This is a genomic window from Streptomyces sp. NPDC093591, from assembly GCF_044764885.1.
GTDB lineage: Bacteria > Actinomycetota > Actinomycetes > Streptomycetales > Streptomycetaceae > Streptomyces.
This window is the reverse complement of record NZ_JBIWIY010000006.1, coordinates 56025-171367: the sequence shown is the minus strand read 5'-3', so window position 1 is coordinate 171367 and position 115343 is coordinate 56025. Positions and strand designations below refer to the sequence as shown.

Genomic DNA, 115343 nt, shown 5'->3' with positions numbered 1-115343 from the left:
CCCGGAACTGGATGACTCCGTCGCCCGACTCGATCTCGAACTCGCGGGGCGCCCAGCCGCTGGCCACCTTGGCGAGCGCCTCGTCCACGGGGCCGTGGGTCGGGGCGAGTTCGGCGGTGGTCTTGCCCAGGTGATGGCCGACGAGGTCGGCGGCGAGGCCGAGGCGGTGGTAGGCGGACAGCGCGTTCGGGGAGGCGTACTGGACGAGGCCGTCGGCGTCGAGGCGGATCAGGCCGTCGCCGACGCGCGGCGAGGCGTCCATGTCGACCTGCTGGTTGGCGAAAGGGAACGCGCCGGCCGCGATCATCTGCGCGAGATCCGAGGCGCTCTGGAGGTACGTCAGCTCCAGGCGGCTCGGGGTGCGGACGGTCAGCAGGTTGGTGTTGCGCGCGATGACACCCAGGACGCGCCCGTCCCGTCGTACGGGAATCGACTCGACGCGGACCGGCACCTCCTCGCGCCACTCGGGGTCGCCCTCCCGCACGATCCGGCCCTCGTCGAGCGCGGCGTCCAGCATCGGGCGGCGGCCGCGTGGGACGAGGTGGCCGACCATGTCGTCCTGGTACGAGGTCGGGCCGGTGTTGGGCCGCATCTGTGCGACGGACACATAGCGGGTGCCGTCACTCGTGGGGACCCACAGGACCAGGTCGGCGAAGGAGAGGTCGGAGAGCAGCTGCCACTCCGAGACCAGCAGGTGGAGCCACTCGAGGTCTGAGTCGTCGAGGGCCGTGTGCTGGCGTACGAGTTCGTTCATGGAGGGCACGTGGCCGAGCGTACCTGGCGGTACGGACATGGCTCGAAACCAGCCACTTCAAGGAGCTGCGGGGGCCGGAAACACCCGCGGGCCGCGGCGCCTGGGAGGGACCCTCAACCCTCCCGGCACCGCAGCCCGGAGCAACATCGGCCGTGGGGTGTGCGGTCCCGGTCGGCCGAAGGATGAGGAGCCGGGGCAGTCAGGGCAGAGAGCTCCGGTTCCTCGGTCCGCCTTCCTGTGCGGGGAAGGCGGAAGTCGGTGCGTTCTTCTCCTACGCACTCCTTCGCATTGTGGACTAGACCACTCGGGTGTGTCCATGCGTTGGAGCCTGTTTGTTGTTGACGGTTCTTCGCGGGCTCCGAGCCAGTCGGAGAACCAGTGGGACACCCTGACGTCCACCACGCAGCCTAACCCGTGTGGGTTCATGTGCGGGGCCAGTTGGCCATGGCAATTTCCGCGAGCGCCTCCAGTTCCTCCCGGCTCGCCCCGTCGCGCGCCTGTTGTGACATGCCCTGGATCATCGCGCCCGCGTGCCGGGCGAGGGCGGCGGCGTCGGTGCCGGACGGGAGGGCGCCCGTGGCGATGTCCGCTTCCATACGACTCCGGACGGCCGCGATGGTGGCATTGCGCCGATGCCGTAGCGACTCCTCCACCTCGGGCGTGGAGCAGTTGGTGGCCGCGTGGGCGACGAGGCAGCCGTGCGGATGGGCCGGATCGGTGTACTCGGCGGCGGCCTCGCGCAGCATCCGCGCGACGGCCGCGCGGGCGGTGGGCTCCTCGGCGAGGGCGCGATCGACGAAGGAGCCGTACCGCACGTCGTACGCGCGGACGGCCTCTTCGAACAGGGACTGCTTGTCCCCGAAGGCCGCGTACAGGCTGGGAGCGCCGATGTTCATGACGCGCGTGAGGTCGGAGACGGAGGTCGCCTCGTAGCCGCGCTCCCAGAACGCGAGGATCGCCTTCTCCAGAGCCGTCTCACGATCGAAGGAGCGGGGGCGGCCGCGGGGTCTGGCCGCCGGGCGGGCCTGCAGGCCGGTCTCCTCGCCCTCCTTGTTGCTCACCATGGAGCGCATTTTATAGCGGACGCTAGACAAATGTCGGCGAGGCGGCCTACGGTTATTTTTGTAGCGACCGCTAGGGAACTTTTGTTCACTCGGGCCCGGGCATCCGGATGCCCTGCTCTGTTAGATTGGTCTAAACCACATGCCCTCTTGAGATCGGCAGGCCCAGCGTGGAAGTTGTCATCGTTCCGGACGCCAAGGCGGGTGGCGAGCTGATAGCCGAGGCCATGGCGCAGTTGCTCCGACGCAAGCCCGACGCCGTGCTCGGTGTGGCCACCGGGTCGACGCCGCTGCCCATCTACGCGGCGCTCGCGGCCAAGGTGCGCTCCGGTGCCGTGGATGTCTCACGGGCGCGGATCGCGCAGCTGGACGAGTATGTGGGGCTGCCCGCCGAGAATCCGGAGTCGTACCGGTCCGTGCTGCGGCGCGAGGTGCTGGAGCCGCTCGGGATCGGAATGGATGCGTTCATGGGGCCCGACGGTACGGCCGCGGACGTACAGGGGGCGTGTGAGGCGTATGACGCGGCGCTGGCCGCTGCCGGGGGCGTCGATCTGCAGTTGCTCGGGATCGGGACGGACGGGCACATCGGGTTCAATGAGCCGTGTTCGTCGCTGGCGTCGCGGACGCGGATCAAGACGTTGACGGAGCAGACGCGCGTCGACAACGCCCGGTTCTTCGACGGGGACATCGAGCAGGTGCCGCATCACGTGATCACTCAGGGCATCGGCACGATTCTTGAGGCGCGGCACCTGGTGTTGCTGGCGACGGGTGAGGGCAAGGCGGATGCGGTCGCCGCGACTGTGGAGGGGCCGGTGGCTGCCGTTTGTCCGGCCTCGGCGTTGCAGTTGCATCCGCATGCGACGGTTGTTGTGGACGAGGGGGCGGCGTCGAAGTTGAAGCTTGCCGACTACTTCCGGCACACGTATGCCAACAAGCCTGACTGGCAGGGGATTTGAGAAGCGGATTGCCTCTGCCGGGTTCGGCTTTCTGCGGGCTGCGGGCCGTACGTGGCTGGTCGCGCCCACGCGGCGGAGCCGCATATCGATACAGCCCCGCGCCCCTGAGGGCATACAGGCGCCGGTCCCCTTTCAAGGGACCGGCGCCTTAGTCGTCGTAACGACTACTCCCCCGCGATGACCTCCGCCGCCGCCCGGCCGCACACGCGAGCCGCGCCATGCGTGGCGATGTGCAGGGCACCTCGGGGTGGGGCCTGGGGGACGCCCATTTCGACCACGATCGTGTCGGGGCGGGCCTCCAGCAGGGTGTCCAGGGCGCGCCGCATCCAAGGGTGCCGGTGTTCGTCGCGGACCACCGCCACGATCCGCCGGGGCCCCGCCGCGTCCAGTGCTTTCCGACCCGCTTCCTCTCCCGTGAAGGTGCCCGTCTGTGTGCCCGTGAGCAGGCGGGTCAGTTCCGCCGCCACGCCCCAGGGCGTCTCGTCGCCCACGGCGATGTTCGCCACCGGGGTGAGGGCGGCGACGTAGGGCGCTTCGGTGAGCGGGGTGAAGTCCGCGGCGCCGGTCGCCCGCAGGGCGCGGCGGGCGGCGACGAGGCCCACGTCCGTTCGGCCCTCGTCCTCGGTCCCCGCTGTGGCGGTCGCCGTCCAACGGGCCAGTTCGCGGACCCGTTCCGCGGCGTCCGCCAGGCGTTCCTCGGGGAGTTCGCCGACGCGGACCGCGGCGATCAGGGCGTCCCGCAGACGGCGTACCGTCTCGTCGTCCGCCAGGCCGCCGCCCACGCAGATCGCGTCGGCGCCGGCCGTGATGGCGAGGACGCTGCCGCGTTCGATGCCGTAGGTGGCGGCGATGGCCTGCATCTCCATGCCGTCGGTGACGATCAGGCCGGTGTAGCCGAGGTCGCCGCGCAGGAGGTCGGTCAGGACGGGGCGGGAGAGGGTCGCCGGGTGGTCGGGGTCCAGGGCGGGGATGAGGATGTGCGCGCTCATCACCGCCCTCGTGCCGGCGGCGATCGCCGCGCGGAACGGGGAGAGTTCGCGGTCCGACAGCACGTCCAGGGCGGCGTCGATGCGCGGGAGCGCGTGGTGGGAGTCGACCGCCGTGTCGCCGTGGCCCGGGAAGTGCTTCGTGCAGGCCGCCACGCCCGCCGACTGGAGGCCGGTGACGTAGGCCGCGGTGTGGCGGGCGACCAGGGCGGTGTCGGCGCCGAAGGAGCGTACGCCGATCACCGGGTTCGCGGGGTTGGAGTTCACGTCCGCCGACGGGGCCCAGTTGAGGTTCACCCCGCAGGCGGCCAGGCGGCGGCCCAGTTCGGACGCCACCTGCCTCGTCAGCTCCACGTCGTCCACCGCGCCCAGGGCGTGGTTGCCGGGGAAGCTGGAGCCGCACCTCACCTCCAGCCTCGTCACATCACCCCCCTCCTCGTCGATCGCGACCAGCACGTCGTCCCGTTCGGCGCGCAACTGGGCGGTGAGGGCCGCGAGTTGTTCCGGCGAGGCGATGTTGCGGCCGAACAGGCCGACGGAGGCGAGGCCCTCGCCGAGGCGGCGGAGCAGCCAGTCGGGGGCGGTGGTGCCGGTGAAGCCGGGCTGGAGGACCGTCAGCGCGTCGCGCGTCAAGCCATCTTTTCCCGAATTGGATGCAGTGGTGCCGCTGGCGAATGTCGTCATCGGGTGGCGTTATCCCTTCACTGCGCCGGCCGTCAGGCCGCTGACAGCCCTGCGCTGCAGGAAGACGAAGAGGATCAGGATCGGGATGGCGAAGAGGGAGGACGCCGCCATCGTCGCGCCCCAGTCGTTGCCGAAGGCGGTCTGGAAGCTGGACAGCCACAGTGGCAGGGTCTGGGCCTCGGTCTCCTTGTTGAGCACCAGGACCAGGGGGAATTCATTCCATGCGGTGATGAAGCCGAACAGGGACGTGGACATCAGGCCCGGGGCCAGCAGCGGCAGGATGACCTTGCGGAAGGCCTGGGCGCGGGTGCAGCCGTCGACCATCGCGGCCTCCTCCAGATCCCGGGGCACCGCGGCGACGAAGCCGCGCAGGGTCAGGATGGTGAAGGGCAGGATCATCATCATGTAGAAGGCCGTCAGCGGCACGAGGCTGTTCAGCATCGACGCGTCCCGCACGATCATGTACATCGCGATGATCATGACCTCCCAGGGTGCCATCTGGGCCAGCATGAAGCCGATGACGAAGCCGCGCCGCCCCTTGAAGCGCATCCGGGCCAGGGCGAAGGAGCCGGCCAGCGCGAGGACCAGGGCGAGGACGACCGCGCACAGGGTGACGACCAGCGAGTTGGTGACGTACGTCCAGAAGTGGTCGACGCCGGTCGCCCGCTCGAAGTGCTCGAAGGTGACGTCGGTCGGGAACCAGACGGGGTCCTCGGAGATGATGTCGCCGGTCGGTTTGAACGCCGTGGCGAACATCCAGTACACGGGGAAGACGAAGCCGATGAACAGGGCGACGGCCGTGACGTTGGGCCACAGGCGGCCGAAGAGCGAGCGCTTCACAGCCCGGCCTCCTCTTCCTCTCGCTTGAGCACGATCCTGAGGTAGTAGGCGGTGATGCCGAGCAGGATCAGGATGGTCAGGACGGCGATGGCGGCGCCCATGCCGTAGTGCTGGTTGCCGACGCCCTCGATGTAGGCGTAGACGGGCAGGATCTCGGTGAGCCGGTCGGGGCCGCCGCCGTTGATGGTGAAGACCTGCACGAACGCCTTGAAGACCCAGATGATCTCCAGGAACGTCGTGGCGTAGAGGAAGGGGCGCAGGAAGGGCAGCGTCACCGTGGTGAAGCTCTTCCAGCCGCCCGCGCCGTCGAGCGCCGCGGCCTCGTAGAGCTCGTCCGGGATGGTGGTCGTGGCCGCGTACAGGTTGATCGCGACGAACGGGATCGACTGCCAGACGATCAGCACCGTGACCACGAAGAAGGTCGACATCTGGCTGCTGGTCCAGCTGTAGTCGGCCATGGAGTGCCAACCGAGCTTGTCCAGGACCCAGTTGACGACGCCGAAGCGCTGGGCGAACAGCCACTGGTAGACGGTGGTCGCGGCGACCACGGGCATCGCCCAGGCCAGCACCAGCCCGATCATCAGGGTGACCCGCATCCGCTGCCCGAGGCGGGCCAGCAGCAGGCCGACCAGGGCGCCGAGAACCATGATCAGGGCGACGTTGACCGCCGTGAACAGGATCGAGCGCAGGGTGACGCGCCAGAAGTCCCCGCCGGTGAGGACCTCCTTGTAGTTGTCGATGCCGTTCCACTCGGTGACGTGCTGGATCAGCTGCGCCATGTTGAGGTTCTGGAACGACAGCAGCACGTCCTTCAGCAGCGGCCAGCCGAGCAGCAGCACGGTGGCCACGCAGGCCGGCAGCAACAGGAGGTACGGGGTGAGCGCGCCGAGGCGCGAGGCGGCCCGCGGTCCCTGCCCTGCGGGGCCGCTCTCGTCCCTTTTGACTACGTCCACCGGGCCGGAGGGCGGCCGTTCGGTCTGCACGGTCATGCTCGCGATCTCTCTTCTCGACCTACGTACGTAGACCCGCGTGCGGTTGCCGGGGCGGAGGGCGGCACGCGCGTCCCCCGCCCCGGCGCGAACACCGGCGCCTTGTCCTGCCGCTGCTCCTACTGCTGCTGCGACAGACGCTTGTTGAACTCGTCCTCGACCTGCTTCGCCGCCTCGGCCGGGGACTTACCGTTCAGCACGGCCGTCATGTACGTCTTGATCGGGTTGGGCGCGTTCTCCACGGCGGCCCACTCCGGGATCAGCGGCGTGGTGCCACCGCCCGCGGCGGCCGGCGCGGCGGCCTCGGCGACGGCGTTGCCCTTGAGGTTGGTCTGCAGCGACTCCTTGTTCGGGATGACGCCGTTGAGCTTGGCCAGCTCGCCCTCGTACTTGTCGGACAGGGCGATCTTCAGGAACTCCTTGGCCAGCTCCTGCTTCTGGCTGCCCGCGGCGACCGCGAGGTTGGAGCCGCCGAGGAAGACACCCTCGGGCTTGTCGGCCGTGGCACCCGGGATGGTGAAGTAGCCGATCTCCTTCTCGATCTTCTTGTTGGCCTCGATGGCGATGCCGGCCTCCCAGCCCATGCCGATGAAGGCGCCGACATTGCCCTTGCCGAAGACCTCGCCCTGCTGCGGGGTGGCCTCGTCCTTGTCCTTGGGGGCCTTGGACAGGGCCTGGAACTTCTTGTACGTCTCCATGGCGGCGGCGATCTTCGGGTCGGCGAGGTTGGAGACGTACTTGTCGCCGTCCTTCTTCACCAGCTCGGCGCCCTCACCGATGGTCAGGCCGACGAAGTGGTACCAGTTCTGGCCGGGCAGGTAGATCGGCTCGGCGTCGGTCTTCTCGCCGATCTGCTTGAGGTCGGCGTAGAACTCGTCGCGGGTCTTGGGGGTGTCCTTGATGCCCGCCTCGGCCCAGATCTTCTTGTTGTAGAGGACGACTCGGTTGGCGAAGTACCAGGGCGCGGCGTACTGCTTGCCGTCGTAGATGGAGGACGCGTTGAGGGACTCGGTCCAGTCGGCGCCGATCTCGGTCTTGACGTCGGCGAGGTCGGCGAGACCGCCGGTCTTGGCGTAGGCCGGGGTCTGGGTGTTGCCGATCTCGAAGACGTCCGGCGGGTTCTCCTCGGACAGGGCGGTGGTCAGCTTCTGCTGGATGCCGTTCCACTGCTGGACCTCGAACTTGACCTTGGCCTTGGTCTTCTTCTCGAACGCCGCCTGGACGTCCTTCTGCCACTGGTCCGGCGAGGAGCCGTCCATCACCCACACCGTGAGCGTCTGGCCCGCGTACCCGTCCGCCCCGGCCTTGCCCCCGCCGTCACCGTCGTCGCCCCCGCACGCGGCCAGGGAGATCATCATGCCCGCGACACCGATCGCGGATATCAGCTTGCGCTTCACGCCACCCTCCTCAGGGATGCCCACACCTCCCGCCCATGGGCCGGGACCTGGACCAATGGTGTAGACCAGTAGGGGGGAGCTTGGACCAGACCAGGAAGCGTGTCAAGGGTGGCCGAATGGCCCCTGACCAGCCGTTATGCGACCTACATATGCAGGAACCTTTAAGTAAGAAGGCAGCGAAAAACAGCGGGGCCGGAGTACTCTCGTCCGCTAGACCACTTCGACGTTGTGGACTAGACCAAATGAGGCGGCGACGGTATACAGAAGGGATCACGAGGTGATCCGCATCCGGAGCCGGGAAGGCAGGCCATGAGTACCGACGTCAGCAGTGCGGAGAACGAGGGTGGGGCAGGCGTTCGTACCGCGCGCGTGCCCAAGTACTACCGCCTGAAGAAGCACCTGCTCGACATGACGGAGACGCAGTCTCCCGGCACCCCGGTCCCGCCCGAGCGCACGCTGGCCGCCGAGTTCGACACCTCCCGCACGACCGTGCGCCAGGCCCTCCAGGAGCTGGTCGTCGAGGGGCGCCTGGAGCGCATCCAGGGCAAGGGCACGTTCGTCGCCAAGCCGAAGGTCTCGCAGGCCCTGCAACTCACCTCGTACACCGAGGACATGCGCGCCCAGGGCCTGGAGCCGACCTCGCAGCTGCTGGACATCGGCTACATCACCGCCGACGACCGGCTCGCCGAGCTCCTCGACATCACGGCCGGCGGACGGGTGCTGCGCATCGAGCGGCTGCGCATGGCCAACGGCGAGCCGATGGCCATCGAGACCACGCATCTGTCGGCCAAGCGCTTCCCGGCCCTGCGCCGCTCCCTGGCCAAGTACACGTCCCTCTACACCGCGCTCGCCGAGGTCTACGACGTCCATCTCGCCGAGGCCGAGGAGACCATCGAGACCTCCCTGGCCACCCCGCGCGAGGCCGGCCTGCTCGGCACCGACGTGGGCCTGCCGATGCTGATGCTGTCCCGGCACTCACAGGACCGGGACGGGCAGCCGGTGGAGTGGGTGCGGTCGGTGTACCGGGGGGATCGCTACAAGTTCGTCGCTCGGCTGAAGCGGCCTGCCGACTGAGCGGGCGAGGCGGACAGCGCCCCGAAGGGGCGCGGGGCTGTGTCCGATATGCAGCTCCGCCGCGTGGGCGCGACAAGCCACGACGGCGCCGCGGACACACGACGGCATCACGGCTCTCCCAGCGGAGCGCTACCGCGGTGTAGCGCAACTGCCGCTCCTGCTCTACGTTCCTCCCGTCGCCGCATGGACGGGAGGACTCCCCGGTGCGTACCGCGAACGTCCGATCCATCGTCATCTGGACCCTCGTCGCGCTCGTCGGTGCGTCGGGCTGGTCCGTGCTCGCGCTCTCCCGGGGCGAGGACGTCTCGGCCGCCTGGATGGTCGCGGCCGCCCTCGGCTCGTACGCCATCGCCTACCGCTTCTACGCCAAGTTCATCGCGTACAAGGTCCTGAAGGTCGACAGGACCAGGGCGACCCCGGCCGAACGCCTCGACAACGGCATCGACTTCCACCCCACCGACCGCCGCGTCCTGCTCGGCCACCACTTCGCGGCGATCGCCGGCGCCGGACCGCTGGTCGGCCCGGTGCTGGCCGCGCAGATGGGGTATCTCCCGGGCACGATCTGGATCATCGCGGGCGTCATCTTCGCGGGCGCGGTCCAGGACATGGTGGTGCTGTTCTTCTCCACCCGCCGGGACGGACGCTCGCTGGGGCAGATGGCGCGCGAGGAGATCGGCCCGTTCGGCGGCGCGGCCGCGCTGCTCGCCGCCTTCGCCATCATGATCATCCTGCTCGGTGTGCTGGCGCTGGTGATCGTCAACGCCCTCGCCCAGTCCCCCTGGGGCACCTTCTCCATCGCGATGACGATCCCGATCGCCCTGCTGATGGGCTTCTACCTGCGGGTCCTGCGCCCCGGCCGGGTCACCGAGGTCTCCGTCATCGGCGTGGCCCTCCTGCTGCTCGCCCTGGTCGCGGGCCGCTGGGTCGCCGAGTCGTCGTGGGCCGACACCTTCACCCTCGCGCCCTCGACGCTGGTCGTCTGGCTGGTGGCGTACGGCTTCATCGCCTCGATCCTGCCGGTGTGGATGCTGCTGGCGCCGCGCGACTACCTCTCCACCTTCATGAAGATCGGCACGATCGTGCTGCTCGCCCTCGGTGTGGTCATCGCCCTGCCGACGCTGAAGATGGACGCGGTGACCGACTTCGCCTCGCGTGGCGACGGCCCGGTCTTCGCGGGGTCCCTGTTCCCCTTCGTCTTCATCACCATCGCCTGCGGCGCCCTGTCCGGCTTCCACTCGCTCATCTCGTCCGGTACGACGCCGAAGATGATCCAGAAGGAGACGCAGGTCCGGATGATCGGCTACGGCTCCATGCTGATGGAGTCGTCGGTCGCCGTGATGGCACTGGTCGCCGCGAGCATCATCGACCCGGGGCTGTACTTCGCGATGAACGCGCCCGCCGGGGTCATCGGGGACACCGTGCAGAACGCCTCGCAGGTCGTGGGCAGTTGGGGCTACCAGATCTCCCCCGAGGCGCTGGCGCGGGCGGCGGAGAACGTCGAGGAGGCGTCCCTGCTCTCCCGCACCGGCGGCGCGCCCACCCTCGCCATCGGCGTCTCGGAGATCTTCTCCCAGGTCACCGGGGACGGCCTGCGCGCCTTCTGGTACCACTTCGCGATCATGTTCGAGGCGCTGTTCATCCTGACCGCGCTGGACGCCGGCACCCGCGTGGGCCGGTTCATGCTCCAGGACACGCTGGGCAACGTCTACCGGCCGTTCAAGAACGTCAGCTGGAAGCCCGGCCTGGTCATCACCAGCGCGATCGTGTGCGGATCGTGGGCCCCTCGGCGGCATCAACCAGCTGTTCCCGATCTTCGGCATCTCGAACCAGCTGCTGGCCGCGGTCGCCCTCGCCGTCTGTACGACCCTGCTGGTGAAGTCCGGACGCCTCAAGTGGGCCTGGATCACCGGGGTCCCGCTCGCCTGGGACGCCACGGTCACGCTCACCGCCAGCTGGCAGAAGGTCTTCTCCAGCGACCCCAAGGTCGGCTTCTTCAAGCAGCGTCAGGTGTTCCAGGACGCCATCGACCGCGGTGAGGTGCTGCCGCCCGCCAAGACCATGGACGACATGCACACCGTGGTCACCAACTCCACCGTGGACGGCGTCCTCTCGGCGGTCCTCGCCCTGCTGATCGTCGTCGTCATCGTCGACGCGGCCCGCGTCTGCGTCCGGCACGTCCGCCGCCCGGCGCTGTCCACGCTGAGCGAGGCGCCGTACGTCGAGTCGAAGATCGTCGCCCCGGCGGGACTGTTCCCGACCCGGGAGGAGAAGGAGGAGGCACGCCATGACGTCGGCGCTGCGGCGGGCACTTAGGGGTGTGCGCTGGTATGTACGGGAGCTGACCGACGAGTCGGCGTACGACCGCTATGTCGCACACATCCGCCGGGACCACCCGCAGGCGGCCGTGCCCTCACGCCGGACGTTCGAGCGCATGCGCACCGACCGTCAGGAGCAGGACCCCCGGCAGGGCTTCCGCTGCTGCTGAGCCGCAGGCCGCGCGGCAAGCGCTGTCAGTCGAGTGCTATCCGTTATACGGACGGGGGTTCCATAAAGCGAAACCGTCGCCTAGATTTCCTGCGCATTGCACAGGTGATCAGTGAGGGGACGGAGCCGCCGTATGTCTGATGCGCCAGAAGTGAGACCACCGGTGGTGACACCCGTGCGTGTGGTCATCGCCCTCTGCCTGATCGCGCCGTTCGTGGCGATGCTGTGGGTCGGCTCGTACGCGAAGATGGACCCGGCCTTCGCCGGTATCCCGTTCTTCTACTGGTACCAGATGCTGTGGGTGCTGATCTCCACCGCACTGACGATGATCGCGTACAAGCTGTGGCAGCGTGACCAGCGTGCACGCCGTGGGGGTGCCGAGTGAACGACGGCGTGAACGGCGTCGCACTCGCCGTCTTCATCATCTTCTTCCTGGCCGTCACGGTCATGGGCTTCCTGGCCTCGCGCTGGCGCAAGGCCGAGAACGAGCACAGCCTCGACGAATGGGGCCTGGGCGGCCGGTCGTTCGGCACCTGGGTCACCTGGTTCCTGCTCGGCGGCGACCTCTACACGGCTTACACGTTCGTGGCGGTCCCGGCGGCGATCTACGCGGCCGGCGCGGCGGGCTTCTTCGCGGTGCCGTACACGATCCTGGTGTACCCGCTGATCTTCACCTTCCTGCCCCGCCTCTGGTCGGTCTCGCACAAGCACGGATACGTCACGACCTCGGACTTCGTGCGCGGCCGCTTCGGTTCGAAGGGCCTGTCGCTGGCCGTGGCCGTCACCGGCCTGCTGGCGACCATGCCGTACATCGCGCTCCAACTGGTCGGCATCCAGGCGGTGCTGGACGTGATGGGCGTGGGCGGCGGTGAGAACACCAACTGGTTCATCAAGGACCTCCCGCTCCTCATCGCCTTCGGCGTGCTGGCGGCGTACACCTACTCCTCGGGTCTGCGCGCCCCGGCGCTGATCGCGTTCGTGAAGGACACGCTGATCTACGTCGTCATCGCGGTGGCGATCATCTACATCCCGATCAAGTTGGGCGGGTTCGACGAGATCTTCGGCGCGGCGAGCGAGAAGTACACGAAGGCCGGTGCGGGCGGCCTGATCCCGCCGGAGGCGGGCCAGTGGACGTACGCCACGCTGGCGTTGGGCTCCGCGCTCGCGCTGTTCATGTACCCGCACTCGATCACCGCGACGCTCTCCTCCAAGAGCCGTGAGGTGATCCGCCGCAACACCACGATCCTGCCGCTGTACTCCCTCATGCTCGGCCTGCTGGCCCTGCTGGGCTTCATGGCGATCGCGGCCGGAGTCTCCGTCACCAACCCGCAGTTGGCGATCCCGCAGCTCTTCGAGGACATGTTCCCGTCCTGGTTCGCGGGCGTGGCCTTCGCGGCGATCGGCATCGGTGCCCTCGTGCCCGCGGCCATCATGTCCATCGCGGCCGCGAACCTCTTCACCCGCAACATCTACAAGGACTTCATCAAGCCGGACGCGACGCCCGCGCAGGAGACCAAGGTCTCCAAGCTGGTCTCGCTGCTGGTGAAGGTGGGCGCCCTGGTCTTCGTCCTCACCATGGACAAGACGGTCGCGATCAACTTCCAGCTCCTCGGCGGCATCTGGATCCTGCAGACCTTCCCGGCCCTGGTCGGCGGCCTGTTCACCCGCTGGTTCCACCGCTGGGCCCTGCTGGCCGGCTGGGCGGTCGGCATGATCTACGGCACGGTCGCCGCGTACGGCGTCGCCTCGCCGACGCAGAAGCACTTCGGCGGCTCGGCCAAGGCGATCCCCGGCATCGGGGAGATCGGCTACATCGGCCTCACGGCGTTCGTGCTGAACGTGGTCGTGACGGTCGTCCTCACCTTCGTCCTGAAGGCGGCCAAGGCCCCCGAGGGCATCGACGAGACCAGGCCCGAGGACTACACGGCGGACGCGGGCGACCCGGGCGTCAAGGTGGAACTGCCGCCGGCGACCGCGGGTTCGTCCCACTGAGCACCTGACATCGACGGGCCGCCGGAGAAATCCGGCGGCCCGTCGGCGTGTCCGGGGCCGTCGGCGTGTCCGCCGGCCGCTAGTCCCTCGTACGCCTGGCCATCGCGTCCCAGAAATCGTCCAGTTCGCGGACTCGCATACTCACCCACTGCGGTGTCTTCCTGCGCACCCCCCTGGGCAGCCACCGCCGCACGCGTCCCGGCAGCAGCGCCTGCTGCTGCCGGCAGAACGGCTCCCGGATCTCCCCCCGCGGCACACAGCCCCGGGGCGGGTACGGGCAGAGCTGGAACTTGCAGTCGGGCAGACAGCTGGTTCCCGGCGCGGGCGGGTCCGAGATGCCGGCCCGCAGCTCGGGCCGCAGCGGCGCACGGTCGCTGCGGATGCACGGCGGCAGCGGCATCCCGGGCTGCTCCGCGCGGGCCATCCGCTCCTCGACCTCGTCCGGGTGCCCGTCCCGGTCGATGAGGTTCAGCATCACCATCATGTCGGCGACGAGACGCTGGGCGCGTGCGTCGAGGGTGCTCCACCCGACCGAGGGCGGGATCCACAGGTTGTGCTTGCGGTATCCCTCGGGGTTGCCGGTGCGCGCGCCGATGTTGTCGGCGACCCCCTTCTCGTCGATCCAGAGGAAGCGCTCGGGCTGCCCGGTCTCCAGCGCGAGGGCCACCAGGTCGCCCGCCTCGGCGACGAACGGATGCAGCGACCGGCGGGGCGAGTCGCCGTGCGCACCGGGGTGGCCGGGCGCTCTGTTCACTGTGCCGGCCATCGAAAGCCAGCGCTCAACAGTCTGTACGGCGGTTGCGCCACTCATCGTCCGGGCCGGCTCTCTCCCACCGTCGCGGTCGCCGTCCTTGCCCGCCGTCGCCTGCTCGCGCCGCTCATGAGTGCTCACGCTGTCCGGAAGTTCCCAAAGACACAGCGCCTGCAGCAGGATGAGCTGTGAATACCAGCAACGGGACTGCTGCAGCACGGTCTCCGCCTGGCGGATCAGGTCGGCGCGCCCGTCCGGGTAGGCGTGCGGGTGGCGTTTGCGCCGGTTGGCCGCGTACTTGAAGCCCTGGGCCAGCGCTGCTTCGAGGGCGAGCGGCAGGTCGGGGACGCCGCCGGTGGCTTTCGGGTCGAGGTGGCGCAGCCACTTGGTGAGGCGCTCGCGGGCCTCGTCACGGTGGGCCTCGTCGACCGAGCCCAGCAGCATGGGGATCAGCCAGGCACGCATCACGAACTCCCGGAACAGATCGACCCGTTTCTGCCGGTAGTCCTGGTTGAGTTCCCGCCGGTCCCGCTGCAACCGGGCGATGCGCTCGGACCTGGCCCGTGAGGGCGCGGCGGCCCTCGCCCGGCCCATGTGCGCGGCCCACTGCTCGTACTCCTGCCGCTTCCAGGTCTTCAACTCGCCGAGCCTGTCGTTGTACTCCTTCACGGGGTCGGTGTTCAGCCCGACCCGCGCACGGATCAGGGCGAACGCCGGGTTGCCGCCCGTGCCGAACTCCTGGGCGGCGGCCAGCCGTATGGAGTACGAGGGCTCCTGCACGCCGATCTCGAAGAGCTGCTCGTAGAGCGGGGTGGTGTCGATCCGGTCGGAGACGCTCCGCAGTGCGGCTCCGAGCTGCTTGAGCAGTCTCAGTTTCGCGTCGTCGAGGGTGCGCTGGTCGCCCTTGAAACCGGTCCAGCTCTCGCGCGCTTTGGCCACGATGCCGCTGAGCAGTCTCGGATCGTCCTCCACGCTCTCGATCTCCATGGCGGCGGCGTAGAGATCCAGAGCCTTCGGGTCGTCCGTGCGGCGGTCCGCGGCCCTGCAGAGCAGGTCGGCCAAGGTGTGGCCCCGCACGGGTGACTGGCGGACCAGCTCCTCGATCTCCCTCTTCACCTCGGCGCGGACGCCGCCCCTTCGGGCCCTGAGTCCCGCCGCCCGCCTGCGGGACAACAGCACCAGGGCGATGAGCAGTTCGCGACTGGGGCCGGGCGGCTGCAGCGACTGCTCGACGAGGTCGCCGGCGCCCCGCTCGCCCAGCTGGTTCAGTACGCGGTAGCCGAAGTAGGCCTGGATGATGCTGTGCGGGAAACGGACCCTGCGCTCGAAGCCCTCCACCAGGGCGAGCTTGTCCGCGTTGCCTGCGAAGCGGGCGAGGGCGGCACGGCACTGGTCCATGTTCCCCTCGCGCAGCCGCCTTCGCTCCTCCTCGCCGAGCCGCTCGCACATCACGTCCCAGATCTGTTGCCGGTGCCACTCGGAGAAGACGTTCCCGCGCCGGCCGTACCGGTCGAAGCCGCGCCGGCCGGCCCACAGATGCCCGGCCCGGGCCAGTGCGCGCCGCGCCGGACCGGGGTGGACGTCCGAGTCCAGCAGCTCCGCGAAGTCGACCTCCAGCTTGTCCTGGAGCAGTCCGACGCACGCCAGGGCGGAGACCACTTCGAGGGTGTCACGGCGCTCCTGCGGGGTCAGTGCGACGTCCTGGCGCAGCCGCCCCTGGCACAGCGCCTCGTCCCACGTCTGAAGCAGCCACAGCCGCAGCGTGCCGCGGTCCCGGCTGCGGGTGTTCATGTGCTGCGGATCGTTGTCCGGCCGGTCGTGCTCCAGGGCGCCGTGGCGGTGCAGTTCCCGGGCGATCTGCAGGTAGACGGGGGACTCGGTCACCTCGGCCGTCTCCACGATCCAGTCCACGCGGCGCTCGTCCGTCTCCGGGACGTGCGCCTGGACGAAGCGCAGGGCCTCCTCCTCGCTGAGCGGTTCCAGCTCCACGATCGCGGCGGACGTGCTCTCCAGCGGGCTGTGCGGCCGGGAGGCGATGACGAGGGGCAGCTTCTCCTCGTGGGCCCGCTCGATGGCCCGCCGGATGATGTTGTCCCGGTTCTGCTGGAGGCCGTCGCCCAGGAGGGCCTCCTCCAGTCCGTCGGCGATGACGACCGGCTTGTCGTCGGCGAGCAGTTGCTGCCAGACCCGCTCGGTCTTGCCGCGCGCGAGGATGCCGCGGGGCGCCTCGTCGGCGAACCGCCGCCTGGCCATGCGTTCGAAGTCCAGGTCGGTCCCGTCGGTCGCGTCCCGCAGCCGGATCGGTACGGGCACGGCGTTCTGCCGGGCCAGCAGCTCGGTGAGCCGTACCAGGAGGGCGGTCTTGCCCACGCCGACGCCGCCGACGAGCAGATAGGGCCGACGAGTGTCTCGCTCCCGCAGCCGTTCGGCGATGACCTGCGCGATCTCCTCCCGGCCCACGATCTCGCCCGTGTCGGGGCCGGCGGTGGGCACCAGTCGGCGGGGATCGCTCCGGGCCTTGGCGAGGTAGCGCCGCTTGGTCCAGCTGTACCACCAGAACAGGAAGAGCGCGGCGGCGACCGAAGCCGTGAGCACCGGGCCGATGAACCGGACGAGGGCGTCGACTCCCGCTTCGCTCTGCAGTTCTTCGACAGGGGAGGGCTTGCCCTTGTCGACCAGCATGTGCACGCCCGCCCCGACCCAACCGAGGACCACGAGCGCGCCAAGCGCCCAAACAATTCTGGCCACGTTGGTGTACGAGATCCACCTGCGCCACTTCTTCGGACGCGTGGTGCCGCGCCGGGCCTCCAGACGGATCGCCAGGGTGTGCCAGTGGCCGATCAGGACGCGGCTGATCCGATTCGCCATCCGTCTCGGAGCCAGCGTCGCCATCGGCGCGTTGCGCGGCCTCTCCTTGCCGGGCGGGCGGCGGACGACCCTCGTCATCATGCGTCTCCTTCCGAGAAAGGCTCTCGAAACGGAGGGACCGCGGGCACCGACACCTACCTCCATGGAAGCACTCGCGGCACGCCCCGCAACCCGGTGGAAGAACCGAGGCCACCAGCCGTTCCCGTCCGGCAGACTCGGCGTCATGGACGTCACGATCCGGCAGGTGGAACCCGGCGAGTACCAGGCCCTCGGTGAGATCACCGCGCAGGCCTACCTCCAGGACGGTCTGCTCGACTTCGGGGAGAGCGACGAGTACCTGGGCGAGCTGAGGAATGTGGCGAAGCGGGCCGCGGCAGCCGAGGTTCTGGTGGCGGCCGACGGCGACAGACTCCTCGGCGGCGTCACCTTCGTCCCGTCCGGCGGCCCCATGGCCGACATAGCGGGCCCCGGCGAAGCGGAGATCCGCATGCTGGCGGTCTCACAGGAGGCGCGCGGCCGTGGCGCCGGCGAGGCCCTCGTACGCGCCTGCGTCGACCGCGCACGGGCCACGGAGGGCTGCGTACGCATCGTCCTGTCGACCCAGCGCACCATGCACGGCGCCCACCGCATCTACGAGCGTCTGGGCTTCGTCCGCACGCCCGAGCGGGACTGGAACCCGATCCCGGCCCTCGACGACATCACTCTCCTCACCTATGAGTTGACACTCTGAAACCACCCCGACACAACATCTGGGGGTGACACGACAGCCCGGCACAAGATGTATGCTCATGCTCGCTGTCGCCGCAGGGGAATCCGGTGCGAATCCGGAACTGTCCCGCAACGGTGTACTCGTACAGGTATGCCCGCATGCCGTCGTACGAGAGTCAGTCCGAGGACCTGCCGACAGCGCGCCCCGGCCACCCGGTCGGTGCGCTCCGACGTCCGGGCCTCGTGGAATGGGCCGGTGGACGCGACGCCGCGTGCGCTCGTGTGCTGCCCCCTGCCCTCCCGCAAGGCCCCCGTGCCGAGCGAGGGAGAGCCCCCACGTGACCATCGCGCCAGCAGACCCGGCCTCAGCCGTTCCGACCGCCCCGGCCGTCCCGGCCGACGAGGACGCTCCGGGAACCGCCTTGCTGCGGACCCTGGCCGAGCTGACCGCCGACCTCCCCGACGCCGACCCCGGCCGGGTCGCCGCCGCCGCGTTGCGCGGCCGGTCCGCCGTCGCGGACGAGCAGGAGCTGCGCGAGCTGGCCACCGAGGCGGCGGCCGGTCTCATCTCCGAGGACCCCGCCTACAGCAGGCTGGCCGCCCGGCTGCTGACCCTCTCCATCGCCGCCGAGGCCGCCTCGCAGGGCGTCACGTCCTTCACCGAGTCGGTCGCCGTCGGCCACCGCGAGGGCCTCATCGCCGACCGGACGGCCGAGTTCGCGCGGATCCACGCGGCCCGCCTCGACGCCCTGATCGACACCGCCGCCGACGACCGCTTCGGCTACTTCGGCCTGCGCACCCTGCACAGCCGGTACCTGCTCCGGCACCCCCTCACCCGCAAGGTCATCGAGACGCCCCAGCACTTCATGCTGCGCGTCGCCGCCGGTCTCGCCGAGGACGACACCGTTCGCGCACTGGACGAAGTCGCCGCGCTCTACGGGCTCATGAGCCGCCTCGACTACCTCCCCTCCTCCCCCACGCTCTTCAACTCCGGCACCCGGCACCCCCAGATGTCGTCCTGCTACCTCCTGGACTCCCCCAAGGACGAGCTGGACTCCATCTACGACCGCTACCACCAGGTCGCCCGCCTCTCGAAGCACGCCGGCGGCATCGGCCTTTCGTACTCCCGCATCCGGTCCCGGGGTTCGCTGATCCGCGGCACCAACGGGCACTCCAACGGCATCGTCCCGTTCCTGAAGACCCTCGACGCCTCCGTCGCCGCCGTGAACCAGGGCGGCCGGCGCAAGGGTGCCGCCGCGGTCTACCTGGAGACCTGGCACTCCGACATCGAGGAGTTCCTGGAGCTGCGCGACAACACCGGCGAGGACGCCCGCCGTACGCACAACCTGAACCTCGCGCACTGGGTCCCGGACGAGTTCATGCGCCGCGTGAACGCCGACGCCCTGTGGTCCCTGTTCTCCCCCGCCGACGTGCCCGAGCTGGTCGACCTGTGGGGCGAGGAGTTCGACGCCGCCTACCGCAAGGCCGAGGAGGCGGGCCTCGCGAAGAAGACCATCCCGGCCCGCGACCTGTACGGCCGCATGATGCGCACCCTCGCGCAGACCGGCAACGGCTGGATGACCTTCAAGGACGCCGCCAACCGCACCGCCAACCAGACGGCCCTGCCGGGCCATGTCGTCCACTCCTCCAACCTCTGCACGGAGATCCTGGAGGTCACGGACGACGGGGAGACCGCGGTCTGCAACCTGGGCTCGGTCAACCTCGGCGCGTTCGTCGACACGGCGACCGGCGACATCGACTGGGAGCGGCTCGACGCCACCGTCCGGACCGCCGTCACCTTCCTCGACCGGGTCGTCGACATCAACTTCTACCCGACCGAGCAGGCCGGCCGGTCCAACGCCAAGTGGCGCCCGGTCGGGCTGGGCGCGATGGGCCTGCAGGACGTCTTCTTCAAGCTGCGGCTGCCGTTCGACTCGGCCGAGGCGAAGCAGCTCTCCACGCGGATCGCCGAGCGCATCATGCTCGCCGCGTACGAGGCCTCCGCCGACCTCGCCGAGCGCAGCGGCCCGCTGCCGGCCTGGGAGAAGACCCGTACGGCCCAGGGTGTCCTGCACCCCGACCACTACGGCGTCGAGCTGACCTGGCCCGAGCGCTGGGCCGCCCTGCGGGACCGTATGGCCACCACCGGCCTGCGCAACTCCCTCCTCCTGGCCATCGCGCCCACCGCCACCATCGCGTCCATCGCCGGCGTCTACGAGTGCATCGAGCCGCAGGTCTCCAACCTGTTCAAGCGCGAGACGCTGTCCGGTGAGTTCCTCCAGGTCAACTCCTACCTGGTCGACGAGCTGAAGGCGCTGGGCGTCTGGGACGCCCGCACCCGTGAGGCGCTGCGCGAGGCCAACGGCTCGGTGCAGGACTTCGCCTGGATCCCGGCGGACGTACGGGCCCTGTACCGCACGGCGTGGGAGATCCCGCAGCGCGGCCTGATCGACATGGCGGCGGCCCGGACCCCGTTCCTCGACCAGTCCCAGTCCCTGAACCTCTTCCTGGAGACGCCGACCATCGGCAAGCTCTCCTCGATGTACGCGTACGCCTGGAAGTCGGGCCTGAAGACGACGTACTACCTGCGCTCACGCCCGGCGACCCGCATCGCCCGCGCCGCCCAGGCGCAGAACCGAGCCACCATCCCCGTTCAGCAGCCGGCGCCCGAAGACGCCGTCGCCTGCTCCCTGGAAAACCCCGAGTCCTGCGAGGCCTGCCAGTAATGACCACCCATCAGAACCTGCTCGACCCGGGCTTCGAGCTGACCCTGCGCCCCATGCGCTACCCGGACTTCTACGAGCGTTACCGGGACGCCATCAAGAACACCTGGACCGTGGAGGAGGTCGACCTCCACTCGGACGTCGCCGATCTCGCCAAGCTCAGCCCCGCCGAGCAGCACCTCATCGGCCGCCTGGTGGCGTTCTTCGCGACGGGTGACTCGATCGTCGCGAACAACCTGGTGCTGACCCTCTACAAGCACATCAACTCCCCCGAGGCACGGCTGTACTTGAGCCGTCAGCTCTTCGAGGAGGCCGTCCACGTCCAGTTCTATCTGACGCTGCTGGACACCTACCTCCCCGACCCGGAGGACCGCGCCGCCGCCTTCGCGGCCGTGGAGAACATCCCCTCCATCCGCGAGAAGGCCGAGTTCTGCTTCAAGTGGATGGACTCGGTGGAGAAGCTGGACCGGCTGGAGTCCAAGGCCGACCGGCGACGCTTCCTGCTCAACCTGATCTGCTTCGCCGCGTGCATCGAGGGCCTGTTCTTCTACGGCGCCTTCGCCTACGTCTACTGGTTCCGCAGCCGCGGCCTGCTGCACGGCCTGGCCACCGGCACCAACTGGGTGTTCCGCGACGAGACGATGCACATGTCCTTCGCCTTCGACGTGGTCGACACCGTCCGCAAGGAGGAGCCGGAGCTCTTCGACGACCAGCTCCAGCAGCAGGTCACCGACATGCTGAGGGAGGCCGTCGAGGCCGAGCTGCAGTTCGGGCGCGACCTGTGCGGTGACGGCCTCCCGGGCATGAACAGCGAGTCGATGCGGCAGTACCTGGAGTGCGTCGCCGACCAGCGCCTGACGCGCCTCGGCTTCGCCCCGGTGTACGGCTCCGAGAACCCGTTCTCCTTCATGGAGCTGCAGGGCGTCCAGGAGCTCACCAACTTCTTCGAGCGGCGTCCGTCGGCGTACCAGGTCGCCGTGGAGGGCACGGTCGACCTGGACGAGGACTTCTAGTCCGCGGCTACTTCAACGCCACCGCGTCCCCGGCCGACACGACCCGCGCGGTCGTCGTCGTGCCGGGGAAGTACCAGCGCCAACTGCCCGCCGACGTCACGGTGACCTTGGTGCTGAGCTTGCCGTGGGTGCCCGTCGTCACGGTCTTCACCGTGCTGTAGTGGGCGCCCCCGGCGGGCCGGAACTGCAGCTTGACCGGCTGCCCGGTGTACCCGTGGTACTCCAGGTTCTCCCAATTGGCCCGCGTCAGCTTGCCGTTGACGGTGAGCGTGGCACCCTTGGCGACGGGCTCGGGGGTCGCGTCGGTGGTGAGCCTCGAGGCACGCTTGACCTTGTAGAGGGCGATACGGTCGGAGATCCAGTAGTCACCGTCGTTCGCCTTGACGGTGGCGTTGACCTGCCATTCACCGGCGGCCTTGTTGCTGTCGGCGTCGCTGTAGTGGGGGATCCAGGACGGTGTGATCCTCATCGTGGCCGTGCAGACCGAGGTGGTCGACGACTTCTTCACACACGCCGTGTCCACCCACTCGGCGAAGCCGCCCCCTACGGCACTGGACGTGTTGAAGGTGCTGACGCGGGTGAGCCCCTTCACCCCCGAGTCGTCCGTGATGGTGATGGCGATCGGGTACTCGACCACCTTCGTCGTCCCGACGATGACGTTCTTGCCGCCGTTGACGACCGTCTTGGTGACCCGGATGTCGCCCTCGCCCTCGGCATGGGCGCCGGTGGCCGTGAGCAGGGTCAGGGCTGCCGCCCCGCCTGCCACGGCCCACAGTCTGTGTCTCATGGTCCTCCCCTGTTGGTGCAGGAGAGGTTACGCCGCGGGCGCGAAGCCCTGCTGCCGGGCCCGGCGCTCCTCCGCCTCCCTGATCTGGCGGTCGATGCGCCGGTCGCGCACGATCCCGATCACCGACGGGAGGACCAGCAGGACGAACATGCCGAGAACGGTGATCATTGCGAGCAGTCCTTCTGTCTGTTCCGTAGTCATGACACCACTGTCGCGCCGGACACTCCTTACGAACAGTGGCAGGACTGCCGTAGACCCTCGATTTACTGCCACCGGCGAGGCACACTGGCCGCATGCTGAAGAACGTCGCCTGCGTCCTCGTCGACGGCGCGCACCCCTTCGAACTCGGCGTCGTCTGCGAGGTGTTCGGCCTCGACCGGAGCGACGAGGGCCTGCCGGTGTACGACTTCGCCGTGGTCTCGGCCGAGGGGTCGGCGCTGAGCACCCACGTCCCGGGCTTCACGGTCTCGACCCCGTACGGCCTGGAACGCCTGGAGGAGGCCGACCTGATCGCCGTCCCGGCCTCGGACGGGAACGTCACCCGTGAGTACCCGCCCGAGCTGCTCGACGCCCTGCGCCGGGCCGTCGACCGGGGCGCCCGGGTGCTCAGCGTCTGCTCCGGCGTCTTCGTGCTGGGCGCGGCCGGGCTGCTCAACGGGCGGCGCTGCGCCGCTCACTGGCGGCACGCCGAGACACTCGCCCGGCGCTTTCCGCGGGCGGTCGTCGAGCCGGACGTGCTGTACGTCGACGCGGACCCGGTGATCACCTCCGCCGGCACCGCGGCCGGCATCGACGCCTGCCTGCACATCGTGCGCAAGGAGCAGGGCCCCGAGGTCGCCAACAGAATCGCCCGCCGCATGGTGGTGCCGCCGCACCGGGACGGCGGGCAGGCCCAGTACATCGAGCGCCCGCTGCCCCGCTCCGAGTGCGACACGGTCGGCGAGGTGCTGGCGTGGATGGAGCGGCACCTCGACGAGGAGGTCACCGTCGAGCAGCTCGCCGAGCGTGCGCACATGTCGCCGCGCACCTTCGCCCGCCGCTTCCAGCAGGAGACCGGTACGACTCCCTACCGCTGGATCCTGCGCCAACGGGTGCTGCTGGCGCAGCGGTTGCTGGAGGTGACGGACGAGACGGTGGACGCGATCGCCGGCCGGGCCGGCTTCGGTACGGCGGCCGCACTGCGCCATCAGTTCGTACGGGCGCTGGGGACGACCCCGAACGCCTACCGGAGGACGTTCCAGGGACCGGACGCGGCCTGAGCCGCCGCCGTCGGGGCCGTCGGCGCCTTCGCGCGGACCTCAGTCGTTCGCGACCACGGGGTAGCGCGGCTCGTTCTCGGCCATCTGCCGCAGCGCGTCCTTGCGCTCCCGCTTGGAGAGACGGTCGATGTAGAGGTAGCCGTACAGGTGGTCGGTCTCGTGCTGCAGGCAGCGGGCGAAGTACCCGGTGCCGCGCACCTTGATCGGGTTGCCCTTCTCGTCCTGCCCGGTCACCTCGGCGTAGTCGGGGCGGGCCAGCGGCGCGTACGCCGTCGGCACGGACAGGCAGCCCTCGTTGCTGTCGTCCAGGCGACGCTTGTCGGCGGGCAGGTCGACGAGCTTGGGGTTGCACACCACGCCGACGTGCTGCTTGCCCTGGTCGTCCATGCAGTCGTAGACGAAGACCTTCAGGTCGACGCCGATCTGGTTGGCGGCCAGGCCCACGCCCTCGGCGGTGCGCTGCGAGGCGAACATGTCGTCGACCAGCTTCAGCAGCTCGTCGTCGAACTCGGTGACGTCCTTGCACTCCTTGTGGAGCACCGGGTTCCCGACGACGGTGATGGGCCGCGAGGTGCCACGCTCGCGGTACGCCTGCTCGCGCTCCTCGCAGTCCTCCGTGTCGATGACGAAGCCCTCGTCGTCGACGGGGAGCACGCCCGCGTGCTGCTGATCGGTGTCCTGCTGGGCCATGACAGACGTACGCCTTCCTGCACAAACAAAAGAAAAGGGGGTTGTGATGCTGATACAGGGTACGGCGAATGCTCAGCAGACCTCTTCGAGATCCCGCCAGTCCCTGGAATCCGGGCTGTCGGCGACCCATCCGTCCAGCAGTCCCCGCACCAGTGACGCGGGCGCTGCGACGCCACACTCCCGCTCCGGCACCCACAGCTGCCCGTCGGTGCGGTGTCCCAGCGGCCCGGGGTGACCCGGCTCGCTGTGGTCGTGCGGGTCCAGGTGCTCCCCGTCGCCCTCGTCGGACGGCATCCGCGACTCGGAGCACATCCGGCACAGCAGCCGCACCGACGACGACCAGTCCTCCGCGGCGAACCCGGCGTCGGCGGCGAGCTGCTCCAGCGCGTCCCGGTCGGCCTCGGTGGCGGCCTCGAGGAGGACCACCCAGGTCGGCACCGGCGAGGGCGCCCACAGCTCGATCTCGTCGAAGACGGGGTAGGCGTGCCCGGCGGACGTGGTCCGCTCGCCGTGCGGCACTCCGTCGTGCAGGGCGACCTCGCCCCAGCGGCGCCCGGAGGACGGCAGCGGGATCGACAGCACCTCGATACGGGCGGGGTCGAGGCGCCGCCCCCACACGACCTCGGCCTCCCCCTCGGGGGACAGCCGTACGGCCGCGCTGCCCAGGTCCATCCCGACCGGCTCACCGGACTCGGTCGCCCCGCCGGGCACCCGCAGCCCGTAGGCCTGCCAGGCCCGCCGGGCCAGCGGCCAGTCCTGCAGGGCGGTGGCGGCGATGCCGACGTTCCACCAGTCGGGCGCCCCGGTCTCCCGGTCGAGCAGCGCCACGGCACGCAGTCCGGCCGCGCGGGCCTGCTCCCAGTCGTGCCGGAACTTGTGCAGCAGGGCGAGGTTGAACCAGGACTCCGAAAGCCAGGGCTCCAGATCGGCGGCACGTGTCAGCAACGCGCCCGCGTCCTCGTACCGGCCGTCGCCGATGAGTGTGAACGCCCGGTCGGTGGCCTGCCGCCAGGAGGCGGAGGGCCGGTGCCGTCCCTTGCCGAAGATCCTCACGATTCCCGCCTGCCAGTTCCGTGGAGTGGGCTGGCTAGTGCTCGCCCCCGGACACCCTCTCATTCGCATCCAACCACGTACGGCTGGAAGGGCGCTCATTACCCATGGGTTACCCAGCCACAGGCCATGTCAGACAGTCTCTGGCCAGCACCCGCGCGAGCGAGCCCACCACCTCCGGCGCATAGTCCCCGGCGGTGCCCAGCCGCAGCTCCTCCAGCGCCTTCAGCGGCCCATCGGGGCCGGCGTCCCGCGCCTTCTCCTCGTAGGCGTTCACGGCCCGCACGATCCGCGCGGCGACCGGCTGCTCCGGGCAGGGGTCGGCGAGCCTTTCCACGACCGTCGCCACCTGCGCGGGCACCCCGGTCTGCCGTACGACGGCCCCGCCGAGCAGCGCGATCCGCCGCTGTTCCTCGACGGGCAGCCCGGCGGTGGCCCCGGCCGGCACCGGGTCGACCAGGCTCAGCTGGCCGATGTCATGCATCAGCGCCGCGTACTCCAGCACGGTGAGCTCCGCCTCGGACAGGCCCAGGTCCCGCCCGACCTCCCGGCTGAGCGCGGCCACCCGCCGGGCGTGTCCGGCCGGCGTGTACCCGGCGATCTCGGTGGCCCGGGCGAGGGAGGCGATGGTCTGCCGGTAGGTGGTCCGCACGGCGGCGTAGCGGCGCAGTGACATCTGGGTGAGCAGGAGGGGCAGCGAGAAGACGGGCAGCGCCCACAGCCCGACCACGGCGACCGCGAGCGCCATCACCGCGCCCGTCGCGCAGACGGCCGACCCGATCCCGAGCGTCGCCCGCAGCTCGTCACGCAGCAGCGGCCCGAACGGCCACCGGGTGCGGGAATGCGCCAGCGCGGCGGCCAGCACGGCGTCGCACAGGGCGGTCAGGACCAGGATCGCCAGCAGGAGCAGGGCGTAGCCGGGGCCCCAGCCCTGGAACGTGCCCTGGTTGTACAGGGGTTGGAAGCACACGGCGGCGAAGCCGACGGTGAGCACGCGCCGGGCGAGGTGGTCGAGCACGGGGCGCCCGCGCGCGATGTGCGGCACGCTGCCGAGGAGCGAGGCGGCGAGGACCACGGCACCGACCTGGAGGACCCCGTGATGGGTGGGGTGACCGCCGGCCTCCCCCAGCAGGGCGTACGACAGCGCCCCGGCGGCGCCGAGCGGGGCGGCCTCCCGGCCCTCCGCGCCGGTCCACCGGGTGAGCTCGCCGACGGTGACGAGGACGCCGAAGGCGAGGGCGATACCTCGTTCCTCCAGCCCGTCGCCGAGGGTGCCGAGGAGGGAGGCTCCGGCGAGGAGGGCCGCGGAGGTGTGGACGAGGGTGAGGAGGTGGGGCGGTTTCCCGGGGGTACAGGGGGCGCTCACCGGTGCGCTCCCGGAACACCGGCGACCGGGGGGCGCGCAGGGGGCGTACAGGCTTCGTCGGCGGTCACTGCAGGATGCCATCCGTACTGGTCCACGGCTTTGGCGAGGGCCGTGACCATCCGGGGGTCGAACTGCGAGCCGGCGCACTTCGCCAGCTCCCCCAGGGCGACGGACACGGGCCGGGCCCGCGAATACGACCGGGTCGACGTCATCGCGTCGAACGCGTCCGCGACCGCCACCACCCGCGCCGACTCCGGGATCTGGCTCCCCCTCAGCCCGTAGGGGTACCCGCTCCCGTCCAGCCGCTCATGGTGATGGAGTACGGCGGCCCGGGCCTCGCCGAGGAAGGAGATACCCCGGACCATCTCGTGCCCGTACTCGGGGTGCAGCTCGATCACCCGCCGCTCATCAGGCGTGAGCGGCCCGTTCTTGCGCAGCAGCCGCGTGGGCACGCCGAGCTTCCCCACGTCGTGCAGGATCCCGGCGAACCGCAGCACCTCGACGCGCTCGTCGGCCAGGCCCAGCTCACGCGCGATCATCATCGAGGCCTGTCCGACCCGCTCGCTGTGGCCGCGGGTGTAGCCGTCCTTGATGTCGACGGCCTGGACCAGCGCCCGGATGGTCGCCTGATGAGCCGCGCGTTCCCGGTGGTACTGGGCGAACACCCACCCCGACACACACATCGGCAGCAGCACGAGCAGCGCGGCGACGGAGCCGTACGGACTGCGCCACAGCACGGCCATCATCAGCCCGGCCAGACCGTGTACGGCGATGGGCGCGAGCGAGCGCAGGAACAGCCCCCGCCAGGCGCGCGGCACCCGCACGGGCTCGGCCACCGTGAGAATCCCGGCGTCCAGCGCGGTCAGCACCAGACAGAACGTCAGTACCGCGCCCCCGGCCGACAGCAGCACACAGGGGAATTGGCCCGTCGCGACGGCATCCTGCCCGTCCAGTGCCCCGTGCACCCGGGCCGCCGCCCAGACGGCGACGGCGAGCTGGGCGGCCCGCCAGATCCGGCGGGTCCACAGCGGCCGTTGCCCGGCCGGCGACAGCAGGGCCCCCGGCACCGCGACCAGCGCGGCGGCGGGTGGCGGCAGCAGAAAGGCCCCTGCGAGCAGCACGGGATAGAAGGTGCCCGCGAACCGCCATCGGGCGGCGATCCGCTCGCCGGCGGCATACAGCGCGGCGAGCAGGGCGACCGCCCACCAGGGCGTGTGTGCCACGAGCAACGGCACGAGGCAGGCGAGGGCGCACAGCGCCACACAGGCGACGTAGACCCGCGCCCGTGCCGGTATCGCCTCCATCTTGGACGCCTCCCCAACCATGACCTGCTCAGCTCAACGCGGAGCCTAGGTCGGTGAGAGGGGCGGCTGCGGGCTTGTCACGCGCCGATTAGCACGTTCGAGTGACGACAGCCCGTTCCCGGGACGGGAGTTCAGGACTCCTGCGGTGTCGCGGTCACGTCGTGGTCGGGCACCGCCTGCCCGGAGCGGATCAGGTCGAGCCGCCCCAGGACCTTGGCGCGCAGGTCGGTCGGCACGTCGTCATGGCCGCAGCAGCGCTTGACCAGCTTCTTCACGGCCTCTTCCAGGCCGTACTTCTCCAGGCACGGCGAGCACTCCTTGAAGTGCTGCTTGAACTTGTCGCGGTCGACGTCCGGCATCTCACTGTCGAGGAACTCGTAGAGATGATCGAGTACCTCACTGCAGTCCGTCTCGTGCGGCTCTCCGCAGCTCATGAGCCCGAACCTTTCACTTCGTTCGACTCTCCGGCGCCCGCCGGGACCAGCCCGCGCTCACGCGCGTAGTCCTCGAGCATGCCGCGCAGTTGACGGCGGCCCCGGTGCAGCCGGGACATCACCGTACCGATGGGTGTCCCCATGATGTCCGCGATCTCCTTGTACGCAAAGCCCTCGACGTCGGCGAGGTACACGGCGATGCGGAATTCCTCGGGGATCGCCTGAAGCGCTTCCTTCACGTCCGAGTCCGGCAGGTGGTCGAGCGCCTGCGACTCCGCGGAGCGCAAGCCCGTCGACATGTGCGACTCGGCGCGGGCGAGCTGCCAGTCCTCGATCTCCTCCGCCGCCGAACGCTGCGGCTCACGCTGCTTCTTGCGGTAGGAGTTGATGAAGGTGTTGGTGAGGATCCGGTACAGCCACGCCTTCAGGTTGGTGCCCTCGCGGAACTGGTGGAAGGACGCGTACGCCTTGGCGTACGTCTCCTGCACCAGGTCCTCGGCGTCGGCCGGGTTGCGCGTCATGCGCAGCGCGGCCGAGTACATCTGGTCGAGGAATTCAAGCGCGTCCCGCTCGAAGCGCGCGCTGCGCTCGGCGGTCGTCTCCGTGGACGTGCCCACGCTCGTGCCCAGGCCCTCGGGCTGCTCCGCCTGGCCGTTGTCGGTCCCTGCGTCGGTACCGGGAACCGGACCCACCTCCTCAAGATTCCGGGCAGGACCGAATCCGGTCCCGCCTGAATCGGAGGATAGACGACCTGCCGTACCTGCCGCCCCTCGAATAGGAGCGGTCCTGGCCGCGTGCAGCACTGTCCAGTCCAGGTCAGCACGGCTGCCACGGCTCGGGCAGAAGGTCGAACCCATGCGGCGGACTTCCTCTCCTACGACGTCTGCGCTGCTCGTTCAGCACCGCTGTCCGCCACAACAGAGGCCGGGCCCCCGACATTCCCCAACCTTTACCCGAGTGACCCGACCCACTTGACCACCGCGTCCGTGATGACCGCCACGGCCTCGTCCTGATCGAGGGGAGCCCGCTTGGGCACGGCGAACCCGTGATCGCCGTACGGCACCTCGATCAGCTCGAAGTCCCCGTCCGGGAACTCCTCCGGCTTCCCGAACGGATCGTTCCCGCCCTGTACGACGAGGGTGGGCACCCCGGCTCCGAGCAGTTCGTCGGCGCGGGACTTCTCGGGCTTGCCCGGCGGGTGGAGGGGGAAGCCGAGGGCGAGGACGGCGTGTGCTCCGAGTGCGGCCGCCGTGCGGCAGGCCACCCGGGCACCGGCACTGCGTCCGCCGGAGATCACCGGCAGCCCGGGCGCGGCGAGGGCGGGCCACAGCCCCCGCCAGCCGACGTCGAGGGTCTTCGGGGCGGGCGCCACCTTCTTGCCGGCCACTCTCCAGGGCTGCTCCACGAGGGCGACGGTCACCCCGTGGGTCGGGAGGACCTGGGCGAGCGCCCTCAGGTCCCGCGCCTCGATGCCGCCCCCGGCGCCATGGCTCACGGCCAGGACCAGCCGCGCCTGCTTCGCCGGGTGCCAGGTGATGCGGGCGTCGCCCGCCTCCGTGCCGATGATCTCGGTCGTCGGGGCGGACTCGTTCGTCACGTCGGGCTCGTTCGTCACGTCAGAAGAGTGTGCCCTCTTCGGGGCCGTCCAGCTCCTTCAGCAGCTCCGGGCCGTTGTTGCGGACGTTGCTGACCAGCGTGGAGACGGGGTAGGCGCGCATCAGTCCGGCGGGCGGCGGATCGAGCAGCGTCCGCAGCTCCTCGGGATCGGTGCGGGACGGGTCGAGCCAGGCGTCCCAGCGGTCCGGCGTCAGCATCAGCGGCATGCGGGGGTGGATGTCGGCCAGCGAGGCCGGGCCCTCGGGCGGCGTCACCGCCAGCGGCGTCGTCTCGGCCTCCGTGGTGATGACCGAGCAGGTCACCCACCAGGCCTGCGGATGCTCGTCCGGCAGCGTCCGGTCCCGCCAGAACTCGTACAGCCCCGCCATCGCGAACACCGAGCCGTCGGCGGGCAGCACGAAGTACGGCTGCTTGCGCGGCCGTTTGCGCCGGCCCTCCTGTTCCAGGTCCAGCTCCTGCTTGCCGGTGACCCACTCGTAGTAGCCGTCGGCGGGGATGATGCAGCGCCGGGAACTGAAGGCCCGGCGGTAGGACGGCTTCTCGTGGACCGTCTCCGCGCGCGCGTTGATCATCTTGAAGGCGGTCTCGGGGGTCTTGGACCAGCTGGGAACCAGTCCCCACTTGAGCTTGCGCAGCTGCCGAACCGGCCGGGGGTCCGGCACGTCTTTCAAAGGACGGTCGAGGACGACGTGGACCTCTTTGGTGGGTGCCACGTTGTAGTCCGGCTCCAGGGTCTCCTCGGGCTCCCACTTCTCGATCTCAAAGATTCCTGCGAGATCCTCGGCTCCACGACTCGCTGCATACCGTCCGCACATACGTGCCACACTGCCAGATTCCATCCGACCACAGGGAGCCAACTCCTTACATGGACAGCACCGCATCCGCCTCGCTCGCCTCCCTCTGGAGCGAGGTCTCCGGTACTCAGCCCGACCCTGATCTGTGGGTGGTCATCGCCACCCTGGTCGCCGCGCTCGCCGTCGTCGTCCCGCACGTGCTGTGGCGCGTCTCGCGCAACGCCATCACCATCGCCCACGAGGGCGGCCACGGTCTGGTCGCGCTGCTGACCGGCCGGACCCTGACCGGCATACGCCTGCACTCCGACACCAGCGGCCTCACCGTCAGCCGCGGCAAGCCCCACGGCCTCGGCATGATCCTCACGGCGGCCTCGGGCTACACGGCTCCACCGCTGCTCGGCCTCGGCGGCGCGGCGCTGCTGGCCTCCGGCCGGATCACGCTGTTGCTGTGGCTGGCGACGGCCCTGCTGGTGGCGATGCTGGTGATGATCCGCAACGCGTACGGGGCACTGACGGTGTTCGTGACCGGCGGCACGTTCGTGCTGGTGAGCTGGTTGACGGGGCCGCAGGTGCAGGCGGCGTTCGCGTATGTGGTGGTGTGGTTCCTGCTGGTGGGGGGCGTGCGACCGGCGTTCGAGCTGCAGGCGAAGAGGGCGCGGGGTGGGGCGGGGGACTCGGACGCGGATCAGCTGTCGCGGCTGACGCACGTACCGGCGGGCCTGTGGCTGTTCCTGTTCCATGCCGTCTCGCTGTGCTCCTTGATAGGTGGAGGCCGCTGGCTACTGGCGGTGTGACAGCCGACCTCAAGGGGCGCGGGGCTGTGCAGATGTGCTGCCCGGCCGCGTGGGCGCGACCAGCCACGACGGCGCCGCACCCGAACCGCGGCCTCCTTATAAAGTGAACCCATGGCCCACAACCCCGCCGCACCCACCGCCCTCTGGCCCGCCCCGCACGCGAGCGGAGCCGTCGACGCGACGGTCCACGTGCCCGGGTCCAAGTCGGTCACCAACCGCGCCCTCGTCCTGGCGGCCCTCGCCTCGGAACCGGGTTGGCTGCGCCGCCCCCTCCGCTCCCGCGACACCCTGCTGATGGCCGGCGCGCTGCGCGCGATGGGCGTCGGCATCGAGGAGGGCGTGGGCCCCGAGGGCACCGGCGAGGCGTGGCGTGTGCTCCCCGCGGGTCTGCGCGGCCCGGTCACGGTCGACGTCGGCAACGCCGGCACGGTGATGCGCTTCCTGCCGCCGGTGGCCGCGCTCGCCGACGGCCCCGTCCGCTTCGACGGCGACCCCAGGTCGTACGAGCGTCCCCTGCACGGCGTGATCGACGCCCTGCGCGTCCTCGGCGCCCGCATCGACGACGACGGCCGGGGCGCACTGCCGCTGACCGTCCATGGCGGGGGTGCCCTGGAGGGCGGCCCGGTGGAGATCGACGCCTCGTCGTCGTCCCAGTTCGTGTCGGCCCTGCTGCTGTCCGGACCGCGCTTCAACCAGGGCGTCGAGGTCCGCCACATCGGCTCCACGCTGCCCTCGATGCCGCACATCCGCATGACCGTCGACATGCTGCGCGCCGTCGGCGCCCAGGTGGACACCCCGGAGTCGGGCGGCGAGCCGAACGTCTGGCGGGTCACGCCGGGCGCCCTGCTCGGCCGTGACCTGACCATCGAGCCGGACCTGTCCAACGCCCAGCCGTTCCTGGCCGCGGCGCTGGTGACCGGCGGCAAGGTGCTCATCCCGGACTGGCCCGCCCGTACCACCCAGCCCGGTGACCGGCTGCGGGAGATCTTCACCGAGATGGGCGGGTCCTGCGAACTCACCGAGTACGGGCTCGTGTTCACCGGCTCGGGCGCGATCCACGGCATCGACGTGGACCTGAGCGAGGTCGGCGAACTCACCCCGGGCATCGCGGCGGTCGCCGCCCTGGCCGACTCCCCCTCGACTCTGCGCGGGGTCGCCCACCTGCGTCTGCACGAGACGGACCGCCTGGCCGCGCTCACCAAGGAGATCAACGAACTCGGCGGTGACGTGACGGAGACCGCCGACGGCCTGCACATCCGCCCGCGCCGGCTGCACGGCGGCGTCTTCCACACCTACGAGGACCACCGCATGGCGACGGCCGGCGCGATCATCGGCCTCGCCGTCGAGGGCGTACGGATCGAGAACGTGGCGACGACGGCGAAGACCCTGCCGGACTTCCCCGAGCTGTGGACCGGGATGCTCGGGGCGTAGGGACTTAACGCCATGCGCCGCTACGGCAAGCACACCGACGAGGACGACATCCGCAGCCGCCCGGGCCGTCGGAACACCCGACCCCGTACGAGCATCCGGCCCAAGCACGAGGACGCCGCCGAGGGCATGGTCCTCACCGTCGACCGGGGCCGTCTGACCTGCCTCGTCGAGGACCGGGTCGTGATGGCGATGAAAGCCCGCGAACTCGGCCGCAAGGCGGCGGTGGTCGGTGACCGGGTCGCCCTGGTCGGCGATCTGTCCGGAAAGAAGGACACCCTCGCGCGGATCGTGCGGATCGCGGAGCGGACGTCGGTGCTCCGGCGGACGGCCGATGACGACGACCCCTACGAGCGCGTCGTGGTGGCCAACGCCGACCAGCTCGCCATCGTCACCGCCCTCGCCGACCCCGAGCCGCGGCCTCGGCTGATCGACCGCTGTCTGGTGGCGGCGTTCGACGGGGGTCTGGAACCGCTGCTGGTGATGACGAAGTCGGACCTGGCACCGCCGGACAAACTGCTGGAGCTCTACGGGGCGTTGGACATCCCGTATGTGGTCACCAGCCGTGAGGAGCTGGAGAACGGCAGCGCGGCGGACCGGGTGCGGGAGCAACTCGACGGCAGGGTGACGGCGTTCGTCGGTCACTCCGGTGTGGGCAAGACGACGCTGGTGAACGCGCTGGTGCCGGAGGAACGGCGGCGTTCGACCGGTCATGTCAACGCGGTGACGGGTCGGGGGCGGCACACGACGACGTCGGCGCTGGCGCTGCCGCTGGCGGGGCCCGTGGCGGACGGCTGGGTGATCGACACCCCCGGGGTCCGCTCCTTCGGTCTGGCTCATGTCGACCCGTCCCGGGTGATCCACGCGTTCCCCGACCTGGAACCGGGAACCGAAGGCTGTCCGCGTGCGTGCAGTCATGACGAACCGGACTGCGCGCTGGACGACTGGGTGGTGCAGGGGCACGCCGATCAGGCGCGGCTGTACTCGCTGCGGCGGCTGCTGGCCACTCGGGAGCCCACGGAGGGCGACTGAGGGAGGGCCGCTGTGGAAGGGGCGTCACGGAAGGCCGCTGTGGAAGGCCGTTGTGGAAGGGGCGCTGTGGAAGGCCGCCGCGGAAGGCTGCTGACCTCCGCGTTGTTTGCCTCCCTGTAGGGCTGGTAAGGGCATAATCGCACCGAGCTGGAACCAAGCCTGACCAAAGCCTGACGAAGCCGACGAAGCGGTCACTGAACGTGGGGATACGGGAGGACAGCACATGGCGTGGCTGCTGGTCATCGTGGCGGGCCTGCTCGAAACCGGCTTCGCCGTCTGCCTGAAGCTGTCGCACGGCTTCACCCGGCTCTGGCCGACCGTCGCCTTCTGCATCTTCGCCCTCGGCAGTTTCGGACTGCTGACGCTGTCGCTGAAGAAGCTGGACGTGGGGCCGGCGTATGCGGTGTGGACGGGGATCGGGGCGGCGGGTACGGCGATCTACGGGATGATCTTCCTCGGGGACATCGTGTCGACGTTGAAGATCGTGTCGATCAGTCTGGTGATCGTGGGGGTCATCGGGTTGCAGTTGTCCGGCTCGGCGCACTGAGGCGGTTCGTCCGGAGGTCAGCCGGTCAACTGCCGGTACAGCGCGCCGCGTACGAGGTCGGCCACGCCGCCTTCGCCGGGTGGGGCGGCGACGCAGGACAGGGCCAGCCTGACGACGAGTTCGCAGGAGCGGGCGAGGTCGGGGGTGTCGGACTTGTTGCCGCCGGGGCCGGACAGGACCGATACGGCCCGGTCGCGGACGAGGGCCACGAAGTCGCCGGGTGACGGGAGCGGCCCGTCGGCCCGCCGCTGTGCCGGTACGGCGGAGGAGGACGGGACGGCGGAGAGGGTCGGCGAGGGCAGGCGCTCGCTCCAGCAGCCGGTGAGCATGGCGCGGACCAGGGCGTTGTCGCGGGCGAGTGCGGCGGTCCACTCCGCGGTGGCGGTGAGGCGCTCGCGGGCGTCGCTCTGCGTGGCGAGGGCGCGGTCGACGCCGGCGAGGTACGCGTCGGCCTCCCTGCGCACGAGCGCGCGGGCGAGGCCTTCCTTGCTGCCGAACTCGTTGTACAGCGTCTGCCGGGACACTCCGGCCGCCGCGGCCACGTCCACCATCCGTACGGCGGACCACGGCCGGCGGGCCAACGCCGTGTAAGCGGCGTCCAGCAGGGATTCCCGCGCTGCAGGCATCATCGCCTCCCTGGGCGAGCGGCTCTGCGCCCAGATTTGACGCGCGCAGGGGCACTGTCAAGGGGTCGCGGGGGCACGCGGGGGCGCGCGTTGCCTCCGGCGGTTGGGCGGGGGGTGCCTGCGGCGGCCTGTTGCTGTGGGGTGGGGGTGCGCGTAGCGCCTTGGGGTGTGTGGTGGGTCGGGGCCGTGCCGGGGGGTGTCCGTCCTCGGTCCGGTGCTGGACCTTGCGCGAGAGGTGCCGTCCCTTGACACCGGACTCTGCGGGCGGACACCCCCCGACCCGTCCCCTTCCCGCCGTACGCGACCGCGGGCCCGCGGGGCTACGCGCCATACCCGGCCGGCCACAGCAGCCCGCGCCGCCGCAGGCAATCCCCGCACCGCCACAACCCGCACAGCCCCAGGCACTCCCCGCACCGCCACAGCCGCGCAGCTGCGGGCAATGCCCGCACCGCCACAGCCGCGTAGCCGCAGGCACCCCCCGCACCGCCACAGCCGCGCAGCCGCAGGCACCCCCCGCACCGCCACAGCCGCGCAGCTGCGGGCAATGCCCGCACCGCCACAGCCGCGTAGCCGCAGGCACCCCGCGCACCGCCGCAGCCGCGTAGCTGCGGGCAGTCGTGCCGCTGGGGCGGCACGGGTGGGCGCAGCGGCACCCCGTTAGCGCCGGGCCGCGCGACCCACCCCCGACCAGCCCCACGCCGGGCAACCCGCAAACGGGACGGCGCCTGTGACTCGGCCCAGCCGACGCAGTCACCCGGTAGCCCCACCCCGACCACGACAGATACGGTTCGTCCCATGCCGGACTACCTCGACGATCTCCGCCTCGCCCACGTCCTCGCGGACGCCGCCGACGCCGCCACCATGGACCGCTTCAAGGCGCTCGACCTCAAGGTCGAGACAAAGCCGGACATGACACCGGTGAGCGAGGCCGACAAGGCCGCCGAGGAGCTCATCCGCGGACAGTTGCAGCGGGCCCGGCCGAGAGACGCGATCCTCGGCGAGGAGTACGGCGTCGAGGGGACCGGCCCCCGCCGCTGGGTGATCGACCCGATCGACGGCACCAAGAACTACGTACGCGGCGTCCCGGTCTGGGCCACCCTCATCTCCCTGATGGAGGCCGGCGAGGGTGGCTACCAGCCGGTCGTCGGCGTCGTTTCCGCCCCCGCCCTGGGCCGGCGCTGGTGGGCCGCCAAGGGCCACGGCGCCTTCAGCGGCCGTAGCCTCTCCTCCGCCACCCGACTGCAGGTCTCCCGCGTCTCGAAGCTGTCGGACGCCTCGTTCGCGTACTCCTCGCTCAGCGGGTGGGAGGACCAGGGCCGGCTGGGCGGCTTCCTCGACCTGACCCGCGAGGTGTGGCGCACGCGCGCGTACGGCGACTTCTGGCCCTACATGATGGTCGCCGAGGGCTCGGTGGACCTCTGCGCCGAGCCGGAGCTCTCCCTGTGGGACATGGCCGCCAACGCGATCATCGTCACCGAGTCGGGCGGCACCTTCACCGGCCTCGACGGTCGCCCGGGCCCGCACAGCGGCAACGCGGCCGCCTCGAACGGCCTCCTGCACGACGAGTTCCTCGGGTATCTCAACCAGCGCTACTGACGCCCCCGTCACGCCCCGTACCAGCCGCACGCGCCCCCTTGTTGACCCGCGCTTTACCTGCAACCCTGAAAGTCCCCCCACTTGTGAATTTGTGAAACCGTGAACAAGCCGTGAACCAGGCGGCGGGGGGCACATCAGGAGGTGGCTCCATCCATGCTCGTACGTGACGCCATGAGCACCGTGGTCCTCACCATCGGCCCCACTCACACCCTTCGCCAGGCAGCCGCGCTGATGTCCGCCCGTCGGATCGGCGCGGCCGTGGTCCACGACCCCGACGCCGGCGGCATCGGCATCCTCACCGAACGCGACATCCTCAACTCCGTCGGCCTCGGACAGAACCCGGACAGCGAACGCACCCACGACCACACCACCAACGACGTCGTGTTCGCCGCCCCGTCATGGACCCTGGAGGAGGCGGCCCGCGCCATGGCGCACGGCGGCTTCCGCCATCTGATCGTCCTGGACCACGACGAGCCCGTCGGCATCGTCTCGGTCCGCGACATCATCCGCTGCTGGGCACCCGTACGGCAGCAGGTTCCGGCTTAGGAAGGCCGGGGAAGCGGCACGCGAAACGGGCCGGGCTCCCCGAAGGAACCCGGCCCGTCCGCCACGGCAAGCGATCCAGTGCTGGTGGTCAGCCGCGCAAAGCCTGGACAGCGGCTTCCAGCCGCTTGCCGAAGTCGTCGTCCGCGTGACGGAAGTTGTCGATCGCGTGCTCGATGATGTCCTCGCGCGAGACCGGTGCGACGGCGCCCGCCAGGTTGGTGATCAGGCGCTCCTTCTCGTCCTCCGACATCAGGCGGTAGAGGTTGCCCGCCTGGACGAAGTCGTCGTCCTCCGCGTGGACGGGGGCCTCGTGGTTGCCCGTGCCGGGCGTGAAGGCGGTGAAGGGCTGCCAGAGGGGGCGGCCGGTCTGGGCGGGGCCGCCGAAGCTGTTGGGCTCGTAGTTCTTCGCGCCGCCGTGCCGGCCGTCGTAGAGGAAGCCGTCACGGGAGTTGGTGCGCGCCTCGGTGGCGTGCGGGCGGTTCACCGGCAGGTGGTCGGCGTTGATGCCGACGCGGTAGCGGTGGGCGTCGCCGTACGCGAAGAGGCGGCCCTGGAGCATCTTGTCGGGGGACGGGCCGATGCCCGGTACAAAGTGCGCGGGGCTGAAGATGCTCTGCTCGACCTCGGCGAAGACGTTCCGCGGGTTGCGGTTGAGCTCCAGCCTGCCGATCTCGATCGGCGGGTAGTCCTCGTGCGGCCACACCTTGGTGAGGTCGAACGGGTTGAAGCGGTACGTCGCCGCGTCCGCCGCCGGCATGATCTGCACCTGCACGGTCCAGCTCGGGAACTCCCCGCGCTCGATGGCCTGGCGCAGGTCGCGCTGGTGCGAGTCGGGATCCTCGCCCGCGAGCCTGCTGGCCTCTTCCTGGGTGAGGTTCTTGATGCCCTGGTCGGTCTTGAAGTGGTACTTGACCCAGAAGACCTCGCCGGCCTCGTTGCGGTAGGAGGCGGGGATGCCTCGGTCGCCGAACAGCCAGGTCACCTGGTGGATGGATTCCGGCGACAGGGACCAGCAGTCCCAGACGTTGTCCGGTTCGGTGCTGCCCGTGTACGGGTCGCGCTTCTGCGTGTGGATGAAGTCCGGGAACTTGATGGCGTCCTTGATGAAGAACACCGGGGTGTTGTTGCCGACGAGGTCGTAGTTGCCCTCCTCGGTGTAGAACTTCAGCGCCCAGCCGCGCGGGTCGCGCACGGCGTCCGCCGCACCGAGGTTGCCGGCCACCGTCGAGAAGCGCAGGAACGTCTCCGTCCGCTTACCGACCTCGGAGAGGAAGGCGGCGCGCGTGTACTTCGTGACGTCGGCGGTCACCGTGAAGGTGCCGTACGCACCCGCGCCGCGGGCGTGCACCACGCGCTCCGGGATGCGCTCGCGGTTGAAGTGGGCCAGCTTCTCCAGCAGGAGCTGGTCCTGGACCAGGACCGGGCCGCCGATGCCCGCGGTCTCGCTGTTCTGGTTGTCGGCGACCGGAGCACCGGCCTACGTCGTGAGCGGTCCCTGGGTCATGCGCGCCTCCTGCGTGTGTTCCGGGCGGCCGACCGATCCTGCCCCCTGGCCAGAACCAGCCTCGATCCCGTACTGGACTTTGTCCAAATTGAAAGGAGATCCAAAGTCACATCCATTCGGAACCTAGCCCTACTGCTGTTAAGGTGTTCTCCATGAGTGACCTTCTGGAACGGCTGCGCGGACGCGGATGGCGGATGACCGCGCAGCGGCGCGTCGTGGCCGAGGTCCTCGCCGGCGATCACGTCCACCTGACGGCCGACGAGGTGCACGCGCGGGCTGTCGCCAAGCTCCCCGAGATCTCCCGGGCCACGGTCTACAACACGCTGGGCGAGCTGGTCTCCCTCGGCGAGGTGCTCGAGGTCTCCACCGACAAGCGCGCGAAGCGGTACGACCCGAACGCCCACCGGCCCCACCACCACCTGGTCTGCGCCCAGTGCGGCTCGATCCGGGACGTCCACCCGACGGGCAACCCGATGGCCGACCTCCCCGACTCGGAGCGCTTCGGCTTCACCGTCTCGGACGTCGAGGTGACGTATCGCGGCATCTGCCCCAACTGCGCGAAGGCGTAGCCCCGCGACTCCTTCAAGCCCCGGCACCGATGAGGCGCCGGGGCTTCGCGCTGCGTGCGCGTCCGCATACGGCCGCCCGCCCACGCCCTTCGGACACGACCCCTGCGGGCCACCTTCCGGTATCTGACGGTCCGTCATATCGTCGACGGCACCCACCAGTCCGTACCGCACTCCGCGAGGAGCCCCCGTGGGAGAGCCGTATCAAGACCGAGAAACGAGTGATCCGAAACTCAAAGCCACCGACCTGACCCGCGCCTTCGGCCGAACCCCCCACACGGTCGACGCCCTCGGCCCCCTCGATCTGACCGTCGCGCCCGGCGAGTTCGTCTGTGTCGTCGGCCCCTCCGGCTGTGGCAAGTCCACGCTCCTGCGCATCGCCGCGGGCCTGCTGCGCCCGAGCACGGGCACGCTGGAGATCCGTGCGTCGAGTGCGCGTCCGGCGGCCATGATCTTCCAGGACTACGGCATCTACGACTGGAAGACCGTCCGCGCCAACGTCCGCTTCGGCCTGGACATCCAACGCCTCCCCCGCCGTGAGGCGAACGCCCGCGCCGACGACTGGCTGGCCCGCATGGGCCTGTCGGACTTCGCGGACGCCTACCCGTCCGCACTCTCCGGCGGTATGCGCCAGCGCGTGGCGATCGCCCGGGCTCTGGCCGTGGGGCCCGAACTCCTGCTGATGGACGAGCCGTTCGCGGCGCTCGACGCCCAGCTCCGCACGATCCTCCAGGACGAGCTCCTGGACATCACCCAGACGCTGAGGACGACCACCCTCTTCATCACCCACAGCCTGGAGGAGGCCATCGTCCTCGGCGACCGCGTGCTGATGATGTCCGCCCGCCCGGGCCGGATCCTCGCCGAGCACCGCCCGCCCTTCCCACGCCCGCGCACCGGCGACATCCGCGCCGCACCCGAGTTCACAGCGCTGAAGAGCGAGCTGTGGGACCTGCTGCGGAAGGAGGCGGTACCGGCATGACGACCCTCACGAAGCCACCCGCGGAGTCGGTCCTGGTCCGCCGCCCGGGCCCGCAGGAACTCCACCCGGCCCGCACCCACCGCCGCAGGCGCGCACTGGAGCTGTCGCTGGCGCTGGCCGTACCCCTCTCCCTGATCCTCCTGTGGCAACTGGCCGCCTCCCAGGCCTGGATCGACGCCCGCGTCTACCCGGCCCCGTCCACGATCCTCGCCGACGGCTGGGACCGGGCCGCCGCCGGCGACCTGTGGCCGGACGTGTGGGCGACCCTGAAGCGCGTCCTGGCGGGATACGCGGCGGGCACGGCCGCGGGCTACGCCCTGGGCCTCCTGATGGGATCCCTCTCCCTGGTCCGAGCGGCCCTGGAACCGCTCCTGGACGCGCTGTACGTCGTACCGAAACTGGCCCTCCTGCCCGTCTTCCTGAACATGTTCGGCCTGGGCGAGGGCCCGCAGGTGGCGCTGGTGGCGGCGACGGTGTTCTTCTTCGTCTGGATCTCCACCATGTCCGCGGTCATGTCCATCCCCTCCGGACACCGTGACGCGGGCCAGGTCTTCGGCGCCTCCCGGTGGCAGATGTTCCGTCACGTCCTGCTCCCCGCCTCTCTGCCCTCGGTCCTGGTGGGCGCGCGCATCGCGGCGGGTGTGGCGGTCCTGGTCATCGTCGCGTCGGAGCAGATCGCCGCGACGAACGGCCTGGGCCATCTGATCTTCGACTCGCGCGCGCTGTTCCAGAACGACGTGATGTTCGTCGGCATCGTCTGTGTCGCGGTCCTCGGGGTGATCTTCTCCGAACTGATCCGCTTCGTCGGCCGCCTGCTCACGCCCTGGGCACCGAGGGACCGAGGAAGGGGCCAGTCATGAGAAGGCGGAAGCACACCTACGGCGTCGCCCTCGCCGCGGGAGCGGCCCTGCTGGCGTCGCCGGCCTGCTCATCGCCGTACGAGTCGGACCCCTCGTCGAAGGCGGCCGGGGAACAGCGCACCGTCCGCCCGGTCGAGGGCTGCGGCACGAAGGCCTGGACGGACCCGAAGAACCTCTCCCCGAGCCGGACTCCGGCTCGCTGCCGCCCCGGAGCCCCTGCCCCACAGCCCCTGTCCGAGCCCCGCGAGCTGACGATCGCGACGGGAACGCTGAGCGCCGAGTACGTGGCGCCCCTGCAAGTGGCGCTCGACAAAGGCGAGTTCAAGAAGGAGGGCCTGGACGTCGACCTGAAGGTCCTCCCGACCCCGGACGCGCTGCCCCTGCTGGCCAAGGGGGACATCGACGCCCTGTGGGCGGCCCCGGAGGCCGCGGTCATGAACGGCATCAAGGGCGGCTTCGACATCAAGTGGATCGCGGGCAACTTCTCACCCGCCCCCGACTCGAAGAGCGGCCTGTGGGTGCGCCTGAAGGAGGGCGAGAGCGCGAGCCACGTCGCCATGGCGGGCCGCAAGCTGGGCACGATGATCGGCAAGGGCTCGGTCATCGCGTACCCCATGGAGAAGGCACTGGAGCAGCACGGCGGCGGCCTGGCCGAGATCCAGTACCAGCAACTCGGCTCGGCCGACGTCCTCACGGCCCTGCAGAACGGCGGCGTCGACTCCGCATGGCTCCTGGATCCGGTGTGGCGCAAGGTGGACGGCAAGCAGGAGTACGCCTTCCTGGGCGGCCAGCCTCAGGGCGAACCGCTGGGTGGCATGCTCTACGGCCGCGCGCTGCTGCAGGACGACGTGGACGCGGGCGTGGCACTGCTCAGGGCGTACATCCGCACGGTGAACACGTACTTCGCGGCCGACTACAAGCAGGATGCGACCTTCGTCACATACCTCGCCAAGCTCCTGAAGTCGGAGGAGTCCATCCTCAAATCCACGCCACCCCTGCGCATGGACTGGGAGATCCGCTCCGGCACGACCACGCGCCTGCAATCGGCCTACGAGTCCCAAGGGGTGTCGGAGGGAAGCCCGCTCCCGGAGTCACGGACGGTGAACCGCACGCTGTACGAGGAGGCGGTGGGCCACGGTCCCTGAAACACACCTAGGGCCGGGATCCGTTGGGATCCCGGCCCTAGGCCTTCAGTAGCGGGGACAGGATTTGAACCTGCGACCTCTGGGTTATGAGCCCAGCGAGCTACCGAGCTGCTCCACCCCGCGTCGGTGAATGCAACATTACGTCAACCATGCGGACAGAGCAAATCGCTTGTCACCAGTCACTCTCTGCCACCGGTCGCATCACCCAGCCCGTCCGGCGTTTGAGGACGAGGCCCGTTCAACCCCGCGACGCCGACGGCGCAGCATCGGGCACCCACGAAACCCGCCCAGCACACCCTCACGCCGAAAGCTCCTCCCGCAGAGCATCCCGCAACCGCGCAGCCCGCTCCGCGACCTCCCCCGGCCCCAGACGCACCGCCCGGTCAGCCCACCGCTGCCCTTCCGCCAGCTCCCCCCGACGCGCGTAGACCAGGGCCAGCCGCAACGCCGACCGCCCGTGACCGGCGTCAGCCGCCCGAGTCCACCACATCGCGGCCTCCGGCTCACTCCCCTCCCGCGCGAGCAGCAGCCCCAGGTTGAACGCCCCGTTCCGTGACCCGGCCTCGGCGGCCTCCCGGTACCACCGAGCCGCCTCCACCACGTCCCCCCGAGCGGCGGCGAGCATCCCCACCCGCACCTGCGCCCGCCGATGCCCCTGGGAAGCCGCCCGCTCGTACCACTCCTCGCACTCGGTCTTCTCGTGCACCGACTCGCCGAGCTCATGCTCGGGCTCCGGCGGCCGCCGAGCGTCCAGCACGGTCGCCAGCCGGTACGCGGCCTCCGCGCTGCCGGCCCCGGCCGCGCACCGCAGATGCCGCTCCGCCGCGAGCTCGTCCCCGTCCCGCAGCCGCGCGATGCCGACCTGAAGCGCCGCCTCGGTGTGCCCGGCGGCCGCGGCACGCTCGTACCAGCGCAGCGCGGCCCGCTCCTCGCCGCGCCCGGCGTGCAGGATCCCCAGGTTGAACGCGGCGTCCACGCTCCCGGCCTCCGCGGCCTTGGAGAACCAAGGCTCGGCACCGGTCGTGTCCCCGCCCTGCAGCAGCAGGATGGCCAGCGCGTTCGCCGCCTCGCGGTGCCCGGCGTACGCGGCCCGCCGGTACCACTGCTCGGCCTGCGCGGTACGCCCCTGATCGGCGCAGAGCAGCCCGAGGTTGTACGCACCGTTCACGTCACCGGCGTCCATCGCGGCCCGGTACCACCGCTCGGCGGTCTGCGGCTGGCCGCGCTCGGCGTGCAGCGCGCCCAGCGCGTTGGCCGCGTTGCCGTCGCCGTCCTGCGCGGCCCGCAGCCACCACACGGCGGCGCTCTCGGTGTCCCCGGCGTCCCGCAGCAGGAACCCGAGCGCACAGGCGGCGCGCGCCTCCCCGTCCTTGGCGGAGGTCAGGTACCAGCGCCCGGCCTCCTTGAGCTCCCCGCGCTTCTCGAGAATCGTCCCGAGGTGCAGCGCGGCCCGCCGGTGCCCGCGCGCGGCGGCCTGCCGGTACCACTGCTCGGCCTCGACGAGCAGTGGCTCGCTCGCCGCGACACCGTTGTCGGTCCCCTCCTCGCCCGTACGCCCCGCCTGCCGGTCGAGCGCACGCGCCAGCCGGTACGCCGCCTCCCGGTGCCCCCGCTCGGCCGCGGCCCGCATCCACTGCTCGGCCCCGTCGTCGCCGCGGTGCTCCAGCAGATCGGCGAGCGCGTACGCGCCCAGCGCGTGTCCCTGTTCGGCGGACTGCCGCAGCCAGTACTCGGCAGCGGGCTCGTCGCCCCGCTCGCGGTGATGGCGTCCCAGCGCGTGCGCGGCCGCGGCCGACCCCGCGACGGCCGCGATCCGCCACCATCCGGCAGCCTCGTCGGCGTACCCGCGCTGGTGGAGAAGTACTCCCAGGTTGTTGGCGGCGGCCCGGTCCCCGGCGGCGGTGGCGGCCCGCAGGTAGGGCTCGGCTCCGTCGAGATCGCCACGGCGCAGCAGCATGGCGCCGAGCACGCTCGTCGCCTCGGCGTCGCCGGCCTCGGCGGCAAGCCGCTGCCGGGCCTCCTCCGCTGCCTCCGCGGCCTCGTCCCGGTCGGTCGCCCGGTCGAAGGCGAAGTCGCCCTCCGGCTGCGCAAGGTCACCCAGCGGCAGCGAGGCACTGTCCGTCGGCTGCGCGAAATCGCCCGTCGGCTGCACAAAGTCGGCAGGCTGCACAAACCGCCCTGTCTCCAACAGAGTTGCCTTGTCCCCCATAACGTCCATCGTCGCACCACCTGCAACCTGGGTACACCTCGTATACCGCAGCCAGTGAGGTCACTTCAGCGTTTTGTCGACATGCCCACAGAGAGACAAGTCAAACACAGTTCTCCCAACTGCCCACGGCGGCGCGACCGCCGCGGCCTCCTGCACATGCGTTCGCACATCACAAAGGCCCGGATCCTTGGAGGATCCGGGCCTTCGCTGTCGTACGAAATGTTCGTCGACTTCAGTAGCGGGGACAGGATTTGAACCTGCGACCTCTGGGTTATGAGCCCAGCGAGCTACCGAGCTGCTCCACCCCGCGCCGTTGTTCTGCAACCGTATCACGGCGCGGGGTGGGCCATTCGATCAGCCGCCGTCCCTACGAGCTGGTGGGACTGCTGGTCGGACTCGGACTGGAACTGGGGCTCGCGCTGCCGCCACTGTCGCCGCTGCTGCCACCGCCGCCGGTCTTGTCCGCCTGGGCCTGGGCGTCCTCGGCCCGCTTCAGCGCGTCCTCGAGGTCCTCCTGCGCCCTGCCGTACGCCTCCCAGTCGCCCTTCTTCAGGGCTTCCTGGCCCGTCTCGAAGGCCTTCTGGGCGTCGTTGAGCGCGTCTTGGACCGTCGGGTTGGTGGACGTCGGTGGTGGTGTCGTACCGCCGCCGTCCTCGTCGCCCTCGTCCGGTGGCTGGGTGGTCGGGCCCTCCGCTCCGAAGACCTTGTTGAGCGCCTCGCCGAGAGTGTCCTCGAAGGCCGTGGTGCCGCCGTAGGACACCAACACCTTGCGCAGCAGCGGGTACTTGAGCCCGCCACCGCGTACGTAGACCGGCTCCACGTAGAGCAGTCCGCCGTCGAGTGGGACCGCCAGCAGGTTGCCGTACTCGACCTCCGAGTCGCCGCCTCTCAGCAGCCTGATGGTCTCGGCGATGTTCTGTTCGGAGTTGAACTGGCTCTGGACCTGACTGGGGCCGTTGACCGTGGTGTTGGTCGGCAGTTTCAGAATTCTGATCTTGCCGTAGTCACTGGTCCCCGCCTCGGCGTCGACGGCCATGAAGGCGCTGAGGTTGTCACGGCCACTCGGTGTGAGGGTCGTCGTCAGCGAGAACGCCTGCGCCTGCTGGTCGGGCATCTTCATGCTCAGGTAGTACGGCGGCACCGCGCTGCCCGACTTGTTGGTCGGGTCGTCCGGCACCTGCCAGACCTCGCTGCCGCTGAGGAACGTGGTCGCGTCCTTCACGTGGTAGCGGGTGAGCAGCTCGCGCTGGACCTTGAACAGGTCCTGCGGGTAGCGCAGATGGGCCATCAGATCCTTGGAGATCTTGCTCTTGGACTCCACCGTGCCCGGGAACGCCTTCATCCAGGTCTTCAGGACCGGGTCCTTGGTGTCCCACTGGTAGAGCTTGACCTCGCCGGTGTAGGCATCGACGGTCGCCTTCACCGAGTTGCGGATGTAGTTGACCTGGTTCTGCTGGGCCACGACCGCCCGCTGATCGTTGGTCGCGGTCAGCGAGTCGGCCGTCGTGTCACCGAGGGTCGTACGCGATGAGTACGGGTATCCGTTGGTCGTCGTGTACGCGTCGACGATCCACTGGATGCGGTGGTTCACCACGGCCGGGTAGGCGTCACCATCGATGGTCAGCCACGGGGCGACCGCCTCGACGCGCTCCTTGGGCGTGCGGTTGTACAGGATGCGCGAACCCTCGCCGATGGCCCCGGAGTACAGGATCTGCGGCTCGCCGAACGCCACCGCGTACGCGGCCCGGTTGACCGGGTTGGAGAGGCTGACCCCGCTGTCGCCCTTGTAGCTGTAGGTCTTCTCGCCGCTGTCGTCGGAGTAGTCGATCTCCTTCTGGGGACCTCCGACGATCGAGTACATGCTGGTCTTCTCGCCGTAGTAGACCCGCTGCTCGTACGTCCCGAGGTCGCCCTTGGAGGGCAGGTCGGACTCGGTGAAGTCCGGTCGGCCCTGGGAGTCGGCGTTGGTGCCCTCGGCGGCGACCACGCCGTAGCCGTGGGTGTAGCGGAAGTGGTCGTTGATCCAGTTCCGCTTCGGGATGCCGTTGAGGTTGATCTCGCGCAGACCGATGACGGTGTCCTGGTCCTTGCCGTCCTTGCTGTACCGGTCGACGTCCAGGTTGGTCGGGAACGCGTAGTAGTTCCTGATCTGCTGGAGCTGCTGGAACGTCGGCGAGACGATGTTCGGGTCCAGGATCCGGATGCTGGCCGCGGCGTCGACGTCGTCGCGCAGCTGGGTCTTGTCCTCGGTCTTGCTGGTGCCCGCGTAGTCGGTGACCTGGGTGCCGTCGATGCCGTAGGCCTCGCGCGTCGCCTTGAGGTTCTTCTCGACGTACGGCGCTTCCTTGGCCTGCTCGTTGGGCTGGACCTGGAACTTCTGGACGATCGCGGGGTACAGCCCGCCGATGAGGATCGCCGAGAGCACCATCAGGCCGAAGCCGATGACGGGCAGCTGCCAGGTGCGCCGCCACAGGGTGGCGAAGAACAACAGTGCGCAGATGACGGCGATGCAGAACAGGATCGTCTTGGCCGGCAGGTAGGCGTTGGCGTCGACGTACCGAAGGCCCGTCCAGTTGTCGGTCGCCTTGAAGTCGCTGGACTTCACGGCGAGCCCGTACCGGTCGAGCCAGTACGCGACCGCCTTCAGGGCGACGAAGATGCCGATCAGGACCGACAGATGGCCGGTGGCCGCGGCCGTGGCGCGCGCGCCGGGGCTGGTGATGCGCAGCCCGCCGTACAGGTAGTGGGTGAGCGCGGCGGCGATCACGGAGAGGATCGCGGCGGCGAAGCCGAAGCCGAGCAGGAACCGGTACCAGGGCAGGTCGAAGGCGTAGAAGCCGACGTCAAGGTGGAACTGCGGGTCCTTCTCACCGAAGGGCACGCCGTTGACCCACATCAGCCAGGTCCGCCACTGGCTGGAGGCGGAGGCGCCGGCGATCAGGCCGACCAAGGCGGTGATCGCGAGCAGCAGCCACTTCTTGTACGGCGCGATGCCCATGCGGTAGCGGTCGAGGCTCTGCTGCTCCATCGACATGGCGCTCAGCGGCGGGCGCAGCCGGTGCGCCAGCCAGATGTTGAAGCCGACCGCGAGGGCCATCAGCAGACCGAAGACGAAGAAGAGACCGATCTTCGTCCAGAGCGTGGTCGTGAACACCGACGAGTAGTTCACCGACCGGTACCAGAGCCAGTCCGTCCAGAAGCCCGCGAACATGGTGAAAGCCATGCCGAGGACGGCGAGGACGCCCAGTGTCATGAGCAGCGTCCGGACACGCCGGGACGGGCGGCCCACTCTGATCCGTGGCCCGGTCGGGCCTCCGCCGCGGTCCGGCATCTGGAAAGCCAAGGTTCGCACCCCGAGGTTCGCTGTTGGTCCGTCAGGCCCGCGTCTTCGTGGACCCGCCGTGGCCCCCCGTGATCGTGGGCCCACACCTATGCAACTTACTCACCGTTTACTCAGTTCCCGATTCGGGCCAGGAACGAGGCAGGATTGTGACCATGTCCAACACTCCCATGGCGGCGAGCCCGCTCACCCGGGCCGTTCTCGAGATCGACGAGTACGCCTCCGGCCTCGGCTGGGACCAGCCCGCCCGCCTCTTCGCCCTCGTAGACACCGCACGGCTGCAGGCCCAGGAACCCGGCCTCGCCGCCCAGCTCGGCCTGGGGGACGAGCAGGAGTCCTCCGGCCTGACCCCGATCGAGCAGGACGAACTTCCAACGGGCAAGGCGCTCGACGAGTTCCTCGGCACCATCGCCTGGCCCGACTCGGTGGCCGGCTGCGCGCTCACCGTCGAGCGTCTGATGCTGCCCCCGTCCGCCGAGGCCCAGGTCCCGCAGGGCCTGAGCGAGGCCAAGCTCACGAAGTGGGTGGCGGAGCACCCCGACCGCCAGGAGGTCCGCATGACGGTCGCGGTCCTGCGCGACGGCGCCCGCGAGTCGGCCCTGCGCCTGCGCGAGAAGGACACCCCGACGGAGGTCCTCACCGGCCCGGACCTGGTCCCGGGGCTGGCGGAGGCGCTGGCGGCGACGTTCGAGGACTGAGGTCTTCCGGTACGACGGTGAGGACTTGAACGGCGGTGGGGGTGCCCCTTGAGGTGAAGGGGCACCCCCACCGCCGTACCGAAGCCTGTTCCTCAGTCCTTGTTTCTCAGTCCTTGTTCCTCAGTGCTTGCTTCTCAGTCCTTGGTCGTGCACTTCGGCAGGTCGGCGGTGTCGCCGGAGCGGATGTCCTTCAGGGCACCGAGGGCGTCGCCGATGGTGTCGACCTTGACGAGGGTGAGCCCGTCGGGGATGTCCTTGGCGGCGGTCGCGCAGTTGTCGGCGGGCGTGAGGAAGTACTGGGCGCCCTTGTCGCGCGCTGCGATGGTCTTCATCTCGATGCCCCCGATGGGGCCGACCTTGCCGTCGTCGTCGATGGTGCCGGTACCGGCGACGAACTTGCCGCCGGTGAGGCTGCCCGGGGTGAGCTTGTCGTAGAGCCCGAGTGAGAACATCAGGCCCGCGCTGGGGCCGCCGACGTCGGCGAGCTTGATGTCGATGGTGAACGGGAAGGTGTGGTCGGTCCCGGCGGAGATGCCGACGATCGCGCGCTTGGCGGCGCTGTCGTCGGACTCGGCGGTCCTGATCGTGATCTTCTCGGACTTCGTGGGCGTCCTGCGCTCCTTCTCGGCGGCGGCCTGCTCCTTGGCCGGCACGATGGTGAAGACGACGTCCTGACCCGGCTTGTGCTTGGTCACCAGCTTGGCGACGTCCGCCGGTTCCTTCACGGCCGTACCGTCGACGGCCTTGATCACGTCACCGGCGTGCAGCTTGCCCTCGGCCGGGGTTCCCTTGACCACGGTCGAGACGATCACCCAGCTCTGCACCGGGATGTCCAGCTCTTTCAGGGCGGCGACCTTGGCGCTCTCCTGGGACTGGCTGAACTCCTCGGCGTTCTCCTGGGTGGACTGCTCCTCGGTCTTGCCGTCCGGGTAGAGGGTGTCGTGCGGCACGACCTTGTTGTCGTGCGCGAGCCAGCCGTAGACGGCCTCCACGAGGTTCATCCTGTAGTCGGCGCTGGTGACCCGGACGGTGGTCATGTTGAGGTGCCCGGTCGTCGCGTATGTCTTGCGCCCGGAGATCTGCAGTACCGGCTCGCCCTCGTGCTCCCCGAGGGTGTTCACCGTCGGCCCCGGGGACATCTCCGCATACGGCACGGGGATGAAGACTCCCGCGCACAGAAGCGCGATCAGCATCAGGGTGGAGGCGAGCATCGTCGCGGTGCGGCGTGGCATGCCAAGACAGTACGTGACACACCTGTCAGCGCCCCGTCAGGGCCATCGGACGGTGCCCGTCAGGCCGCGAGCCCGGTCCCCCGCGATCATGTACGGGAGGGGGGCTTCTCCATGGCCGCGCGGAACCGGGCGTATCCGTCGAGCTCCGGCCCGTCGCTCCGTACCTTCCGGTTCCGGTTGGCCCAACTGCCCCACAGACCGGCGCCGATCGCAGCCACAAGCGGAATCAGCAACCAGGCGAGCGCCGCCATGCCGTCCTCCCATCCCCAATGAGTGACCGCAAACTGACTGATCAGCAGATTAACCACTGGCACTGACAACGCTCACGCCAGGGGTGCGGTTACGCAACCGGAGTGGGGTGGACGGGTTCCGGGGGCGGGTTCAGCAGGCGCCGACCCACTCCTCGGTTCCGTCCGAGAACTTCTGGTGCTTCCAGATGGGCACCTCGTGCTTGAGATCGTCGATCAGCTTCCGGCAGGCCTCGAAGGCCTCCCCGCGATGGGGGCAGGAGACGGCGACGACCACTGCCAGATCCCCGACCTTCAGGTCCCCGACCCGGTGCACGGCCGCGAGGGCACGCACCGGATACTCGGCGACGACCTTCTCGGCGATCCGCCGCATCTCGGCCTCGGCACTGGGATGGCACGAGTACCCGAGCTCGTCGACATCGGTACCCCCGTCGTGGTTCCGCACGGTCCCCACGAACAACGCGGTCCCCCCGGCGGCGTCGTCCCCGACGGCCCGGAAGACCTCGTCCACGGAGAGGGCCGTCTCGCGGATGCCGATGAGCTTGACGGGGTCCTGAGCGCCCTGCTCACCGGGGTGATCGTTGGTAGGTGCCATGCCCCCATCGTGCCCCACTCCCACGGGGGCGGGAAATAGCGTTATCGCCCGGCACACGCGCGTGCGGGTTTGGAGCCTCCTACATGAGGGGGCCGCCAGGAGGGGCCGCGTGCATGCCGCCGATCAGGCCTTTGCCGGACCTTGCAGGCCGGGGAGTGCGCCCGTCGCCCGCACATGGCCGGGCGTCGGTGAGCCCTCGCCCGGTCAGATCCGCCGCCGGGCCTTCCGTGCCCGCCGCACCACTGCCGCCGCGCCCAGCAGGGCCACCGTCGCCCCGGCGGCGCCGGCCGCCGTCGCGTCCTTGCGCCCGAGCCGCCGCCCGGCGACCGTGTGCCGGCCGGAGACCTCCTCCAGCAGCTCCGCGAGCACTTCCTCGTTGGTCCACTGCGGCCGCCACCCCGCGTCATGGAGCCGGCTCCCGCTGACCACCCAGGGGTACATCGTGTACGCCAGGTCCCCGGCCGGAGAGGGCGTCAGACCGATCCGGTGCAGGCGGGCCGCCGCACCCAGCGCGACCGCGGACGGCAGCTCCATCCGCCGGATCCCGCTGAGCTCCTCGACCTCCTCCTGCTCCAGCCAGCCGTCACATCCGACGGCGAGTTCCCCCTCGACCTTCTCCAGGACGGCGTACTCCAGGGCGCTGCACAGATCCTCGACGTGACAGAACTGCCAGGCGGGCCGCGACCCGGCGACGACAAGCAGCCGAGGTGACTCGAAATACCTGGTCAGCGCGGTGTCCGTACCACCCACGAGGACCGCGGGCCGGACCACGGTGACATTGAGTCCGGGGTGGGCCCGAGGAGCCCTGCGCGCGAGGCGCTCGATCTCCAGCAGATCCGCGACCCCGGTGGCCTCCGCCGTGGCCCGCAGCTCCGCGTCCTCGGACAACGGAAGCTCGTTGTCCGGCAGCGCCCCGTAGACCATCGCGGAGGTGCACAGCACCACCCGGTGGATCCCGGCCGCCGCCGCGGCCGTCAGCACGGTCTGCGTCCCCCGGACGTTGTAAGCCGTCCGGGCGGCGGGATCCGTCTCCAGATCCAGATCGAGCGCCAGGTGAACGACCACGTCGGCGCCCCGCAGCTTGTCCGCGATGGCCGGATCCCGCACATCCAGGATGTGCCACTGAGCCGCCGCGCACTCACCGCGCCGCTCGTCGATGGCGATGACCTGCTTGACCTCGTCCGACGCGGCCAGCCGCTCGGTGAGCAGCGCGCCGACACCGGACGCGGCACCGGTCACCGCGACGACGGGCCCGCGCACACCGCGCGCTGGAGGGGTTGACTGGTTTCGCGCTGCGCGAACCTGCGGATCAGGGGAACTCACCGGGCGTCTCCAGCGGTTGTCTTCAGTACGAACGTGAGTGACGCGTACGTACCAGGTGGCATCCATCCTGCCGCAGGCCGAGAGTCGGCGAAGCACCGAGGCCCGATCGGCTCGCGGTGTCTACGCTGGGTGGTGTTATCGGGCAGCCGCGCCGCCGGTGGAAACCGGTGGCCTTACCAGCCGAGGAATCCCGTGAGTGACACCCCATTCGGATTCGGCCTTCCGCCGGAGGAGCCGGACGACGGCGACGAGGGCAAGAAGAAGGACCAGCAGAGCGGTGGTGGTCAGGGCCCGGCCAACCCGTTCGGTTTCGGCGGGCTGCCCGGTGCCGGGGGCTTTGGTGGCCCCGGCGCGGACAATCCGTTCGCTGCCATGTTCGGTTCGCTGAACCCCTCCGACCTGGGCGCCGCGTTCCAGCAGCTGGGGCAGATGCTCTCCTATGAGGGCGGCCCGGTGAACTGGGACATGGCCAAGCAGATCGCCCGCCAGACGGTCTCCCAGGGCACCGCGGACGGCACCAAGGACGCGAGCGTCGGCCCCGCCGAGCGCACCGCCGTCGAGGAGGCCGTCCGCCTGGCCGACCTGTGGCTCGACGATGCGACGTCCCTGCCGTCCGGCGCGGGCTCCGCGGTGGCGTGGTCCCGCGCGGAGTGGGTCGAGGCGACCCTGCCCGCCTGGAAGGAGCTCGTCGACCCGGTCGCCGAGCGGGTGGGCACCGCCATGGGCGATGTCCTGCCGGAGGAGATGCAGGCCATGGCGGGCCCGCTGATCGGCATGATGCGCTCGATGGGCGGCGCCATGTTCGGCACGCAGATCGGGCAGGCCGTCGGTGTGCTCGCGGGCGAGGTCGTCGGCTCCACCGACATCGGCCTGCCGCTCGGCCCGGCCGGCAAGGCCGCGCTGCTGCCGGTGAACGTCGAGACGTTCGGCAAGGACCTGGGCGTGCCGAAGGAGGAGGTGCGGCTGTATCTCGCCCTGCGCGAGGCGGCCCACCAGCGCCTCTTCGCCCATGTGCCGTGGCTGCGCTCGCACCTGTTCGGCGCGGTCGACGGCTACGCGCGCGGGATCAAGGTCGACACGGCCAAGCTGGAGGACGTGGTCGGGCAGTTCGACCCGCAGAACCCCGAGCAGCTGCAGGACGCCCTGCAGCAGGGCATGTTCCAGCCGGAGGACACGCCGGAGCAGAAGGCGGCTCTGGCCCGTCTGGAGACGGCTCTGGCGCTCGTCGAGGGCTGGGTGGACGCGGTGGTGCACGCCGCCGCCAAGCCCCGTCTGTCGTCCGCGGACGCGCTGCGCGAGACGCTGCGCCGCCGCCGCGCCTCGGGCGGCCCGGCGGAGCAGACGTTCGCCACGCTGATCGGCCTGGAGCTGCGCCCACGGCGCCTGCGTGACGCCTCCCGTCTGTGGGCCTCGCTGACCGACGCGCGCGGTGTCGACGGCCGGGACGCCCTGTGGGCCCACCCGGACATGCTGCCGACGGCCACCGACCTGGACGACCCGGACGGCTTCGTGCACCGTGAGCAGATCGACTTCTCCGAGCTGGACAAGATGCTCGGTGAGGCGGCGGGCGGCTCCACCGGGAAGCCGGACCTGAAGAAGGACGACGGGTCCAAGGACGACGACAAGGGCGACGGCACCGAGTGAGCCTGTACGACGACGCGGTCCTCGTACTGAAGGGGTACGAGGACCAGGAAGATTTGCGCCAGGCCTACCTGGACCATCTCGCTGAGCACCCGGACGGCATGTGGAAGGCCTGCGGGGACGGGCACATCACGGCCAGCGCCCTGGTGATCGACCCGTCACGCGGGCGCGTGCTGCTGACCCTTCACAAGAAGCTGCGCATGTGGCTGCAGATGGGCGGTCACTGCGAGGCGCAGGATGCCTCCCTGGCGGCCGCCGCCCTGCGAGAGGCGACAGAGGAGTCCGGCATCACCGGCCTGTCGCTGCTGCCGGGCGGCCCGGTGCGCCTGGACCGGCATCCGATCCCGGCGCCCTGCCACTGGCACTTCGACGTGCAGTACGCGGTCCTGGCGCCGCAGGACGCCGAGCACGCGATCAGCGAGGAGTCGCTGGACGTGCGCTGGTTCGCCTACGACGAGGTGGCGGAGGTGGCCGACGAGTCGGTCGTACGCCTGCTGGAAGCGACCCTAGCCCGCCTGTGAACGGGTGAGGGCGACCGCAAAGGCGGTCGCCCTCACACAGACGGCCGGTCGCGCCCCGTAAGGGGTGCGGGGACTGCGCGACCAGCCACCTGCGCGCCGCGGCCAAGAGCGGCCCGCAGCCCCCGAATCCCCTCGGCCCGGCCAGCGGAGCGATCAGCTCCAGACGTTGCCCTGGTTCTGCCCCCGGGCCCCCTGCTGCCCCATGCCGTACTGGGCGGCGAGGCCCGAGCCGATCTGGGCGTTCTGCGGCGGCAGCAGCTCGCTGGGCTGGACGAGCGCGTAACCGCTGCCCATGAAGCTGAGCTCCCAGCCCTCACCGGTGCTGCCCCGGCGCCGCCACACCCCGGAGGAGTGCGTCTGGGCCTGCATCTGGACGCGCAGGCTCGTCGACCAGGCGACGATCGCGTCGGCGTCGCAGTTGACGTACTTGTCGGGCGTCACCTGCATCATCAGCGGCATGCCCGAGGTCATCAGGGCGACCTTGCCCCGGCCGGAGATGTTGAGCTGGTACTTCCCGGAGCCGGAGATGCCGTAGAGGCTGTCGACGGCGATGACCTCGTGGTGCAGGGAGGAGTCCATCGCCAGCACGTAGCTGCTGTCGACGGTCAGACCGTCCTGCTCCACCTCCATCACGTGGACGTGCTGCTTGAGGTTGGCGAGGTAGACCGTGCCCTGCCCGTGGCAGCGCATGAGGTCGAGGCCCTCGCCGGTACGGGCACGCGCGCGTCCCTGCTGGTTGCTCTGGAATTCGGCGTCGAACTCGACCAGGCCCTGGTAGGCGACCATCGTGCCCTTGCGGGCGAGGATGTCGTCGTGGCCCTCCAGGGCGACGCGGAGCATCTGCTTGTTCTGCAGGCTCCAGCGCTCCTGGGTCTGCTGCTCGTTGTAGGCGAAAAGCGGACTCTGCATGGCTTTCTGGCTCCCCCTCAGCCCCGGATCCGGAGACGGTCGGTGCTGTCCTCGCTGGGCTGGACGACGACGATGCCCTGGCCGGAGAAGGCCATCTGGTAGGCCTCACCGCTGCCCCGGCCGATGAGCGACTGCGCCTTGAAGCTGCGCTTGCCCTTCACCTTGAGGTTCGGGGACCAGGCGACGAGCGCGTCCGGGTCGACGTACGTCTCGTCCTCGCCGCCGCCGCAGTCGACGACGATCGGCTTGCCCCGGGAGGTCAGCGCGACCCAGCCCTGCCCGGAGATCTTGGTGTTCCACAGGCCCTGCCCGGCGAACTTCGCCAGGCCCTTCACCCGCTCGACCCCCCACGTCAGGTGGGCGTCGAAGGCGAGCAGGTTGGTGGCGTTGACGGAGATGCCGTCGCCGTTGAGGTTGATGACGACGACGTTGGCGCCGTAGTCGGCGAGGTAGAGCAGGCCGTCGCCGGAGCACTTCATCAAGGGCGCGCCCTCGCCGGTCATCCAGTCCTTGGCGATCTGGCGCACAGCGGGCGGGTTGGGCTCGTACTGGACGAAGCCTTCGTAGGCGACCATCGACCCCACGCGCGCGAAGAGGTCGTTCCCGGTCTGCATGGCGACCTTCAGCATGTGGTTGCCGTGGTTCTCCATGCGGGCGGTCACGGGTGCGGGGGCGTAGCCCGCGAGCGGCTGGTTCATGACGGGCTCTCCCTCAGATCTCGTACGGCTGGACGACGATGAAGTTGCCGGGCGCGCCGCGGAACTGGAGGTTGACGCTCTCTCCGGTGTCGCCGGGGTAGGCGTTGCGGCGCATGCGCACCTGGCTGGAAACGACCACCTGGGAGGCGGCCGACCAGGCGACGACGGCGTTGCAGTCGGCGAACGTCGTGGGCGTGACCGGAAGGACCACGGGCGTGCCGTGCGTCTTGACGACGATCGTGCCGGTGCCCGTGAACTGCATCGTGAACAGCGCGCCACCGGGGATGCCGTGGCCCTCGATGCGGCGGATCTCGTACTGGAGGCTCTCGTCGAAGGCGAGGACGTTCTCCGCGGAGACACAGATGCCGTCGCCCTGGAGCTCGATGGGGTGCAGCATCGTGGAGTTCTCGGCGAGGAACACCTGGCCCTGGCCCGTGCAGCGCATCAGCTGCATTTCCTGGCCGGTGGCGTTGCCCACGATCCGGCCGGCGAAGCCGGCGCCCTTGTAGCTGAAGTCGACCTTGCCCTGGTAGAGCACCATGCTGCCCTGCCGGGCCAGCACGGGCTGCCCGCCGATGCCGAGGTCGACGCGGACCATCTTCTTGTTCTGCTGCGTCCAGCGCTGGCCGGTGGGCGTCTCCTTGAACTTCTGGAGCGCCGCGGCCACGCCGGGGCCCTGCGCGCCTTGAGGAGCACCTTGAGGTGCGCCCTGCGGGGCTCCGTAGGGCGCCTGCTGGCCCGGGACCTGGCCGTAGGGGGGCTGCTGGCCGTAGCCCGGAGGCGGGGTCGGCTGGCCGTAACCGGGCGGCGGGGTGGGTGCCTGCGGGGCCTGGGGCTGGGCGTAGCCGGGGGGCGGCGGGGCGGTCGGAGCGGGGGCCTGGCCGTACGGCGGCTGCTGACCCGGCTGGCCGTAGGGCGCGGGCGCCGGGGCGGGGGGCGGCGGGGCGCCGCCGGGCGGCGTCATGGGCGCGACGATGGTCGGCTGGGCGTGCACCGACGGAGCGGGCGCCGGGGCCGGAGGCGGCGGGGTGGACGCGGGCGGGGGCGCGAAGCCCTGGGCGGCGGGCTGCGGAGCCGGTGCGGGCGCGGGGGCCGGGGCGGGCGCGGGAGTCGGGGCCGCGGCCGGCGGGGCGCCGAACGCGGGTGGGGCGGCGGCCTGGGCGGGCGGTGCGAAGCCGGGGGCCGCACCTGCCTGAGGCTGCTGCGGCTGCTGCGGGGCGGCGGGCGTCTCCTCCTCGGCGACCTCGCCGCCGAAGTTCCTCAGCAGCGCGTCGAGGCCGCCGTCGAAGCCCTGCCCGACGGCCGCGAACCGCCAGACGTCCTTGAGGTAGAAGTCGCCCAGCATCACGGCGCGTTCGGTGGAGAACTCCGAGCCGTTGAAGGAGTAGCGGGCCACTTCTTCGCCGCCGGCGACGATCCGGATGTATCCGGGGGCGATCTGCGACATCTGTCCGGCGCCGTCGATCGTCGCCGTGAAGGACAGCTTCTGGATCTGCGGGGGGATGTTGTCGAGCGTGACCCGGAAGGACTCGGTGTCACCGGCCTGGGCGCCGAGGAGCTGGATGGACTCCTCGGGGGACTTCGGCTGGTTGAAGAAGATGAAGTAGCGGTCGTCCGAGAGCCGTTCGTCGGCGTCGAGACCGAAGCAGCTGATGTCGAAGGTCAGCCCTGGGGCAGTGATCTGCACACCTACGTACAGATCCGTGCCCGCGGTGAGGTCACTGATCTTGGCCTTGTGGCCGCGTTGGAATTCCCTGGCCATGCGTAACGACCGTCCCCCATCCCGAATGTGAGTGCGTCGCGCCAGGCTAACGGCAAACTCCGACATCGGACGAAGCCGGTACAGACCCGGTACACAACGCCCGGCCAGCCGTACCGGAAGCACTGCCTCCGGGGCTGCCTCTGGGGGAGGTCCTCAGGTAGCGGTCACTCGCCGCGCGCGCCGGGCACGTGGGGCAGGCGCTCGGCGGCAACCACCCCTTCCAGGTAGCCCTTCGCCCGCTCGGTGCGGGGGTACCCCTCCAGCAGCCGCCAGAAGCGGGGCCCGTGTCCGGGCACCAACAGATGTGCGAGCTCGTGCAGGAGGACGTAGTCGACGACGTACTCGGGCATGCCCTGCAGCCGGTGCGAAAGACGGATGCTGCCCTCGGCCGGGGTGCACGAACCCCAGCGGGTGTTCTGATTGGTGACCCAGCGCACCGAGCTGGGCCGGGCACGGCCGTCGAAGTACTGGGCCGACAGCTGCTCGGCCCGCTCGGCCAGTTCGGCGTCGCCGAGGACCTGCTTGCTCTCCTGCGCGGCCAGCTTGTCGAGCATGACGTTCACCCAGCGCTGTTCCTCGGCCTCGGACATCCGGGCGGGGATGAGCACGACGGTGCGGTCGCCCTCGCGGTACGCCGAGACCGTCCGGCGGCGCCGGGCGCTCCTGCGGACCTCGATCGCGCTCGCCCCTGAGCCGCTCGTCGGCGGGCTCGTCGTACTGCGCTGTGGCGTTCCGGCGCGGTGCAGTGGGTCGGCGGACACGCCCCGACGTTACCCGCTGCACATGGGGGAAGTCCCGACTCCGGGACGGTTCGATGCCGATCCCCCACCATGCGTTTGATTTGTACTACGAATATCCACCGCCTGTGGACAACTTTCGGCACGGGGCGCGGCGTCGGGGCATGCTGGCAGTCACCGGCGGAGCTTCGACCGAGCTTCACCGGCACACGGGGATGTTCCACTACGGCTACGGGGGCCTGTTCATGCAAGCGACGGTTTCGACAGGTTCGGCGGATTCCGGGGGTTCGGCCAGTTCTGCGGGTTCGGCGGGTTCCGGAGATTCGGCTCCCTCCGCAGGTTCGGCTGGTTCGGTAGATACGACGCTTCCACTGGCTCCAGTGGTGAAGCCCGCGCTCAGGCGAGGCTGGCGGGATCTCAATACCGTGCAGTTCGGGATGACTCCGGCGCACGCGCTGACGCTGGGCCCGATGGACACGGCGACGGGCAGCTTCCTCGACCTGCTCAACGGCACCCGCGGAGTGGAGCTGCTGCGCGAAGAGGGCCGCCGTATGGACCTGCCGGACGGTCACGTCGAGGGGCTGGTGCGCCGGCTGGCGCGGGCCGGGCTGCTCGACGACACGAAGGGAGGCGGTCCGGCCGCCCAAACCCTGCGGCGCAAGAAAGAGGTCCTGGACCGGCTGCGCCCCGATCTGGCCTCCCTGTCCCTGACCACGTCCGAGCCGGGCGAGGCGATCGACCGCCTGGCCGCCCGCCGCTCACTGCGCGTGCAGGTGAGGGGAGCCGGCCGAGTGGGCACGGTGGTGGCGTCACTGCTGTCGGGCGCGGGGGTCGGCGACGTCGACGTGCGCGACGTCGGCCGTGTCGAGCCGTGGGACGTGACACCGGGCGGGCTGCCCGCGGAGGCGGTCGGCGACCGCAGGGACGAAGCCGCGCGACGGGCCGCCCGCCACTGCGCACCTGACCGTCCACCACGCCGCGGCCCCAAGGCACCTCCCGGGGAGGAGGGCATGGGCCACTCCCTGGTGATCATCGCCCCACGGGACGACGTCGCCGTGCACGCGCCCTCCCCGTCCGCCGCCGAACCCCTCATCACCTCCGGTACGCCCCATCTGTACGTCGGTGTCGTGGAGGGCACCGGCATCGTCGGCCCGCTCGTCCTGCCCGGCGAGACCGGCTGCGCAGGCTGTCTCAACGAGGGGCGCACCGACCGGGACCCGGCTTGGCCCCGCCTGGTCGCGCAGTGGCGCTCAGGCTCGGGAAGGACTCGCGGGGTGCAGCCCTGCGATCTGGCGCTGGCCACCACGGTCGCCGGGCTGGCGGCGGCACACGCCCTGGCCTTCCTGGACGGCCGGATTCCGTCGAGCGCGGGTGCACGCTGGGAGGTGTCCCTGCCCGGTCTGAGCTGGCACGCCCGGCCGGTGTGGGCACATCCCGCGTGCCCCTGCGGCGCCACGGAGAAAGGTGAGGGAGAACACCCCTCCGAGGACGAGGGTTCGCACGAGACAATGGCAGAGCAACGGCCGCCGAAGGAGTCACGCCGTAAGGCAGACGCGGAGCGGCTGGCTGGGACTTGGAGGGCGCATGTCTGATCTTCCCCGCAAGGCGGTCACCCGTACCGCCAAGCTCGCCGCGCTCCCGCTCGGCTTCGCCGGGCGGGCGACCTGGGGACTCGGCAAGCGGATCGTCGGCGAGTCCGCGGAGATCGTCGGGCGCGAGCTGCAGCAGCGCACCGCCGAGCAGATGTTCAAGGTGCTCGGCGAGCTCAAGGGCGGCGCGATGAAGTTCGGCCAGGCCCTGTCCGTCTTCGAGTCGGCCCTGCCCGAGGAGGTCGCCGGCCCGTATCGGGCGGCTCTCACGAAGCTGCAGGAGGCGGCGCCGCCGATGCCGACGCGCACCGTGCACATGGTGCTGGCGGAGCGGCTCGGCGAAGACTGGCACGACCTGTTCCTGGAGTTCGAGGACAAGCCCGCGGCGGCGGCCTCGATCGGCCAGGTGCACCGGGGTGTGTGGCACGACGGCCGTGAGGTGGCGGTCAAGGTGCAGTACCCGGGGGCCGGCGAGGCACTGCTGTCCGACCTGAACCAACTGAGCCGGTTCGCCCGGCTGTTGGGTCCGCTGATTCCCGGCATGGACATCAAGCCGCTGATCGCGGAACTCAAGGACCGCGTCTCCGAGGAACTGGACTACGGCCTGGAGGCACAGGCCCAGCAGGCGCACGCGGAGGAGTTCGCCGACGATCCGGACGTCGTCGTGCCGGCGGTGGTCCACCAGAGCGAGCAGGTCCTGATCACGGAGTGGATCGACGGCGTCCCGCTCTCGGAGGTGATCTCCGACGGCACCCAGGAGCAGCGCGACCGCGCCGGCCAGCTCCTGGCCCGCTTCCTCTTCTCCGGCCCGGCCCGCACCGGCCTGCTGCATGCCGACCCGCACCCCGGCAACTTCCGCCTTCTGCCGGGCGGCCCGGACGGCGAGGACGACTGGCGGCTCGGTGTCCTGGACTTCGGCACGGTCGACCGCCTCCCCGGCGGGCTGCCGACCCCCATCGGTGACTCCCTGCGCATGACCCTGGACGGCGAGGCGGAGGCCGTCTACGAACTTCTCTGCACCGAGGGCTTCGTCAAGGAATCAATAGACCTGGACCCCGACGCCGTCCTCGACTACCTCCTGCCGATCATCGAACCGGCACAGGTCGACGCGTTCACCTTCACCCGCGGCTGGATGCGCAGTCAGGCCGCCCGCGTGGCCGACCCCCGCTCTCCCGCGTACCAACTGGGCAAACGGCTCAATCTGCCCCCGGCGTACCTCCTCATCCACCGGGTGACATTGAGCACAATCGGAGTGCTGTGCCAGCTGGGCGCGACGGTGCGGCTGCGTCAGGAACTGGAGGAGTGGCTGCCGGGGTTCGCGCCGGAGGAGCTGACCGACGAGGAGGAGTCGGCGGCGGAGGCGTGAGCGGCCGCCCTACCACCAGGCCGAGTCCAGTCGCCCCTCGATCGCCCTGAGGTTCTCCCGGGAACAAAGGTCGCAGATGTAGTGGCGGATGCCGTTCTCCACGGAGCAGGCCCAGGTGGGCTGCGGGGCCTTGGCCTCGGTGCCGCAGCGGGCGCACACGAGGGGCTGGGGCTCCGCGGCGGAGCCGCCGTTGTCACTGCCTCCGGGAAGACTCGTCACTCGCCGACGATAACGCCACCACTGACTGAGGGGCGGACACAACGCACCGCGGGGGCCGGTCCGTTCGCTCGGACCGGCCCCCGCGGGGAGCCACCGCCTCCCGGGTCGGGAGGCCATCACCGCTTGGCGGTTTGTTCGGTTACTGCATGACCGCCATGGCGAGCGCACGGCGGGCGCGCTTCGAGGCACGCTCGGCCTGGCGCTGCATACGGCGAGCGGTCGCCAGGCGCACGGCCCGGCGTTCCTGCTCGGCCGCCTGCTGTCGCTCGTGCATATGCGCACGTGCCAGGGCTTCTTGGATGAGTTGCATCTCTCGGTTCCTGTTCTGACGCGAGTCGTTCGCGCCACTAGTGGTGAAGTCTTCAGGCGCGGAGCCTGCGAGTTCGTGGGTGGACGGCTTCATCGGGGCCTGCTTCTGGGGGTCGTGCGTGAGGGGACGGTCGATCGTTCCTGCGGTGTTCATGCCGTGACCGGGTTCTTGCGCGGGCGGCCACGCGGCCGCTTCCGGGCGACGACGACACCCTGGACGAACAGCTCGCCACCCCAGACGCCCCAGGGCTCACGCCGCTCCTTGGCGCCGGCGAGGCAGGCCTCGATCAGCGGGCAGGTGCGGCAGAGGGACTTGGCGTACTCGACGTCCGCCGGCGACTCGGCGAAGAAGACCTCCGGGTCGTAGGAGCGGCAGGGGACGGGCACGCCGAGGTTCTCGATGGCGTCGTCGAGCGCGGTGAGCGCAGTGAGCGGGGTCAAGGTGGGGTCCTCCGTGGGGCCGGGCTTGGGGATCACGTCTGAAGGCGGTACGGACGGGGCGTGCGCTTCGAGTTGCACGGTTCGTCTTCCTCGTCTGGTCGTTCCGGTCCTGTTGGACCGGGTGGCGGCTGGTACCGGGGCTTTCTTGGCCCGAGGCCCCTTCACTCCGTCATCCCCGTTGGAGGACAAACAGAAGGGCCGCGGATCCCGGATGGGGTTCCGCGGCCCTGAAGGCGCCGGCCTGATCTGCGATCAGGCTGGATCACTCCAGGGTTCTGGCCCACGGAAGGCCCACATCTGGTGGTGCTGCGTCGTCTGCTTCCGGAATCCGGCACCGGTCGCCGCAAAGGCATAGGCCTGCGCCTTTGCCTCTACTGCCGCTTCCAGTGCCTTGGTCGGTCGCTCATTGCGCTCACGGACGGGAAGGCCCGCGGGAGCAACGGAGGACGCCGGACGCTCGGCACGAATGCCGGACAGACCGGTGCCCTGGTTGGAGGCGCCGAGCATGCACAGGGAGGCGACGACCGAGCGATCGGTCATTTTCACGATGCTGATGGAGCTGGTGTTGATGCTGATCACTGGACTCGCCTCCTCTCGGCGTCTAAGGGGACTGGGGTGAACCAGTCCGACGGGTATGCAAGTAGAACACGGAATTGGGGCCTCCGAGAAGGCCTCCGTTCCCGTGGCTAAGAACCTATGGGGATTGCTGGGGCATGCGCAAACTATTTTTTCGACGAGTTCGTATCATTCCCCGCCGGAGCCCTCCCCAAGCTCCTGGCCTGCGCAGATGGCCAGAACATCGGCTCCGTAGCGCTCGAGCTTGCGCTTGAGGACACCGGAGATTCGCGACAGCTCAACCGGACTGGTCGGCTCCGCTTCAGCGATGGCCATCAAGGTCCTGTCCGTGAAGACGCAGAAGTCCGGCTGTCCGCTGAGCCGGGCTTGGACGGCGCGCCACTCGCGGAGCCGTTCGTAGAGACCCTCGTCCATGTCGGAGGGGCAGTCCTCGCAGCGCATCAGCTTCATCTCACCGGCGTCGGTGAGTGTGCGCCCGCAGACGCGGCAGCGGGCCGGAGTGCGCGGGGTCCGTCTCGGGGCGGCATCCGGCCGGCTCGTGAAGCCGCGCTCGACGCCTCCGGAGCCGCCGCCGACGGCCGTGCGTCCGGTGGTGGCGGTCGAGCCGGGGCGCAGTCCGTCGAGGAAGCGACTGGGACGGCGGTTGGGCCTACCGCCGGGCGCCCGACTGAGAGACCAGGAGACATGGAGGTGCTGCCGGGCGCGGGTGACGCCGACGTAGAGGAGGCGGCGCTCCTCCTCGATCTGCTCGTCGGTCTTTGCGTAGGTGATCGGCATCATGCCCTCGGCCACACCGACCAGGAAGACGACGTCCCACTCCAGGCCCTTGGCCGAGTGCAGGGAGGCGAGGGTCACGCCCTGCACGGTCGGGGGGTGCTGGGCGTTCGCCCGCTCGTCGAGCTCGGCGACGAGGTCGGCGAGGGTGGCACCGGGTTTGGCCGCGGCGAAGTCCTGGGCGAGGTTCACCAGGGCGGCCAGGGACTCCCAGCGCTCTCTGACGGCGCCGGAGCCGGCCGGGGGCTCGGTCGTCCAGCCCTCTCCCGACAGCACGGCGCGCACCTGCGAGGGCAGGTCGACGGCGTCGTCGAGGAGCGAGTCGTTGCCACCGAAGCGGGCCGCGCCGCGCAGGGCGATGCCTGCCTTGCGCACCTCGGGACGGTCGAAGAACCGCTCGGCACCCCGCAGCTGGTAGGGGACGCCCGCGTCGGCGAGGGCCTGCTCGTAGGTCTCGGACTGGGCGTTCGTGCGGAACAGGATGGCGATCTCGCCGGCCGGGATGCCGGAGTCCATGAGGTCCCGGATGCGGCGGGCAGCACCCTCGGCCTCGGCGGGCTCGTCCGTGTACTCGGTGTAGACGGGTTCGGGGCCCGGGTCACGCTGGGAGATCAGCTCCAGGCGGTGGTCGGCGGCGCGGCCCCGGGCCTGGGCGAGCAGGCCGTTGGCCAGGTGGACCACCTGGGGGGTGGAGCGGTAGTCGCGGACCAGCTTGACGACGGTGGCACCGGGGTGGCGGGTGCGGAAGTCGAGCAGATGGTCGGGGGTTGCTCCTGTGAAGGAGTAGATCGTCTGGCTGGCGTCACCGACCACGCACAGGTTGTCGCGGTCGCCGAGCCACAGCTCCAGCAGCCGCTGCTGGAGCGGGCTGACGTCCTGGTATTCGTCGACCACGAAGTGCTGGTACTGGGAACGGACCTGGTCGGCGATGTCGTGGCGGTCCTGGAGGACGCCGACGGTGAGCAGGAGGACGTCCTCGAAGTCGATGACCGCGCGATCGCGCTTGAGGTCCTCGTAGACGTTGTAGATCTGGGCGATCTCGGCCGGGTCGCGGGGGGCTTCGCGGCCTGCCTTCGCGGCGGCGGGGGGATAGTCGGTGGGGACGGTCTGGGTGACCTTCGACCACTCGATCTCGGCGGTGACGTCCCGCAGCTCGTTCCGGTCGAGGCGGATGCGGCAGGCGGCGGCCGCGTCGGCGACGAGGTGGATCTTGCGGTCGACGAGCCGGGGCAGGGAACCACCGACCGCTTTCGGCCAGAAGTACTGGAGCTGTCGCAGGGCAGCCGAGTGGAACGTACGGGCCTGGACTCCGGCGGCGCCGAGCTGGCGCAGCCGGCCGCGCATCTCTCCCGCGGCACGGTTGGTGAAGGTGACGGCGAGCACGCTGGAGGGCTGGAGGATGCCGGAACGCACCCCGTAGGCGATGCGGTGGGTGATCGCCCGGGTCTTGCCTGTCCCTGCGCCCGCGAGCACGCACACCGGACCGTGCAGGGAGGTGGCCACCTCGCGCTGCTCGGGGTCGAGCCCTTCGAGCACCGCGTCGGCCGAGTCCGGTACCTGCGGGAAGAGGGTGGAGTGCGTTGCTGCTGTCACACGGCCATGCTGCCAGGTCTCCGGAGACGGCTGTGCCGGTTGTCCACAGGCAGGCACTGATAGTCGTATTAATGCGGCAGGCATCACGTGGCCGGGCATACCCCGGGTGGGAATGGCGCCCCGGTCGCGTACGTTCCCTCTCTGGACGACCTGTTCCCCCGAGCCACCCAAGGAGCGCGCGAGACATGCAGGGCACTGTGACGATGTACAGCACCACGTGGTGCGGCTACTGCCAGCGGCTGAAGAAGCAGCTGGAGCGCGAGGGGATCGCGTACACCGAGATCAACATCGAACAGGACCCCGAGTCCGCGGCGTTCGTCGAGAAGGCGAATGGCGGAAATCAGACGGTCCCGACCGTGCTCTTCGGGGACGGTTCGACGCTGACGAACCCGTCGCTGGCTCAGGTGAAGCAGAAGATCGGCGTGTGATCGACGCGCTGTGAAAGGGTGGCCGCCCCGCTTCGGGGCGGCCACCCTTTTCTTTTGGATGTCCTGGGAACTCAGACGCTGCGCGTGGGCAGCGGCTTGCCGTACCAGAGCTCGATCAGGCGGGCCGCGATCGAGATGCCGTACGGCGGCATGACCTCGCCCGAGTCGAAGGCGGCACGCAGTTCCTCACGGGAGAACCAGCGGGCCTCGTGGATCTCGTCGCCGTCGACATTGACCTCGGTGGACGTGGCGCGGGCCATGAAGCCCAGCATGAGGCTGGACGGGAAGGGCCACGGCTGGCTGGCGACGTACTCGACCTGGCCGACGGTGACGCCGGCCTCCTCGAAGACCTCGCGGCGCACCGCATGCTCGATGGACTCGCCGGGCTCGACGAAGCCGGCGAGTGTCGAGAAGCGGCCCTCGGGCCAGTGGACCTGGCGGCCGAGAAGGATGCGGTCGTCCTCGTCGGTGACCGCCATGATCACGGCGGGGTCGGTGCGCGGGTAGTGCTCGGCGCCGCAGGCGGGGCAGCGGCGGATGTGTCCGGCCGCGGCGATCACGGTGCGCTCACCGCAGCGGGAGCAGAAGCGGTGGGTGCGCTGCCAGTTCTCCAGGCCGACGGCGTGCACCATCAGGCCCGCGTCGCGCGGCGACAGCAGCAGGCCCGCCTCGCGGAGGCCTGCCGGACGCGCGGACTGGTCGATACGGCCGGGCAGCGCGTCCTTCTGGAGGGCGAAGTAGCTGACGCCGTCCTCGTCGATGCCGAGGAAGTAGCGGTGCGCCTCGGTGAGGGGGGCCTCGAACGAGGGGGTCATGACGAGTTCGGTGCGCCCGTCCGCCGTCTCGTCGATGAGGACCTGGCCGCCGGAGACCACGAAGCAGCGGGTCGTGGGGTGGCTCCACGCCGCCGCGAGCCAGGCCTCGTCGAGCCGGTGGTGGGCGGCGCGGTCGATGCCGCTCGGGGCGGTGAGCGAGATGGGTCGGTCGGCGGTGTGGTCGGTCCAGGTGGTCACGGGTGCTTCCAACTCCCCCAGTGGAACGGTGAACTTCGGCGGGCGGATCGGCAGGACGTACGACGGGAGGCGACCGGGTGCGGCAGGGCTCGGCGGTGCGGGGCGGCCTTCTCAGTGTGCCCCGCGCGCGTGGCCGCTCCGGACGGCCCGGGGCGCTCAGGGCGCATGGCGCCAGTTCGCGGCGAGGTCGCCCCACAGGTATGCGGTGGTTTCCACGCCTTTGAGGAGCAGGTCCAGCTCGACCTTCTCGTTCGGTGCGTGCCAGCCGTCGGAGGGGACGGAGATGCCGAGGAAGAGCACGGGTGCGCCGAGGACGTCCTGGAGGTCGGCGGCGGGGCCCGAGCCGCCTTCGCGGGTGAAGCGGACGGGTCCCTCGAAGGCGCGCCCCATGGCGCGTACGACGGACTGCAGGGCCGGGTGGTCCAGCGGCGTCAGACACGGGCGGGTGGCGGCGCTGAACGTGATCTCGCAGCGGATCCCGGCGGGTGCCTGAGCGTCGGCCCAGGCGCGTACGGCCTTCTCGATGTGGTCGGGGTCCTGCCCCGCGACCAGCCGGAAGGAGAGCTTCACCATGGCGGAGGACGGGATGATCGTCTTGCTGCCGGGGCCCTGGTAGCCGCCACCGATTCCGTTGACCTCGGCGGTGGGGCGGGCCCAGATGCGCTCCAGGGTGGTGTGACCGGCCTCGCCGTGAGTGGCGTAGGACTTGGCGGTGCGCAGCCACTGCTGCTCGTCGAACGGCAGCTCGGCGAAGAGTTCGCGCTCGCGGTCGGTCAGTTCGACGATGCCGTCGTAGAAGCCGGGGATCGCCACGCGCGCGTGCTCGTCGTGCAGGGCGGCGACCAGGCGGGCGGCCGCGGTGGCCGGGTTGGGGACGGCGCCGCCGAAGGAACCGGAGTGGATGTCCTGGTCGGGGCCGTACAGCCGGATCTCGCACTCGGCGAGACCGCGCATGCCGGTGCAGACGGTGGGGGTGTCCTCGGACCACATGCCGGTGTCGGACACGATCACGGCGTCCGCCGCGAGCCGCTCGGCGCGCTCCTCGACGAGGGCGCGGAAGTGCGGAGAGCCGGACTCCTCCTCGCCCTCGATCAGCAGCTTCAGGTTCACAGCCGGGGCGGTGCGGCCGGTGGTGGCGAGGTGGGCGCGGACGCCGAGTGTGTGGAAGAACACCTGCCCCTTGTCGTCGGCCGCCCCGCGCGCGTAGAGGCGCCCTTCGCGGACGACGGGCTCGAAGGGTTCGCTCTCCCAGCCGTCCTCGCGGGCTGCGGGCTGCACGTCGTGGTGGCCGTAGACGAGGACTGTGGGTGCCTCGGGGTCGTCGGAGGGCCACTCGGCGAAGACGGCGGGCGCGCCCGGGGTCGGCCAGACCTCGACGGTCGGGAAGCCTGTCTCCCTGAGCTTGGCGGCGAGCCAGTCGGCGCTGCGGCGTACATCGGGCGCGTAGTCGGGCTGGGCCGACACGGAGGGGATGCGCAGCCACTCGGCGAGGTCGTCGAGGAAGGCGGCGCGGTGCTGCTCGATGTACGTGCGGACGGCGCTGTCCGGGGTCTGGCTCATGGTCACGAGCCTATCGGCCCGCACCGACATCCTCGGTGGGCGGTTCCTCACAGTCCGCCTGGGCGACCGGCTCCTCGGTCAGCAGCTGCTCCAGCGCGGCCCGGCCGGGCAGATCGTCCGGGCGGACGACGTCGCCGCTGCGGACGTACAGGAACGCGGCGTCGACCGACTCCAGGGGCACACCCTGCTGCTCGGCCCAGGCGAGCCGGTACAGCGCGAGCTGGAGCGGGTCGGCGGTGCGGGTGCGGTTGGTCTTCCAGTCGACGATCTCGTACGTCGCCCCGTCACCGTCGCCGTCCTTGTAGACGGCGTCGATACGGCCCCGTACGACGCGGCCGGCGATCGCGAGCTGGAACGGGGCCTCGACCCGGTACGGCGTGCGGTGCGCGTACTCGGTGCGTTCGAAGGCGTCCTTGAGGGCCTCCAGGTCGCGCTCGTCGGCGATCTCCGCCTCGCTGCCGGGGAGGTCCTCCGGCTCCAGCATGGGCAGGGTCAGCTCTTCGAAGCGGGCCTCGACCCAGGCGTGGAATCGGGTGCCTCGGCGTGCGGCGGGTTGTGGCGGGCGCGGCATGGGGCGCGCGAGTTCCTGCGCGAATCCGTCCGGGTCGGCGGCCAGCCTCAGCAGCTGGGACGCGGTCAGCGACGCCGGCAGGGGTACGTCGGTGACGCTCGCGCGGGCGCGCAGGAGTTCCCCGGTGAGGGCGTCGAGGTCGCGGTCCCAGGAGGCGATGGTGCGCATTTCCTCCGGGGTGAGGTGTTCCGGTTCCGTGGAGTGGGGGCGAGCCGGGAGTGGGGCGGGGTCCGGAGACGTCGCCTGATGCGGGACCGAGGGGCGGTCCACGGTCCAGGAGTCCCAGTCGGCCGGGTCCTCTCCGGCGAAGGCGTTCGCCTCCTGATCCTCCTGGTACTCCTCGTAATCCTCGTAGTCCTGGTACTCCTCGTGCGCTTCGTCGTCCGGTGGCGGGGGCCAGTCCGGATCGTCGTACGTGTCCGGGTCGTGTGTCGCGGCTGGGTGGCCGTGCTCGGGGGAGGTGAGGTTCTCCAGGTGGGCCAGGACCGTCTCGGCGGCCGCGCGGCGTCGCGCCAGGGCGGCGTCGTCGAGGGGCAGGGGCCACACCTGGTCGGCGGTCTCCCGGTGCAGGACGGGGTTCACTTCGTCCTCGGCGGGCTCGTCGGCCCACGCCTCGATCTCGCCGTAACCGGCCGCGCAGTGGTCGTACAGGGCCTGCAGGAAGTCGGAGGGGCCGCGGGGCTTCTTCTGGCTGGGGCCCCACCAGTGGCCGGAGCCGAGGAGCAGGGAGCGGGGGCGGGTGAAGGTGACGTAGCCGAGGCGGAGCTCCTCGGTGTGCTGGTGGTCCTTCATGGCCTCCTGGAAGGCCTTCAGGCCTCGGGCGTCCCAGGAGGCGACATCGGGGAGCGTGTCGGCGTCACCGCGCAGTTCGTGCGGCAGCACCTTGCCCTGGGCGGTCCACTTCTCACGCCCCTTGGTGCTGGGGAAGGTGCCGGTGACCAGGCCGGGGACGGCGACGACGTCCCACTCCAGGCCCTTGGACTTGTGCGCGGTGAGCACCTTGACGGTGTTCTCGCCGCCGGGCAGGGCATTGTCGAGGCCCTTCTCGTACTGGGCGGCTGTGCGCAGGAAGGCGAGGAAGGCGAGCAGGGTCGCCTGATTGTCGCCGGCCGCGAACGAGGCGGCGATGTCGAGGAAGTTGGACAGGGTCTCGCGGCGGCGGGCGGCCAGCGCGTGCGGGGAGGCCGAGAGTTCCACCTCCAGGCCGGTCACGGCGAGGACGCGGTGCAGGACGTCCATCAGCGGGTCGGCCAGAGAGCGGCGCAGGTCGCGCAGTTCGGTGGCCAGGCGGGCGAACCGCACGCGCGCGTCCGGCGAGAAGGGCAGGCGGTCGGCGTCCCCGTCGCCGTCGAGCGGTGTCTCCAGGAACGTGTCGAGGGCGTCCGCGAGCGAGATCACCTCGGCGGGGTCGACGCCCTCGACGGCCTCGGCGAGCCGGCGGTCCGGGTCGTCGTCGCCGTCCACGCGCGCGTGGGACACCAGCAGCCGGGCGCGGCGCCCCAGGAGGGCGAGGTCGCGCGGGCCGATCCGCCAGCGCGGGCCGGTGAGGAGGCGGACCAGGGAGGCGTTGGCACCGGGGTCCTGGAGGACCTCGCAGACGGCGACCAGGTCGGCGACCTCGGGCAGGTGGAGCAGCCCTGACAGGCCGACGACCTCGACGGGGACGTCCCGGGCGACGAGCGCCCCCTGGATCTCGGCGAAGTCGGTCGCCGTGCGGCACAGGACGGCGATCTCGCCGGGCGCCTTCCCCGTGTTCACGAGATGGGCGATGGAGTCGGCGAGCCAGTCCATCTCCTCGGCGTGGGTGGCCAGCAGCGCACAGCGGACGGTGCCGTCCCGCTCGGCTCCGGGGGCCGGGCGGAGGGCTTCCACGCCCGCGTGCATGGCGCGCAGGGGCTCCGCGAGACCGTTGGCGAGGTCGAGGAGGCGGCCGCCGCTGCGGCGGTTCTCGCTGAGCGCCTGGCGGGTGGCCAGGCGGCCGTCGGCGTGGGCGAAGTGCTCGGGAAAGTCGTCCAGGTTGGCGACGGAGGCGCCGCGCCAGCCGTAGATCGCCTGGCAGGGGTCGCCGACCGCGGTCACCGGATGGCCGGTACCGTCCCCGAACAGGCCCGCCAGAAGGACGCGTTGAGCCACGGAGGTGTCCTGGTACTCGTCCAGGAGGACCACCCGGAACTCGTCGCGCAGGCTGCGGCCCACCTCGGGGATCTTGGCGAGCTGCGCCGACAGGGCGATCTGGTCGCCGAAGTCGAGCAGATCGCGCTCCCGCTTGGCGGCGCGGTAGCGGACCACCAGCTCGGCCAGTTCGCGGCGCGCGGCGGCCGTCTCGGGGACCTTGCGCAGATCGGCGTTGGAGAGCTTGGCGCCCTGCAGGGTGAGCAGCAGCTCGGCGTCGTACGCGCGCAGGGCCTCGGGCCGTACGAGGTGCTCGGCGAGCTCGGCGTCCAGGGTGAGAAGGTCGCTGACCAGGTCGGCGAAGGAGCGGGTGAGGGCCGGGTACGGGCCGGGGGACTCGCGCAGCACGCGTGCGGCGAGCTGGTAGCGGGTGGCGTCGGCGAGCAGGCGGGAGGTCGGTTCGAGGCCGATGCGCAGGCCGTGGTCGGTCAGCAGTCGGCCCGCGAAGGCGTGGTACGTCGAGATCACCGGCTCGCCCGGAGGGTTGTCCGGGTCGATGACGTCGGGGTCGGTGACGCCGGCCTTGACGAGCGTCTTGCGGACGCGCTCGGCGAGTTCACCGGCCGCCTTGTTGGTGAAGGTCAGGCCGAGGACCTGCTCGGGCGCGACCTGGCCGGTGCCGACCAGCCACACCACGCGCGCCGCCATCACCGTCGTCTTGCCCGATCCGGCTCCGGCGACGATCACCTGCGGGGCGGGCGGCGCGATGATGCACGCCGTCTGCTCCGGGGTGAAGGGGATGCCGAGGAGCTCCTTGAGCTGATCGGGATCGGTGATACGGGCGGACACATCGGAGAGGCTAGCCGCGGGCACCGACAGTCGATGACGGATCGCTCCTCGGGCCGGGAGAAGCGCAGGTCAGCACGTGTGGTGCGATCCGTCACGCCGACTGCTGGACCAACGGTCACTCGACCACGTGGCGCCCCTCGGGCCGCGCGCTGCACGACGCCCGGAACGCGCAGTGTGTGCAGTGCTGGCCCGCGTTGGGGGTGAACCGCTCGTCGAGGACCTTGCCCGCCGCCGTGGCCAGCAGGTCGCCGACCCACTCCCCCTCAGGGCCGTCCAGGGGCTCTTGCCCCTGCACCTTGGGCAGCGTCTCGCCGCCGTCCCGCTTGGCGGCGCCCTGGCGCAGCTGGACGAGTTCGGCGCCGCCCGGTTCCGGGCGTACGCCGTCGAAGGCCTCGTCCACGGCGCCTTCGCGGACGGCGAGCTGGTAGACGGCGAGCTGCGGGTGGCGGGCCACCTCGGCGGCGCTGGGTGCCTGCTTGCCGGTCTTGAAGTCGACTACGTAGGCGCGTCCTTCGCCGTCGGTCTCGACGCGGTCCATCTGGCCGCGGATGCGGACCTCGACGTCGCCCGCTGCGAGAGTGACGTCGAAGTCGTGCTCGCTCGCCACCGGCGTCCGCCCCGCGCGGTCCATCACGTGCCACTTCAGGAAGCGTTCGAGCGCCACGCGCGCGTTGTCCTTCTCCTGCGCCGACTTCCACGGCGCGTCGAAGGCCAGCGCGTTCCACACGGAGTCGAGGCGCTCCATGAGGACGGCGAGGTCGGCCGGGGTGTGCCCGGAGGCGACCTCGTCGGCGAGGACGTGCACCACGTTGCCGAAGCCCTGGGCGGCGGTCGCGGGGGCGTCCGCCTTCACCTCGCGGCCCAGGAACCACTGCAGAGCGCACGTGTTGGCGAGCTGGTCGAGGGCGCTTCCGGAGAGCACGACGGGCTGGTCACGGTTGCGCAGCGGCACCTTGGCCTCGGTCGGCTCGAACATGCCCCACCAGCGGTAGGGGTGCGCGGACGGGACCAGCGGGCGGCCGTCCTCGTCGACGAGCGCGGCGAGCCGGGCCAGTCTGCCTGCGGCGGCCTCCCTGAGGGTGTGCGACGCGCGCGGGTCGACCGTGGTCGCCCGGAGTTCGGCGACGAGCGCGGCGACGGCCAGCGGGCGGCGCGGGCGGCCCGTCACGTCCTTCGGCTCGACGCCGAGTTCGGTCAGGAAGCGGGAGGGCTGGTCCCCGTCGTCGGCCGGGGCCTTCACCGCGGTGGCGACAAGGCGTTCACGCGCGCGTGTGGCGGCGACGTAGAACAGGCGGCGCTCCTCCGCCAGCAACGCCCCCGGGGTGAGCGGTTCGGCGAGCCCGTCGCGGCCGATGCGGTCGGCTTCCAGGAGGGAGCCGCGGCGGCGCAGGTCCGGCCACAGGCCCTCTTGGACGCCCGCGACGACGACCAGGCGCCACTCCAGCCCCTTGGAGCGGTGCGCGGTCATCAGGCGCACGGCGTCGGGGCGTACGGCACGCCGCGTGAGGGTGTCGGCGGCGATGTCCTCGGCCTCGATCTCCTCGAGGAAGTTCAGGGTGCCCCGGCCGCCGCTGCGCTCCTCCGCGCGGGCCGCGGTCGCGAACAGTGCGCATACGGCGTCGAGGTCACGGTCGGCGTTCCGTCCGGCCGCGCCGCCGCGGCGGGCGGTCCGCTCCAGGCGCGTGGGCCACGGCGTGCCCTCCCACAGGTCCCACAGCGCCTCCTCGGCCGTACCGCCGCTCGCGAGGCGCTCACGTGCCTTGCGGAGCAGCGCGCCGAGGCGCTGGGCGCCACGCGCGTACGTGGGGTCGTGCACCGCGAGCCGCTCCGGCTCGGCCAGTGCTCGGGCGAGCAGTTCGTCCGAGGGGGGCGGCAGCGGGTTGCCCGCGGCCCGCTCCTCGTCGCGCAGGGCCCGCCCGAGGCGGCGCAGGTCGGCGGCGTCCATGCCGGCGAGTGGGGAGGCGAGCAGGGTGAGCGCGGTCTCGGTGTCGAGCCAGGAGGCATCGGGGTCGAGCCGGTCGGTCACGGCGTCGTCCTCGGCTTCGGCCGCTGCCTCGGCAGGCGCGTCACCGTCGCCCCGCGCGGGCCGCGCCTCCGCCGTGGCCACCGCCCGCAGTGCCGTCAGCAGGGGCGCCACCGCCGGCTCGTGCCGCAGCGGCAGGTCGTCGCCGTCGATGTCCAAGGGCACCCCGGCCGCGGTGAGCGCCCGGCGCACTGTCGGGATCGTGCGCGACCCGGCGCGCACCAGGACGGCCATCTCGCTCCAGGGCACGCCGTCCTCCAGGTGGGCCCTGCGCAGGATGTCGGCGATGTTGTCCAGCTCGGTGCCGGGGGTCGGGTACGTGAAGACCTCGACGCGGCCGCCCTCGCGGACGGGGGCGAGCTCTCGGTGGGCGCGTACCTTCTCCGCCGGGAGCCGGGTCAGCGGCATGCGCTGGGTCAGGAGCCGGGTCGCGGTCAGCAGGGCGGCGCCGGAGCGGCGTGAGGTGCGCAGGACCTCAACGGGGGCGGGGCGGCCGTCCGCGCGCGGGAAGGCGTGCGGGAACTCCAGGATGCCGTTCACGTCGGCGCCCCGGAAGGCGTAGATCGACTGGTCGGGGTCGCCGAAGGAGACGAGGGTGCGTCCGCCGCCGGCGAGGGCGTGCAGCAGTCGTACCTGGGCCGGATCGGTGTCCTGGTACTCGTCGACGTACACGGCGTCGTACTGCGCGGCGATGCGCTCGGCGGCCTCGGGGCGGCGGGCGAGGAGCACCGCGCGATGGACCAGCTCGGCGTAGTCGAGGACGCCCTGCAGGTCGAGCACGTCGAGGTACTCGGCGAGGAAGGACGCCGCGGCACGCCAGTCGGGTCGCCCGATACGGCGGGCGAAGGCGTCCAGGGCGTCGGGACCGAGGCCCAGTTCGCGGCTGCGGGCGAGGACCGCGCGGACCTCGTCGGCGAAGCCCCGGGTGGTCAGGCAGGCGCGCAGCTCGTCCGGCCAGCGCACGTTGGCCAGACCGAGCCGCTCCAGGCCGGGCTGGCCCGCGAGCAGCTCCCGTACGGTCACGTCCTGCTCGGGACCGGACAGCAGCCGCAGGGGCTCCACGAACAGGTCGCTGTCCTGGTGGGCGCGGACCAGGGCGTAGCAGAACGAGTGGAACGTGGTCGCCTGAGGCGCGCGTGCCGCGCCTATGCGCAGCGCCATACGGTCGCGCAGTTCGACGGCGGCCTTGCGGCTGAACGTCAGCACCAGGATGCGCTCGGGGGCTGCGCCACGGGCGATGCGCGCCGCCACGGACTCGACGAGGGTGGTGGTCTTTCCGGTGCCCGGACCTGCGAGGACGAGCATCGGGCCGGTCGCGTGGTCAACCACGGCGCGCTGCGCGGCGTCCAGACGAGGGGGGGCCACCTGGACCGGAGGGGTACGCACCAGCCGGTAAGCGCCACGGGCCCCCTGTCGCACCTGGGGGTGCGACAGGCGCCTGGAGGAGGAAGAGGAGCTCACGTGGTTCGCCGGTCCTGGTGGGTGTGCAAGTTGTCAGTGCCGGCGCGGTGCGCCGTCGTTGAGGGCTGGTGGCCCGGTGGCGGCTGGGCCGCCCCTCGCGCGTGGCGGGCGGTGGCCGCGGGGTGAGAGGGACACGCGCAGCCGACGCTACGCCGACGGACCGTGCGGAAGCAGGGCTTCCGATTCATCCCTCGGTTCACTTGTGGCACGTGCGTCCCTCGACTCACGAACGTACGTCATGCCACGCACGTGCCCCCTTTCCCTCGTTCGGATCACAGGTCACACAGCGAGCCCTCCGATGGCGGAAGCTGTCAGGTGTGACCCTGTGCGCGTTCGCCGCCGTCCCAGCGCGCCCGCCTCATGTCGAGGCGCGGCAGGTGGCCCTCCGCGGCCCTGCTCGCCTCCTTCAGCGGCGTGCCCTCGGCGCGGTAGTGCTCCAGCGCTCTCAGCTCGTGGCCCGGCAGCAGGGCCCCGTCCGCGCGGACCACCCGCCACCACGGGACGGCTCCCCCGTAGAGGGCCATCACGCGGCCGACCTGCCGGGGCCCGGCCTCCCCCAGCCACTCCGCGACGTCCCCGTACGTCATGACGCGGCCCGGCGGAATCAGCTCGGCGACCTCGAGGACCCGCTCGGTGTACTCCGGCAGCGCGTCCGCGGACTCCGGCCGGGCTTGCGCGGGCTCCGGCCGGGCTTGCGCGGGCTCCGGGCGGGCGTCGTCGTACTCCAGGCAGGCGTCGTCCGGAAGGCTCTCCTCGCTCATCCGGCCCATCCTGCCCCATCCCACCGACAATGTGACGTGCTCGCCACCGTGCGTGTGCCTCGCCCCGCGGCGGCGCTTCGGGCAGACTGTGCGCCCCCGCATTTGCACCCTGATGCCCCCGTGTGTCGGTGGGGCATGCCACCATCGTGCGGGCGGTGACTGGTGATACGAGATCAAGAAGAGACGATGAAGCAACAGGGTGCACACCCGGAGGACGCGGAGAGCACCTCTGACGCTTCGTCGCGCCCGGACACCGCGAACGCCGGCAAGAAGGACAACGGCGAGAGCGACGGCCGCAAGAAGGACGAGGCCACCAAGGGCGCCGACCCGAGCGACGCCGGCCGCAAGGCCATCGAGGGGAAGGCGCCGTACGACCTCGAAGAGGTACACGTCGACGAGGTCGAGGGCGACGAACCGCTGCTCCCCGCGCGCGTGCACCGTCCGTCCGACCTGATGCGACTCCTCGTGGGCGTCCTGGGCATCGCCCTGCTGCTCGCGATCGCCGCGTTCGCGCACGGAACCACCTCGGGTCTCGAGCAGGACATCAACAAGGGCACCGGGCAGGCACCCGACCTGTTCAGCAAGATCGCCGGACTGGTGTCCAGCATCGCGATCCTCCTGGTGCCCGTCGCCTTCGCGATCGAACGTCTGATCAAGCGGGACGGGCTGCGCATCGCCGACGGCGTCCTCGCGGCCGTCCTCGCGCACGGGGTGACACTCGCCACCGACCTGTGGGTGGCGCGGGCCGCCCCGGAGTCCATCCGGGACGCGCTCACCCAGCCGTCGCCCGGCGACCTCGGCTCCCTCACCGACCCGGTGCACGGCTATCTCGCGCCGGTCATCGCGTACATGACGGCCGTGGGCATGTCCCGCAGACCTCGCTGGCGCGCGGTCCTCTGGGCGGTCCTGGTCCTGTACGCCTTCTCCATGCTGGTCACCGGCTACACGACGCCGTTCTCGATCCTCCTGACGCTGCTGATCGGCTGGACCGTCGCCTACGGCACGCTGTACGCGGTCGGCTCGCCCAATGTCCGTCCCACGGGGCGGACTCTCATGGCGGGCCTCAGGCACGTCGGTTTCCGTCCGGTGAGCGCTGCCCGCGAGGAGATCTCCGACTCACAGGAGACCGGCGACAGGGGCCGGCGCTACTTCGTCACCCTCGAGGACGGTCCGCCGCTCGATGTGACGGTGGTCGACCGGGAGCAGCAGGCGCAGGGGTTCTTCTATCGCGCGTGGCGCAATCTGACGCTGCGCGGCTTCGCCACCCGAAGCAGCCTGCAGTCGCTGCGCCAGGCCCTGGAGCAGGAGGCGCTGCTCGCCTACGCGGCCATCGCGGCCGGTGCCAACGCCCCCAAGCTGATCGCGACCTCCGAGCTCGGCCCGGACGCCGTGATGCTCGTCTACGAGCACACCGGCGGGCACACCCTGGACTCGCTGCCGGACGAGGAGATCACCGACGAGCTGCTGCGCGGCACCTGGCTCCAGGTCAAGGCGCTGCAGTCCCGGCGTATCGCGCACCGCCGGCTGGTGGGTGACGCGATTCTGGTGGATCGTTCCGGCAAGGTGATCATCAGCGACCTGCGCATCGGCGAGATCGCGGCCAACAATCTGCTGCTGCGCATGGACATCTCCCAGCTGCTGGTGACGCTCGGCCTCCGGGTGGGCGCCGAGCGTGCGGTGGCGTCGGCGGTGAGCGTGCTCGGCCCCGACGCCGTCGCCGACTGTCTGCCGATGCTGCAGCCCATCGCGCTGAGCCGCTCCACGCGCGCGACGCTGCGCAGACTGGCCCGGGAGAGGGCCCAGCGCGAGCGTGAGGCGGTACTGGAGGCGTCCCGGCACGCCAAGCACGCCCGCAGCGAGGAAGCCACGGGCGACACCGGCGCCGTACCGGACAAGCCGGACAAGAAGACCGTACGGGCGCAGGCGCGGGCCGAGAAGCGGGCCATCGACGAGGCTCTGGACGAGGCGCGCGAAGAGGACCTGCTCACGCAGATCCGTCACGAGGTGCTGCTGATCAGGCCGCAGGCGCCGGTCGAGCCGGCCCGCCTGGAGCGGGTGCGGCCGCGCACGCTGATCAGTTTCATCGCCGGCGCGATCGCCGCGTACTTCCTGCTGACACAGCTCACACACATCGAGTTCGGCCCGCTCATCGCCAACGCCCAGTGGGGCTGGGTGGCCGCGGCCGTGCTGTTCTCGGCGTGCAGTTACTTCGCGGCGGCCATGGCGCTGCTGGGCTTCGTGCCCGAGCGGGTGCCGTTCCGGCGGACCGTGGCGGCGCAGGTCGCCGGGTCGTTCGTGAAGATCGTCGCACCGGCGGCGGTCGGCGGCGTCGCGCTCAACACGCGCTTCCTGCAGCGCGCGGGAGTGCGGCCGGGGCTCGCGGTGGCGAGCGTCGGCGCGTCACAGCTGTTCGGGCTCGGCTGCCACATCCTGATGCTGCTGTCCTTCGGCTATCTGACCGGCACCGAGAAGACGCCTTCGCTGTCGCCGTCCCGGACCGTCATCGCGGGTCTGCTGACGGTGGCGGTGCTGGTGCTCGTGGTGACCTCGGTGCCGTTCCTGCGGAAGTTCGTCGTCACGCGCGTGAGGTCGCTGTTCGCGGGTGTCGTGCCGCGCATGCTCGATGTGCTGCAGCGGCCGCAGAAGCTGGTCACCGGCATCGGCGGCATGCTGCTGCTGACCGCCTGCTTCGTGATGTGCCTGGACGCGTCGATCCGGGCGTTCGGCAGCCAGGGGACCTCGCTCAGCATCGCCAGCGTGGCCGTCGTCTTCCTCGCGGGCAACGCGCTCGGCTCGGCGGCCCCGACCCCCGGCGGCGTGGGTGCCGTCGACGTGACCCTGACGGTCGGTCTGATCGCTGTCGGCCTGGAGAGCGAGGTAGCCGCTCCGGCGGTGCTGCTGTTCCGGATGCTGACGCTGTGGCTGCCGGTACTGCCGGGCTGGCTGGCCTTCAACCACCTGACACGCAAGGGCGCTCTGTAGCGCGATCCCTCGTACGGCTCGCGCCCCGAGCGCCCCACCTCGTACGGCCGCAGGATGGAACCATGCCGACCCCTCCCCGGATGCGCGCAGCCGCCCTGACCGCCACGGCCCTGCTGGTGCCCGCCCTGCTGGCGGGCTGCAGCGACGACGACTCCGGGGACGAGGATCTGACCGCCCAGGAGCTGAGCTGGAAGGACTGCCCCGCCCCCTCCCAGGCCCAGGGCGGCAGGGGCAGCCCGTCACCTCTGCCGGACGGCGGCACATGGCAGTGCGCCACGATGAAGGCCCCGCGCGACTGGGACGAGCCCAAGGGCGACACGATCGGCATCGAGCTGATCCGGGTGAGGGCCGGCGGTGACGAAAGCCGCCGCATCGGCTCGCTGATCTTCAACTTCGGTGGTCCCGGCGGCTCCGGCGTCACCAGCCTGCCCTCCTTCGCCGGCGGATACGCGAAACTGCGTACCCGCTACGACCTGGTGAGCTTCGACCCGCGCGGGGTCGGCCGCAGCGAGCCCGTGCGGTGCGAGAACGACCAGCAGCTCGACGCCTACTTCCAGCAGGACGCCACCCCGGACGATGCCGCCGAGCGGACCGAACTGCTGGACAGTGCCAAGGAGTTCAACGCGGCGTGCGAGAAGAACTCCAAGGGGATGCTGCCGCATGTGATCACCACCGACGCTGCTCGTGACCTGGACCTGATGCGACAGGTCCTCGGCGACGACAAGCTGCACTACTTCGGCATCTCGTACGGCACCGAACTCGGCGGTGTCTACGCCCACTTGTTCCCCAAGAACGTGGGACGCGCCGTCTTCGACGCGGTCGTCGACCCGACACAGAACCCCGAGCAGAACGCGCTCGCGCAGGCCAAGGGATTTCAGCTCGCGCTGGACAACTTCGCCGCGGACTGCGCGTCAAAGACGGACTGCCCGATCGGCGACAACGCCCAGGACGTCAAGGACCGCATCGCCGAACTGCTGAAGAACCTCGACAGCAAACCGATCCAGGGCATCTTCCCCCGCGAGCTGACCCAGACCGCCGCGACCTCCGGCATCCTGCAGGCGCTGTACTCGAAGAACTTCTGGGAGTACCTCACCCAGGGCCTGGTGCAGGCGTACGACGGTGACGGCAGCGCCCTGCTGCTGTTGGCCGACTCGAGCAACGGACGCCGTGAGAACGGCGAGTACAGCAACATCATCCCGGCCAACGTGGCGATCAACTGCGCCGACCAAAAGGCCCGTTACACAGCCGAGGACGTGGAGCGAAGGCTGCCCCAGTTCCGGGCCGCCTCGAGCCTGTTCGGCGACTCCCTGGCCTGGTCCATGCTCAGCTGCACCGACTGGGCCGTGGCGGGCGCCGCCGACCATCCCGAGGTCAGCGCGCCCGGCTCGGCGCCGATCCTCGTCGTGGGCAACACGGGCGACCCGGCGACGCCGTACGAAGGCGCGCGGAGGATGGTCCAGGCACTGGGCAAGGGAGTGGGCGTCGAGCTGACGTACAAGGGCCAGGGGCACGGGGCGTACAACAGCAAGAACAAGTGCGTGCAGGACGCGGTGAACGGTTATCTGCTGGACGGGAAGGTGCCGGCGGCGGGCACCGTCTGCTCTTGAACCCGAGCGGAGGAGCCACAAATCAGCAGGTCAGAGAGTTATCCACAGGCCGCTACCGCACTTTCGGGATCCGCCTACTATGGCCTGACCGCCATCCGCGGCACGGTGCGGACGGCCTGCGAGGGGGGAAATGACATGGCGCGATTCGCTCGGTGGACAGCCCTGACGACCACCGCCGCGCTGCTGGTGACGGGCTGCAGCGGCGGCTCGTCCGACGGCGGCGGCGCCGGTGGGAGGACGAGCGGGACGAGTTCCTCGGCCGCGTCCGCCGGCTCGGCGGCTCCACTGCCGTCCTCGCTGACCTCGCAGAAGCTCGACTGGGGACGCTGCAAGGCCACCGGGGACTCCCCCGCGCCCGGCGACGAGTGGCAGTGCGCCACGCTCGAGACGCCGCTGGACTGGGCGAAACCGGACGGCAGGACGATCGACCTCGCACTGATCCGCGCCAAGGCCACCGGCGACGACCGCATCGGCTCGCTCCTGTTCAACTTCGGCGGCCCCGGCAGCTCGGGGTTGTCCACGCTGCCGTGGTACGCCTCCTCCACGTCCGAGCTGGGCAAGCGGTACGACCTGGTGAGCTGGGACCCGCGCGGGGTCGGCGCCAGTGAGGGCGTGCGCTGCCGCACCGACAAGGAGATCCAGGCCTCCGAGTCCGTGGACATCACGCCGGACACCCCTGCCGAGGAGACGGCCTACCTCCGGGACGCCGCCGACTTCGGCCAGGGCTGCCAGAAGTCCGAGGGGGCGCTGATCGCGCATGTGTCGACCACCGACACCGCCCGCGACATGGACCTGATGCGCCAGGTCCTCGGCGACACGAAGACGCACTACTTCGGCATCTCCTACGGCACCGAACTCGGCGGCGTCTACGCCCACTTGTTCCCCAAGAACGTGGGGCGGCTGATCCTGGACGCGGTCGTCGATCCGAGCGCCGACGGGGAGGGGCACGCCGAGAACCAGGCCAGGGGCTTCCAGCGCGCGCTGGACAACTACCTCGACTCCACCGGCCGGGGCGCCGGAGAGGGCTCGCAGAAGATCGTGAAACTGCTGAAGCGGATCGACGCGAGTCCGCTGCCGACGTCGTCCGGGCGGAAACTCACCGAGGCACTCGCTCTCACCGGCATCATCAGGCCGCTCTACAGCGAGGCGAGCTGGCCGACCCTGACCAGCGCCCTGGAGGCAGCCGAAGGGGGAGACGGCTCGGAACTCCTGGCGCTCGCCGACGACTACAACGAACGCAGCGCCTCGGGGCACTACGGCACAGGGACCCACTCACAACGGGTCATATCGTGCCTGGACACCAAGCAGCGACCGACGCTCGAGGAGACGAGGAAGCTGCTGCCGCGGTTCGAGAAGGTCTCGCCCGTGTTCGGCCCCATGCTGGGCTGGGACACGGCCGGGTGGTGCCACGACTGGCCGGTGGCCGGACAGCACGACACCCCGGAGGTGAGTGCGCCGGGTGCGGCCCCGATCCTGCTGGTCGGCAACACCGGCGACCCGGCGACGCCCTACGAGGGCACCCGGAAAATGGCGGACGAACTGGGCAAGGGCGTCGGCGTGATGCTCACCTGGAAGGGCGAGGGTCACGCCTCGTACGGGAAGGGGAGCGACTGCGTCGACTCGGCGGTGAACGCCTATCTGCTGCAGGGGACGGTTCCGAAGGACGGCAAGGTCTGCTCATGACGGCGGCGGGGGCTTCGAGCACCCGTGGTGCCCCAAGCCCCCGCCGTCCGAGCGAGGCCCGCCCTGTGGGCGAGGGAGTCCGCTCAGTAGACCGGCTTGTGCGGCTCGATCTGGTTGACCCAGCCGATCACGCCGCCACCGACGTGCACGGCGTCGGCGAAGCCAGCGGACTTCAGGACCGCGAGGACTTCCGCACTGCGGACACCCGTCTTGCAGTGCAAGACGATCTTCTTGTCCTGCGGGAGGTTCTCCAGCGCGGTGCCCATGAGGAACTCGTTCTTCGGGATCAGCGTGGCGCCGGGGATCGAGACGATCTCGTACTCGTTGATCTCGCGGACGTCGATGATCTCGATGTTCTCGCCGTCGTCGATCCACTCCTTGAGCTGCTTGGGAGTGATCGTCGAGCCGGCGGCCGCCTCCTGGGCCTCCTCGGAGACGACGCCGCAGAAGGCCTCGTAGTCGATGAGCTCGGTGACGGTCGGGTTCTCGCCGCAGACCGCGCAGTTCGGGTCCTTGCGGACCTTGACCTGGCGGTACTGCATCTCCAGGGCGTCGTAGATCATCAGTCGGCCGACCAGCGGCTCACCGGTGCCGGTGAGGACCTTGATGGCCTCGGTGACCTGGATGGAGCCGATGGACGCGCACAGCACGCCCAGCACACCGCCCTCGGCGCAGGAGGGGACCATGCCCGGCGGCGGGGGCTCCGGGTAGAGGCAGCGGTAGCAGGGGCCGTGCTCGGACCAGAAGACGGAGGCCTGGCCGTCGAAGCGGTAGATCGAGCCCCACACGTACGGCTTGTTCAGCAGCACGCAGGCGTCGTTGACCAGGTAGCGGGTCGCGAAGTTGTCCGTGCCGTCGACGATCAGGTCGTACTGGCTGAAGATGTCCATCACGTTGTCGGCCTCGAGCCGCTCCTCGTGAAGGATCACGTTCACGTACGGGTTGATGCCGAGGACGGAGTCGCGGGCGGACTCGGCCTTGGAGCGGCCGATGTCGGCCTGGCTGTGGATGATCTGGCGCTGCAGGTTCGACTCGTCGACCTCGTCGAACTCCACGATGCCGAGCGTGCCGACGCCCGCGGCGGCCAGGTACATCAGCGCCGGCGAGCCCAGGCCGCCGGCGCCCACACACAGCACCTTGGCGTTCTTCAGCCGCTTCTGCCCGTCCATCCCCACATCGGGAATGATCAGGTGGCGGGAGTACCTGCGAACCTCGTCTACGGTGAGCTCGGAAGCGGGCTCGACCAGGGGTGGCAGCGACACGGGGACTCCGTTGGTCGGTCGATCACTACGGTTGTTCTCTCCGTAACACTGCCATGGGCTTTTTCATTCCGAGACACCTGTTCCGATCCGCGAGACGATTTCGTCCCAGTAGCCGGGCATGGCCCCCCAGGGGCTGGTGCGGCCACCCCGGTCGGTGCGGTCCGTGCGGTCGGTGAAGTAGATGGTCGCCGCGCCCTGCCAGCGGGCGATGCGCAGTGCCTCGTCGAGGTGGGGGCGGGGCACCCCGTGCACGAAGTGGCAGAAGCGGTCGGGCGGGTAGTCGGCGGTCCACTCCGCCACCTGCGACCAGCGGTAGTCGCTCCACGAGCCCCGGAAGGTGACCAACTGGTCGGCGCACTCGGCGTAGCCCGGGTGGGGATGGGTGCCGTGACCGAGCACGATGTGGGCCTTGTCACGCAGCGCGCGGAGCGTGGTGATCGTGCGGCGGATCTGGGGCAGCCCGGCGCGTTCGGTCGGGCAGCGGTCCAGGAAGAAGCCGTCGACCCGGTACCAGTCGAGGTAGCGGTGCGCCTCGGAGATCACCTCGCCGAAGGCGCGGGTGTCTTCGGCCGTGTCGAAGTGCGCCGCGTCCGGGTGGGCCGTGCCCAGGTGAGCCGTGTCGAGGTGGCCCAGGATGCGGACTCCGGCGTTGCGGAGTCTTGCGGCGGTATCGAGGCAGTGCGGGTCGGGGCGGGTACCGGGGCCGTCCGCGACGTTCAGGACCACCCAGTGCACGGGGGTGCCGGGGCGGGTGAGTTCGCCCCACTCGGTGGGGGCGAGGAGGGGGTGTGCGTAGCCGGGGATGCCGAGGCCGGTGCGGAGGTGTGTGCTCCTGGCCGTCGGTTGTGTGCCGGTCAGATACGGCATGCCGCCTCCATCCAGATGTCACCCAGGGACTCTTCGAGGTTGATCCGGGGCCGCCAGCCGAGCCGGTCGCGTGCGGTGCGCACGTCGGCCTGCTGCCAGCTGCCGCAGCCGTCCGGGTACGGGTACGCGGCCGGGGCGCCGTGGCCGGGGTGCGTCGCGTGGGCTGTGTGGCTCATGTGGTCCGAGTCGGCGCGTGGGTGGCCGATGGACGGCCGCAACGGGCCGGGGGGGCCGTCGAGTTCGTGGAGGGCGCCGCCGTATCCGGCCACGCGGGCGAGGACGGCGGCGGCGTCCCGGAGACGGACGGCGCGTCCCGAGCCGATGTTGATGACGCCCTGCGCTGCGGACAGCGAGGCGGCGTGGACGGCGCGGGCCACGTCGCGGACGTCGACGAAGTCGCGCTGGGCGCCGAGGCCGGTGAGTTTGAGCTCGCCGTCGCCGGACTGCATGGCGCGGCGCATGGCCTCGGCGAGGCGGCCGAGGGGGGAGCCGGCGGGGGTGCCGGGGCCCGCGGGTGAGAAGACCCGGAGAACCACGGCGTCCAGGCCGGAGCCCAGGACCAGTTCGGTGGCGGCGAGTTTGCTGACGCCGTACGGCCCGCCGGGGCGGGGGACGGCGTCCTCGGCCGTGGAGGAGCCGGGCTGGCTCGGGCCGTACTCGGCACCGCAGCCGATCTGCACGAGGCGGGCGCCGCAGCCGCTGCGGCGCAGGGCCTCGCAGACGGTGGCGACGGCGACGGTGTTGTGCCGGGTGAGTTCGCGGGCGCCGCCTCGGGTGGCGCCGGCGCAGTTGATGACGACCCCGGGGTGGACCGCGTCGAGGAAGCGGGTGAGGGCGCCGGGGCTGCCGGACGCGAGGTCGAACCGGACGTCGGCGTCGTCGCCTCGGCCCAGCGCGGTGAGTTGGACGGCGGGGTCGGCGAGGAGGCGGTCGGCCACGAAGCGGCCGAGGTAGCCGTTGGCTCCGATCAGCAGGACTCTCATCGGGCGGCTCCCGGGGCCGAGGCGTGGTCGGGTCGGGAGGTGATCATTTGGGGGTCTCCTTCACGGACAAGAACTTCAGGCAGAGGGGCTTTTCAGAGAGGGGCTTTGACACAGAAGGGGTTCAGCGGGCTTGCGGGCGTGTATGCCTTCGGCGGCCCGTGCGGCCGAGTGGGGGGTCACGTGGCTCCCACGGTTTCGTCGTGGGTCGGGGCCGCGCCGGGGCGTGCCCCCTTCCCGCCGTACGCGAGTGCGGCGCGTCGCCGATGCCTGTCGCGTCAGCATGAACCGTCCGCCCGTGCGTGCGCCGACGCCCTCGTAAGAGTGCGGGTCGCGTGGAGCAGGAGGGTCAGGGCGCCCGTGCCGCAGGCGATGGTGGGGATGGCGGCCGGGCCCCACGTGTCGATCAGGGACTCGACCGGGGTTGCCAGCCAGGCGCAGCCGGGGAGGCGGGCTGTGAAGAGGGCGGCCAGGGCCGTGGCCTCGGCTGTGACTGTGGCGGTGAGGACCAGGGCGGGGGCGTGCGTGAAGCCGTGGGTGGTGAGGAGGCGGGAGAGGAGCAGGAGCGCGCCCAGGGTGAGGGTTTGCGGGTAGGCGGCGGGCTCGCCCAGGACCGCGGCCGTCAGGGTCAGTAGGGCTGTCAGGGCGCCGAGGTAGAGCGCGAACGTGCCCAGGAGCAGGGGCTTCACGGAGGTGGCGAAGTCCGCCAGGGCTCGGCTGGCCGACAGTTTGCGGCGGGCTCGTACGGCGAGGAGGTGGGCGGACCATGCCGCGGGGGCGCAGGACAGGCTGAGGGCCAGGAGGGGGGCGGTGGTGAGGGGCCAGAGGCCGCTGTCGGGCAGGGCGTCGGGGCCTCCGGTGGCGGCTGCCTGGAGGAGGCCGTCGCCGAGGAGGGCGTAGGCGAGGAGCCAGCAGGTGCGGGTGGCCGTCGGGTGTGTGGCGTGCGTGGTGGCGAGGGGGCCTCGGGCCAGTGCCGCGCGCAGGGCGAGAGGGACGGCGAGGACTCCTGCGGCGGCCGCGATCAGGCGGGACTGGCCATGGGTGAGGTGCAGGGCGGTCACGGCCGCCGCGCAGAGGGCTCCGGGGAGGAGGGTGAGGAGAATCCAGTCGGCTCGTACGCGGGGGGTGGGCAGGGGCGGGGAGGTGGGGGGCGTTTCGCCGTCGCGGGCCACTCGGGCGTACATCTCCTCCGCGAGGGAGAAGACGTCGCGGTGCAGGAAGCGTGCCGCGGTGCGGTCGGTGACGCCGTGGGCTTCCAGGCCGGCGGCGATCTCCAACGGGTCCACCGCGCGTTCGCACAGGTTGCGATGACGGTGCATCAGCGCCTTCACGGGGTCGGCGCCGGTGCGACGAGCGGCGCCCGGCCGGGGGCCGGTGGTGCCGGTGGCGGTTGGTTCTTGGCTGGCGGGCGGGCCGTCGACCCCGCCCTCGCGCACGTCCGTCTCCGCCACGAGCCACTCCTCCGACCGCTCGTCCCAGGCCCCGGGGCTGGTCGGGGCCCCGGGGCGGTCCAGGCCTCCCAGGCCGCTCATCGGGCCGCCTCCGTCGCGGGCAACGAGGTGGCTCGTACGGGGGCATCCGTCGGGCGGGCGGGGCCGCCGCGGGCCACCTGGCGTGTGGATCGCTCGGTCCAGCGGCCGGGGACGTGGGCCTCGGCGGGGACGGCGAAGGGCAGGGGGGCGCCGGCCTCGTCGAGGACGACGCGGCGGACCGGCGTACGCGAGACGATCTCCAGGTAAATGCCGTGAAATGCCGCGACGTTCTGCTCGACGGTGAACAGTTCGAGCGCACGCGCGCGGGCCGCCGCACCCAGGCGCTCACGGCGCTCGGGATCGCGCAACAGCGCCACACAGGCCTCGGCGAGCGCCCGCGGGTTGCGCGGGGGTACGACGAGGCCGGTGCCGCCGATGACCTCCACCACCGCGCCGACGTCCGTGGACACCGTCACACGGCCGCAGAACATGGCCTCGACCAGACTGATGGGGAAGCCCTCGACGACGCTGGACAGGACGACCACGGCACCCGCGGCGTACGCGTCGGCGAGCGTGGGGATCTCGGGGCCGCCGATCTCCTCGAAGGAGACCGGGTTGTCGCCGACGGTGTGCGGGCCCTCGGCCTCGTCGGGGAAGAGCTGCGCGGCGAGCGCCCTGCAGTGGCCGAGGTAGGCGTCCCCCTCGGGGCCCGCGGGGGCGCCGACGATCCGCAGCCGCGTCTTCGGTTCCTCCTTGCGGACCTCGGCGAAGGCGTGCAGCAACGACACCAGGTCCTTGGCGGGCTCGATACGGCCGACCCAGACCAGGGTGTCCGGGTCCGCGCCCTCCTGGGCCTCGCCGACCTCGGCGAAGCGGGAGGCGTCCATGCCGGGGTAGACCGTGCGCAGCTTCGCGCGGTCGGCGCCGCAGCGCTCCTGCCAGCGACGGGCGTGGGTGTTGCCGGGGGTGACGAGGGCGGCCCGGGCGTAGGTCTCGGCGGCGAGCCTGCCGTGGAAGGCGGCGAGCAGGGACCGTACGGCGGGCGAGGACTCGGTGGCGGCCAGATAGTGCGTGCGGAGCCGTACCCCGTACTCGGTCAGCAGCAGCGGTACGCCGTAGAAGTGCTGGGCGAGCAGGCCGGGGAGGGCCGCCGAGCCGCCGGAAGCGGCGTGACACAGGTCGGCCGAGCCCAGGGCGTCGTCCTCGTACCAGTCGAGCGAGAGGGGGCGCAGGGCACGTTCCAGATGCGCGGCGAAGGCCAGCAGATCAGGTACGCGCGCCTCACGCGCCGTACGCAGTGCGCCCCGCGCTCGGCAGGCGCGCTCAAGGGCGCGTACGGCGGACTCGGAGCGGAGCGCTCCCACCAGTCCGCCCTCGTCACGGGCGAGTTCGGCGAGCCCGTACAGCGCGTTGCCGAAACGGTCCGCCTCAGTGGCCGACGCGTCCTCGGAGGCTCCGGGAGGGTTCCCGGTCCCCCCTGCGCAGAGCACGGCCACCAACTCGCCGTAGCACTCGGCGAACCGCCGGCGCGCACGGCGCCCGTACACCACGCCGTCCTCTTCGGCCGTCCACAACGGCGCCGTGCGCACGCGGCTGACCTGCGCCGGCAGCGGGACCCAGCCCTCGTCCTCCTGGCGCTCGCTGCGACTGAGCGCGTAGACGTCGAACTCGTGCTGCCCGAGCCCGCGCACGAGCCGGTCGCACCAGAGCCTGGCGTCACCGTTCACATACGGATAGCCACCCTCCGCAATCAGTCCGATGCGCACGAGTACACCCCGTCTCCCGTAAGGGGAGCCGCCATCACCCCGGCGGCTCACAGCGGGACGAACGTATGCGGACAAGGCGGTGGCGCGATGGACGGTTGTCCATCGCGCCACCAAAAGGGGTGAAGGGTCGTAACTTTCCCGTGCGGGCCGCGTTCCGTCGCGCTAAGAGACCAAACGCGCACGCATCGTCACTCCCGAACGCCCGAGGCGACCGAGGCGACCGAGGCGACCGATGACGGTCACACCACGGCCAACTCCCTTCGCGCCGCCCGCCGCTGAGCCGCGATCAGCGGATCGAGTGCCGGTACGGCGGCCAGGAGTCGCTTGGTGTACGGGTCCTGCGGGTTGTCGTACACCTCGTCGGCGGGGCCTTCCTCGACGATCCGCCCGCGTCGCATCACCGCGACCCGGTCGCTGACCTGGCGTACGACGGCGAGGTCGTGCGCGACGAAGACGAGTGCGAGTCCGAGTTCGCGCTGCAACTCGCCGAGCAGGGCGACCACCTGGGCCTGCGTGGTCACGTCGAGAGCGGAGACGGGCTCGTCGCACACGATGACGCGCGGGTCGGCGGCGAGCGCCCGCGCGATGCCGACGCGCTGGCGCTGGCCGCCGCTGAACTCGTGCGGGTAGCGGTCGTAGTGCGCCGCTTCGAGCCCCACGCGCTCCAGCAGTTCCCGTACGCGCCCCCGGATGCGCCCCTCCTCCCGCTCGCCACGCGCGCGTAGGGGGTCGGCAATCGACTCACCCACACTACGGCGGGGGTTGAGGGAGGAGACCGGGTCCTGGAAGACCATCTGCACGGCCGGCTTCACGCCCACGCGCGCGTGGCCGTCGTAACGGACCTCGCCCGCCGTCGGTTCCAGCAGGCCGACCAGCATGCGCCCGAGGGTCGTCTTGCCGCTGCCGCTCTCGCCCACGATCCCGAGGGTCTCGCCGCGGTGGATCGTCAGAGACACGTCGTCCACCGCCGTGAACGCCCGCTTCCCGCGCCCGAATTCACGCCGGAGGCCGGTCGCCTCAAGGATGGCCTCGGCCGGCTTCCCAGCAACTTCGGCGCCGCGCGGCGCGTCCACACGCGGGACCGCGCCGAGCAGTTCGCGCGTGTACGGCTGCGCGGGCGAACCCAGTACGGCGGAGACCGGCCCGTGCTCCACCGACCGCCCGTGCCTCATCACCAGCACCTCGTCGACGCTCTCGGCGGCTACTCCGACGTCATGCGTGACGAGCAGGAGCCCCATGCCCGTCTCCTCGCGGAGCCTGTGCAGGAGGTCGAGGATCTGGGCCTGGACGGTCACGTCGAGCGCGGTCGTCGGCTCGTCGGCGATCAGCAGGTCGGGTTCGCAGGCCAGCGCCATGGCGATGAGGGCGCGTTGGCGCATGCCGCCGCTGAACTCGTGCGGGCGCGAACGGGATCGCCGTACCGCGTCCGGAATTCCCACCCGGTCCAGGACCTCCACGGCACGCGCGCGTGCCGCTCGTCGTGAGGCACGCGTGTGTACCCGGTAGACCTCGGCGATCTGGTCGCCGATGGCGTAGTACGGGTCCAGGGACGACAGCGGGTCCTGGAACACCATGGCCGCCGTGCCGCCGCGCAGCCGCCGCAGCGTCTCCTCCGGAGCCTGCTGTACGTCGACGCCGGCCACGTCGATCGCGCCGCCGACCCGCGCGCCCGTGCCGCGGTGCAGGCCGAGCAGGGCGGCCGCGACCGTGGACTTGCCGGAGCCGGACTCGCCGACGAGGGCGAGGGCGGCGCCCAGCTCCAGACGGAACGAGAGCTTGTCGACGGCGCGCAGGTCCCCGAAGTCGACCGTCAGGCCCGCCACTTCGACGAGGCCGGGGGACGAGCCCTTGCCGGCGCCCTGCGCGGGGATCTTCTCGGCGTCGCTCACGTCAGCACCACCCGTCGGTCGGCCACCGCGTACAGCATGTCCGCGACGGCGTTGGCCAGGACCACGAAGAAGCCGGTCACCAGAACCATGCCGACGACCACCGGCAGGTCGACGACCTTGACCGCCTCGACCATCTCCTGGCCGATGCCGGGCAACCCGAACAGCGTCTCGGTGAGCACGGCTCCGCCGAACAGGACGCCGAGGTTGTTGGCGTTCACGGCGATGAGCGGGGCGACCGCGCCGCGCAGGGCGTGCCGCCAGATGACCGCCCGCTCCCCGACGCCATAGGCCCGGAACGTGCGGACGTGATCTTCGGCGAGGGTCTCCAGCATCGAGGCCCGGGTCAGCCGCGCGTACGTCGCGGACTCGATGAGCGCGAGCGACAGCCAGGGCAGCAGCAGGTTCCAGGCCCACTGTTCGGGGTCGTCGGTGAAGGCGACGTACTGCGGGAAGGGCAGCAGCTCCAACTGCCCGCAGACGACGATCATCAGGACGAGTCCGATGACGAAGACGGGCGTGGACATGCCCGCGAGGGTGAGCGTGGTCAGCAGCCGCTCGGTGAGCCGGCCGCGCCGCCACACCGACAGCACGCCGGTGCCGACGCCGATGACCAGCCACAGCACCATGGCGCCCAGCGCGAGCGAGGCCGTGACCGGCAGCTTCGCCAGGATCAGCGCCGTGACCTGCTGGTCGCTCCGGTACGACAGCCCGAGGCAGGGCGCCGAGCAGTGCTGCACCGACGTGCCGGTGGAGTAGTCCTGGCCGATGAAGAGGCCCTGCAGGAAGTGCCAGTACCGCGTGTACAGCGGATCGTCGAGGTGCAGTTGCCCGGCGACCTGCTGGACCTGGGCCGGCGAGCAGCGCGGGCCGCAGGTGATCTGGGCGACGTTGCCGGGGGTGACGTAGAAGACGACGTAGATGATCACCGAGAGGGCGAACAGGGTGACGAGGGCGCCGACAGCGCGCCGCAGCACGAACCCACCGAAGCCGGTCACGAGGCCTCCCCCTTCGCCTCCTGGCCGAGGCCGGCCTTCTCCCGTTTGCGGCCGGTCCCGACCCGCAGCCGTGAGGCCGCGCGCGGGTCGAGAGCCGTGCGGACGCCGTCGCCGAGCACGGTGAGGGCCAGGACGGTCACGAACAGCGCGCCGGCGGGCAGCAGCAGGTACTGCGGTGCCGCCTGGTACCAGACGTCCGCGGAGGTCAGCATCTGCCCCCAGGAAGGCGTCGGCGGCTTCACGCCCACGCCGAGGAAGGACAGGGCCGCCTCGACGGTGATGTTGGACGGGACGAGGATGGCCGCGAACGTGACGACGGGTGCGGCGAGTCCGGGGAGCAGCTCGCGGCGGGCGATCCGGACCGTGCCCCAGCCGCTGAGCCGGGCGGCGGCGACGTAGTCGAGCTCCTTGAGGGTGAGCGTCTGCGCGCGCACCATCTTGGCGAGCGTGCCCCAGCCGGAGACCAGGCCGACGACCAGCGCCACCAGGACGGGGCGCGGGAAGCTCGTGGGCACGACGGCGAGCAGGGCGAGCGCGACGACCATCAGCGGCATGGCCACGAAGATGTCGGCGATCCGGGTCAGGACGAGGTCCACCCAGCGGTTGCCGAGCCCGGCCGCGACACCGATGACGACGCCCAGGACGAGCTGCACGACCGTCGCCGCCAGCGCGACCCCGAGCGACACACGCGCTCCGTACACCAGCCGCGCGAACAGGTCCCGGCCGGTCTGCGGTTCGACGCCGAGCCAGTGCTCGGCGCCCGCTCCCCCGAACGGCCCGATGGGCACGCCCCCGCGCGCGGAGTCCACCAAGGAGGGGTGGTACGTAGTGGGGTCCTGGCCCTCGATCGCGGTGAGCAGCGGTGCGGCGAGCGCGACCAGGACGAGCAGCGCGACGACGACCGCCGCGACGAGGGCGGCGCGCTGCGTCCGCAGCCGCCGCCAGAACTGACGGGCCCCCGAGGCCCCCGGAGCGGACACCCCGGGAGCCTCGACGGCGAGAACTGCCTCACTCACGGCGCTACTTCACCGCGACCTGGGAGATGTCCAGAACACCGGTCCAGTCACTGATCACGATGTTCTTGACGTCCTTGCCGTACAGCCGCTTGTAGACCGGGTGGAACAGCGGCACGGTGAGCGCCTGCTCGCCGATCTTCTTGTCCAGTGCACCCCACCTCTTGGCGGCGGCGTCAAGATCGGTCAACTTGTTGATCGCGTCAATCTCGGCATTGACCGACTTGTCGTTGAGCAGGCCCGTGTTGAAGTTGGCGCCGTCCTTGACGATCTGCCGGCCGTCGAAGATCGGGGCGAGGAAGGGGCCGCCGGAGGGCCAGTCGGCACCCCAGTGCGCGAGGAAGAAGCCGGGCTCGGTCTTCACGTTGTGGATCTTGTCCGAGTAGTCGTTCTCCTCCAGACCCTGCAGCTTGACCGTGATGCCGGCCTTCTTCAGCGCGTCCTGGACCGCGGTCGCGATCTCGGGGCTGGTCTCGAAGTCCTTGGCGTTGGAGTGGGTCAGCGTGACGGTGAGCCCGTTCTCGTAACCGGCCTGCGCCAGCAACTCCTTGGCCTTCGCCGCGTTGCCCGCCTCGCCGGCCGGGAACAGGTCGTACGGCTCGTAGCCGAAGGACTTCTGGTTCGGCAGGAAGGTGGTGGCGGGCTCGGCCAGCGCGGACCCGCCCGCGGCGTTGACCACCGACGACCGGTCGATGGCGTACGAGATCGCCTGCCGCACCTTGACGTTGTTGAACGGCTTGATCGTCGGGTTGAACGCGAGGTAGTTGGTATAGCCGAAGTGTCCGGTGCCGACGCGAGAAGCGAGGTCCTCGTCGCCGGTCACCTTGGCGAGTTCGGCCGGCCCGAGGTTGGTGTCCGTGGTGACCGCGGCCGCGTCCGCCCCCTGGGACGAGGACAGCCGCTGGTTGATCACGGACGAGTCGAGCCCGGACCGTACGTCGATCTTGTCGGGGTAGGCCTTGCGCTCGGTGTCCGTCGAGGCGGACCAGTGGGTGTTGCGCTCCAGGAGGAGCCGCTCCCCGTCGTTGTCGTTCCTGACGACCTTGTACGGGCCGGAGGAGACCGGGTGCTCCTCGTACTTCGTGCCGGTGTCCTTGCTCTTCGGGACGGGCGTGAACTGCGTCTGCGTGGCCAGGTAGGGGAACTCGCCCTCGGGCTTGTTCAGATGGAAGACGATGGTCCGCTCGTCCGGCGTCTCGATCGCCGAGAGGCCCTTCTTGTCCTTGTACGGCCCCTGGTAGTCGGCGGCGCCGACCAGCCAGTCCCGCAAGTAGGGGGCGCCGCCGGACAGTTCGGGGGCGAAGGAGCGCTCGATGCCGTACTTGATGTCGGCCGAGGTGATCTTGGTACCGTCCTCGTACTCGAGGCCCTTCTTGAGGGTGTACGTCCACACGGTCGCGTCCTTGTTGGGCCGCCCGGTGTCGGTGGCGAGATCGGGGACGACCTCGGCGCCGGCCTCGCCGTTCTCGCGGTTGCGGGTGGTGAGCGTGCGGAAGACGAGGGAGGGGACGTTGCCGCCGCCGGAGGTGTACAGCCGGGCGGGGTCGAAGTCCTGCTGGGGATTGGAGTTCAGGACCGTGAGCGTGCCGCCCTCGTGGGGCGCGGAGTCGCCGCCGGCGCCCTTGGCATCGTTGCCCTCGGGCCCGCAGGCGGCCGCGCCCGCTGCCAGGACCAGGGTGACGGATGCCGCGGCCACGCGGCGCGCTGTGACGGACGGTTGGCGCATCGGAGACGACCTCTCGGAATGACGAATCTCGAATAGCGAGACGGTTTGACGAGGAGTGAGACGGAGATGGGCAGACGTCTGCCCCCGCGCCGGGTCGTCGGAAATCCATGAATGAGCCGCGGAACCGGGGAAAACCGTCAGCGACTCACAGGAGTGGAGAGTGGAGAAAAGATCGCGACGCGAACGCGAGGGGCGGGCGTCAGCGACAGTGGACGTCGGCCACGCACAGAGCGGTCACACCGATGAGCGCCAGCTCGATGGCGGCGCGAGAGGAGGTGTGACGGGTCGACATGTGCAGAAATATGTACGAACTCGCTGCACCTGTCAATGTGACGTGTGAGGCCCCCGTCAATTCCCGGGATACGGCCACGGGTTGGCCCGGCAGCGGATCCCGCGATATTCGAGGAACTTGGTCTGCTGCTGCATGACCGGGGCGAGGTCGCCTTCCTTGTCACAGGTGACGTGGTTGTAGCGGAGCCGGTGGCCGACCTCGTGGTTGATCAGCATCTGCCGGTACTCGTGGATCCGATCACCGTATGTCTCCGACCCCTGCGCCCATCTGTACGCATTGATCATCACGCGCTCGGTGGCGGCGGAGTCGCACGACACGTTGTCGACGGTGGTGTCCAGACTGGACTTGGCGCACCACTCGGCCGTCGTACCGGGGCTGGCCAGGGTGATCACGAAGTCGGGCTTGCCGGAGTAGATGCGTTCGAAGGTGCGGGCGCCGTTGTGGGCCCAGCTGCGATCGTCGTTGAGCGTCTTCTGCACGGCCTGTGCGAAGAGTTCCCCGTCGAGCCCGAGCCCTTGCTCCACGTCCACACGGTAGGTGAACTTCTGCCCCGTACCGGGCGCCTTGTCGATCCCGCGGACCGCGTCGAACTTTCCCGAGCCATCGAGGGTGGCGCTGAGCGCGTACTTCTTGTCCATCTTCTGCTCGTACGTCAGCGGCGCCACGCTCGGCGCCCCGGACGGCGTCGGCCGCCCGTCGCTGCGCGAGGCCGAGTCACGGGCGTCCCGCGCCTGTTCGCCGGCGGACTGCGACTGTACGTCGGTGTCCTCCCGCCCCTTCGCGACCTGACCGGCGACGACCACGGCCAGCACGGTGACGACGGCGGCGGCCGCGATGCCGGTGAAGGCCCGGCCCTTGGCGCCCTTCGCCGGCACGGGCTCGCCGGTCGGCGGGGCGTCGTCGTCGAGGTCGGTGTCGTTCGCGACGCCGCCCCGGGCCCCGGCCTCGGTGTCCCAGTCGGTGACCGAGGCGTACGGGTCGGCGGGGTGCGCGGCGTCGGACGTACGGAGCGCGAAGACGTCGACGTCCCCGTCGAAGGCGTCGAGGTAGTCCTGCCGGGGTCCCTCGGACGGCGATGCCCGCCGGGGCCGTGGAAGGGGAGCGCCGGTCGCCGGAGGAGCGCCGACCGCCGGGGAGACCCCGTACGCAACCCCGGTACGGCCCCTCAACTCACCCCAGCCACCGCCCGGTTCACGCTGCTCGGGGTGACCGCCGCGGGCCTGGGGGATGCCGTGAGCCGGGGTGCCGCCCGCGAAGCGGGGGACGCCCTGGGCGGGAGTGCCGTCCGGCAGACGAGGAACGCCGCGGGCGGGGGTGCCGTCGGGAAGCCTCGGGAAGCCATGCGCGGGGGTGCCGTCCGGGAACCTCGGAAAACCATGCGCGGGCGTGCCGTCAGGCAGCCTCGGGATCCTCTGCGCGGGCGTACCGCCCGGGCCCCCCCGCCCTCCGTACGCCGGCGCCCCATCCGTCGGCGCCCCCTGCCGAGCGGGCGGCGGACCGGGCACCCTGCGACCGCCAGGGCCACCGGGACCACCAGCACCGCCGGGGCCACCGGCCTGCGCCCAACCCCCCTGCCCCGCCCCCGGAGCCGCACCCGGCCTCGCCGTGGGGACCCTGCCGGATCCCGCACCCGGCGCGGACGATCCCCGCTGGGCCGCGCCCGTCTCCGGCTGTGCTCCCCGAGAGCCCTGTCGTGCAGTTGTGTCCGCGGTGTCGCGTTTGGCGGCAGACCCGCGGCGGCTGTGGCGTCCCACGTCGCGCCTCAGCTCCCCGCGTTCTCGGTCACGGCCTCGTCCCCGCCCGCGGCGGCGACCCTGTCGCCGACGCCATCCGCGCCCCGGCTGACGGCCCCGGCCGCACCCTCGCCGCGCCCTGTGCGCTCCTCGGCCGCCGACCCACCCGTCTTCCCCATATCCACAGTCCCCACAGTCCCCGCGGTCTCCGCCATCTCATCGGTCTCCGCGAGGAGTTCACGGACCGCCCGGGCGACCACCTCCGGGTACTCCATCATCGCCACGTGCCCGGCCTCCGGCAGGCTCAGCAGGCGGGAGTCGCGGAAGGCGCGCGCTGCTCTCTGGCGCATGCGGTAGCCCACGAGCTGGTCGCGGCCGCCGTAGATGAGCAGTGTCGGCGCCAGCACCCGCTCGGCCTGGCGCCACAGGGCGTGCTGGCCGCCCAGCGTGTAGGCGTTGACCAGCCCGCGCGCGGAACGGGTCATCGCGTCCCAGAAGTACGGCAGTTGCAGCCGCCGCTCCATCTCCTCGACCGCGTTGCGGAATCCTTCCGGAGTCACCCGCTCGGGGTCGCCGTAACAGAGGTGCATCACGCCGCGGACGCGCTGCTCCGCCGTCCAGCCCCGGGTGAGCCGGGTGAAGAGCGCGGTCACTCCCGGCACCGCGAGCAGTGCCGTGGGCGCGGCCGTGCGCTGGACGCGGATTTCCGGCAGTGCAGGTGACACGAGAGTGAGCGTACGGACCAGATCGGGACGAACCGCCGCGACGCGCGTGGTGACCGCGCCGCCGAGCGAGTTGCCGAAGAGGTGTACGGGACCGCGGCCGCAGGCGTCGAGATAACGAATCACCGCGCGTGCGTGCGCGGTGATCGAGTAGTCGCCGTCGTCCGGCGGCGGCGAGTCACCGAACCCCGGCAGGTCGACGGCCTCGCCGTCGACGTCTCCCTCGAGCTGCTCCATCAGCGCCGACCAGTTCTGCGAGGAACCGCCGAGTCCGTGGACGTACAGCGCGGGCGGCAGGCCTTCGCGCGCGGGTGGCCTCGAACGCACCGTCAGCGTGATCCCCGGCAGCCCGACCGATCGAAGCCGCTCCCCCTCCGCGACCCTGACGGTCGCCACCTTGGGCAGCACATTGGCAGTCGCCGGCGCGGACGGGAGTTCGGTCGAAGACATGCGGCAATGTTACGAGACGATCACGCCCTGGTTCATGTGTTCGCCGTCACAAGTCGACACGTACATGGCAGTCGCAGCATGACGCACACACATGGCCCCGCCCATCGCGCACGGACACGGCAGCCGCATGACCTGCCCGTCAGGCCTCGAGCCACCCGCGCGAAACCCGCCCACATCGCCCGCAGGTCCCCCGCGGATCGCATAGCGTCCGGAACTTGTGTCTCCTAGGCTCATACGCAGGGCACCCGCATATGGACCCCTGCTTCACCCAGGGACGTTGTGCCCCACCCACGGGGACGTTCAAGGAAGGGAGCCCGCCATGACCGTCGATCCCACCGATCCCGAGACGTTCGTGAACGACGACACCCAGGAAGCCCAGGAGTTCGACGTCGAGGCCCCCACGGCCGACGCGGCCGAGCAGCACGCCGACGTCCGGCCCGAGCGCGACGATCCGGTGACCGGCGAGGACCAGGACCGGGCCAGCGAGGCCGATCTGGCCGAGCAGGCGCGTGTCGTCTCCATCGACGAGGACGACTATCGGTGAACGAAGGTGCGGTCGGCGAAGGTGTGACCGGACGCGAAAGAGCGCGGAAGAGAGCGCCGCTGAGCAGGAATGAGGCCATTTGTTGCCCGTTCCAGCCCGGTTTCAAACCTTCTGCATGACTATCGTCACCGTCCGGTCCGTGAAATTCTGCGCTCGCACCGCGCACAGCAGGGTTACCGAAAAGTACGATGGCGGCGCGGCGCACACCGCATGTGGACGACATTGGGAGGCGGCGTGACAGCCATCGAGCAGACAGAGGCGGCACGCCCGCGGGGCACGCGCCTGCCGCGCCGTGCCCGACGGAACCAGCTCTTGGGCGCCGCCCAGGAGGTCTTCGTCGCGCAGGGCTACCACGCCGCGGCGATGGACGACATCGCTGAGCGTGCCGGCGTCAGCAAGCCGGTGCTCTACCAGCACTTCCCGGGCAAGCTGGACCTGTACCTCGCCCTGCTGGACCAGCACTGCGAGTCCTTGATCCAGGCCGTGCGGAACGCGCTGGCGTCGACGACCGACAACAAGCAGCGCGTACGGGCGACGATGGACGCGTACTTCGCGTACGTCGAGGACGACGGCGGCGCCTTCCGCCTGGTCTTCGAGTCGGACCTGACGAACGAACCGGCCGTGCGCGAGCGCGTCGACAAGGTCACCAACGAGTGCGCCGAGGCGATCTGCGACGTCATCGCCGAGGACACCGGCCTCTCGCGCGCTGAGTCGATGCTGCTCGCCTCCGGCCTCGGCGGTCTCGCCCAGGTCGTGGCCCGCTCCTGGCTGCACAGCGACCGCAGCGTTCCGCGCGACCAGGCGGTGCAGCTGCTGACGTCCCTGGCGTGGCGCGGCATCGCGGGCTTCCCGCTGCACGGCACGGACCACCACTGACACGCACGCGCGTGTGCGGGGCGTTTGTTCCCGTCCGCTGTTCGCTCCTGGCGTTCTCGGGCGGAGCGTGTACGTCCCCTCACCGGGCTAATGTGTGCTGGGTACGGCGCGGAAGGTCGCGCACTTCACTGACCGTCGGAGGGACATAGCCGTGGAGGTCAAGATCGGCGTGCAGCACGCGCCCCGCGAGATCGTTCTGGAGAGCGGTCAGAGTGCCGAGGAGGTCGAGCGGGCCGTGTCCGAGGCACTGGCCGGGAAGTCACAGCTGCTGACCCTCGTGGACGAGCATGGCCGCAAGGTTCTGGTCCCGGCCGAACGCCTCGCGTATGTGGAGCTCGGTGAGCCGGCCCCGCGCAAGGTGGGCTTCGGCGCGCTGTAGGAAGGCGCCGCCGGACAGGCGTGACAGGAGGGGCCCGACGACTTCGGTCGCCGGGCCCCTCCTGTTTCCCACGGAGTCCTCCACGGATGGGTTTCTTCACGAACGGAGCACAGGGCGATCACAGGGGAGGATTGCATTCCGCAGGTCAGGGGTATGACGGGCTACGACCGTTTCGAGCAGGCCGGCCATGTGGGAGGGACCCCAACATGCTCTTGGAAGCGCTGAGCTCCGCGATCCTCGGCCTGGCCCTGGCATGGGCTGCCGCCCACCGCCTGCCGCACCGTCTTCCGGCCCGTTCCCTGGTCCTGCCGACGGGTGTCGCCGGCGCCCTCTTCGGCGCCTTCATCACGCACACCGCGCTGGACTTCGGCAACCTCTTCCTGATCCTCATCGGCGCGGCAGTGGTCTCCACCGCCTCCCTCTCCCTGCTGGTACGCCCGGCGGGAAGACTCCACCGCCACTCGGCGACCGCGTAACCCCAGAGGACCGGCCGCCAGACCCCTGACGCCGGTCCGCACCTTCAGCCCGTCCGGCGTTTGAGGAGGAGGCCCGTTCAGGGCCGATGGGGGTCCAGGGGGCGGAGCCCCCTGGCGGGGCCGAAGGGGCAGCGCCCCTTCAGGATGGGACGGGTAGGGGCGGCGGGGGCGAAACCCTACGCGGCCAACCCCAGCGCAGCCATCCGCTTGGTGTGCGCCTCAGTGATCCGCGAGAACATCCGCCCGACCTCCGCGAGATCGAACCCGTCCGCGACCCCACCCACGAGCATCGTCGACAGCGCATCCCGGTCGGCCACCACCCGCTGCGACTGCGACAGCGCCTCCCCCATCAACCGCCGCGCCCACAACGCAAGCCGCCCACCCACACGAGGATCGGCATCGATCGCGGCCCGCACCTTCTCCACGGCGAACGACGCATGCCCGGTGTCGTCGAGCACGGCCAGCACCAGCCCGCGCGTGTCCGAGTCGAGCCGAGCCGCGACCTCCCGGTAGAAGTCACTGGCGATCGAGTCACCGACGTACGCCTTGACCAGCCCTTCCAGCCAGTCGGAAGGCGCCGTCTGCTTGTGGAACCCGTCCAGCGCCGCGACGAACGGCTCCATGGACTCCGTCGGCTCGGCCCCGATCTCGGTCAGCCGGTCCCGCAGCTTCTCGTAGTGGTGGAACTCCGCCGACGCCATCTTCGCCAGCTCCGCCTTGTCCGCCAGCGTCGGCGCCAGCTTGGCGTCCTCCGCGAGCCGCTCGAACGCCGCCAGCTCCCCGTAGGCCAGCGCGCCCAGCAGGTCCACGACAGCGGCCCGGTACTGCGGATCGGCGGAGGCCTGCGCCCAGTCCTGGGCGGCGACCCCGGTGTGTTCGACGGCGGAGTCAGCGGTGTCGGGGGCGTCAGGGGTGTTGTCAGGCGTCGTCATGAAGCGCACAATAGCCCGCTCACCGCGTCGGGGAAGGCCCTGGTCAGTGACTGTGACGCCGACTACGTGACCAATTCGGCCATCGCATGTGCGCGTTTCCGGGGTATGGTGGTAATGCGCCCGCTGAGTACTCAGACGTATCTCGACGGGCCGCACGTTATGAGGATGCCCGGTCGGTGGCCCGATCGGCTCCGACCCGACAGCCCTCCACGGCCGTACGGCACTCTGCGTACGGAGCCCGGAGGGGGACACCCTCAGCGGTACGAGCGCTAGAGCGTCGGCAGTGGTCCCGTGCCTTACGGCCCGACCGTATGGCAGCCGACGTCCCCGGCACGGTCCGTCAAGACCCCCGCGCTCGCCTCGCACCGCGTACACAGAAGAGGCAGCACCCTGACTACGACTTTCCGAGAGCTCGGAATCCTTCCCGAGACCGCCGAGGCCCTTGAGGCCGTCGGCATCGTCACCCCCTTCCCCATCCAGGAGATGACCCTCCCCGTCGCCCTCTCCGGCACGGATGTCATCGGCCAGGCCAAGACCGGTACCGGCAAGACGCTGGGCTTCGGTCTCCCGCTCCTGGAGCGCGTCACCGTCCCCGCCGACGTGGAGGCCGGTCGCGCCAAGCCCGAGGCCCTCACCGACGCCCCGCAGGCGCTCGTCGTCGTCCCCACGCGCGAGCTGTGCACGCAGGTCACCAACGACCTGCTGACCGCGGGCAAGGTGCGCAACGTCCGCGTCCTCGCCATCTACGGCGGCCGGGCCTACGAGCCCCAGGTAGAGGCCCTCAAGAAGGGCGTCGACGTCATCGTCGGCACCCCGGGCCGGCTGCTGGACCTCGCGGGCCAGAAGAAGCTCGACCTCAAGCACATCAAGGCGCTCGTCCTCGACGAGGCCGACGAGATGCTCGACCTGGGCTTCCTGCCCGACGTCGAGAAGATCATCAACATGCTGCCGGCCCGGCGCCAGACCATGCTGTTCTCGGCGACCATGCCGGGCGCGGTCATCGGCCTCGCGCGCCGCTACATGTCGCAGCCCACCCACATCCGCGCCACCGCGCCGGACGACGAGGGCGCGACGGTCGCGAACACCGCGCAGTTCGTCTACCGCGCGCACAACATGGACAAGCCCGAGATGGTCGCGCGCATACTGCAGGCCGACGGCCGGGGACTGGCCATGGTCTTCTGCCGTACGAAGCGCACGGCGGCCGACCTCGCCGACCAGCTCCAGCAGCGTGGTTTCGCCGCCGGCGCGGTCCACGGTGACCTCGGCCAGGGCGCCCGCGAGCAGGCGCTGCGCGCCTTCCGCAACGGCAAGGTGGACGTCCTCGTCTGCACCGACGTCGCCGCCCGGGGCATCGACGTCGAGGGCGTGACACACGTCATCAACTACCAGTCGCCGGAAGAGGAGAAGACGTACCTGCACCGCATCGGTCGCACCGGCCGCGCGGGCGCCAAGGGCATCGCGATCACCCTCGTCGACTGGGACGACATCCCGCGCTGGCAGCTGATCAACAAGGCGCTGGAGCTGAACTTCAACGACCCGCCGGAGACGTACTCCACCTCCCCGCACCTCTTCGAGGAGCTGAACATCCCCGCGGGCACCAAGGGTGTCCTGCCGCGTTCGGAGCGCACGCGTGCCGGGCTCGGGGCGGAGGAGCTGGAGGACCTCGGCGAGACCGGCGGACGCGGTGCGCGCGGTCGCGGTGGCCGGGGCGGCCGGGACGAGTCCCACTCGTCCTCGCCGGACCGCGAGCGCTCGGCGCGTACGCCGCGTCGCCGCCGCCGTACGCGCGGCGGATCATCGCTGGACGGGACGTCGGCGCCGGCCGCCGGTCCCGCTGTGGCGGACGAGACCGTCGAGGCGACCACGGCGGAGGCCGTGACCGCGCCCCGCACCCCGCGCCGCCGTCGCCGCACCCGCGGCGGGGCGTCCTCGGAGCCGGCCGCTGCCGTGACGGCCACGTCCTCGGCGCCCGAGCCCGCGGAGGCCGCTGAGGCGGCCGTCGCGACGGCGGAGGGCCCGTCCCTGGACGCCTCCGAGGAGGCCGCGGCGAAGCCGCGCCGCCGCCGGACGCGCAAGTCGGCGGAGTCGAAGGCGACTTCGACCGAGGCGACGACGCCGGAGGCGCAGGCCACGACGGTCTCGGAGCCCGACGAGGCTCCCGCCACCACGCCGCGCCGCCGCACCCGCAAGGCGACGACGGCCGCCGAGACCGCGGTCGACACGGCCGAGAGCGCCGCCGAGGCCGTACAGGAGACCCCGGAGGCGACGGAGCCCAAGCCGCGCCGCCGCACCCGTAAGGCAGCGGCCGCGGTCGACACGGCCGAGGGCACCGCCGAGGCCGCACAGGAGACCCCGGAGGTGGCGGAGGAGTCCAAGCCGCGCCGCCGGACGACCCGCAAGGCGACGACCGCTGCCGCGGAGGCTGCCGTCGACACGGCCGAGGCCACCGAGGCCAAGCCCAAGACGCGCCGCACCCGCAAGACCACGGCATCCGCCACCGAGGCCGCCGACATCCCGGCCCAGACGGCCGCGGAGCCGGAGGCCGCCGAGGCCAAGCCCAAGCGCACCCGCAAGGCAACGGCCGCAGCCGAGGCAGCCGTCGACACGGCCGAGGCCGCGGAGGCCAAGCCCAAGACGCGCCGCACCCGCAAGGCCACGGCCGAAGCCGCCGTGGACACGGCCGAGGGCACGGAGGCGAAGCCGCGCCGTACGCGCAAGGCCGCCGCGGCCGTCGCGGAGCCGGAGGCCGCCGAGGCCAAGCCGAAGCGCACCCGCAAGACAGCGGCCGCAGCCGAGGCCGCCGTCGACACGGCCGAGGCCGCGGAGGCCAAGCCCAAGGCACGCCGCACCCGCAAGACCGCGGCGACCGCTACCCAGGCCGCCGACATCCCGGCCCAGGCCACGCAGGAGCCGACGGCCACGGAGGCGCCCGCGCCCCGTCGCCGTACCCGCAAGGCGGCGGCGACCGTGGTGGAGGCCGCCGACGCCACGGCCGAGGTGAAGCCCAAGGTGCGCCGTACCCGTAAGGCCACGGCCGCCACGGAGCCCGCGGAGAGCTGATCTCCCGTACGACGGCCCGGTCCCGCCTCACGCGGGGCCGGGCCGTCGGCGTACCCGGGCCGCCTTACGCGGTGCCGGGCGCCGCCACCCCCGAGCCGCCCCGCGGGCCCCTCACAGGACCGACCCACCGCCCCACCCGAGCCACCAGGTAGGGCTCTGGCAGCACACCGGCTACCCTCCCCCCGTGACCACCCAACCCGCCTTCACGCCGCCCCCGAACGCCCGCGCCTACCCCCTCGGCACCTCTCGCGGGGCCTTCGCCGTCGTCGACTCCCCCGCCGCCCCTGGCGTCGAGCCCCGCGGCGTGGCCCTGCTGCTTCCCGGATTCACCGGCAGCAAGGAGGACTTCACGCTGATGCACGAGCCGCTCGCGGCGCGCGGCTACCGTACGGTCGCCGTCGACGGTCGCGGACAGCACGAGTCGGACGGCCCGGAGCGCGACGAATCCGCCTACGCGCAGGACGAGTTGGCCCGAGACGTCCTCGCCCAGGCGGCGGCCCTGGGAGGCACCCCCGACACCCCCCTGCACCTCTTCGGCCACTCCCTCGGCGGCCAGATCGCCCGTGCGGCCGTCCTCCTCGACCACGCGCCGTTCCGCTCACTCACCCTCATGGCGTCGGGCCCCGCCCAGATCTCCGACTCCCAGCAGCAGCGCGTGAAGCTGCTGCGGGACGCGCTCGCGGTGATGACCATGGCCGAGACCTGGGAGGCGATCCTCGCGATGGGGCCGCCCGAGGAGGTCGGCGGGCCGGCGCGCGGCATCGGTGGCCAGGAGCTGCTGCGGCGCCGTTGGCTCGGCACGAAGCCCGCGCAACTCCTCGCGACGGGACGTCAGTTGTGCACGGAACCGGACCGCGTCGACGAACTCGCCACCGTACCGCTCCCGTTCCACGTCCTGTCGGGAGCCAGCGACGACACGTGGCCGGTCCCGGTCCTGGACGACATGGCCGCCCGGCTGAACGCCCGCCGGACGATCATCCCCGGCGCCGAGCACTCCCCCAACGCCGACCAGCCCCTGCCCACGGCCGAGGCCGTCGCCGACTTCTGGGACACCGTCGACGGCGACAGCGCCCACCCGGCAGAGGCCTAATACTGCGCCTGCAGGTGCTCCCAGAACCCGTCCCGCAGCGCCCGCCGCAGATCCGCCTGCCCGCGCAGCGAGTACTGCAGCAGCCCCTCCGCCTCCACCAGCAGGTCCTGGTCCACCGATCCGGGGAGGTACGGGTGCCCGGGCAGCAGCTCGACCAGCGACTCCCGCCCGCGCGCCGCGAGCCACTTCGCGGCGATCTGCGCGCCGACGAACCGGACGTCCTCCCGCGTCGGACGGGCCCCCGCCGCCTCGTACGCGGCGGCCGTGCGCCGGGAGACGTACGGCTTGAAGAAGTCGAGGTCGAGGGTGCGCTGACTGTCGACCTCCCAGAGCAGGGGCTCGGCCTGGTTGCGGCCTTCCGGCGCCTCGATGCCCCACAGGTGCACCCGCGCCCCGTACCCCTGCGCCGCCTCGACCGCCGAGACCAGGTCCTCGTCCCCGCCGAGGAGTGCCGCGTCGCTGATGGCGCGGTGCCTGGCCAGGGACTCCAGGTCGGTCCTGATCAGTGAGTCGACGCCCTTTTGCTGGTTGTTGGCGTTGAGGTTGCCCAGCCGCACCTTCACATCGGGGAGCTCGGCGATGGACTGCTGCTCCGCCGTGTGGATACGGCGCCGCGCACCGTCGTACCAGTAGACCCGCAGCAGCCGGCTGTCCGCGAAGATCGTGCGGGCCCGGTCGATGAGCGCCTCGATCAGTCCCTCGGCGTCCAGGTCGAAGGCCCGGCGGTCCTCCGTGCCGGCGACGAGCCGTCCCGCGGCGGCGTACAGATAGCCCGCGTCGACGAAGATCGCATGGGTCGAGGGCGTCTTCGCCACCTCGGCGAGCATGCGTTGCAGCAGCTCGTTGGTGCGGTCGATGCGCGCGGCGAGTGCCGCGAGGTCGTCGTTCATCGCCTCCATTGTCCTGGCGGTCACGCTGCGAACACAACCGGTCCCGGTCAGTCCCGCGGCGATCTCTCAGCAGCCACTTACCGGTCAGTAGTTAGCCGTTCGAAAAATTTCTTTAGCGTAGGGAATGTTTGTAACACGCAGGCCGTTGCATACGTGTGTAACCAAGTGTGAACCCAGTAGTTCTCCTCAGGAGGATGACCAGACGAAGGGAGAAGCCATGCGCTTCGAAATCATGCGACTCGACGAGGTCGACGGCACGCCCGTGGACAGCACTGTCGTGGACGCCGCCTCCGTCAACCGGATCGTTCAGCAGGCCGCGGCAATCGGCCAGCGGCTTTGGATCCGACCGGCCGAGACCATGGCCTCATAACAGACGCGGATCACCGCAGAAGCTTCGAAGCCCCCGCACGGCACAGGCCGTGCGGGGGCTTCGCGCATGCTCCGCCCGGGCTCAGGCGCCCTGGATCACCTGCGTGACGCCGTTGATGATCTGCTGCACGGCGATCGCCGACAGCATCATGCCCGCGAGCCGCGTCACCAGGACCACGCCACCGTCCTTGATGACCCGGATGATCAGCAGCGAGTACCGCATCACGAGCCACAGCACGACATGGATGGCGAGGATCGCCGCCCATACCGACACCTGCGTGGCGGCGCTGTCGGCCTTCTGCACGGCGAGGATGACCGACACGATCGCACCCGGCCCGGCCAGCAGAGGCATGCCCAGCGGGACGAGGGCGACGTTGACGTCCTTGGTCTGCTTGGGCTCGTCGGTCTTGCCGGTGAGCAGGTCGAGCGCGATCAGCAGGAGCAGCAGCCCGCCCGCGATCATCAGCGCGGGGACGGAGACATGCAGGTAGTTGAGGATCTGGTGGCCGAGGAGCCCGAACACCGTGATCACTCCGCCCGCGACACAGACGGCCTGGAAGGCCATCCGCTTCTGCACCTTGGCCGGGCGGCCGGCGGTGAGCGCGAGGAAGATCGGGGTGATCCCGGGGGGATCCATGATGACAAAGAGGGTCAGGAACAGGGAGCCGAAGACGGCGAGGTCGAACATGGGTGATGGGCCTTGCGATGGGGATGAACGCGCGGTGGGCGGGCAGGGGGATGCTCGGCCGGGCTACGGCCGCTGTGCCGCTACCGCTGTGGGCAGTCGTTCCGCGGGGCGGAACGGGTGGGCACAGCCGACGACGCCGGGTGCCTCTGAACGAACGTGAAGCTGACCGACCTAGACTCCGCCGGCCCCCGGCACGGGAAACGCCCCGGTCGCCCGGCGCGTGATCTCGCCGTACACCTCGGGATCCGTCGTGTACTCGCCGAGCACGCACGTCTTGCGGCTGCCGTGGTAGTCGCTCGACCCTGTCGTCAGCAGCCCGAGCTCCTTCGCGAGCCCGCGCAACCGCGCGCGCGTGTCGGGATCGTGGTCCATGTGGTCGACCTCGATGCCGTCGAGCCCGGCCGCGGCCATGTCGGCGATCGCGGACTCCGGCACCGTACGGCCCCGCTTGCTGGCGGCGGGGTGCGCGAAGACGGCGACGCCGCCCGCGGCCTTGATCAGCCGGATCGCCTCGAAGGGATCGGTCTCGTGCTTCTCCACGAAGGCCCGCCCGCCGTCGGCCAGCCAGTCCTGCGTGAAGGCGTCCCCCACGGTCGGTACGACTCCGAGCTCGACCAGCGCGGTGGCGACATGCGGCCGGCCGACCGAGCCGTCACCGGCGATCCGCAGCACCTGCTCCCAGGTGACGGGCACGCCCAGCTCGTTGAGCTTGGCGACCATGCCCTGAGCCCGGGGCACCCGGTCGTCGCGCACCAGCTCCCGCTCGGCGAGCAGCGCCGGCTCCTCGGGATCGAAGAGGTAGGCCAGCATGTGCATGCTGATGCCGTCGATACGGCAGGACAGCTCGGCGCCGGTGACCAGGCTGAGCCCCGACGGCAGCGCGGCGATCGCCTCGGCGTGCCCGCGGGTGGTGTCGTGATCGGTGAGCGCCACGACGTCCAGCCCCGCCGCGGCGGCGTTGCGCACCAGCTCGGCCGGGGTGTCCGTGCCGTCGGAGGCGGTGGAGTGGGTGTGCAGATCGATACGCACGACGCGAACTCCAGTCGGTGACGGCGCGGAAGGGGACGCTCAAGGATAACCGCATTTTCAACGACTGCTGTCACAGTCGTACGGCCGAGCGCCCCTTACATCGGCCCCCTAGGGGGCCGAACCCCCACTCGCGCAGGCCCTACGGTTCAAGCAAGCGTGGCGACAACGCCCCGCAAGGCACCAGCTCCACCTCCGCCCCCGCGTCGCGCAGGTCCGTCAGCACCAGCTCGTCGTACATCAACAACCCGGACTGCTCGGGCCACACGACCGCCCACAGCCACATCCCGAGCGCCTCGCCCGCGAAGACGGCGCGGTCCTCGGGGGTCCCGGAGACATGCCACAGCGGGGTCGGGCGGCCGGCGGCCAGAACCTTGGCCTGGGGTGGCTTCTCGACGTTCATGTGCGGTCCCGGGTCCGGTCCGTCCATGCCCGCGTAGCGCGCGCCGAGGCCGACGCCGAGCTCCTCGGCGACCAGGATCAACTCGCCCATGCCGCCGAGCGGGCCGGGTCCGGAGCAGGCCACCGCGGTCGCGCGGCCGCCACTGCGGTCGTCGCCCGCGCTGGCGACACCCGTGAACAGCCAGCCGATCGGCAGCGGCCACGGCATCCACACCGGCACCTGCGTGCGGTGCACCACGACTTCGAGGGCCTCGACGCTGGGCGGGATCACGGGCTGCACCGGATGCACGGTGCCGTGCACATCGCACTGCCAGGTGTCGGCGAAGAGTCCGGGAGCCCTGACCCGGCCACCACACTTCGGGCAACTGGGTTCGCCCCTCATAGGGCCCCACGGTCCTACCCCTCGTGCGCCACGTCAAGGACGATCACCCGTCCGGGCGGAACCGGTTCTCGAAGGAGGCGGCTCCACCTTTGCATCGTTAACATGCCTAACTTAATATGTGTATATGCCATCTATCTCACTGCGTCAGCCGAAGGCCGTGTGGGCGACCGCCGGCGCGTCCGTCGTCGCCTTCATGGGCATCGGACTGGTCGACCCGATCCTGCCGTCCATCGCGAGCGGGCTGAACGCCACCGCCGGACAGGTATCTCTGCTCTTCACCTCGTACTTCCTCATCACCGCCGTGGCAATGCTGGTCACCGGCTTCGTCTCCAGCCGGATCGGCGGCCGCAGGACCCTGCTGCTCGGCCTCGCGTTCGTGGTCGTCTTCGCCGGGCTCGCGGGCACGTCCGGATCGGTCGGCGAACTGGTCGGCTTCCGGGCCGGATGGGGGCTCGGCAACGCGCTCTTCGTGTCCACGGCCCTCGCGGTCATCGTCGGCGCGGCGGCCGGAGGCAGCGCGGCGGCGATCCTGCTGTACGAGTCCGCCCTCGGCCTCGGCATGGCGTGCGGGCCACTGCTGGGCGCGCTGCTCGGGGACGCCAGCTGGCGCTACCCGTTCTTCGGTACGGCCTTCCTGATGGCCGTCGGCTTCCTGTGCATCGCCGTGTTCCTGAAGGAGCAGCCGAAGCCGGCCCACAGGACCTCCCTGCTGGACCCGCTCAAGGCGCTCGGTCACGGCGGCCTCGCGTCCGCGGCGGTCTCGGCGTTCTTCTACAACTACACGTTCTTCACCGTGCTGGCCTTCACGCCGTTCGTGCTGGACATGAGCCCGTACCGGTCGGGTGCGGTGTTCTTCGCCTGGGGTGTGCTGCTCGCCGTGTTCTCGGTGATCGTGGCGCCGCGGCTGCAGGAGCGGTTCGGTTCGCTGAAGGTGCTCGGCGGCTCGCTGGTGCTGCTCGCCGTGGACGTGCTCGTCCTCGGCTACGGCGGCCACACCACCGCCGTCGTCTGCACGGTCCTGTCCGGCGCGTTCATCGGCGTGAACAACACCGTCTACACGGAGCTGGCGCTCGGCGTCTCCGACGCGCCTCGCCCCGTGGCGAGCGCGGGCTACAACTTCGTGCGGTGGTTCGCGGCGGCGGCCGCGCCCTTCTTCGCGCCGAGGATCGAGGAGTGGACCGGCAGCATCCACGTCCCGTTCGTGGTGGCGGCGGTCACGGCTGTCGCGGGCGCGCTCGTGGTCGTCGTACGGCGCAGGGCGCTCGCGCACGACGCCGAGGAACTGGAGACGAAGCACGCGGTCGAGGACAGCGTCACGGTGTTCGCCAACTGACGCTTTTCGGCCACCGGTTGGTGAGGTTGCTCACGCCACGATCACTCCAGCGGGACGGATGCGCGGGCGGGATCCCGGAGGTCCGTCCCGTTCGTCAGCCAGCGCTCCTGGAGCGCCTGGGCGCCGTGCACGCGCTTCCAGGCGGCCTCGTTCGGGGTCATGGGCAGCAGCGGCAGGAAAAGCACGGGGTCGGCGGGCTCGTCGAGTTCCAGATCATCCACCAGGCCACCCGGCTCGGCGACCAGGACCGAGGTGAACGGGGCGCCGGGCCACAGCGGTTCGCCGACGTCCAGAGAGGCGCCCGGGGCCACGATCACACCCTCCACCTGCGGGGACGCGGCGAGTACGGCGAGCGGGCGGAGCACCTTGTCGGTATCGGCGAGGCCGGAGCGGACGGAGAGGATCAGCTCGGCGCGCGGGCCCTTGACCGGGTCGGCGAGCACCGCGGTGGGGTCGCTCATCGGCTGCGCGGACATGCCGAGCGTGGCGTAGCGGACGATGTCGCCCTCCTGGAAACGGAGCACCTCGATGCGGTCCGTACCGAGGAAGGTGACCGCCGCGCGCGCGTCCGGTTCGCCCAGCGCGGTGCGCAACCGGGCCTCGACCAGAGGAAGAACATCAGCCATGCGGCGAGCATAGAACTCGTCAGTACCGGGCAAAGCAGCGCCTTGACACTTCAGTCGGCTGATACTCTTGCCCGGTGTTCGGGGCAGCACGCAGAAGCGTCGCGATCGAGTCCCGACGCCAAGTTCGACTCCCCTAGGGGAACCCCGAACGGGGTATGGAACGTCCCTCACGAGGGACCGGCCGGAGGAGGTGGGGCTGTCATGGATCGAAGTCGACCGTGCAGTACCACTCGCTCTTCCCGCCGCTGATGTAGCTGATTCGGCTGTTCCGCTCCGGCTGACCGCCGTCCTTTCACGCTCGCGTCCTCACACGGAAGAGCACTTCGTTTCGCTTTGCCTGATCTGTCTGATCTGAATCAGCAACGAAGCCCGCCACCGCGACGGTGCGGTGCTCCCCGCTTTGTGGACGTGCCAAACATCCTGAGGTCAGGACGTCCCCATTCCGGGCAGTTCCATCCGTTCGGCGGCCCTCCGCGCTTCGTTGCCCGTTGCGAAGGAGCCCTGCCCATGTCGATGATCCGCGACCTGCGTGCCGTGGTCCGCCCGTCCCGCGTCTCACTGCGCAAGGACACCGGCGCGTACGACACCACCCGCGACCCCGCGACGCCCTCCGCCGTGGTCGACTGCGCCGTCTACCGCAACGGCGCCCGCGTCGAGAGCTCGAAGCCCCTGACCCCGCACGAGGCGATGCGTCAGGTGCGGCGGGACGGCGGCTTCGTGTGGATCGGTCTGCACGAGCCGACCGAGGCCGAATTCTCGGGTATCGCCGGTGAGTTCGGGCTGCACCCGCTGGCCGTGGAGGACGCGGTGCAGGCGCACCAGCGGCCCAAGCTGGAGCGGTACGACGACTCCCTGTTCACCGTCTTCAAGACCATCCACTACGTCGAGCACGACGAGCTCACCGCCAACAGCGAGATCGTCGAGGCCGGCGAGGTCATGTGCTTCACCGGGCGGGACTTCTTCATCACCGTCCGGCACGGCGGCCAGGGCTCTCTGCGGGCGCTGCGGCACCGGCTGCAGGACGACCCCGAACTGCTCGCCAAGGGCCCGTCGGCCGTACTGCACGCGATCGCCGACCATGTCGTCGACGGATATGTCGCCGTCGCCGACGCGGTGCAGGACGACATCGACGAGGTGGAGACGGAGGTGTTCTCGCCGGGCCGGAAGGGCACGCCCCGCGGCACGGACGCCGGACGGATCTACCAACTCAAGCGTGAGGTCTTGGAGTTCAAGCGCGCGGTGTCGCCGCTGCTGCGGCCCATGCAGCTGCTGAGCGAGCGGCCGATGCGGCTGATCGACCCGGACATCCAGAAGTACTTCCGGGACGTCGCCGACCACCTCGCCCGGGTGCAGGAGCAGGTCATCGGCTTCGACGAACTCCTCAACTCCATCCTCCAGGCCAACCTCGCGCAGGCGTCCGTGGCGCAGAACGAGGACATGCGGAAGATCACGTCGTGGGCCGCGATCATCGCCGTACCGACGATGGTGTGCGGTGTGTACGGGATGAACTTCAAGCACATGCCCGAGCTGGGCTGGAAGTACGGCTACCCGATGGTCATGACCATCACGGTGGCCCTCTGCCTGGGTATCCACCGCACGCTGAAGCGGAACGGATGGCTCTGACCGGGTCGGAGACCGCTGGATAGTCTTGGGCCATGACAAGCGAGCTGCTCGACCAGGCCCTCGTCGAGGAGGCCACGAAGAAGTCCGGCCTCATCTGGGTCAAGGGCCCCGGTGTCCCGGCCCGGGCGCTGTGGCACGTGTGGCACGAGGGTGCGGCGTGTGTCGTGGGCGACGGGCCGGGCGAGCAGCCGCTGCCGGGGCTGGCCGACGGGGGCGAGGCCGAGGTGACGGTCCGCAGCAAGGACAAGGGCGGCCGGCTGGTCTCCTGGAGCGCGAAGGTCGTCGAGCTCGCGTCGGGCTCCGAGGAGTGGGAGGCGACGGTCGGCGAGCTGAAGGGCAAGCGGCTCAACGCTCCCGACGGCGAGGCCATGCCGTCCCGCTGGGCCCGCGAGTGCCGGGTGCTGCGCCTGGAGCCGACCGGAACCACCGCCCCGCTGCCGGACGGCTCCCTGGCCGAGGCGCCGCTGCCTTCCCCGGCGACGACGCGTCAGCCGATCCCCGCGGGGCTTCCCCGGCTGCTGCTGAAGAAGAAGCGGCGCCGGTAGACGGTCACGACGTCGGCAGCTGCCTGCCGTAGTCCACCGTGTCGTCCTTCGCCGGCTTCTCCAGGGTGAAGTCCTTGCCCCAGGAGGAGAAGGTCAGGGTGCCCGCGCCGCCGGCCCGGGTCAGGCGCAGGGGGTACGGGGCGCCCTCCAGGGAGACGTCGAGGGTGCCGCCGGAGCCCGCGTCGCCGGTGATGCGGATGGTGCGGGTGCCGGCCTGCTCGTGGTGGCCGTCGGTCGCCAGCGTGCCGTGGAGGGTCAGCAGGCCGTCGAGGAGGACGTCCTTGTCGGTGAAGCCGCTGAACTTCTTGTACGAGGGGTCGCCCTGCGGCACCTTCACGAACTTGCCGTTCAGCTTGTCCGCGGCCGCGGTGTCCGACTTGTCCGCGCCGCCCTGCGCGCCCGCGTCGCTCCAGAAACCGGCGTCGGCCTTCAGATACAGCTGCTCACCGATCCGCAGCAGCTGGAACGTCGTTCCCCGCACGGTGACCGACCCCGTCGCGCCGTCGGACTTCAGCCGCATGTCGAGTTGGTAAGTGCGCCCACTGGTCACCACGTTCCCGGAGAGGCGCACCGCGTCGGTGGCGTCGGCGGCCGCACGGGTCTTGCGCTGGATCTCGGCGGCGGGAAGCTTACCGACCCCGTTGGTGCCCTCGTCGGGGTCCTCGCTGCATCCCGTCAGTGCCGTTCCCGACACGACCAGGGCGCACACGGCACTCACCAGCGCGGCCCGGCGCGTACGACCCTGGGGAATCGCAGTCACAGGTGGGGCTGCCTTTCTGTCATGGGACCCGAGCGGCGTACGGCAGCGTACCGGGCGGTCAGGTCCCCGGCGGAGCCAGTCCGTCCGGACCGCTCACCAGGGCGTATCGGATCCGGACGGGCTAGCCTGAAGCCCACCCGAGCGGGCAATTCGGAAAACCGGCACAGCACGCGAAACAGCGAACAAACAGCGACAGCAACACGGCACATCCCGCACACAAAGGAGCCGCAGCCATGGCAGCCGGCGCCCCCCGGATCTTCGTCTCGCACCTCGCCGGCGTCGCCGCGTTCGACCCGAACGGCGACCAGGTGGGCCGCGTCCGCGATCTGGTCGTCATGCTGCGCGTCGGCCGGCGCCCCCCGCGCCTGCTCGGTCTCGTCGTCGAACTCTCCACCCGGCGCCGCATCTTCCTGCCCATGACCCGCGTCACCAGCATCGAGTCCGGCCAGGTCATCACCACCGGTGTGCTCAACGTCCGCCGCTTCGAGCAGCGCCCCACCGAGCGCCTCGTCTTCGGTGAGCTGCTCGACCGGCGCGTCACCCTCGTCGAGACCGGCGAGGAGGTCACCGTCCTCGATCTGTCGGTGCACCAGCTGCCGGCCCGCCGGGAGTGGGAGATCGACAAGGTGTTCGTGCGGAAGGGCGGCCGGAGCGGCACCTTCCGGCGCGCCAAGGGAGAGTCGCTGACCGTCGAGTGGTCGGCTGTCACCGGCTTCTCCGCGGAGGAGAAGGGACAGGGCGCCGAGAGCCTGCTGGCCACCTTCGAGCAGCTGCGCCCCGCCGACCTCGCCAACGTCCTGCACCACCTCTCCCCCAAGCGCCGCGCCGAGGTGGCCGCCGCCCTCGACGACGACCGCCTCGCCGACGTACTCGAAGAGCTCCCGGAGGACGACCAGATCGAGATCCTCGGCAAGCTGAAGGAGGAGCGCGCCGCGGACGTCCTGGAGGCCATGGACCCGGACGACGCGGCCGACCTGCTCGGGGAACTCCCGGAGGACGACCAGGAGCGCCTGCTGAGCCTGATGCAGCCCGCCGACGCGGCCGACATGCGCCGGCTGATGGCGTACGAGGAGCACACCGCCGGCGGTCTGATGACGACGGAGCCGATCATCCTGCGCCCCGACGCCACCGTCGCCGACGCCCTCGCCCGCGTCCGCAATCCCGACCTGTCCCCCGCCCTCGCCGCCCAGGTCTACGTCTGCCGCCCACCCGACGAGACACCCACCGGCAAGTACCTCGGCACGGTCCACTTCCAGCGGCTGCTGCGCGACCCGCCCTACACCCTGGTCAGCTCGCTCGTCGACGAGGCACTGGAGGCCCTGGATCCGGACGCGGCGCTGCCGGTCGTCGCCGGGTTCTTCGCGACGTACGACATGGTCGCGGCGCCCGTCGTCGACGAGTCGGGGTCGCTGCTGGGCGCGGTGACCGTGGACGACGTGCTGGACCACATGCTGCCCGACGACTGGCGGGAGACGGAGTTCCACCTGGACGAGGACACGGGAGAGGGGGTGGCGGCCCATGGCTCCTGAGCGTGAGGGCACGCGCGAGCGGGTGGTGTCGGGCGCCACCGCGGCCAGCCGGGCGCCCCGCGCGCGCCTCGACCAGCCCCGGCCGCCGCGCCGCCGCATCCTGCCCGAGTGGGACCCGGAGGCCTTCGGACGGCTGTCGGAGCGCATCGCCCGTTTCATCGGCACCGGGCGGTTCCTCGTCTGGATGACGGTCGTGATCATCGTGTGGGTGCTGTGGAACATCGCAGCGCCGAGCGACCTGCGCTGGGACGAGTACCCGTTCATCTTCCTCACCCTGGCCCTGTCCCTGCAGGCCTCCTACGCCGCCCCGCTGATCCTGCTCGCTCAGAACCGCCAGGACGACCGCTCCCGGGTCGAGCTCGAACAGGACCGCAGGCAGAACGAGCGGTCGATCGCCGACACCGAGTACCTGACCAGGGAAATCGCCGCCCTGCGCATCGGCCTCGGCGAGGTCGCCACCCGCGACTGGATGCGCTCGGAGCTCCAGGACCTGATGAAGGAGCTGGAGGAGATGGGCAACGGTCACCGCGAGCACGGGGTATTCCCGGCAGATCGGTCGCCGGGACGTGACGTAGACGACCGCTGACGGGCTTTCCGGGGCATGGCTACCGC

General features: G+C 70.7%; 96 protein-coding genes, 2 tRNA genes, 2 pseudogenes and 1 riboswitch (1 of these 101 only partly in view). Of the genes and pseudogenes, 41 read left to right on the top strand and 59 right to left on the bottom strand.

The annotated features are described in order from the left end of the window. A protein-coding gene (locus ACIREI_RS14980; protein ID WP_403332941.1) for a sensor histidine kinase crosses the window boundary here: on the bottom strand, positions 1-754 show its 5' portion. It extends 713 nt beyond the left edge of the window; 754 of the gene's 1467 nt are visible here — the first part of the coding sequence; the start codon lies at positions 752-754; the stop codon falls past the left edge of the window. A 422-nt stretch (positions 755-1176) separates the two neighbouring features. Continuing rightward, positions 1177-1818, bottom strand: coding sequence for a TetR/AcrR family transcriptional regulator (locus ACIREI_RS14975; RefSeq protein WP_403332398.1), 642 nt, complete (start codon positions 1816-1818; stop codon positions 1177-1179). 167 nt (positions 1819-1985) lie between these two features. Between ACIREI_RS14975 and nagB the strand changes: the two genes are divergently transcribed. Further along, on the top strand, positions 1986-2771 hold the full coding sequence (gene nagB / locus ACIREI_RS14970) for a glucosamine-6-phosphate deaminase (protein WP_403332395.1): 786 nt from the start codon (positions 1986-1988) through the stop codon (positions 2769-2771). A gap of 164 nt (positions 2772-2935) precedes the next feature. Here nagB and ACIREI_RS14965 read toward each other — a convergent pair whose 3' ends face one another. The 4 genes from ACIREI_RS14965 to ACIREI_RS14950 all read right to left on the bottom strand — a co-directional run bounded on the left by ACIREI_RS14965 (position 2936) and on the right by ACIREI_RS14950 (position 7667). Beyond that, complete coding sequence (locus tag ACIREI_RS14965) at positions 2936-4441, bottom strand: glycoside hydrolase family 3 protein (RefSeq protein WP_403332392.1); 1506 nt, start codon at positions 4439-4441, stop codon at positions 2936-2938. 9 nt (positions 4442-4450) lie between these two features. Beyond that, positions 4451-5281 (bottom strand): carbohydrate ABC transporter permease, encoded by an 831-nt coding sequence (locus ACIREI_RS14960; protein WP_403332390.1) that lies wholly within the window; start codon positions 5279-5281, stop codon positions 4451-4453. Then, the gene (locus ACIREI_RS14955) at positions 5278-6270 is read right to left on the bottom strand and encodes a carbohydrate ABC transporter permease (protein WP_403332387.1); all 993 of its coding nucleotides are present in this window, start codon (positions 6268-6270) and stop codon (positions 5278-5280) included. Before ACIREI_RS14955 ends, ACIREI_RS14960 begins: the two co-directional genes overlap by 4 nt. A gap of 119 nt (positions 6271-6389) precedes the next feature. Further along, complete coding sequence (locus ACIREI_RS14950; RefSeq protein ID WP_403332384.1) at positions 6390-7667, bottom strand: extracellular solute-binding protein; 1278 nt, start codon at positions 7665-7667, stop codon at positions 6390-6392. Positions 7668-7976: 309 nt separating this feature from the next. Between ACIREI_RS14950 and ACIREI_RS14945 the strand changes: the two genes are divergently transcribed. The 5 genes and pseudogenes from ACIREI_RS14945 (at position 7977) to mctP (ending at position 13217) form a co-directional block, all read left to right on the top strand. Further along, positions 7977-8741, top strand: a complete 765-nt coding sequence (locus tag ACIREI_RS14945) for a GntR family transcriptional regulator (protein ID WP_403332381.1) — start codon at positions 7977-7979, stop codon at positions 8739-8741. A gap of 203 nt (positions 8742-8944) precedes the next feature. Continuing rightward, positions 8945-11054: pseudogene (locus ACIREI_RS14940) on the top strand (carbon starvation CstA family protein). Then, positions 11026-11226, top strand: a complete 201-nt coding sequence (locus ACIREI_RS14935) for a CstA-like transporter-associated (seleno)protein (RefSeq protein WP_403332378.1) — start codon at positions 11026-11028, stop codon at positions 11224-11226. The pseudogene ACIREI_RS14940 and the gene ACIREI_RS14935 overlap by 29 nt, the downstream one beginning before the upstream one ends. Positions 11227-11358: 132 nt before the next feature. Then, on the top strand, positions 11359-11610 hold the full coding sequence (locus ACIREI_RS14930; RefSeq protein WP_403332375.1) for a DUF3311 domain-containing protein: 252 nt from the start codon (positions 11359-11361) through the stop codon (positions 11608-11610). Next, positions 11607-13217 (top strand): monocarboxylate uptake permease MctP, encoded by a 1611-nt coding sequence (gene mctP, locus ACIREI_RS14925; protein WP_403332372.1) that lies wholly within the window; start codon positions 11607-11609, stop codon positions 13215-13217. The genes ACIREI_RS14930 and mctP overlap by 4 nt, the downstream gene beginning before the upstream one ends. A 79-nt stretch (positions 13218-13296) precedes the next feature. Here the strand turns inward: mctP and ACIREI_RS14920 are convergent, their stop codons facing one another. Next, on the bottom strand, positions 13297-16914 hold the full coding sequence (locus tag ACIREI_RS14920) for an NACHT domain-containing protein (RefSeq protein ID WP_403332369.1): 3618 nt from the start codon (positions 16912-16914) through the stop codon (positions 13297-13299). Between the two features lie 145 nt (positions 16915-17059). Between ACIREI_RS14920 and ACIREI_RS14915 the strand changes: the two genes are divergently transcribed. From ACIREI_RS14915 to ACIREI_RS14905, 3 genes are all read left to right on the top strand, one after another. Next, positions 17060-17566, top strand: coding sequence for a GNAT family N-acetyltransferase (locus ACIREI_RS14915; RefSeq protein ID WP_403332365.1), 507 nt, complete (start codon positions 17060-17062; stop codon positions 17564-17566). A 77-nt stretch (positions 17567-17643) separates the two neighbouring features. Next, positions 17644-17734: riboswitch (cobalamin riboswitch) on the top strand. Between the two features lie 148 nt (positions 17735-17882). Next, positions 17883-20270, top strand: a complete 2388-nt coding sequence (locus ACIREI_RS14910; protein ID WP_403332362.1) for a ribonucleoside-diphosphate reductase subunit alpha — start codon at positions 17883-17885, stop codon at positions 20268-20270. After that, entirely contained in the window at positions 20270-21280 is a 1011-nt protein-coding gene (locus ACIREI_RS14905; RefSeq protein WP_403332359.1) for a ribonucleotide-diphosphate reductase subunit beta, read from the top strand. The genes ACIREI_RS14910 and ACIREI_RS14905 overlap by 1 nt, the downstream gene beginning before the upstream one ends. A 7-nt stretch (positions 21281-21287) precedes the next feature. Here the strand turns inward: ACIREI_RS14905 and ACIREI_RS14900 are convergent, their stop codons facing one another. Beyond that, positions 21288-22067, bottom strand: coding sequence for a hypothetical protein (locus ACIREI_RS14900; protein WP_403332356.1), 780 nt, complete (start codon positions 22065-22067; stop codon positions 21288-21290). 27 nt (positions 22068-22094) lie between these two features. Continuing rightward, positions 22095-22268 (bottom strand): hypothetical protein, encoded by a 174-nt coding sequence (locus ACIREI_RS14895; protein ID WP_403332353.1) that lies wholly within the window; start codon positions 22266-22268, stop codon positions 22095-22097. A 92-nt stretch (positions 22269-22360) separates the two neighbouring features. Here ACIREI_RS14895 and ACIREI_RS14890 point away from each other — a divergent pair, with 92 nt between their 5' ends. After that, complete coding sequence (locus ACIREI_RS14890) at positions 22361-23326, top strand: GlxA family transcriptional regulator (protein ID WP_403332350.1); 966 nt, start codon at positions 22361-22363, stop codon at positions 23324-23326. A gap of 39 nt (positions 23327-23365) precedes the next feature. Here the strand turns inward: ACIREI_RS14890 and def are convergent, their stop codons facing one another. From def to ACIREI_RS14850, 8 genes are all read right to left on the bottom strand, one after another. Then, a complete protein-coding gene (gene def, locus ACIREI_RS14885) occupies positions 23366-24016 on the bottom strand; it encodes a peptide deformylase (RefSeq protein WP_403332347.1) in 651 nt (216 codons plus the stop codon). Between the two features lie 72 nt (positions 24017-24088). Next, a complete protein-coding gene (locus tag ACIREI_RS14880) occupies positions 24089-25069 on the bottom strand; it encodes a tetratricopeptide repeat protein (protein ID WP_403332344.1) in 981 nt (326 codons plus the stop codon). A gap of 109 nt (positions 25070-25178) precedes the next feature. Next, entirely contained in the window at positions 25179-26432 is a 1254-nt protein-coding gene (locus ACIREI_RS14875; protein ID WP_403332341.1) for an HD-GYP domain-containing protein, read from the bottom strand. Continuing rightward, positions 26429-27736, bottom strand: a complete 1308-nt coding sequence (locus ACIREI_RS14870) for an HD-GYP domain-containing protein (RefSeq protein ID WP_403332338.1) — start codon at positions 27734-27736, stop codon at positions 26429-26431. The genes ACIREI_RS14875 and ACIREI_RS14870 overlap by 4 nt, the downstream gene beginning before the upstream one ends. A 131-nt stretch (positions 27737-27867) precedes the next feature. Continuing rightward, entirely contained in the window at positions 27868-28170 is a 303-nt protein-coding gene (gene rsrA / locus ACIREI_RS14865; protein ID WP_301997018.1) for a mycothiol system anti-sigma-R factor, read from the bottom strand. Then, positions 28167-28862: a sigma-70 family RNA polymerase sigma factor gene (locus ACIREI_RS14860; protein ID WP_301997020.1), complete on the bottom strand. Its 696-nt coding sequence runs from the start codon at positions 28860-28862 to the stop codon at positions 28167-28169. The genes rsrA and ACIREI_RS14860 overlap by 4 nt, the downstream gene beginning before the upstream one ends. Before the next feature lie 257 nt (positions 28863-29119). After that, entirely contained in the window at positions 29120-29785 is a 666-nt protein-coding gene (locus tag ACIREI_RS14855; RefSeq protein ID WP_403332334.1) for an alpha/beta family hydrolase, read from the bottom strand. 1 nt (position 29786) lies between these two features. Next, positions 29787-30602 (bottom strand): SOS response-associated peptidase, encoded by an 816-nt coding sequence (locus ACIREI_RS14850; protein ID WP_403332331.1) that lies wholly within the window; start codon positions 30600-30602, stop codon positions 29787-29789. 50 nt (positions 30603-30652) lie between these two features. Here ACIREI_RS14850 and ACIREI_RS14845 point away from each other — a divergent pair, with 50 nt between their 5' ends. From ACIREI_RS14845 to ACIREI_RS14830, 4 genes are all read left to right on the top strand, one after another. Further along, positions 30653-31375, top strand: coding sequence for a M50 family metallopeptidase (locus tag ACIREI_RS14845; protein WP_403332328.1), 723 nt, complete (start codon positions 30653-30655; stop codon positions 31373-31375). Positions 31376-31486: 111 nt separating this feature from the next. Continuing rightward, positions 31487-32806 carry a 3-phosphoshikimate 1-carboxyvinyltransferase gene (gene aroA, locus ACIREI_RS14840; RefSeq protein ID WP_403332325.1) on the top strand — a complete coding sequence of 440 codons (1320 nt, stop codon included), beginning with the start codon at positions 31487-31489 and terminating at the stop codon, positions 32804-32806. A 12-nt stretch (positions 32807-32818) separates the two neighbouring features. Beyond that, positions 32819-33835, top strand: a complete 1017-nt coding sequence (gene rsgA / locus ACIREI_RS14835) for a ribosome small subunit-dependent GTPase A (RefSeq protein ID WP_403332322.1) — start codon at positions 32819-32821, stop codon at positions 33833-33835. A gap of 223 nt (positions 33836-34058) precedes the next feature. Next, positions 34059-34382 (top strand): DMT family transporter, encoded by a 324-nt coding sequence (locus ACIREI_RS14830; RefSeq protein ID WP_403332319.1) that lies wholly within the window; start codon positions 34059-34061, stop codon positions 34380-34382. 17 nt (positions 34383-34399) lie between these two features. On the opposite strand, the gene ACIREI_RS14825 is transcribed toward ACIREI_RS14830, so the two are convergent. Continuing rightward, positions 34400-35011 carry a TetR/AcrR family transcriptional regulator gene (locus ACIREI_RS14825; RefSeq protein WP_403332316.1) on the bottom strand — a complete coding sequence of 204 codons (612 nt, stop codon included), beginning with the start codon at positions 35009-35011 and terminating at the stop codon, positions 34400-34402. A gap of 792 nt (positions 35012-35803) precedes the next feature. Here ACIREI_RS14825 and hisN point away from each other — a divergent pair. Both hisN and ACIREI_RS14815 read left to right on the top strand, forming a co-directional pair. After that, positions 35804-36604, top strand: coding sequence for a histidinol-phosphatase (hisN, locus tag ACIREI_RS14820; RefSeq protein WP_403332313.1), 801 nt, complete (start codon positions 35804-35806; stop codon positions 36602-36604). A 153-nt stretch (positions 36605-36757) separates the two neighbouring features. Further along, complete coding sequence (locus ACIREI_RS14815; protein WP_403332310.1) at positions 36758-37150, top strand: cyclic nucleotide-binding/CBS domain-containing protein; 393 nt, start codon at positions 36758-36760, stop codon at positions 37148-37150. Positions 37151-37238: 88 nt separating this feature from the next. Here the strand turns inward: ACIREI_RS14815 and ACIREI_RS14810 are convergent. Beyond that, positions 37239-38654 (bottom strand): annotated as a pseudogene (locus ACIREI_RS14810) (catalase). Between the two features lie 152 nt (positions 38655-38806). Between ACIREI_RS14810 and ACIREI_RS14805 the strand changes: the two are divergent. The 4 genes from ACIREI_RS14805 to ACIREI_RS14790 all read left to right on the top strand — a co-directional run bounded on the left by ACIREI_RS14805 (position 38807) and on the right by ACIREI_RS14790 (position 42204). Then, on the top strand, positions 38807-39223 hold the full coding sequence (locus ACIREI_RS14805) for a Fur family transcriptional regulator (RefSeq protein WP_403332307.1): 417 nt from the start codon (positions 38807-38809) through the stop codon (positions 39221-39223). A gap of 187 nt (positions 39224-39410) precedes the next feature. Further along, positions 39411-40199 (top strand): ABC transporter ATP-binding protein, encoded by a 789-nt coding sequence (locus tag ACIREI_RS14800; RefSeq protein ID WP_403332305.1) that lies wholly within the window; start codon positions 39411-39413, stop codon positions 40197-40199. Continuing rightward, the gene (locus tag ACIREI_RS14795) at positions 40196-41059 is read left to right on the top strand and encodes an ABC transporter permease (RefSeq protein WP_403332302.1); all 864 of its coding nucleotides are present in this window, start codon (positions 40196-40198) and stop codon (positions 41057-41059) included. Before ACIREI_RS14800 ends, ACIREI_RS14795 begins: the two co-directional genes overlap by 4 nt. Further along, positions 41056-42204, top strand: a complete 1149-nt coding sequence (locus ACIREI_RS14790; RefSeq protein ID WP_403332299.1) for an ABC transporter substrate-binding protein — start codon at positions 41056-41058, stop codon at positions 42202-42204. The genes ACIREI_RS14795 and ACIREI_RS14790 overlap by 4 nt, the downstream gene beginning before the upstream one ends. Before the next feature lie 49 nt (positions 42205-42253). Here the strand turns inward: ACIREI_RS14790 and ACIREI_RS14785 are convergent. From ACIREI_RS14785 to ACIREI_RS14770, 4 genes are all read right to left on the bottom strand, one after another. Continuing rightward, positions 42254-42327, bottom strand: a tRNA-Met gene (locus ACIREI_RS14785). A 175-nt stretch (positions 42328-42502) separates the two neighbouring features. Next, positions 42503-44422 carry a tetratricopeptide repeat protein gene (locus tag ACIREI_RS14780; protein WP_403332296.1) on the bottom strand — a complete coding sequence of 640 codons (1920 nt, stop codon included), beginning with the start codon at positions 44420-44422 and terminating at the stop codon, positions 42503-42505. A gap of 227 nt (positions 44423-44649) precedes the next feature. Then, positions 44650-44723 (bottom strand) — tRNA-Met (locus tag ACIREI_RS14775). 57 nt (positions 44724-44780) lie between these two features. Next, entirely contained in the window at positions 44781-47744 is a 2964-nt protein-coding gene (locus ACIREI_RS14770) for a UPF0182 family protein (RefSeq protein ID WP_403332938.1), read from the bottom strand. Positions 47745-47908: 164 nt separating this feature from the next. Between ACIREI_RS14770 and ACIREI_RS14765 the strand changes: the two genes are divergently transcribed. Beyond that, positions 47909-48451, top strand: coding sequence for a PPA1309 family protein (locus tag ACIREI_RS14765; RefSeq protein ID WP_403332293.1), 543 nt, complete (start codon positions 47909-47911; stop codon positions 48449-48451). Between the two features lie 134 nt (positions 48452-48585). On the opposite strand, the gene ACIREI_RS14760 is transcribed toward ACIREI_RS14765, so the two are convergent. The 3 genes from ACIREI_RS14760 to ACIREI_RS14750 form a co-directional block, all read right to left on the bottom strand. Then, a complete protein-coding gene (locus ACIREI_RS14760) occupies positions 48586-49683 on the bottom strand; it encodes a PDZ domain-containing protein (protein ID WP_403332290.1) in 1098 nt (365 codons plus the stop codon). Between the two features lie 381 nt (positions 49684-50064). Next, positions 50065-50526 carry a molybdenum cofactor biosynthesis protein MoaE gene (locus ACIREI_RS14755; RefSeq protein ID WP_403332287.1) on the bottom strand — a complete coding sequence of 154 codons (462 nt, stop codon included), beginning with the start codon at positions 50524-50526 and terminating at the stop codon, positions 50065-50067. Between the two features lie 204 nt (positions 50527-50730). Next, positions 50731-51849 (bottom strand): SDR family oxidoreductase, encoded by a 1119-nt coding sequence (locus ACIREI_RS14750; protein WP_403332285.1) that lies wholly within the window; start codon positions 51847-51849, stop codon positions 50731-50733. A gap of 192 nt (positions 51850-52041) precedes the next feature. Between ACIREI_RS14750 and ACIREI_RS14745 the strand changes: the two genes are divergently transcribed. Beyond that, positions 52042-53493 (top strand): zinc-dependent metalloprotease, encoded by a 1452-nt coding sequence (locus ACIREI_RS14745; RefSeq protein ID WP_403332283.1) that lies wholly within the window; start codon positions 52042-52044, stop codon positions 53491-53493. Then, positions 53490-54011 (top strand): NUDIX hydrolase, encoded by a 522-nt coding sequence (locus ACIREI_RS14740; RefSeq protein WP_403332280.1) that lies wholly within the window; start codon positions 53490-53492, stop codon positions 54009-54011. The genes ACIREI_RS14745 and ACIREI_RS14740 overlap by 4 nt, the downstream gene beginning before the upstream one ends. Positions 54012-54164: 153 nt before the next feature. Here ACIREI_RS14740 and ACIREI_RS14735 read toward each other — a convergent pair whose 3' ends face one another. The 4 genes from ACIREI_RS14735 to ACIREI_RS14720 form a co-directional block, all read right to left on the bottom strand. Then, a complete protein-coding gene (locus tag ACIREI_RS14735; RefSeq protein ID WP_403332277.1) occupies positions 54165-54920 on the bottom strand; it encodes an AIM24 family protein in 756 nt (251 codons plus the stop codon). Between the two features lie 17 nt (positions 54921-54937). Continuing rightward, a complete protein-coding gene (locus ACIREI_RS14730; RefSeq protein WP_403332275.1) occupies positions 54938-55618 on the bottom strand; it encodes an AIM24 family protein in 681 nt (226 codons plus the stop codon). A 13-nt stretch (positions 55619-55631) separates the two neighbouring features. After that, positions 55632-57380 (bottom strand): TerD family protein, encoded by a 1749-nt coding sequence (locus ACIREI_RS14725; RefSeq protein WP_403332272.1) that lies wholly within the window; start codon positions 57378-57380, stop codon positions 55632-55634. A 164-nt stretch (positions 57381-57544) separates the two neighbouring features. Further along, positions 57545-58141 carry a M48 family metallopeptidase gene (locus ACIREI_RS14720; RefSeq protein ID WP_128434526.1) on the bottom strand — a complete coding sequence of 199 codons (597 nt, stop codon included), beginning with the start codon at positions 58139-58141 and terminating at the stop codon, positions 57545-57547. Between the two features lie 347 nt (positions 58142-58488). On the opposite strand from ACIREI_RS14720, the gene ACIREI_RS14715 reads away from it, so the two are divergent. Continuing rightward, positions 58489-59709 (top strand): TOMM precursor leader peptide-binding protein, encoded by a 1221-nt coding sequence (locus ACIREI_RS14715; protein ID WP_403332935.1) that lies wholly within the window; start codon positions 58489-58491, stop codon positions 59707-59709. Then, positions 59702-61072 carry an ABC1 kinase family protein gene (locus ACIREI_RS14710; protein WP_403332269.1) on the top strand — a complete coding sequence of 457 codons (1371 nt, stop codon included), beginning with the start codon at positions 59702-59704 and terminating at the stop codon, positions 61070-61072. The genes ACIREI_RS14715 and ACIREI_RS14710 overlap by 8 nt, the downstream gene beginning before the upstream one ends. 9 nt (positions 61073-61081) lie before the next feature. Here ACIREI_RS14710 and ACIREI_RS14705 read toward each other — a convergent pair whose 3' ends face one another. The 5 genes from ACIREI_RS14705 to ACIREI_RS14685 all read right to left on the bottom strand — a co-directional run bounded on the left by ACIREI_RS14705 (position 61082) and on the right by ACIREI_RS14685 (position 64984). Next, positions 61082-61291: a hypothetical protein gene (locus ACIREI_RS14705; protein WP_403332266.1), complete on the bottom strand. Its 210-nt coding sequence runs from the start codon at positions 61289-61291 to the stop codon at positions 61082-61084. Positions 61292-61430: 139 nt separating this feature from the next. Then, positions 61431-61754 (bottom strand): hypothetical protein, encoded by a 324-nt coding sequence (locus ACIREI_RS14700; protein ID WP_403332264.1) that lies wholly within the window; start codon positions 61752-61754, stop codon positions 61431-61433. Beyond that, positions 61751-62119, bottom strand: coding sequence for a WhiB family transcriptional regulator (locus ACIREI_RS14695; protein WP_403332261.1), 369 nt, complete (start codon positions 62117-62119; stop codon positions 61751-61753). Before ACIREI_RS14695 ends, ACIREI_RS14700 begins: the two co-directional genes overlap by 4 nt. 174 nt (positions 62120-62293) lie before the next feature. Continuing rightward, on the bottom strand, positions 62294-62620 hold the full coding sequence (locus tag ACIREI_RS14690) for a hypothetical protein (protein WP_403332258.1): 327 nt from the start codon (positions 62618-62620) through the stop codon (positions 62294-62296). A 165-nt stretch (positions 62621-62785) separates the two neighbouring features. Beyond that, positions 62786-64984 carry an ATP-dependent DNA helicase UvrD2 gene (locus tag ACIREI_RS14685; RefSeq protein WP_403332255.1) on the bottom strand — a complete coding sequence of 733 codons (2199 nt, stop codon included), beginning with the start codon at positions 64982-64984 and terminating at the stop codon, positions 62786-62788. Between the two features lie 185 nt (positions 64985-65169). On the opposite strand from ACIREI_RS14685, the gene ACIREI_RS14680 reads away from it, so the two are divergent. Then, on the top strand, positions 65170-65412 hold the full coding sequence (locus ACIREI_RS14680; protein WP_190069482.1) for a mycoredoxin: 243 nt from the start codon (positions 65170-65172) through the stop codon (positions 65410-65412). A 71-nt stretch (positions 65413-65483) separates the two neighbouring features. On the opposite strand, the gene nudC is transcribed toward ACIREI_RS14680, so the two are convergent. The 5 genes from nudC to ACIREI_RS14655 all read right to left on the bottom strand — a co-directional run bounded on the left by nudC (position 65484) and on the right by ACIREI_RS14655 (position 75762). Next, positions 65484-66425 (bottom strand): NAD(+) diphosphatase, encoded by a 942-nt coding sequence (gene nudC / locus ACIREI_RS14675; RefSeq protein WP_403332252.1) that lies wholly within the window; start codon positions 66423-66425, stop codon positions 65484-65486. 156 nt (positions 66426-66581) lie between these two features. Beyond that, positions 66582-67985 (bottom strand): dipeptidase, encoded by a 1404-nt coding sequence (locus ACIREI_RS14670; RefSeq protein WP_403332249.1) that lies wholly within the window; start codon positions 67983-67985, stop codon positions 66582-66584. Between the two features lie 10 nt (positions 67986-67995). Then, the gene (locus tag ACIREI_RS14665; RefSeq protein ID WP_403332246.1) at positions 67996-71517 is read right to left on the bottom strand and encodes an ATP-dependent helicase; all 3522 of its coding nucleotides are present in this window, start codon (positions 71515-71517) and stop codon (positions 67996-67998) included. A 115-nt stretch (positions 71518-71632) separates the two neighbouring features. Continuing rightward, positions 71633-75001, bottom strand: coding sequence for an ATP-dependent helicase (locus ACIREI_RS14660; RefSeq protein WP_403332243.1), 3369 nt, complete (start codon positions 74999-75001; stop codon positions 71633-71635). A gap of 311 nt (positions 75002-75312) precedes the next feature. Further along, positions 75313-75762, bottom strand: coding sequence for an MGMT family protein (locus ACIREI_RS14655; protein ID WP_403332240.1), 450 nt, complete (start codon positions 75760-75762; stop codon positions 75313-75315). 186 nt (positions 75763-75948) lie between these two features. Between ACIREI_RS14655 and ACIREI_RS14650 the strand changes: the two genes are divergently transcribed. The 3 genes from ACIREI_RS14650 to ACIREI_RS14640 all read left to right on the top strand — a co-directional run bounded on the left by ACIREI_RS14650 (position 75949) and on the right by ACIREI_RS14640 (position 82034). Next, positions 75949-78744: a YbhN family protein gene (locus tag ACIREI_RS14650; protein ID WP_403332237.1), complete on the top strand. Its 2796-nt coding sequence runs from the start codon at positions 75949-75951 to the stop codon at positions 78742-78744. 62 nt (positions 78745-78806) lie between these two features. Further along, positions 78807-80351 (top strand): alpha/beta hydrolase, encoded by a 1545-nt coding sequence (locus ACIREI_RS14645; RefSeq protein ID WP_403332234.1) that lies wholly within the window; start codon positions 78807-78809, stop codon positions 80349-80351. Positions 80352-80486: 135 nt separating this feature from the next. Further along, positions 80487-82034, top strand: a complete 1548-nt coding sequence (locus tag ACIREI_RS14640) for an alpha/beta hydrolase (RefSeq protein WP_403332231.1) — start codon at positions 80487-80489, stop codon at positions 82032-82034. An 83-nt stretch (positions 82035-82117) separates the two neighbouring features. Here ACIREI_RS14640 and moeZ read toward each other — a convergent pair whose 3' ends face one another. The 12 genes from moeZ to ACIREI_RS14580 all read right to left on the bottom strand — a co-directional run bounded on the left by moeZ (position 82118) and on the right by ACIREI_RS14580 (position 97201). After that, positions 82118-83296, bottom strand: a complete 1179-nt coding sequence (gene moeZ / locus ACIREI_RS14635) for an adenylyltransferase/sulfurtransferase MoeZ (protein ID WP_403332228.1) — start codon at positions 83294-83296, stop codon at positions 82118-82120. Between the two features lie 63 nt (positions 83297-83359). Further along, entirely contained in the window at positions 83360-84163 is an 804-nt protein-coding gene (locus ACIREI_RS14630; protein ID WP_403332225.1) for a spherulation-specific family 4 protein, read from the bottom strand. Continuing rightward, positions 84151-85146, bottom strand: coding sequence for an NAD-dependent epimerase/dehydratase family protein (locus ACIREI_RS14625; RefSeq protein WP_403332223.1), 996 nt, complete (start codon positions 85144-85146; stop codon positions 84151-84153). Before ACIREI_RS14625 ends, ACIREI_RS14630 begins: the two co-directional genes overlap by 13 nt. A gap of 275 nt (positions 85147-85421) precedes the next feature. Then, the gene (locus tag ACIREI_RS14620; protein ID WP_403332220.1) at positions 85422-86675 is read right to left on the bottom strand and encodes a hypothetical protein; all 1254 of its coding nucleotides are present in this window, start codon (positions 86673-86675) and stop codon (positions 85422-85424) included. Continuing rightward, a complete protein-coding gene (locus ACIREI_RS14615; RefSeq protein ID WP_403332217.1) occupies positions 86672-88381 on the bottom strand; it encodes a DUF3492 domain-containing protein in 1710 nt (569 codons plus the stop codon). The genes ACIREI_RS14620 and ACIREI_RS14615 overlap by 4 nt, the downstream gene beginning before the upstream one ends. A 239-nt stretch (positions 88382-88620) precedes the next feature. Continuing rightward, on the bottom strand, positions 88621-90270 hold the full coding sequence (locus ACIREI_RS14610) for a dipeptide ABC transporter ATP-binding protein (RefSeq protein ID WP_403332214.1): 1650 nt from the start codon (positions 90268-90270) through the stop codon (positions 88621-88623). Then, entirely contained in the window at positions 90267-91265 is a 999-nt protein-coding gene (locus ACIREI_RS14605; protein ID WP_403332211.1) for an ABC transporter permease, read from the bottom strand. Before ACIREI_RS14605 ends, ACIREI_RS14610 begins: the two co-directional genes overlap by 4 nt. Beyond that, a complete protein-coding gene (locus tag ACIREI_RS14600) occupies positions 91262-92281 on the bottom strand; it encodes an ABC transporter permease (protein WP_403332208.1) in 1020 nt (339 codons plus the stop codon). The genes ACIREI_RS14605 and ACIREI_RS14600 overlap by 4 nt, the downstream gene beginning before the upstream one ends. A 4-nt stretch (positions 92282-92285) precedes the next feature. Further along, positions 92286-94004, bottom strand: a complete 1719-nt coding sequence (locus ACIREI_RS14595; protein ID WP_403332206.1) for an ABC transporter substrate-binding protein — start codon at positions 94002-94004, stop codon at positions 92286-92288. Between the two features lie 199 nt (positions 94005-94203). Further along, positions 94204-94296, bottom strand: coding sequence for an Ms4533A family Cys-rich leader peptide (locus ACIREI_RS14590; RefSeq protein ID WP_403332203.1), 93 nt, complete (start codon positions 94294-94296; stop codon positions 94204-94206). A gap of 56 nt (positions 94297-94352) precedes the next feature. Next, positions 94353-96050, bottom strand: coding sequence for a DUF3152 domain-containing protein (locus tag ACIREI_RS14585; RefSeq protein WP_403332201.1), 1698 nt, complete (start codon positions 96048-96050; stop codon positions 94353-94355). A gap of 8 nt (positions 96051-96058) precedes the next feature. Next, positions 96059-97201: an alpha/beta fold hydrolase gene (locus ACIREI_RS14580; protein WP_403332198.1), complete on the bottom strand. Its 1143-nt coding sequence runs from the start codon at positions 97199-97201 to the stop codon at positions 96059-96061. A gap of 319 nt (positions 97202-97520) precedes the next feature. Here ACIREI_RS14580 and ACIREI_RS14575 point away from each other — a divergent pair, with 319 nt between their 5' ends. From ACIREI_RS14575 to ACIREI_RS14560, 4 genes are all read left to right on the top strand, one after another. Beyond that, complete coding sequence (locus ACIREI_RS14575) at positions 97521-97745, top strand: hypothetical protein (RefSeq protein ID WP_403332195.1); 225 nt, start codon at positions 97521-97523, stop codon at positions 97743-97745. Positions 97746-97979: 234 nt separating this feature from the next. Next, on the top strand, positions 97980-98621 hold the full coding sequence (locus ACIREI_RS14570) for a TetR/AcrR family transcriptional regulator (protein WP_095749057.1): 642 nt from the start codon (positions 97980-97982) through the stop codon (positions 98619-98621). Between the two features lie 151 nt (positions 98622-98772). Then, positions 98773-99000: a DUF3107 domain-containing protein gene (locus ACIREI_RS14565; RefSeq protein WP_003998121.1), complete on the top strand. Its 228-nt coding sequence runs from the start codon at positions 98773-98775 to the stop codon at positions 98998-99000. Positions 99001-99206: 206 nt separating this feature from the next. Continuing rightward, entirely contained in the window at positions 99207-99476 is a 270-nt protein-coding gene (locus ACIREI_RS14560) for a hypothetical protein (RefSeq protein WP_403332191.1), read from the top strand. Between the two features lie 176 nt (positions 99477-99652). On the opposite strand, the gene ACIREI_RS14555 is transcribed toward ACIREI_RS14560, so the two are convergent. After that, positions 99653-100408, bottom strand: a complete 756-nt coding sequence (locus tag ACIREI_RS14555) for a ferritin-like fold-containing protein (RefSeq protein WP_403332189.1) — start codon at positions 100406-100408, stop codon at positions 99653-99655. A 483-nt stretch (positions 100409-100891) separates the two neighbouring features. Here ACIREI_RS14555 and ACIREI_RS14550 point away from each other — a divergent pair, with 483 nt between their 5' ends. Next, a complete protein-coding gene (locus tag ACIREI_RS14550; RefSeq protein WP_403332186.1) occupies positions 100892-103468 on the top strand; it encodes a DEAD/DEAH box helicase in 2577 nt (858 codons plus the stop codon). Positions 103469-103652: 184 nt separating this feature from the next. Beyond that, a complete protein-coding gene (locus tag ACIREI_RS14545; protein WP_403332183.1) occupies positions 103653-104558 on the top strand; it encodes an alpha/beta fold hydrolase in 906 nt (301 codons plus the stop codon). Here ACIREI_RS14545 and ACIREI_RS14540 read toward each other — a convergent pair. Next, positions 104555-105448 (bottom strand): NYN domain-containing protein, encoded by an 894-nt coding sequence (locus ACIREI_RS14540; protein WP_403332181.1) that lies wholly within the window; start codon positions 105446-105448, stop codon positions 104555-104557. The two genes, ACIREI_RS14545 and ACIREI_RS14540, sit on opposite strands and share 4 nt — an antisense overlap. 217 nt (positions 105449-105665) lie before the next feature. Here ACIREI_RS14540 and ACIREI_RS14535 point away from each other — a divergent pair, with 217 nt between their 5' ends. Then, on the top strand, positions 105666-105818 hold the full coding sequence (locus tag ACIREI_RS14535) for a hypothetical protein (protein ID WP_403332178.1): 153 nt from the start codon (positions 105666-105668) through the stop codon (positions 105816-105818). A gap of 81 nt (positions 105819-105899) precedes the next feature. On the opposite strand, the gene ACIREI_RS14530 is transcribed toward ACIREI_RS14535, so the two are convergent. The 3 genes from ACIREI_RS14530 to ACIREI_RS14520 all read right to left on the bottom strand — a co-directional run bounded on the left by ACIREI_RS14530 (position 105900) and on the right by ACIREI_RS14520 (position 108315). Next, positions 105900-106505, bottom strand: coding sequence for a MarC family protein (locus ACIREI_RS14530; RefSeq protein ID WP_403332176.1), 606 nt, complete (start codon positions 106503-106505; stop codon positions 105900-105902). 171 nt (positions 106506-106676) lie between these two features. After that, positions 106677-107534, bottom strand: coding sequence for a PHP domain-containing protein (locus ACIREI_RS14525; RefSeq protein ID WP_403332173.1), 858 nt, complete (start codon positions 107532-107534; stop codon positions 106677-106679). 139 nt (positions 107535-107673) lie between these two features. Then, complete coding sequence (locus ACIREI_RS14520) at positions 107674-108315, bottom strand: DUF6758 family protein (RefSeq protein ID WP_403332170.1); 642 nt, start codon at positions 108313-108315, stop codon at positions 107674-107676. A gap of 124 nt (positions 108316-108439) precedes the next feature. On the opposite strand from ACIREI_RS14520, the gene ACIREI_RS14515 reads away from it, so the two are divergent. Continuing rightward, complete coding sequence (locus ACIREI_RS14515; RefSeq protein WP_403332168.1) at positions 108440-109648, top strand: MFS transporter; 1209 nt, start codon at positions 108440-108442, stop codon at positions 109646-109648. A 41-nt stretch (positions 109649-109689) separates the two neighbouring features. Here ACIREI_RS14515 and ACIREI_RS14510 read toward each other — a convergent pair whose 3' ends face one another. Beyond that, entirely contained in the window at positions 109690-110274 is a 585-nt protein-coding gene (locus tag ACIREI_RS14510) for a suppressor of fused domain protein (RefSeq protein WP_403332165.1), read from the bottom strand. A gap of 507 nt (positions 110275-110781) precedes the next feature. On the opposite strand from ACIREI_RS14510, the gene ACIREI_RS14505 reads away from it, so the two are divergent. Then, complete coding sequence (locus ACIREI_RS14505) at positions 110782-111897, top strand: magnesium and cobalt transport protein CorA (protein WP_403332162.1); 1116 nt, start codon at positions 110782-110784, stop codon at positions 111895-111897. A 32-nt stretch (positions 111898-111929) separates the two neighbouring features. Next, a complete protein-coding gene (locus ACIREI_RS14500; RefSeq protein ID WP_403332159.1) occupies positions 111930-112442 on the top strand; it encodes a hypothetical protein in 513 nt (170 codons plus the stop codon). A 4-nt stretch (positions 112443-112446) separates the two neighbouring features. On the opposite strand, the gene ACIREI_RS14495 is transcribed toward ACIREI_RS14500, so the two are convergent. Then, positions 112447-113202 carry a hypothetical protein gene (locus ACIREI_RS14495; RefSeq protein ID WP_403332156.1) on the bottom strand — a complete coding sequence of 252 codons (756 nt, stop codon included), beginning with the start codon at positions 113200-113202 and terminating at the stop codon, positions 112447-112449. 233 nt (positions 113203-113435) lie between these two features. On the opposite strand from ACIREI_RS14495, the gene ACIREI_RS14490 reads away from it, so the two are divergent. Both ACIREI_RS14490 and ACIREI_RS14485 read left to right on the top strand, forming a co-directional pair. Then, positions 113436-114731, top strand: coding sequence for a magnesium transporter MgtE N-terminal domain-containing protein (locus ACIREI_RS14490; protein ID WP_403332153.1), 1296 nt, complete (start codon positions 113436-113438; stop codon positions 114729-114731). Further along, positions 114721-115317 carry a DUF1003 domain-containing protein gene (locus ACIREI_RS14485; protein WP_403332151.1) on the top strand — a complete coding sequence of 199 codons (597 nt, stop codon included), beginning with the start codon at positions 114721-114723 and terminating at the stop codon, positions 115315-115317. The genes ACIREI_RS14490 and ACIREI_RS14485 overlap by 11 nt, the downstream gene beginning before the upstream one ends. Positions 115318-115343 lie beyond the last annotated feature (26 nt).

Coding starts and splice junctions, on each gene's coding strand:
- ACIREI_RS14975 (WP_403332398.1), bottom strand. CDS start 1,818: ATGGTGAGCAACAAGGAGGGCGAGGAGACCGGCCTGCAGGCCCGCCCG.
- ACIREI_RS14965 (WP_403332392.1), bottom strand. CDS start 4,441: ATGACGACATTCGCCAGCGGCACCACTGCATCCAATTCGGGAAAAGAT.
- ACIREI_RS14955 (WP_403332387.1), bottom strand. CDS start 6,270: ATGACCGTGCAGACCGAACGGCCGCCCTCCGGCCCGGTGGACGTAGTC.
- ACIREI_RS14945 (WP_403332381.1), top strand. CDS start 7,977: ATGAGTACCGACGTCAGCAGTGCGGAGAACGAGGGTGGGGCAGGCGTT.
- ACIREI_RS14935 (WP_403332378.1), top strand. CDS start 11,026: ATGACGTCGGCGCTGCGGCGGGCACTTAGGGGTGTGCGCTGGTATGTA.
- ACIREI_RS14930 (WP_403332375.1), top strand. CDS start 11,359: ATGTCTGATGCGCCAGAAGTGAGACCACCGGTGGTGACACCCGTGCGT.
- ACIREI_RS14920 (WP_403332369.1), bottom strand. CDS start 16,914: ATGACGAGGGTCGTCCGCCGCCCGCCCGGCAAGGAGAGGCCGCGCAAC.
- ACIREI_RS14915 (WP_403332365.1), top strand. CDS start 17,060: ATGGACGTCACGATCCGGCAGGTGGAACCCGGCGAGTACCAGGCCCTC.
- ACIREI_RS14905 (WP_403332359.1), top strand. CDS start 20,270: ATGACCACCCATCAGAACCTGCTCGACCCGGGCTTCGAGCTGACCCTG.
- ACIREI_RS14900 (WP_403332356.1), bottom strand. CDS start 22,067: ATGAGACACAGACTGTGGGCCGTGGCAGGCGGGGCGGCAGCCCTGACC.
- ACIREI_RS14895 (WP_403332353.1), bottom strand. CDS start 22,268: ATGACTACGGAACAGACAGAAGGACTGCTCGCAATGATCACCGTTCTC.
- ACIREI_RS14890 (WP_403332350.1), top strand. CDS start 22,361: ATGCTGAAGAACGTCGCCTGCGTCCTCGTCGACGGCGCGCACCCCTTC.
- def (WP_403332347.1), bottom strand. CDS start 24,016: ATGGCCCAGCAGGACACCGATCAGCAGCACGCGGGCGTGCTCCCCGTC.
- ACIREI_RS14870 (WP_403332338.1), bottom strand. CDS start 27,736: ATGGAGGCGATACCGGCACGGGCGCGGGTCTACGTCGCCTGTGTGGCG.
- rsrA (WP_301997018.1), bottom strand. CDS start 28,170: ATGAGCTGCGGAGAGCCGCACGAGACGGACTGCAGTGAGGTACTCGAT.
- ACIREI_RS14850 (WP_403332331.1), bottom strand. CDS start 30,602: ATGTGCGGACGGTATGCAGCGAGTCGTGGAGCCGAGGATCTCGCAGGA.
- ACIREI_RS14845 (WP_403332328.1), top strand. CDS start 30,653: ATGGACAGCACCGCATCCGCCTCGCTCGCCTCCCTCTGGAGCGAGGTC.
- aroA (WP_403332325.1), top strand. CDS start 31,487: ATGGCCCACAACCCCGCCGCACCCACCGCCCTCTGGCCCGCCCCGCAC.
- rsgA (WP_403332322.1), top strand. CDS start 32,819: ATGCGCCGCTACGGCAAGCACACCGACGAGGACGACATCCGCAGCCGC.
- ACIREI_RS14830 (WP_403332319.1), top strand. CDS start 34,059: ATGGCGTGGCTGCTGGTCATCGTGGCGGGCCTGCTCGAAACCGGCTTC.
- ACIREI_RS14825 (WP_403332316.1), bottom strand. CDS start 35,011: ATGATGCCTGCAGCGCGGGAATCCCTGCTGGACGCCGCTTACACGGCG.
- hisN (WP_403332313.1), top strand. CDS start 35,804: ATGCCGGACTACCTCGACGATCTCCGCCTCGCCCACGTCCTCGCGGAC.
- ACIREI_RS14815 (WP_403332310.1), top strand. CDS start 36,758: ATGCTCGTACGTGACGCCATGAGCACCGTGGTCCTCACCATCGGCCCC.
- ACIREI_RS14805 (WP_403332307.1), top strand. CDS start 38,807: ATGAGTGACCTTCTGGAACGGCTGCGCGGACGCGGATGGCGGATGACC.
- ACIREI_RS14795 (WP_403332302.1), top strand. CDS start 40,196: ATGACGACCCTCACGAAGCCACCCGCGGAGTCGGTCCTGGTCCGCCGC.
- ACIREI_RS14790 (WP_403332299.1), top strand. CDS start 41,056: ATGAGAAGGCGGAAGCACACCTACGGCGTCGCCCTCGCCGCGGGAGCG.
- ACIREI_RS14780 (WP_403332296.1), bottom strand. CDS start 44,422: ATGGACGTTATGGGGGACAAGGCAACTCTGTTGGAGACAGGGCGGTTT.
- ACIREI_RS14770 (WP_403332938.1), bottom strand. CDS start 47,744: ATGCCGGACCGCGGCGGAGGCCCGACCGGGCCACGGATCAGAGTGGGC.
- ACIREI_RS14765 (WP_403332293.1), top strand. CDS start 47,909: ATGTCCAACACTCCCATGGCGGCGAGCCCGCTCACCCGGGCCGTTCTC.
- ACIREI_RS14760 (WP_403332290.1), bottom strand. CDS start 49,683: ATGCCACGCCGCACCGCGACGATGCTCGCCTCCACCCTGATGCTGATC.
- ACIREI_RS14755 (WP_403332287.1), bottom strand. CDS start 50,526: ATGGCACCTACCAACGATCACCCCGGTGAGCAGGGCGCTCAGGACCCC.
- ACIREI_RS14735 (WP_403332277.1), bottom strand. CDS start 54,920: ATGCAGAGTCCGCTTTTCGCCTACAACGAGCAGCAGACCCAGGAGCGC.
- ACIREI_RS14730 (WP_403332275.1), bottom strand. CDS start 55,618: ATGAACCAGCCGCTCGCGGGCTACGCCCCCGCACCCGTGACCGCCCGC.
- ACIREI_RS14725 (WP_403332272.1), bottom strand. CDS start 57,380: ATGGCCAGGGAATTCCAACGCGGCCACAAGGCCAAGATCAGTGACCTC.
- ACIREI_RS14710 (WP_403332269.1), top strand. CDS start 59,702: ATGTCTGATCTTCCCCGCAAGGCGGTCACCCGTACCGCCAAGCTCGCC.
- ACIREI_RS14700 (WP_403332264.1), bottom strand. CDS start 61,754: ATGAACACCGCAGGAACGATCGACCGTCCCCTCACGCACGACCCCCAG.
- ACIREI_RS14680 (WP_190069482.1), top strand. CDS start 65,170: ATGCAGGGCACTGTGACGATGTACAGCACCACGTGGTGCGGCTACTGC.
- ACIREI_RS14670 (WP_403332249.1), bottom strand. CDS start 67,985: ATGAGCCAGACCCCGGACAGCGCCGTCCGCACGTACATCGAGCAGCAC.
- ACIREI_RS14655 (WP_403332240.1), bottom strand. CDS start 75,762: ATGAGCGAGGAGAGCCTTCCGGACGACGCCTGCCTGGAGTACGACGAC.
- ACIREI_RS14650 (WP_403332237.1), top strand. CDS start 75,949: ATGAAGCAACAGGGTGCACACCCGGAGGACGCGGAGAGCACCTCTGAC.
- ACIREI_RS14645 (WP_403332234.1), top strand. CDS start 78,807: ATGCCGACCCCTCCCCGGATGCGCGCAGCCGCCCTGACCGCCACGGCC.
- ACIREI_RS14640 (WP_403332231.1), top strand. CDS start 80,487: ATGGCGCGATTCGCTCGGTGGACAGCCCTGACGACCACCGCCGCGCTG.
- ACIREI_RS14630 (WP_403332225.1), bottom strand. CDS start 84,163: ATGCCGTATCTGACCGGCACACAACCGACGGCCAGGAGCACACACCTC.
- ACIREI_RS14625 (WP_403332223.1), bottom strand. CDS start 85,146: ATGAGAGTCCTGCTGATCGGAGCCAACGGCTACCTCGGCCGCTTCGTG.
- ACIREI_RS14620 (WP_403332220.1), bottom strand. CDS start 86,675: ATGAGCGGCCTGGGAGGCCTGGACCGCCCCGGGGCCCCGACCAGCCCC.
- ACIREI_RS14595 (WP_403332206.1), bottom strand. CDS start 94,004: ATGCGCCAACCGTCCGTCACAGCGCGCCGCGTGGCCGCGGCATCCGTC.
- ACIREI_RS14590 (WP_403332203.1), bottom strand. CDS start 94,296: ATGTCGACCCGTCACACCTCCTCTCGCGCCGCCATCGAGCTGGCGCTC.
- ACIREI_RS14580 (WP_403332198.1), bottom strand. CDS start 97,201: ATGTCTTCGACCGAACTCCCGTCCGCGCCGGCGACTGCCAATGTGCTG.
- ACIREI_RS14575 (WP_403332195.1), top strand. CDS start 97,521: ATGACCGTCGATCCCACCGATCCCGAGACGTTCGTGAACGACGACACC.
- ACIREI_RS14560 (WP_403332191.1), top strand. CDS start 99,207: ATGCTCTTGGAAGCGCTGAGCTCCGCGATCCTCGGCCTGGCCCTGGCA.
- ACIREI_RS14555 (WP_403332189.1), bottom strand. CDS start 100,408: ATGACGACGCCTGACAACACCCCTGACGCCCCCGACACCGCTGACTCC.
- ACIREI_RS14550 (WP_403332186.1), top strand. CDS start 100,892: ATGACCCTCCCCGTCGCCCTCTCCGGCACGGATGTCATCGGCCAGGCC.
- ACIREI_RS14540 (WP_403332181.1), bottom strand. CDS start 105,448: ATGAACGACGACCTCGCGGCACTCGCCGCGCGCATCGACCGCACCAAC.
- ACIREI_RS14535 (WP_403332178.1), top strand. CDS start 105,666: ATGCGCTTCGAAATCATGCGACTCGACGAGGTCGACGGCACGCCCGTG.
- ACIREI_RS14530 (WP_403332176.1), bottom strand. CDS start 106,505: ATGTTCGACCTCGCCGTCTTCGGCTCCCTGTTCCTGACCCTCTTTGTC.
- ACIREI_RS14520 (WP_403332170.1), bottom strand. CDS start 108,315: ATGAGGGGCGAACCCAGTTGCCCGAAGTGTGGTGGCCGGGTCAGGGCT.
- ACIREI_RS14515 (WP_403332168.1), top strand. CDS start 108,440: ATGCCATCTATCTCACTGCGTCAGCCGAAGGCCGTGTGGGCGACCGCC.
- ACIREI_RS14510 (WP_403332165.1), bottom strand. CDS start 110,274: ATGGCTGATGTTCTTCCTCTGGTCGAGGCCCGGTTGCGCACCGCGCTG.
- ACIREI_RS14505 (WP_403332162.1), top strand. CDS start 110,782: ATGTCGATGATCCGCGACCTGCGTGCCGTGGTCCGCCCGTCCCGCGTC.
- ACIREI_RS14500 (WP_403332159.1), top strand. CDS start 111,930: ATGACAAGCGAGCTGCTCGACCAGGCCCTCGTCGAGGAGGCCACGAAG.
- ACIREI_RS14490 (WP_403332153.1), top strand. CDS start 113,436: ATGGCAGCCGGCGCCCCCCGGATCTTCGTCTCGCACCTCGCCGGCGTC.
- ACIREI_RS14485 (WP_403332151.1), top strand. CDS start 114,721: ATGGCTCCTGAGCGTGAGGGCACGCGCGAGCGGGTGGTGTCGGGCGCC.